Annotated in this window: 71 protein-coding genes (2 of these 71 running past the window's edge); 20 read left to right on the top strand and 51 right to left on the bottom strand. The window is 74.8% G+C overall.

Annotation, left to right across the window (positions count from 1 at the left end):
• The 3 genes from ACFYWG_RS09790 to ACFYWG_RS09780 form a co-directional block, all read right to left on the bottom strand.
• Positions 1–713, bottom strand: partial view of an FAD-dependent monooxygenase gene (locus ACFYWG_RS09790; protein WP_389200401.1) — the 5' portion only. Its footprint begins 724 nt before the window's first position; only the first 713 of its 1,437 coding nucleotides appear in the window; its start codon is at positions 711–713; its stop codon lies off the left edge, out of view.
• 165 nt (positions 714–878) lie between these two features.
• The gene (locus ACFYWG_RS09785) at positions 879–1,448 is read right to left on the bottom strand and encodes a hypothetical protein (RefSeq protein WP_383500720.1); all 570 of its coding nucleotides are present in this window, start codon (positions 1,446–1,448) and stop codon (positions 879–881) included.
• Positions 1,449–1,550: 102 nt separating this feature from the next.
• Complete coding sequence (locus ACFYWG_RS09780; protein WP_383685797.1) at positions 1,551–1,763, bottom strand: hypothetical protein; 213 nt, start codon at positions 1,761–1,763, stop codon at positions 1,551–1,553.
• 79 nt (positions 1,764–1,842) lie between these two features.
• On the opposite strand from ACFYWG_RS09780, the gene ACFYWG_RS09775 reads away from it, so the two are divergent.
• From ACFYWG_RS09775 to ACFYWG_RS09765, 3 genes are read left to right on the top strand one after another with little or no spacing between them, the layout of a single operon-like run.
• Positions 1,843–2,109, top strand: coding sequence for a hypothetical protein (locus tag ACFYWG_RS09775; RefSeq protein WP_376332168.1), 267 nt, complete (start codon positions 1,843–1,845; stop codon positions 2,107–2,109).
• 53 nt (positions 2,110–2,162) lie between these two features.
• Positions 2,163–2,852: a response regulator transcription factor gene (locus ACFYWG_RS09770; RefSeq protein ID WP_376332169.1), complete on the top strand. Its 690-nt coding sequence runs from the start codon at positions 2,163–2,165 to the stop codon at positions 2,850–2,852.
• Entirely contained in the window at positions 2,849–4,177 is a 1,329-nt protein-coding gene (locus ACFYWG_RS09765) for a sensor histidine kinase (RefSeq protein ID WP_389200397.1), read from the top strand. Before ACFYWG_RS09770 ends, ACFYWG_RS09765 begins: the two co-directional genes overlap by 4 nt.
• Before the next feature lie 233 nt (positions 4,178–4,410).
• Here the strand turns inward: ACFYWG_RS09765 and ACFYWG_RS09760 are convergent, their stop codons facing one another.
• From ACFYWG_RS09760 to ACFYWG_RS09700, 13 genes are all read right to left on the bottom strand, one after another.
• Positions 4,411–5,271 carry a CAP domain-containing protein gene (locus tag ACFYWG_RS09760; protein WP_389200395.1) on the bottom strand — a complete coding sequence of 287 codons (861 nt, stop codon included), beginning with the start codon at positions 5,269–5,271 and terminating at the stop codon, positions 4,411–4,413.
• Positions 5,272–5,540: 269 nt separating this feature from the next.
• Complete coding sequence (locus tag ACFYWG_RS09755) at positions 5,541–6,611, bottom strand: alpha-hydroxy acid oxidase (protein ID WP_389200393.1); 1,071 nt, start codon at positions 6,609–6,611, stop codon at positions 5,541–5,543.
• Between the two features lies 1 nt (position 6,612).
• Positions 6,613–7,890 carry an ATP-grasp domain-containing protein gene (locus ACFYWG_RS09750; protein WP_389200391.1) on the bottom strand — a complete coding sequence of 426 codons (1,278 nt, stop codon included), beginning with the start codon at positions 7,888–7,890 and terminating at the stop codon, positions 6,613–6,615.
• Positions 7,887–9,245: an MFS transporter gene (locus tag ACFYWG_RS09745; RefSeq protein WP_389200389.1), complete on the bottom strand. Its 1,359-nt coding sequence runs from the start codon at positions 9,243–9,245 to the stop codon at positions 7,887–7,889. Before ACFYWG_RS09745 ends, ACFYWG_RS09750 begins: the two co-directional genes overlap by 4 nt.
• Positions 9,246–9,261: 16 nt before the next feature.
• Complete coding sequence (locus ACFYWG_RS09740; protein WP_389200388.1) at positions 9,262–10,182, bottom strand: hypothetical protein; 921 nt, start codon at positions 10,180–10,182, stop codon at positions 9,262–9,264.
• Positions 10,179–11,099, bottom strand: a complete 921-nt coding sequence (locus tag ACFYWG_RS09735) for a branched-chain amino acid transaminase (RefSeq protein ID WP_389200386.1) — start codon at positions 11,097–11,099, stop codon at positions 10,179–10,181. Before ACFYWG_RS09735 ends, ACFYWG_RS09740 begins: the two co-directional genes overlap by 4 nt.
• A gap of 4 nt (positions 11,100–11,103) precedes the next feature.
• Entirely contained in the window at positions 11,104–12,315 is a 1,212-nt protein-coding gene (locus ACFYWG_RS09730) for a GNAT family N-acetyltransferase (protein WP_389200384.1), read from the bottom strand.
• Positions 12,312–13,556 (bottom strand): acetyl-CoA carboxylase biotin carboxylase subunit family protein, encoded by a 1,245-nt coding sequence (locus tag ACFYWG_RS09725; RefSeq protein ID WP_389200382.1) that lies wholly within the window; start codon positions 13,554–13,556, stop codon positions 12,312–12,314. The genes ACFYWG_RS09730 and ACFYWG_RS09725 overlap by 4 nt, the downstream gene beginning before the upstream one ends.
• Positions 13,553–14,656 (bottom strand): Ldh family oxidoreductase, encoded by a 1,104-nt coding sequence (locus ACFYWG_RS09720; RefSeq protein ID WP_383500688.1) that lies wholly within the window; start codon positions 14,654–14,656, stop codon positions 13,553–13,555. Before ACFYWG_RS09720 ends, ACFYWG_RS09725 begins: the two co-directional genes overlap by 4 nt.
• Positions 14,653–16,113 (bottom strand): dipeptide epimerase, encoded by a 1,461-nt coding sequence (locus ACFYWG_RS09715; RefSeq protein WP_389200380.1) that lies wholly within the window; start codon positions 16,111–16,113, stop codon positions 14,653–14,655. Before ACFYWG_RS09715 ends, ACFYWG_RS09720 begins: the two co-directional genes overlap by 4 nt.
• Positions 16,110–17,393, bottom strand: a complete 1,284-nt coding sequence (locus ACFYWG_RS09710; protein ID WP_383500682.1) for a KamA family radical SAM protein — start codon at positions 17,391–17,393, stop codon at positions 16,110–16,112. The genes ACFYWG_RS09715 and ACFYWG_RS09710 overlap by 4 nt, the downstream gene beginning before the upstream one ends.
• A gap of 18 nt (positions 17,394–17,411) precedes the next feature.
• Positions 17,412–18,449: a diiron oxygenase gene (locus tag ACFYWG_RS09705; RefSeq protein WP_385421250.1), complete on the bottom strand. Its 1,038-nt coding sequence runs from the start codon at positions 18,447–18,449 to the stop codon at positions 17,412–17,414.
• A gap of 78 nt (positions 18,450–18,527) precedes the next feature.
• Complete coding sequence (locus tag ACFYWG_RS09700; RefSeq protein WP_389200377.1) at positions 18,528–19,256, bottom strand: TauD/TfdA family dioxygenase; 729 nt, start codon at positions 19,254–19,256, stop codon at positions 18,528–18,530.
• An 803-nt stretch (positions 19,257–20,059) separates the two neighbouring features.
• On the opposite strand from ACFYWG_RS09700, the gene ACFYWG_RS09695 reads away from it, so the two are divergent.
• On the top strand, positions 20,060–20,695 hold the full coding sequence (locus tag ACFYWG_RS09695; RefSeq protein ID WP_385421254.1) for a hypothetical protein: 636 nt from the start codon (positions 20,060–20,062) through the stop codon (positions 20,693–20,695).
• Positions 20,696–20,778: 83 nt separating this feature from the next.
• Here the strand turns inward: ACFYWG_RS09695 and ACFYWG_RS09690 are convergent, their stop codons facing one another.
• From ACFYWG_RS09690 to ACFYWG_RS09625, 14 genes are all read right to left on the bottom strand, one after another.
• Positions 20,779–21,291 carry a GNAT family N-acetyltransferase gene (locus ACFYWG_RS09690; RefSeq protein WP_376334969.1) on the bottom strand — a complete coding sequence of 171 codons (513 nt, stop codon included), beginning with the start codon at positions 21,289–21,291 and terminating at the stop codon, positions 20,779–20,781.
• A 100-nt stretch (positions 21,292–21,391) separates the two neighbouring features.
• On the bottom strand, positions 21,392–21,595 hold the full coding sequence (locus ACFYWG_RS09685) for an MbtH family protein (RefSeq protein WP_376334971.1): 204 nt from the start codon (positions 21,593–21,595) through the stop codon (positions 21,392–21,394).
• A gap of 98 nt (positions 21,596–21,693) precedes the next feature.
• Positions 21,694–41,619 carry a non-ribosomal peptide synthase/polyketide synthase gene (locus ACFYWG_RS09680; RefSeq protein ID WP_389200374.1) on the bottom strand — a complete coding sequence of 6,642 codons (19,926 nt, stop codon included), beginning with the start codon at positions 41,617–41,619 and terminating at the stop codon, positions 21,694–21,696.
• A gap of 13 nt (positions 41,620–41,632) precedes the next feature.
• A complete protein-coding gene (locus tag ACFYWG_RS09675) occupies positions 41,633–60,349 on the bottom strand; it encodes a non-ribosomal peptide synthase/polyketide synthase (protein ID WP_389200372.1) in 18,717 nt (6,238 codons plus the stop codon).
• Between the two features lie 251 nt (positions 60,350–60,600).
• Positions 60,601–61,956 (bottom strand): serine hydrolase domain-containing protein, encoded by a 1,356-nt coding sequence (locus ACFYWG_RS09670; RefSeq protein WP_389200370.1) that lies wholly within the window; start codon positions 61,954–61,956, stop codon positions 60,601–60,603.
• A 90-nt stretch (positions 61,957–62,046) separates the two neighbouring features.
• On the bottom strand, positions 62,047–62,658 hold the full coding sequence (locus ACFYWG_RS09665; protein ID WP_389200368.1) for a hypothetical protein: 612 nt from the start codon (positions 62,656–62,658) through the stop codon (positions 62,047–62,049).
• 974 nt (positions 62,659–63,632) lie between these two features.
• The gene (locus ACFYWG_RS09660) at positions 63,633–63,992 is read right to left on the bottom strand and encodes a DUF805 domain-containing protein (RefSeq protein ID WP_383504008.1); all 360 of its coding nucleotides are present in this window, start codon (positions 63,990–63,992) and stop codon (positions 63,633–63,635) included.
• 897 nt (positions 63,993–64,889) lie between these two features.
• Positions 64,890–66,002, bottom strand: a complete 1,113-nt coding sequence (locus ACFYWG_RS09655) for an LLM class flavin-dependent oxidoreductase (RefSeq protein WP_383504009.1) — start codon at positions 66,000–66,002, stop codon at positions 64,890–64,892.
• 79 nt (positions 66,003–66,081) lie between these two features.
• Positions 66,082–67,098: an LLM class F420-dependent oxidoreductase gene (locus tag ACFYWG_RS09650; RefSeq protein ID WP_383504010.1), complete on the bottom strand. Its 1,017-nt coding sequence runs from the start codon at positions 67,096–67,098 to the stop codon at positions 66,082–66,084.
• Positions 67,095–68,768 (bottom strand): ABC transporter substrate-binding protein, encoded by a 1,674-nt coding sequence (locus ACFYWG_RS09645; protein WP_389200365.1) that lies wholly within the window; start codon positions 68,766–68,768, stop codon positions 67,095–67,097. Before ACFYWG_RS09645 ends, ACFYWG_RS09650 begins: the two co-directional genes overlap by 4 nt.
• 17 nt (positions 68,769–68,785) lie before the next feature.
• Positions 68,786–69,604 (bottom strand): ABC transporter ATP-binding protein, encoded by an 819-nt coding sequence (locus tag ACFYWG_RS09640; protein WP_389200363.1) that lies wholly within the window; start codon positions 69,602–69,604, stop codon positions 68,786–68,788.
• The gene (locus ACFYWG_RS09635) at positions 69,601–70,410 is read right to left on the bottom strand and encodes an ABC transporter ATP-binding protein (protein ID WP_389200361.1); all 810 of its coding nucleotides are present in this window, start codon (positions 70,408–70,410) and stop codon (positions 69,601–69,603) included. The genes ACFYWG_RS09640 and ACFYWG_RS09635 overlap by 4 nt, the downstream gene beginning before the upstream one ends.
• Positions 70,407–71,255, bottom strand: a complete 849-nt coding sequence (locus ACFYWG_RS09630; protein ID WP_376333705.1) for an ABC transporter permease — start codon at positions 71,253–71,255, stop codon at positions 70,407–70,409. The genes ACFYWG_RS09635 and ACFYWG_RS09630 overlap by 4 nt, the downstream gene beginning before the upstream one ends.
• Positions 71,252–72,202 (bottom strand): ABC transporter permease, encoded by a 951-nt coding sequence (locus ACFYWG_RS09625; RefSeq protein ID WP_383504015.1) that lies wholly within the window; start codon positions 72,200–72,202, stop codon positions 71,252–71,254. The genes ACFYWG_RS09630 and ACFYWG_RS09625 overlap by 4 nt, the downstream gene beginning before the upstream one ends.
• A 710-nt stretch (positions 72,203–72,912) precedes the next feature.
• Between ACFYWG_RS09625 and ACFYWG_RS09620 the strand changes: the two genes are divergently transcribed.
• The 7 genes from ACFYWG_RS09620 (at position 72,913) to ACFYWG_RS09590 (ending at position 80,778) form a co-directional block, all read left to right on the top strand.
• Positions 72,913–73,779 carry a response regulator transcription factor gene (locus ACFYWG_RS09620; RefSeq protein ID WP_389200358.1) on the top strand — a complete coding sequence of 289 codons (867 nt, stop codon included), beginning with the start codon at positions 72,913–72,915 and terminating at the stop codon, positions 73,777–73,779.
• Positions 73,780–74,161: 382 nt separating this feature from the next.
• Positions 74,162–74,995 carry a hypothetical protein gene (locus ACFYWG_RS09615; RefSeq protein WP_383508800.1) on the top strand — a complete coding sequence of 278 codons (834 nt, stop codon included), beginning with the start codon at positions 74,162–74,164 and terminating at the stop codon, positions 74,993–74,995.
• Positions 74,995–76,821, top strand: coding sequence for an asparagine synthase (glutamine-hydrolyzing) (gene asnB, locus ACFYWG_RS09610; protein WP_383508802.1), 1,827 nt, complete (start codon positions 74,995–74,997; stop codon positions 76,819–76,821). The genes ACFYWG_RS09615 and asnB overlap by 1 nt, the downstream gene beginning before the upstream one ends.
• Entirely contained in the window at positions 76,818–77,423 is a 606-nt protein-coding gene (locus ACFYWG_RS09605) for a flavin reductase family protein (protein ID WP_389200356.1), read from the top strand. Before asnB ends, ACFYWG_RS09605 begins: the two co-directional genes overlap by 4 nt.
• Positions 77,420–78,940, top strand: a complete 1,521-nt coding sequence (locus ACFYWG_RS09600) for a 4-hydroxyphenylacetate 3-hydroxylase family protein (RefSeq protein WP_383508806.1) — start codon at positions 77,420–77,422, stop codon at positions 78,938–78,940. The genes ACFYWG_RS09605 and ACFYWG_RS09600 overlap by 4 nt, the downstream gene beginning before the upstream one ends.
• Positions 78,937–79,794: a class I SAM-dependent methyltransferase gene (locus ACFYWG_RS09595; protein ID WP_389200354.1), complete on the top strand. Its 858-nt coding sequence runs from the start codon at positions 78,937–78,939 to the stop codon at positions 79,792–79,794. The genes ACFYWG_RS09600 and ACFYWG_RS09595 overlap by 4 nt, the downstream gene beginning before the upstream one ends.
• Positions 79,795–79,902: 108 nt before the next feature.
• Positions 79,903–80,778 carry a helix-turn-helix domain-containing protein gene (locus ACFYWG_RS09590; protein ID WP_385420329.1) on the top strand — a complete coding sequence of 292 codons (876 nt, stop codon included), beginning with the start codon at positions 79,903–79,905 and terminating at the stop codon, positions 80,776–80,778.
• A 30-nt stretch (positions 80,779–80,808) separates the two neighbouring features.
• Here the strand turns inward: ACFYWG_RS09590 and ACFYWG_RS09585 are convergent, their stop codons facing one another.
• The 3 genes from ACFYWG_RS09585 to ACFYWG_RS09575 form a co-directional block, all read right to left on the bottom strand.
• Positions 80,809–82,104: an MFS transporter gene (locus tag ACFYWG_RS09585; protein WP_389200352.1), complete on the bottom strand. Its 1,296-nt coding sequence runs from the start codon at positions 82,102–82,104 to the stop codon at positions 80,809–80,811.
• A 172-nt stretch (positions 82,105–82,276) separates the two neighbouring features.
• The gene (locus ACFYWG_RS09580; protein WP_389200350.1) at positions 82,277–83,401 is read right to left on the bottom strand and encodes a DUF6745 domain-containing protein; all 1,125 of its coding nucleotides are present in this window, start codon (positions 83,399–83,401) and stop codon (positions 82,277–82,279) included.
• A 32-nt stretch (positions 83,402–83,433) separates the two neighbouring features.
• The gene (locus ACFYWG_RS09575; protein ID WP_383508816.1) at positions 83,434–83,760 is read right to left on the bottom strand and encodes a hypothetical protein; all 327 of its coding nucleotides are present in this window, start codon (positions 83,758–83,760) and stop codon (positions 83,434–83,436) included.
• 169 nt (positions 83,761–83,929) lie between these two features.
• On the opposite strand from ACFYWG_RS09575, the gene ACFYWG_RS09570 reads away from it, so the two are divergent.
• The 6 genes from ACFYWG_RS09570 to ACFYWG_RS09545 all read left to right on the top strand — a co-directional run bounded on the left by ACFYWG_RS09570 (position 83,930) and on the right by ACFYWG_RS09545 (position 89,586).
• The gene (locus ACFYWG_RS09570) at positions 83,930–84,889 is read left to right on the top strand and encodes an STM4015 family protein (RefSeq protein ID WP_389200347.1); all 960 of its coding nucleotides are present in this window, start codon (positions 83,930–83,932) and stop codon (positions 84,887–84,889) included.
• Between the two features lie 62 nt (positions 84,890–84,951).
• Positions 84,952–86,130, top strand: coding sequence for an STM4014 family protein (locus ACFYWG_RS09565; protein ID WP_389200759.1), 1,179 nt, complete (start codon positions 84,952–84,954; stop codon positions 86,128–86,130).
• A 65-nt stretch (positions 86,131–86,195) separates the two neighbouring features.
• Positions 86,196–87,011: an STM4013/SEN3800 family hydrolase gene (locus ACFYWG_RS09560; RefSeq protein WP_385420356.1), complete on the top strand. Its 816-nt coding sequence runs from the start codon at positions 86,196–86,198 to the stop codon at positions 87,009–87,011.
• Positions 87,008–88,339, top strand: a complete 1,332-nt coding sequence (locus ACFYWG_RS09555; RefSeq protein WP_389200345.1) for an STM4012 family radical SAM protein — start codon at positions 87,008–87,010, stop codon at positions 88,337–88,339. Before ACFYWG_RS09560 ends, ACFYWG_RS09555 begins: the two co-directional genes overlap by 4 nt.
• Before the next feature lie 9 nt (positions 88,340–88,348).
• Entirely contained in the window at positions 88,349–89,209 is an 861-nt protein-coding gene (locus ACFYWG_RS09550) for an STM4011 family radical SAM protein (RefSeq protein ID WP_389200343.1), read from the top strand.
• A gap of 140 nt (positions 89,210–89,349) precedes the next feature.
• Positions 89,350–89,586: a hypothetical protein gene (locus tag ACFYWG_RS09545; RefSeq protein WP_376333573.1), complete on the top strand. Its 237-nt coding sequence runs from the start codon at positions 89,350–89,352 to the stop codon at positions 89,584–89,586.
• Between the two features lie 108 nt (positions 89,587–89,694).
• On the opposite strand, the gene ACFYWG_RS09540 is transcribed toward ACFYWG_RS09545, so the two are convergent.
• The 5 genes from ACFYWG_RS09540 to ACFYWG_RS09520 form a co-directional block, all read right to left on the bottom strand.
• Complete coding sequence (locus tag ACFYWG_RS09540; protein WP_389200756.1) at positions 89,695–90,492, bottom strand: magnesium and cobalt transport protein CorA; 798 nt, start codon at positions 90,490–90,492, stop codon at positions 89,695–89,697.
• Positions 90,493–90,760: 268 nt separating this feature from the next.
• Entirely contained in the window at positions 90,761–91,069 is a 309-nt protein-coding gene (locus ACFYWG_RS09535; protein WP_376333577.1) for a hypothetical protein, read from the bottom strand.
• A 145-nt stretch (positions 91,070–91,214) separates the two neighbouring features.
• The gene (locus tag ACFYWG_RS09530) at positions 91,215–91,664 is read right to left on the bottom strand and encodes an ATP-binding protein (RefSeq protein ID WP_389200340.1); all 450 of its coding nucleotides are present in this window, start codon (positions 91,662–91,664) and stop codon (positions 91,215–91,217) included.
• A gap of 207 nt (positions 91,665–91,871) precedes the next feature.
• A complete protein-coding gene (locus ACFYWG_RS09525) occupies positions 91,872–92,306 on the bottom strand; it encodes a response regulator (protein ID WP_376333581.1) in 435 nt (144 codons plus the stop codon).
• 3 nt (positions 92,307–92,309) lie between these two features.
• Positions 92,310–92,678, bottom strand: coding sequence for a hypothetical protein (locus ACFYWG_RS09520; protein ID WP_383508834.1), 369 nt, complete (start codon positions 92,676–92,678; stop codon positions 92,310–92,312).
• Between the two features lie 119 nt (positions 92,679–92,797).
• Between ACFYWG_RS09520 and ACFYWG_RS09515 the strand changes: the two genes are divergently transcribed.
• Entirely contained in the window at positions 92,798–94,408 is a 1,611-nt protein-coding gene (locus ACFYWG_RS09515; protein ID WP_389200337.1) for an ATP-binding protein, read from the top strand.
• On the top strand, positions 94,405–95,613 hold the full coding sequence (locus ACFYWG_RS09510; RefSeq protein ID WP_376333586.1) for a PP2C family protein-serine/threonine phosphatase: 1,209 nt from the start codon (positions 94,405–94,407) through the stop codon (positions 95,611–95,613). Before ACFYWG_RS09515 ends, ACFYWG_RS09510 begins: the two co-directional genes overlap by 4 nt.
• A 106-nt stretch (positions 95,614–95,719) precedes the next feature.
• Here the strand turns inward: ACFYWG_RS09510 and ACFYWG_RS09505 are convergent, their stop codons facing one another.
• The 7 genes from ACFYWG_RS09505 to ACFYWG_RS09475 form a co-directional block, all read right to left on the bottom strand.
• Complete coding sequence (locus ACFYWG_RS09505; protein ID WP_389200334.1) at positions 95,720–96,667, bottom strand: hypothetical protein; 948 nt, start codon at positions 96,665–96,667, stop codon at positions 95,720–95,722.
• Positions 96,664–97,194: a SigE family RNA polymerase sigma factor gene (locus ACFYWG_RS09500; RefSeq protein ID WP_389200332.1), complete on the bottom strand. Its 531-nt coding sequence runs from the start codon at positions 97,192–97,194 to the stop codon at positions 96,664–96,666. The genes ACFYWG_RS09505 and ACFYWG_RS09500 overlap by 4 nt, the downstream gene beginning before the upstream one ends.
• Before the next feature lie 124 nt (positions 97,195–97,318).
• Positions 97,319–97,777 (bottom strand): SRPBCC family protein, encoded by a 459-nt coding sequence (locus tag ACFYWG_RS09495; protein ID WP_389200330.1) that lies wholly within the window; start codon positions 97,775–97,777, stop codon positions 97,319–97,321.
• A gap of 159 nt (positions 97,778–97,936) precedes the next feature.
• The gene (locus ACFYWG_RS09490; protein ID WP_383508849.1) at positions 97,937–98,350 is read right to left on the bottom strand and encodes an SRPBCC family protein; all 414 of its coding nucleotides are present in this window, start codon (positions 98,348–98,350) and stop codon (positions 97,937–97,939) included.
• A 219-nt stretch (positions 98,351–98,569) separates the two neighbouring features.
• Positions 98,570–99,535, bottom strand: coding sequence for a GNAT family N-acetyltransferase (locus ACFYWG_RS09485; protein ID WP_389200325.1), 966 nt, complete (start codon positions 99,533–99,535; stop codon positions 98,570–98,572).
• A gap of 193 nt (positions 99,536–99,728) precedes the next feature.
• Positions 99,729–100,460: a 4'-phosphopantetheinyl transferase family protein gene (locus tag ACFYWG_RS09480; protein ID WP_383509014.1), complete on the bottom strand. Its 732-nt coding sequence runs from the start codon at positions 100,458–100,460 to the stop codon at positions 99,729–99,731.
• 9 nt (positions 100,461–100,469) lie between these two features.
• Complete coding sequence (locus tag ACFYWG_RS09475; protein ID WP_389200322.1) at positions 100,470–101,723, bottom strand: MFS transporter; 1,254 nt, start codon at positions 101,721–101,723, stop codon at positions 100,470–100,472.
• 97 nt (positions 101,724–101,820) lie between these two features.
• On the opposite strand from ACFYWG_RS09475, the gene ACFYWG_RS09470 reads away from it, so the two are divergent.
• Complete coding sequence (locus ACFYWG_RS09470; RefSeq protein WP_389200320.1) at positions 101,821–102,060, top strand: hypothetical protein; 240 nt, start codon at positions 101,821–101,823, stop codon at positions 102,058–102,060.
• A 164-nt stretch (positions 102,061–102,224) separates the two neighbouring features.
• Here the strand turns inward: ACFYWG_RS09470 and ACFYWG_RS09465 are convergent, their stop codons facing one another.
• The 6 genes from ACFYWG_RS09465 to ACFYWG_RS09440 form a co-directional block, all read right to left on the bottom strand.
• Entirely contained in the window at positions 102,225–103,517 is a 1,293-nt protein-coding gene (locus tag ACFYWG_RS09465) for a glutamate synthase-related protein (protein WP_385420304.1), read from the bottom strand.
• Positions 103,514–105,940, bottom strand: a complete 2,427-nt coding sequence (locus tag ACFYWG_RS09460; protein WP_389200317.1) for an amino acid--tRNA ligase-related protein — start codon at positions 105,938–105,940, stop codon at positions 103,514–103,516. Before ACFYWG_RS09460 ends, ACFYWG_RS09465 begins: the two co-directional genes overlap by 4 nt.
• Complete coding sequence (locus ACFYWG_RS09455; protein WP_389200315.1) at positions 105,937–106,359, bottom strand: cobalamin B12-binding domain-containing protein; 423 nt, start codon at positions 106,357–106,359, stop codon at positions 105,937–105,939. The genes ACFYWG_RS09460 and ACFYWG_RS09455 overlap by 4 nt, the downstream gene beginning before the upstream one ends.
• A gap of 177 nt (positions 106,360–106,536) precedes the next feature.
• Positions 106,537–106,743 (bottom strand): MbtH family protein, encoded by a 207-nt coding sequence (locus ACFYWG_RS09450; RefSeq protein WP_389200313.1) that lies wholly within the window; start codon positions 106,741–106,743, stop codon positions 106,537–106,539.
• Positions 106,740–113,855: an amino acid adenylation domain-containing protein gene (locus tag ACFYWG_RS09445; RefSeq protein ID WP_389200311.1), complete on the bottom strand. Its 7,116-nt coding sequence runs from the start codon at positions 113,853–113,855 to the stop codon at positions 106,740–106,742. Before ACFYWG_RS09445 ends, ACFYWG_RS09450 begins: the two co-directional genes overlap by 4 nt.
• Before the next feature lie 516 nt (positions 113,856–114,371).
• On the bottom strand, positions 114,372–115,343 hold the 3' portion of the coding sequence (locus ACFYWG_RS09440; RefSeq protein ID WP_389200309.1) for a condensation domain-containing protein. The gene runs 4,398 nt beyond the window's last position; the window shows 972 of its 5,370 coding nt (coding positions 4,399–5,370); the start codon falls outside the window, past its right edge — the gene reads right to left on this strand; it ends in the stop codon at positions 114,372–114,374.

Below are 115,343 nucleotides of genomic sequence, written 5' to 3'. Positions count from 1 at the left end.
AGGTCGAGGGGGGCGTCGTCGGGGACCTCGTTGCGGCGGTTCCAGCCCATGACCCGGTACCAGCCGTCGCCGAACGACGCGATCATCGCGAAGCTGTCACCGCGGCCGTTGACCGTGAGCACGCCATCAGGTGCCTGGGCCAACCGGACGTCGGCCAGGATCAGCGACTTGATGACGGAGACACCGGGGAAGTCCAGGCCGATCGCCTCCCGCACGGCGCTGCGGTGTCCGTCGGCGCCGACGACGTAGGCCGCCCGGCGGGTGACGACCGACCCGTCCGCGCCCCGTACGTGGAGGTCGACCCCCTCGTCGTCCTGCCGCAGCCCCACGACCTCGCTCTCGTACGCGAACTGCACGCCGGCTTCCCGGGCCCGTCGCTCCAGGAGCCGCTCGACCTCGTACTGCGGGGTGATGAGCAGGAACGGGAAGCGGGACGGCAGCGTGCTCAGATCGAGGGAGAGGCGCTGGAAGAGCCGCAGGCGGGTGATGGTGTCGCCGGTGCCGATCAGCTCGTCGGCGATGCCGCGGGCGTCGAGCTGTTCCAGGGTGCGGGCGTGCACCCCGAAGGCGCGGGAGAGGTTGCTGAGCGTGCGCGGCCGCTTCTCGACGAGGGTCACGGGGACGCCGGCCGAGGCGAGGTCACCGGCGAGGAGCAGACCGGTGGGGCCGGAGCCGACGACGATCACGGTGCGGTGGGTCTCGGTGCCGTTCATGGTGGCCTCCCTGGTGCAACGCTAGGGGACGTCGCGTCCTCGCCGACGCATATCGGCCGACCCTTGCCGACGGGATGGCGGGCGGGACGGCGGGATGGTAGGCGGGGCTCCCAAAAGGGGTGTGCGAGGCCGCAGTCGAGTCCCGCACACCCGCTCGCGGTGTGCTCAGTGCGCCCGCCCGTCGGTGCCCGGCTCCCCGACCCGCCGGACGAGCAGGTCGAAGGCGAACGCCTCACCACAGGTGAGGGGCACCTGCCGGTCCAGTACGGTCACGGTGACCTCGGCGGCCAGCGGGGTGCGCCAGCCCTTGGTCACGACCTCGCCCCAGGGTTCGGGGTGCACTTCCCGCACGCGCACCCGCGGGCCGGACGCCTCGTACGAGCCGTGCACGCGGGCGACCTGCGGGTCGGCCGTGTCCTCCTCCAGTTGCCGGTAGGGCACTTGGCCGGAAATGACACCGCGGTCGAACAGACCAGGCTCGACGGGTCCTCCTCCCCCGTACTGCGTCCCGTCCGCTTCGACGGAGAGGCTGACGTGCGTGCCGTGGGCGGAGTTCTCGTACAGCTCCAGTGACACCTGCATCCCGTCCCGCTCGGCCCGGCATGCCACGGCGTACCCCTTCTCCCGGGTCACACCGGACGACTCGCCCGGGCCGCCCGCGGCTGCTGCGGGCGCCGCCGTCAGCAACGTCGCAGCGAGCGCACCGGTCACGGCCGCTCGTTTCCCCACCTGCATGCTGCACTCCCAACGTCGTGTGCGGGTGATACGTGCAGTTGGACTCGCGAGGGGCGGATGAGGATGTAGGCGATCACCGAGCACATGGGAGCGAGCCGGGCATCACCAGGACACCTCGCGGACGTTCGCCCCGCTCTGCGGCCGAGTCGTGGCGGTGATCTCCGAGCGGTGGCGGCTCGCCGAGAACGTCACCGTCAGGGTCTGCGCCCCGGTCCGGCTCGTACTGACCGTGAAACCCCGGTTCGGCACCGCCGAGATCAGGCACACCGCGTCGTCGCCGAACCGCACGGTGGCCTTGCCGCCCTCGGACGGCACCGTGTAGACGCCGGCGCCGCCGTCCTCGCACCCCGGCCCGTCCGCCCCGGCCGGCGCTTGCGGGGCCGTGGCGCGGGCGGTGGGTGCCCGCGTGGGCTCGGGCGTCGGGCTGGGCCGGGGCGCCGCCCTGCTGCTCGGGGGCGGGCTGGGCCTGCGGCTGCTCGCGGAGGGGCTCGGGGAGGGCTTCGCGGTGGCCGACGGGGTCGGCCGCGGGGACTCGACCGGCTCACTCGGCGCCGACTGCGCGACCGGCGCGGTGGGCCGGGTCGACCCCACCACGAAATGGATCGTGAGGATGACAGCCGTGACACTGGCTGCCGTGCAGGCCAGCCATATGATCAGGTAGCGCAGGAGGCGGGACACGACACCATAGTGACGGACCGGCTAACGTGCCTGCTCATGGCCTCCGTACTTGTCGTCGAGGACGACCCCGTCATCCGGGCTGCGTTGATCGAGGTCCTGACCGGGCACGGCTATGCGGTCAGGAGCACCCACCAGGGTTTCGAGGCGCTGCGCGAGATCACCCAGAGCGCGCCGGACATCGTGGTGCTGGACCTGGGGCTGCCCGACCTCGACGGCCTCGACGTGCTGCGCATGATCCGGGGCATCTCCCGTGTGCCGGTCCTGGTCGCCACCGCCCGCGACGACGAGGGCGAGATCATCCGGCTGCTCAACGCGGGGGCCGACGACTACCTGGTGAAGCCGTTCTCCGGCGGTCAGCTCGCCGCCCGGCTCGCCGCCGTCCTGCGGCGGTCCGTGCCCGCCGACCTGCAGGCGGCCCGACGGCCCGTCCTGCAGGTGGCGGACCTGCGGATCGACCCGACCGCGCGCACCGCGCACCTCGCCGGACGGGAACTGCCGCTGACACGACGCGAGTTCGACCTCCTCGCCTACCTCGCCGCCCACGCGGACCAGGTCGTCACCCGGCAGCGCATACTCGCCGAGGTGTGGCAGCAGCCGTACGTCGAGGACCAGACGGTCGATGTCCACCTCTCCGCGCTCCGCCGCAAAATGGGGGAGAAGGCTCGAAAGCCCCGCTATCTGCACACCGTTCGCGGTCTGGGCATCAAGCTGGTCAGCACGCCATGAGACGCGCCCTCGCCGGGATCGCCCTGGCCGTCACCTCCATGGTGGCCCTGTCCTTCCTCATCCCCCTCGCCCTCCTGGTGCGCGAACAGGCACGGGACCGGGCCACCACGGCCGCCGAGCAGCGGGCCGCCGCGCTGTCCCCGGTGCTCGCCCTCACCACCCGGCGCGCCGACGTGCAGCAGGCCGTGTCCGAACTCGGCTCCTCCGACCAGCTCGTCGTACGGCTGCCCGACGGCGGCTTCGTGGGCACCCCGCACGCGCCCCGGGCGGCGCTCGACCGGGCCGTGCGGGGGCGCGAGACCCTGGCCGCGGACACGTCCGGCGGCTGGGTCTACCTCCAGCCCGTCGTCCTGCAGGGCGACCGGGTGGCGGTCGTGGAGTCCTTCGTGCCCGCCGCGGACCTCACCCGGGGCGTGGCGGCGTCCTGGGGGGTGATGGCCCTGCTCGCGCTGGGGCTGGTCGGGGGGTCGGTACTCGTCGCGGACCGGCTCGGCGCTCGCGTCGTCCGTTCCTCGCGCAGCCTCAAGCGCGCCTCGCTGGCGCTCGGCTCCGGCGACCTGGACGTGCGTGTGGAGCCGGACGGGCCGCCCGAACTGCAGGAGGCGGGTGCGGCGTTCAACACGATGGCGGACCGGGTCCTCGACCTGCTCGCGGTCGAACGCGAACTGGTCGCCGACCTCTCGCACCGCCTGCGCACCCCGCTGACCGCGCTGTATCTGGAGGCCGACCGGATGGGCTCGACGCCCAGCGCGCGGCGTGTCGCGGAGGCGGCCGGCCAGTTGGAGAGCGAGTTGGACGCGATCATCGCCGCGGCCCGTACTCCGCTGGCGTCGGCCCCGCCGGCGCGTGCGGCGGCCGGCGGGGGGAAGCCGTGCGACGTGGCCGAGGTGGTCGCCATGCGCCTGGAGTTCTGGTCGGTCCTGGCCACCCAGCAGGAGCGGCCCTGCGAGCGTTCCCTCACCCCGCGCCCGGCGCCCGTCGCCTTCCCCGAGGACGACCTCGCGGCCGTCGTCGACGCCCTGATCGGCAACGTCTTCCGGCACACCCCGCAGGGCACCGCCTTCGCCGTGCGCGTGGAGCGGGCGGACCGGCACGTGTACCTGACGGTCGACGACGCGGGGCCGGGGGTGGCGGACCCGGACGCGGCGCTCACGCGCGGGGTGAGTGTCGGCGGCTCCACGGGGCTGGGCCTGGACATCGTGGCCCGGGCGGCGCGCGCGGCGGACGGCGAACTGACGATCACCCGCGCGCCGCTGGGCGGGGCGCGGGTGCGGGTGTCGTTCGTCCTGGCGGACGGGAGGGGTTCCGGGGGCGGCGCACGGTGAGCGGCGCCGGCGGACGGCGCCGAGAATGTGCGCGCTGACCGGCATCGGCCGGAGGCGCCGGGGCCTTTGCGCGATGACAGGTGCCAGCAGGCGCCGCCCGGGCCGGAGCACGATCACAGGCATCTGCGCCCGGGGCCGAGGCCGTTCGGAAGACCTGAGCAGCACGCGACCAGGCCCGGGGCGCCCTCACCGGCATCGGTGGGCGGCGCCCGGGCCGTGCGCGGTGCGCGGTGTCAGCGCGAGGCGCCGAAGTTCTGCGTCCACCAAGGGCCGCCGTCGCCGAAGTGGACGCCGACGCCCAGCTCCTTGAAGGAGCAGTTGAGTATGTTCGCGCGGTGGCCGGGGCTGTTCATCCAGGACTTCATCACGGAGGCGGCGTCCGCCTGGCCCCGGGCTATGTTCTCGCCCAGGGTCGACCACTCGTAGCCTGCGGCCTCGACCCGGGTGGTCATGGTCGACCCGTCGGGGCCGGTGTGGGACATCACGCCGCTGCTCGCCATGACGTCGCTGTAGTCGTCGGCGGCACGAGTGAGCCGGTCGTTCGCCGTGAGGGGCGAGCAACCCGCCGCGCTCCGCTCCTTGTTGACCAGCGCCAGGACCTGGGCCTCGGGCCCGCCGGCCCCGGCACCCGACCCGGCTCCCGTTCCGGAACCCGGCCTGGTGCCCGCCGACCCCGTGCCGCCGGCTCCGTTCGCCGACCCACCGCCGCCGCTCTTCGCCTCCGTCCGGGCGGGTGCCTGCCGCTCGGACTCGGTCGTCCGCCGCGGGCGAGGGGTGGGGCTCGCCGTCCGCTTCTTCTTCTCCTTCGGCTTGGCACGGGGCGAGCTGCTCGCCTTCGCACTCGGGCTCGCCGAGCCGGAGGCGAGGGGCTCGGCGCTGACGGCGGCGTCCTCGGCGCCGGGCACCTTGCCGGCGCTGTTCGCGACCACGCGGTCCGAGGCCCCGCCGTCCTCGCCGCCCACCACCGCCACCGTGATCCCCACGCCCGCGAGCGCGGCGACGGCCCCGATGGCCAGGGCGGGACGGCGTACCTTCCGCCCGTCGCGGGGACGGGCGTGGAAGCGGGACGGGCGGGCGGCTCGACGGGAACCCATGCAGGACACCTCGGTCTGTCGGTCGGCTGACTCGACCCCCATGCCCGGTGGCCGCGAGCGCGGCCACCGGACCTGTGGGGGGTGTTCGAGAGCCTAGGGCCCGTCCGAGTCGGGAACCGCTGTTCGAAGGGCTTCTTCAAGAAGCCTTAAGAGAGGCACAAGAGTCTCCTGAGGAACAGCTCGGCCCTCCCGGAGGGTGCGGGGAGGACCAGGGCCCGCACGATGCCGCGGGACGTACCCGGGGCGGCCTCCCTCGAAGCCCGGGCGCCTCAGGAACCGCCGTGCAGCAGGTCCGCGCCGACGTCCTCCAGGCTCCCGCAGCCCGCCAGGGCCATGGCCGTCGACAACTGCGTACGGTACGAGTCGAGCAGGGCGGTCACCCCCGCCCGACCGCCGAGCGCCAGAGCCCACACCACGGGACGCCCCAGGAGCACCGCGCGGGCGCCCAGGGCCAGAGCCACCAGGACGTCGGTGCCGGTGCGCACACCGCCGTCGACCAGCACCGGGACCTCGGCGCCCACCGCCGCCGCGACCGCGGGCAGAGCGTCGGCGGACGTCACCGCACGGTCCAGCTGGCGCCCCCCGTGGTTGGAGACGATCACCCCGGCAGCTCCGGCGGCCACGCACGCTCGGGCATCGTCGGCCCGCAGCACGCCCTTGACCAGCACCGGCAGACCCGACATCCGGTGCAGCCGTTCGATGGCGTCCAGTCCCAGCGACGGGTCCTGCTCCCAGCCGGGCAGCCGGGTCCCCACCCCCACCGACCGGCACAGCGCGTCGTCCTCGGGAAGCGGCAAGGCGAGCCCCGGCGTCACCCGAGGCGGTACGTACGGCGCGTCCACCGTCAGGACCAGCGCACGGGCGCCGGCCGCGACGGCCCGGTCGACCTGGCTGCGGGTCACCTCCGCGTCCCGCAGCCAGTACACCTGGAACCACCAGGGTCCGGCCGCCGCGGCGACCTCCTCCGGGTGGCGGGTCGCGCGCGAGGAGAGCACGAGCAGCGAACCGGCCGCGGCGACGCCGGCCGCCGTGGCCGTCTCGCCCTCGTCGTGCGCCATGCGGTGGAAGGCCGTGGGGCCCGCGAGCACGGGCGCCGCCAGCCGGGTGCCCAGCAGGTCGACGCTCGTGTCGACGGACGAGACGTCACGCAGGACGCGAGGCAGGAGTCTCCGGCCGCGCCAGGCGGCTTCGGCCTCGCGGGCGCTGATCTCCTCGTCGGATCCGGCGGCGTAGAAGGCGTACGCGGCGGCCGGGAGGACGGCCTTCGCCCGCCCCGCGAGGTCCGTCGCCGCCCGGATCAGGGGCTCCTCGGCAAGGGGCCCCGCATCGGGTTCTGCCATCTCAGACCCAGTCCTGCGTGCCGGGGGCTTGGTCGCCGGCGGAGACCGTGACGGCGAACCGGAGGGCCGCCGCGGCCTGACGGGCCCGGCTCACGGCCTCGTCGGCGTCCGCGCCGCGCGCCCGGACGAAGGCCGCGCGGGACTCGGAACTGTCCAGGTCCCCGAGCGTGTCACCGGCGCCCAGCAGGGCCTCGGCGGCCACCACGCCGGGCCGCGCGGCGACCTCGTCCAGGCCGTCGATGCGGGTGAGCGTGCCGTGTGCCCGCGGCACCGCGAACCAGATCGCCTCCGGACGGCGGTCCACCGACGGGTCCGCCAGGGTCTTCCGGATGTCCGGGAGCACCCGGCGGCCCAGCGTCTGGCGCACCACGCAGTCCACCAGGTCGACACCGGTGACGTCCTGCACCAGATAGGGGATCTCGTCTCCCGCGAGCCGGACATGTGTCTCGATGACGCGCGGCCCGGCCTCCGTCAGCACCACCTCGGTGTGGGTGACGCCGTTCGCGATGTCGAGGGCGTCCAGCAACCGCCGCACGTAGGTGTGCACTGAGTCGGTCTGCTCGGCCGTGAGTCCGGCGGGGACCACGTGGCCGAGTTCCACGAAGCCCACGGGGTCGGAGAACTTCCGCGTCACGGCGAGGATCTCGTGCTCACCGTCCTCGGAGAAGGCCTCCACACTGAACTGAGGCCCCTCGTGGAAGCGCTCCACCAGCACACCCGCGTCCGGGATGAGGTCGAAGTCCCGGGCGGCGCGCGCGAAGGCCTCCTCGGCCTCCTCGGCGGACCGCACGACGGAGACCCCGAAGCTGCCTGCCCCTCGGACGGGCTTGACCACGCACGGGGTGCCGTGCTCGGTCAGGAACGCCCGCAACTCGGCCACGTCGGCGACCCGTCCGCCCGGCGTGTCGTCCACACCCAGCTCGGCGAGCCTGCGCCGCATGGCGTCCTTGTCGTGCACCCAGGCGACGGTCCGCGGGGAGTGGCACGGCAGACCCAGCGCGGCAGCGACCGCCGCGGCCCGGTCCTGGTCCCGCTCACCGAACGTGCCGACGCGGGTGAACGGGTGCCGTGCGTCGACGGCTTGCGCCAGGGCGATCCAGTCCTCGTCGGGGGCGTCGCTGCGCAGCGCCAGGACCCGGTCGTGCTGTCCGGGCTTGCGGATCCTGGGAACGAAATCCATCCTGCACAGGATGGTCGTGGCGGTCCCGGGGCCGCCCACCTCCCGGACGAGGCCGGGGATCTCGCGGCCGCCGCCGACGATGAGAACGTGTTCGGTCATGAGGACACCTCGGTGGGAGAACTGGAAGCGGGGACGGACGCCTCGGCGGACACCGGATCGGCGTGGGCGGCGCGGGGCGCACCGGTGATCCGCAGGACCGCGGCCGCCAGTGCGTAGACGGCGGCGAGCACGGCCCAGCCCGCCGTGCCCAGGGGCAGCAGCACACCGGTCATCAGCGCGGGACCGACGATCTGCTGACCCGTCATGCCGAGGCTGAAGGCTCCCAGGTAGCGGGCGCGGGCCGGGGCCGGTGACATCTCGTAGGACAGGTTCCACACGGCGACGGAGTGGAGGTTCTCGCCCACCGTGAGCAGCACCACGGCGATCACGGCACATGCCGCCGCGAGCCACACCGGCACGTGTTCGGCACCCGCGAAGGCCGCACACGAGACCAGCAGCGGGACCAGGGCCAGCGGAACGAGCCGCAGCGCGCCCGCCGTGGTCTCCGCGAAGCGGGCCACGTACACCTGGAGCAGCACGGTGAGCACCGTGTTGACGGCCAGCAGGACGGAGACCGCCGAGGACGGCGCGGTGGTGGCGGTGGTCAGCCACAGCGGCAGCAGGACGAACAGCACCGAGTCGTGCAGCGACAGCACGCCGTTGGAGACGGTGAAGAGCACGAACCGCAGGTCCTTGAAGGGCGTCCGTACGCTCGCGGGGTCCGGCCGGTCGCTGTCCGGTCCGGGGGACTCGGCCGCCGCGGCGACGGTGCGCGCGACGGGCGCGGGGTCGGGTGTGCGGCGGCGCAACTGCTCCACCACGGCGGCGATCACCCAGAAGGTCAGGGCGTTGCCGAGGAAGAGGGCCACGAAGGCCGCCCGCTCCTCGATCGCGAGGACGGCACCCGCCAGCAGGAAGCCCGCCGTCAGGCCGATGTTGCGCACGGAGCGGATGGACGCCATCGTCCGGGTCTGGTTCTCGCTGCCCTCGATGAGGCCCACGACGACCTGCTGCAACGGTGAGCAGCCCCGGTCCAGCGCGGTGAGCACGCAGGTCAGCACCGCGTACGGCCAGAAGCTCTCCACCAGGGCGAAACCGGCGTATCCGAGTCCGCGCAGGGCCAGCAGCGCCACGTACACCCGCGTCGGCCCGATCCGGTCGGCCAGCCGGCCCAGCGGCATCGGGCTGAGGAGCCCGGCCACGGCGGCCACCGACAGCACCAGGCCGACCCGGGCGGCGGGCAGGCCCACCACCGTGACGAAGTACAGGGTGGACGCGGCCAGGAACATGCCCGAGCCCACCGAGTCGACGGCGGCTCCCGCCGCCAGTCGGCGCCCGGCCGGTGTCCTGGGCAGAATCGACAGCAGCAGGCGGGCGGCTCTTCCGGTCGCGCGCTTGTCAGGGTCCCCGGTCATGGGCACCTCTCCCCCTTCATGTGCCGCTCCGCGTCGCGGTTCCGGCGATCCAGTCCACGAGTTCCGCGGTACGCCGCAGGTGCAGGGCGGTCGCCGCCTCCGGCGGCGGCTGGCGCAGGTGGTTCCACGTGTGCCGGCGCGCTGCGTTCACGCGGAGTTCTGTTTGAGCGGCCGGCAGTTCGCGAGCGGACGACAGCAGGGCGACGGCGAGTGTCAGCCTGCCGATGCGGTCCACCAGGACCCAGCCGCCCGCCGACGAGTGTGCCGGGTCGGCGTCGACCCACTCCCCGCGGGTCGCGTCCAGGCCCGACAGGGCCGTGTCGGCCATGTCCCAGGCGGCTGCCGCCCGGCCGGTCGGGCGGCTGCCCAGTGCCGCACGCAGCCCCGCGCACACCGCGTCGTACAGCGGGCCGGAGGCCAGTGCGGTGACGAGGGCCGCCGCCCGGGTGTGTGCCCTGACGGCGGCGGGCACGGAGCCGCCGGTCACCTGGCCCGCGGTGGTCGCTGCGCCGTCGGCCGCCCCGTCCGTGCCGCTGGCGGGCGGGGCGGTCCCCGTCATGGCCGAGACGCGCAGGGTGTCGGCCTCGACGGCCCACAGCGCGCATCCGCGCAGCACGGCCGCGGCGGCATCGTCGCCCGGTTCTGCGGCGGGAGCAAGGGCCGTCTCCCGTGCGGCCCAGGCCCGGGCCGCCGCCAGGTCGACCAGCCGGTCGCACAGTTCCTCGTCCAGAGCGGCCCGCCCGGCGGGTTCCGACGCACCGGCGGCGCGGGCCGCGGCGTGGGCGGCCGGTGCGACCAGGACTGCGCGCAGCCCGGCCGCGGCGGCCTCCAGACGTGCGACCGCCGCGCGCACCGCGTGCTCCCCCGGGTTCCTGTGCGCCGGTGCGGCGGCGTCGCGGAGGCCCGCCGGACCGATCGCCGGTTCGGTGGGGGTCACACCCGCTCCAGCCAGCGCGCATACGGCTCGTGCCGGCCGGCGACGACGTCCTTGAACAGTTCGCGCAGCTGCTTGGTGACGGGCCCGACGCCCCTGACGCCCATCGGACGCTCGTCGACCGAGGCCACCGGCACGATCTCGGCGGCGGTGCCGGTCAGGAACCCCTCGTCCGCGAGGTAGACCTCACTGCGCGGGATGCTGCGCTCCGTCACGTCGAGTCCCAGGTCGCGCGCCAGGGTGATGACGCTGTCGCGCGTGATGCCGGGCAGGATGCCGTCGCTGACCGGAGGCGTGATCAGGGCGCCGTCGCGCACGAGGAACAGGTTGGCGGCGGAGGCCTCGGCGATGTGCCCGGTCGCCGTCAGCATCAGCGCGTCGTCGTAACCGGCGCGCTTCGCCCCGACCTTGGCGAGTGCGCTGTTGACGTAGGCGCCCGTGGCCTTGGCCAGCGGCGGCACGGTCTGGTGCGAGTTGCGCTGCCAGTTGCTGACGATGAGGCGGCAGCCCTCCGTCTCGGCCTTGTCCCCGAGGTAGGAGCCCCACGGCCACACCGCGATCGACATCCGCACCGCGTCCAGCTGAGGTGCGACGCCCATCTCGCCGTAGCCGAGGTAGGCCAGGGGGCGGATGTAGCAGGAGTCGTGGCCGCTGTTCCTGACGAGATCGAGTACGGCGGTGGCCAACTCCTCGTCGGTCCAGCGCAGTTCCATCATGTAGACGCGGGCCGAGTCGCGCAGCCGGGCCAGGTGCTCACGCAGCCGGAACACGGCCGGGCCGGTGTCGGTGGCGTAGGCGCGGATGCCCTCGTAGACGCCCCATCCGTAGTGCAGGCTCGGCGTCAGCACGTGCACCTTCGCGTCGTCCCAGGGGACCAGCTCGCCATCCATCCAGATGTGCGGGGTCGGGGTCAGTGGCATGTGCTCAGTCTCCTTGTGAGGTCGTGCTGTCGTACCCGAGGCTGCGCAGCCGGTCGGTCTCGCTCGTGCCCTGAAGCCGCAGGACCTCCTCGAGCTCCGGGGCGCCGGCGCCGGTGAAGCGGAACCAGCCGTGACGTGCCTCGAGGTCGCAGCCGCGCACCTTCTTGGCGTGGTAGGCGGCGAGGCCGTACCAGATCTCGCGTACGCCGTGGGCCAGCGCCCAGCGGTAGGTCTCGTGGTAGGTCAGGGCGAAGTAGACGCCCTTGGCGTCCTCGTGGAAGCCGGCTGTCCGGCCGTACAGGGCACGGCCCGCCCGCAGGTAGAGGACGAAGCCGACGGTTTCCCCGTCGCGTTCGGCGCTGATCACCGTGCAGCTGTCACCGACGGTCTCGCGGAGGGCGTCGAAGTCCCGCTGGACGCGGGCACGCCCGCCCGGCAGCCCGTACTTGGCCCGCAGCTTGACCTGCAGGTCCACGATCGGGTCGGACAGCGACCCGGGACCCTCGCGGACGACGGTGGTGAAGCCGGCATCCGTGTACCCGCGCAGTTCGTTCAGGACACGGCTGCGCTTGCGGCTCGTCAGCCCGGCCAGGTACGTCTCCCAGTCCGGCGCGTCGAGCCGCATGACGGACTCCGCGCCCAGGACCGCCGGGATGTGGCCGCGTGCCTCGGCTGCCGGGCCGAGGACGGCGGCCTGCTCGTCGGTGGCGTACAGCAGGGAGCTGCTGCGGCAGCCGAGCTGGTCGGCGGCCTCTTCCAGCAGGCGGGGCACCTCCGTGAGGACCCGTGCCCGTCCGGCCTCGTCACGCCCTGCGGCGTGGACGATGCCGTGGTGCGAGCCGAAGACGGAGAGCGCGACGGACGGGTACTGACCGCGACGTGCGTCGGCCAGCCGTCCGGTCAGGTCGTCCCAGCGCCCGCGTTGCCCGGCGTCCAGCAGCTCCGGGGCGCCGAAGGCACCCGTGTCGCCGGTCATCTTCGGCGTGTCGTAGAAGAGCAGTCCCCCGCCGTCCCGGGTGATGAGCAGGGGTGCGAGGGCGACGAGGTCGCCGTCCTCGCGCACGGCGAGGTAGCGCACCTCGTGCAGGTCGGTGCGCTCGGTGAAGCGCCACCAGCGGTCGTCCTCCCAGATCACCGCCGGCGCGGCCAGGGCCGGGAAGGCGGCGGCCGTCGGGCGGGCCTCGGCGTCGAGGATCTCGGCGGTCAGATCGCTCACCGGGCTGCCTCCTGAGCTCGTGCGGGCCGGCCGGACGGCTCCCAGCCGAAGCCCGCCTCCGTGTGGGCGCTGGTCTTGTCGACCAGCGCCAGCAGTTCGTCGGCGTCGTCCGCCGTCACCAGCCAGGTCGCGATGAAGTCGCCGGACTTGCGGCCCGCGTACCGGGCGCCGCCCCAGTCCTCGCCGAGGTGCGCGAGGACGGAGAAGTCGCGGGCACCGTCGGGTGCTCGGGCGGGCAGCCGGACGATCCGCCCGTCGCGTGGCGGCAGACCGAAGTTGGCCACCAGGGGCGCGGCCGCGGCGTGCGCGCGCACCGCGTCCAGGTCCACGGGGAGCCCGCACTCGATCCTGGCCCACAGGTGCCTGGGGTCCGAGCCGAGCACGGCGTGCAGCATGGCGGGGATGGGTGTGCCGCCCACGCGGCCGGCGATCTCGCACAGGACCGTGTCGCCGGTGTCCGTCACGAAGAACTCGGCGTGCACGAACAGGGCGGGCGCCGCGGGCAGCGCCTCCACCAGCCGCCAGGTCTCCGTCACCAGTCGCTCGTGCAGCGGATCGGAGGCGGGCAGCGTCCAGCTGCCGTTGCCGGAGTCCGTCCAGTGCGACAGGCAGCCGCCATCGGTGTAGACGGACGGTACGCACACCACGGGCTCCCCGTGGACGTGCAGGGCGTCCACATGGCACATGCGGCCGCTGACGTACGCCTCGACCTCGTGGCCGCCGCCGGCCACCCGGTCGGCCACCTGCGTGATCTCCGAGGGGTCGTGCAGTACCGCGACACCGGTCGAACCGGACCCGTCGCGGGGCTTGACCACGACCGGGCCCGGGTGTGCCGCCATGAAGGCCGCCACGTCCGCCGCGGACGCCACCGCCGCGAAGGGCGGCACCGTCACTCCGCCGGCCGCCGCCAGCTCCTTCATCAGCACCTTGTCGCGGTACGCGCGGGCGCTCGCGGGCCGTTGGCCCGGCAGGCCCAGTTCGTCGCGCAGCTGTGCCGCGCGCTCGACGTCGACCTCGGCCAGGGCCAGCACACGGGTCACGGTGTGGCGGCCCGCCAGTCGCCGGGCCGACGCCAGGACCGACGCGTCGTCGGTGTAGTCGCCGACCCGCTCCACGTCGGCGAAGCCGGGCCCGGCCGTCACCTCCCGGGAGGTGACGGCCAGCAGCCGCCCCGCCTCCTCGGGCAGCCACTCGGCGAAGGGCAGGCCCGCGTTGCGGGGGCTGAGCAGGACGAGGATCACGGCGCCACCCCCGGCCGGCCCGTGCCCTGTTCGGCCGCGAGTGCGGCGAAGGCCCGCGCGGTGTGCGGGTCGAGCGGGATGCCCTTCTCGCTGCGTTCGGCGGCGATGCGCCGCTGCGGGTCACCGGGCACCTGCACGGCTTGCGCGGCGTCGGCCCCGGACGGGGCGCCGCGCGTGGTGTCCAGCAGGTTCTTGAGTCCCGAGGCGAACGGTGCGCTGCCGGCGAAGGCCGCCGGGTCCAGGCACACCACGAGGTGTCCGATGCCGCGGCTGCGGCCGGGGGTGGAGGATCCGATGTGCTCCAGTTCCCAGTCGGCCGGGGAGCCGGTCAGCACCGCACCCAGCAGGGTCGCCACCATCGCCAGGCCCTGCCCCTTGTAGCCGCCCAGGGGGGAGAGTGCGTACGCCTGGGCCGGGTCGGTGGCGGGCCTGCCCTCGGTGTCGGTGGCCCAGCCGGCGTCGAGTGGCTCGGCGTGCTTGCGGCGCTCCTTGATCTCGCCGAAGCAGACCTGGCTCGTGGCCATGTCGAGGGCGAACTCGTCGTCCTCGACGGCCGCGGCGAAACTGAGCGGATTGGTGCCGAACAGCGGCTCGGTCCCGGAGAACGGAGCGACCCGGGAGGCCGCGGAGGTGGTGACGATACCGACCAGTCCCGCACGGGCGAGGCGGCGGCTGTAGACGGAGGCCGCTCCGAAGTGGTTGGAGTTGCGGACCCCGACGGCGGCCACACCGTGCGTGCGGGCCCGCTCGGCGGCGATCCGGGCGGCCGCCAGGCCGGCCACCACCCCCAGCGCGCCACCCGCGTCGAGCATGACGGCCGCCCCGGTGTCCCGGACGGTGCGGATGTCCGGGCGGGCGGTCGCGATGCCGGCCGCCAGCTCGTCCAGGTACTGCGGCAGCAGTCGCAGGCCGTGGGTGTCGATGCCGCGCAGCGAGGTGTCGGTGAGGGCCCGCGCCACGTCACGGGCGTCGTCGGGGGTGAGTCCTGCTCGGGTCAGGGCCGTCTCGGCGAGGGCTTCGGCGGTGGCCGCCGGGAGGATCGGAGGGGGTCCGGCGGCGACGGCGCCGCCCGGGACTTCGGTGTCCTGCACTTCGGTCATGCGGATCGGTCCGCCTTCCAGACCAAGAGGGACGAGGGGGTGCCGTCGTCCGCGCGGGTGTCGTCGTCGGGGATGTCGCCGCGAGCGCTCCCGCCGGGGACCTCGTCGAGGAGACGGAAGCCGGCAGCGCGGCAGGCCTGACGGACCCCGGTGTGCCCGGTGCGCAGCCAGACCGTGTCCGCGCCGTCGGCGACCGCGCGCGTGATCGCGCCGCGCATCAGTGCCCTCAGTTCCTCCGGGCCGGCCGCCTCGGCGGCGGGCCCGTCGGGGCCGACGAGCTGCCGGAAGGCGTCCGAGGGCACCCGGCCGGGCAGCGGCCTGCGCCGGATCAGCACCGTGGCGAGCTCGGTGCCGTCGCGGAAGACGGACAGTGCCGTGCCGTACCCGCGGGCTTCATCGGCCGTGGCCGGGCGCACGGTGAACGCGGGTCCCCGGAAGAGGGGCCGGAAGCCCGTACCAGGTGTATCGGGGAGCGTGATGCCGCCCTTGTCGTCGAGGACGACGCCGGCGCCCGTGTCCACGGCGAGGAGCGCGATGCTGTCCGCGTCCAAGTGGTCCACGAAGCAGCCCAGTTGGGCCGTGGCCGATACGCCGGCACTGGACTCGGGCATGCAGCCGAGCATCGTGCCCAGCCCGGCCGCCCGCGCGGCGCGCAGCATGCGCAGGGCGGGCGTGATGCCACCGGCCTTCATGAGTTTGAGGTTGACGCCGTGGAACGCTTCGGCGCAGGCGTCGAGGTCCTGCGGTCCCGTGATGCTCTCGTCCGCGTACACGGGGATCGGCGAGGTGTCCTTGAGTGCTCTGGCCTCCGTCCACATGGCGCGGGGGAAGGGCTGTTCGAGCAACGTCACGCCGAGGTCCGCCATCGCGCCCAGGGCACTGCGCGTCGCGGCGGGTTCCCAGCCGCAGTTGCCGTCGACGAAGAAGGGCGCGTCGGTGTGCTCGCGCAGCGCCTCCAGGATGTGGAGGTCGCCGGGACGGGCCAGCTTGACCTTGTAGACAGGCCAGTCCGGCCGCTCCTTCAGCTTGCGCACCATCACCGCGGGCTCGTCCAGGCCGATGCTGAAACTGGAACGCAGGGCGGCCGGCTCCGCCGCTCCCAGTCTCTGCCACAGCGGCACGGCTGCCAGCCGGGCCGCCAGATCGTGTGCAGCCACGTCCAGCGCGGCCAGCGCGAACGGCGAGCCGGCCAGCACCGGCGCCAGAACCGAGTAGGTGCCCTCCGGGTCGTCGGCCGGCAGTTCCCGCAGCAGGGGCGCGGCACGGCGCAGCGCCGCGTGCAGGGCGTCGAGCGAGGAGTCGTAGCGGTCGGTCATGAAGGCCGAGGCCTCTCCGAATCCGGACCGTCCGCCTGCCGTCAACTCGACGAGCACGCCGGGCTGCACGGGGATCGCCTCGCGGGCGCTGCGCCACACGTCGTGGTCCGTGAGGCGGATGTCGTGCACCTGGAGCCTCATCCCGGCTCACCTTCACAGGCGGGCAGGGTGGTGCCGAAGGACACCGGCTTCAGCTCGTCGTACCACTGCGCGTGCTCGTCGTACGCCGCGAAGAACGGCCGTCCCACCCAGTCGGGACGGCGGGCCTGCAGGAAGCTGAGGACGAACGCCCTCTCCCCGGCCACTTCCGTCGTGCCGTGCAGCATCACCTTGCCCGGCGCGGCGGACATCACGGGTCCCCGCGCGGTCCGCGCCAGCCCGGAGACCCGCTGCACGGCCTCGCGGTAGATGTCGAGGGCACGGGCGAGCGGAATGCCGAAGTAGCTGCTCGCCCCGGTGTCCCGCTCCACGAACATGTAGTAGGGGACGACGCCCAGTTCGACCTGCAGTTGCCACATCCGCGACCAGGCGCCGGGGTCGTCGTTGACGTGGGCGACGAGCGGGGCCTGGGCCCGCACCTCGGCACCGGTGGCGCGAATGCGGGCGATCGCCTCGCGCACCTGGTCCGTCTCCAGCTCCCGCGGGTGGGAGAAGTGCGCCATGACGGCGACGTGCCGGCCGCGCGCCACGCACTCCTCGAACAGCCGCAGCAGGTCGTCGGCGTCCGGGCCCTCGGTGAACCGGGCCGGCCAGTACGACAGGGCTTTGGTGCCGAACCGGAGGGTGCGCACGGTGGGGACGGCCGCCAGCAACGGCTCGACCCAGCGGCGCACCACCGCGGTGCGCATGATCATGGGGTCGCCGCCGGTGAACAGCACGTCGGTGACCTCGGGGTGCCGGGCCAGGTAGCCCGTCAGGTCCGCCGGATCGCGCAGGGCCTGGCGCAGTTCCTCCTGGCTGACGAACTGGGCCCAGCGGAAGCAGTAGCCGCAGTAGGAGTGGCAGGTCTGTCCCTGGGAGGGGAAGACCAGCACGGTCTCGGCGTACTTGTGCTGGAGGCCGTCGAGCCTGCGTCCGTCGAGGGTCGGCACGTTCGATTCGAGCTGGCCGCCCGGGTGGGGATTGAGCTGGAGCTGCGCGGCGGCGGCTGCCGCGCGCAGCTCGGTGCGCGGCGCCCCGGCGTCGGACAGTGCCGCCATCCGGTCGAAGACCTCCGCGGGCAGCATGTCCCGGTGCGGGAAGGTGAGCCGGAAGATCGGATCGTCGGGCGCCGCCGACCAGTCGATCAGCTCGTCGGCCACGTACTCGTTGACCTTGAACGGCAGGACGCTCGAGACCACGCGCAGATCGCGGACGTACTCGTCCGGCATGCCGCGGTCGCGGGCGAGTCGAGCGAGGCGTTCGTTCGCATAGTGCTTCACGGTTCGTCTCGATTCCGCTCAGCGCGCCACGTGGGACTTGGACCAGTCGAACTCGACGAGTTCCTGGACGCCCATCCGCTCGATCAGGGTGTGCAGACCCGTGTAGTCGCGGACCAGCCGGCTGCGGCTCTTCTCGGCCCGGCAGTCGTGCAGCATCTCGTGACCGCCCTCGACTCCGACGAGGTCCATGATGCGGTGCCAGGTGGTGTAGTCGGTGGCCACGAAGGCCTCCAGCCCTTCGAACAGCATGTCGCGGAAGAAGCGCTGCTTCTTCTCGTCGAGCCGGTCGTGGACGACCTCGGCGAGCACGGCGGAGATCGAGGCGTGGCAGTACTCGTCGCGGTTGTGCAGCTTGGCGGTGCTGCTGTTGATCGGCTGGATGTCCGGGTCGTCGGCGAGCAGGTCCAGGTACGCGTTGATGGAGATCTCCGACACCGTCGCGAAGGCGAGGGTCGTCAGCGACTGCTGCCAGCGCTCGTCCGCGCTGTCGCGCAGGCGCTGGTGCTCGCGCGCCGTGTGGGAGATCGGCAGGTCGTGATCGGGCATCGCCCAGCCGCGTTTGCGCCGGGTGACCGCGCTGGCGTTGAGGTGCATCAGCGTGTGGTACTGCTCGTCGACCATCGCCTGAGCCAGCGAGATGTTGAGTGCCTCGTCCTGCAGTTCGGGATACTCGCCTTCCATGACCAGGGCGAAGGCCGGGTTGGCCACCTTCTGCTCGGCCATGATGGTGTGCCGGTTGTAGGCGATCCAGGCCCAGCTGAGCAACTGGGTCCGCTTCTCGGGATCGAGCGCCCGGTAGGTGGGGTGGTCGTGGAACGGGAGGATCCGCTCGGGGTAGTCGGGGCGGTCGAGCTCGAACAGGTCGTCGAGGTTCGGCTCGTCGCGCTTGACGGTGGCGCGCCGGTGCCAGTTGCCGACCAGGCGGCGGATGACGGCGCTCTCGATCTGGTCGTCGGGGTCGTGGCGGGGCACGCCCTCGGGCAGTCCACGGAGTTCTTCCGGCAGCCCGGTGGGGAATTGCTCGTCCTGAACCGGCGCGTTCCGGTCGTCAGTCATGCGGGGGCCTCACGTGATCGGTTTCTGCCACCGGTGCAGGTGCCACCGGTGACGGGTGACTGGTGACGGGCGCGCGTGTCAGCGCCGAGCGGTGATCCAGTAGCGGGTGAGGTGGCGCCGCTTGTCGGTGTAGGCCGAACGGGCGTGCACCATGCGCTGGTTGTCCCACACCAGGACGTGGTCCTCGGGGATGAGCACGGACACCCGGTGCTCCCGGAAGAAGGCCTCGGCCTGCTCCGCGAGGTGGATGCCGAAGCTGCCGAGCGGCAGCTCCTCCGGGTCGACCGACGCGTCGACCGGCGGGTCGTACTGGCCGGTGGTCAGCAGGTTGTAGCTGAAGCGGAGGATCTCCCGGCCGCTGTCGGTGACGTCGACGACGGGGCGGCGGACGCCCTCGGTGCCCACTCCCCCGGTGTTGTGGCCGACCCACTCGACGCTCTGCCCGTAGAGGGCGGCCCGGTCTCGCTCGGGCAGCGACGCCACGAACGCCCGCATGTCGGCGAGTTCGGTGTGACCGCTGCCGCAAGTGGCCTGGACCCGGCAGTGCAGCGCCAGGTAGGTGGGCGGCGGGTTCCAGCCCGGCGCTTCCGTGTGCACCAGGATCGTGTTGACACTCTTCGAGTAGCGGCGCTCCTCGAACCCGGGAGCGGCCTTCACCTGGTAGCGCAGCGAGCCGTCGTACTGCGGAACCAGATCGCCGAAGGTGCCGACGGCAGCGGCGGCCTCCTCGTCCGTACGGATTCCCCCGAGCAGCGTGTAGCCCTGCTCTGCAAGTTCCCGGGTGTGCACATCAAGGGCCATGGACATGTAGGACTCCCCCATCCTTGATCGGAACGGGTCGGCCGGCCGGCCGGCGTGGACCGGTCGGCGGGCCAACCCCGAGTGATCATCCGTGAGCACTCGGTTGAGTCGCAACGGGTCACATTGTGAGATGGATCACGGAACCAAATGCCGTCTACACGCTTCTCGCATATAAGCAATCTCGCAGGTGAATGGGCATCAAACAGTGGCCTTTCGACGCCACTTGGCGTGACCGCGCAGAAAGGAGGGCGGGCGGTGAGCAGGCACCGCATGACGTAAATCGCCCTCCGTCCCCCCTCAGGAGATGACATCCCGGACAGGGTGGCCGCGCCCGTCGACGGCACCCTCGGCCACCGCCGGCGAGACGCTCGACGACCCGGCTCCACCTCGAGCAGCACATGAACTATTGCAAAGGTGTGTGCCCCGGTCGCCGACCGGCGCCGACGCTTCGGCAGTGCCGCAGGCGGACCTCGGCCACCGCGGTGTCCCGACTCCGGGCCGGATTCCCGCCGTCTTCGAGGACGGAGGCGTCTGCGCCGAGGGCCTCGGCTCCGCCGATTCGCGCGCCGCTGCTGAGCTGCACGTGCGACGGCGCCGCGGCCCCGGAGCGCCGCCGGGCCGCGGCGGCGCACCCGCACACGTCTCACGGAGGGCTGATTACCGTCACCGATCGGCAACAGATGACGCCAGAGCCGAAGCAGCCGCACGGGTGGCTGAATATGATCGCCCGACCGAGGCGGACACGCAGGAGTCGCCGCCACGACGACGGGGGACACATCGTGATGATCACACGCCGCTCCAGACCGAGGATGATCCGGACGCTCGCGCTGGCCGCCTGCCTGGCCGGCACCGCGGCGCTCACCGGCTGCTCCCCCGACGCACCCGGCGCGGACGGCAAGGAGGCGTCGTCCACCGTCACCTCCTCGCCGGCGCAGAGCAAGAAGGCCACCGCCGCGGCCTCCTCCCCGCAGGCGCTGCCCGCGGGGAAGGCCTCGCCGTCGGCAGGGGGCAAGGTGTCCCCTCCCCCGGCGGGCACCCCCGCGGCCTCCTCCCCCGGCTCGACGGCCTCCGCGGGCGCCGGGGGTGCGGACGACGGCTGCGACCACAAGATGCCGATCTCGCCGGACGAGATCGCGGTGTACCGCTACACGCCCGAGGGCGGTTCCCTGAGTCTGATCTTCCGCCACGGCAACTGGGGGTGCGGCACCCCCGACTCCGACGGCGCACCCTTCGAGACGGTCGGCAAGGAGACATACCTGCCCCTGAACGACGCCGCGTACGTGACCGTCACCGATCCCATCGTGGCGAGCACCGAGAACCAGCCCATCAGCGTGCAGAAGTTCATCGACTGGCTGGAGGCCCACCCCGACAGCGGTCTCGTCTTCCGCTACCACCTCGGCTCCGACGGAGCCATCGACCGGCTGGAGCAGGTCTTCACGCCCTGAGCCGGGCGGTCCCGCCGCGGACCTCGCGCCGGCGGCCACCCGCTGCCCGCACCGGCCGGTGCCGGCGGCGGGCGGCCGCTCGGTCAGTCCCGTTCCGTCGTGGAGACCACCACCACCTTGGTGACCTTGCCGTCGTCGCCGACCACGTCGCGCACGTGCCGGAAGCCCAGGCGGCGGCACATCTCCAGGCTCGCCGTGTTGTCGGCGCCGACCATGCCCCAGGCCTCCTTCAGGCCGAGGTTGTCCGCAGCGTGGCGCAGCAGGCCGCGGACCACCTCCGTGCCCAGGCCCCGGCCCCAGTACGGCGGGGCCAGCGCGGCGACCAGTTCGTGTCCGTCGACGTTGCCGGTCTTCTTGACCTCCGCGTGCCCGACGAACTGCTGCTCCTGCCAGAGCCCCCACACGTCGAACATCCGCTTCGGATAGACGTCGGTGAGGATCGCCCGGAACAGCGTGCGGATGTCCGCCTCGGGCACGCGGTCCTGGCCCATCCAGCGGCAGACCTCCTCGTCGCGCAGGAGCTCCACGAAGTGGTCCTCGTCCTCGGGTCGGTAGGGGCGGAAGGTGAGTCGTTCGGTGTGCAGGACCGGTGTCATGCGGGCTCCTTCGGGGTGTGCGGGCAGGCGGGCGGGGCCGGGCCGGGGAGCCTCCTGACGAGGCGCCCCGGGCCCGGTCCGGCACGGTTCCGCGGGTGTGTCAGGCTTCGGCGTTCTCCATGCGCTCACGCAGGCTGCGCGGGCGCATGTCGGTCCAGACCTCGTCGACGTAGGCGGTGCACTCGGCCTCGGTGCCCTCCTTGCCGACGGGCTGCCAGCCGGCGGGCACCTCGACGTCGGCGGGCCACAGCGAGTACTGGTCCTCGTCGTTGCGCAGCACCTGGTAGCGGGTGTTCTCGTCCATGTCGGTGGGTCTCGCTCTCTGGTTCGGTGACGGTGGTCGGTTCGGGAGGAGGCGGTCAGGGGGTGCCGGCGGTGGGGCGCGGCCCACGGGGCGGGGCGTCACCGGCGGTCGCGGGCGTGGTGGGCGATGTGCCGCAGCGCCCGGGCGAAGTCCTCGGCGACCCGGCGCACCGTGTCGGTGGCGTGCAGGGCCGGCCGGTGGTGCCAGGTGAAGGACAGCCGGCCGCGCTGCACGGCGCCGACGATCTCCAGCGGGTGGGAGCCGTGGTCGCGCGGGTCGTGGTGGCGGCCGAACGAGCCGTGCTCGGCGCGGACGAGGCCGTCGCCGGGGGTCTCCGGACGGGCGTCCCACTGTCCGAGGTAGTTGAAGACGACCTGTCCGTGGGCGGCGCGGCCGAGGCGTTCACGCACCTCGGGCGGTCCGAAGGTGCGCAGGGCGCCGAAGCCGAGGCCGTTGCCGGGTACGGCACGCAGCTGGCGGCGCACCGACTTCACCAGTGTCCGCCAGTCGCGGCCCGGGTCGAGGTCCGCGGGTTCGCAGACCCGGAGGGCGACGGGGTGGACGGTGGTGAACCAGCCGACCGTGCGCGTCAGGTCGACGCCGTCGAGGACGTCCTCCCGGCCGTGTCCCTCCAGGTCCAGGCGGACCTCCTCGTGGCCGGTCCAGCGGGCCAGGGCGAGGGCGAGGGCGGCCAGCAGCACGTCGTTGACGCGGGTGCGGTAGGCGGTCGGCGCGGCGCGCAGCAGCGCCTCGGTGTCCTCCTCGTCGATGTCGACGGTGAGGGTGTCGACGGGGCCCGTGTCGGGCCCGGCGGGCGTTTCGGCCGGGAGCGGTTCGGCGTTCACCGCCTTCTCCCAGTACGGCAGTTCGTGGTCGAGGGCGCCGGCCGCGACGTGGGCGGCGAGGCCGCGCGCCCAGTCGCGGAAGGACGTGGTGCGTTCCCCGAGGGAGACCGGTTCGCCCTGGGCGGCCTGCCGGTAGGCGGCTTCCAGGTCGTCGCGCAGGATGCGCCAGGATACGGCGTCCACGACCAGGTGGTGGGCGACCAGGAGGAGGAAGTCGGGCCGGTCCGCGGCGCCGGTGAACAGGGCCGCCCGCAGCAGCGGGCCGCGCGCGAGGTCGAAGCCGGTGTGCAGGTGGTCGGCGGTCTTCTCCATCGCCGCGTCGGCGTCGGTGGAGGTCAGGCCGCCGAGGTCGTGGCGGGTCAGGAGCCCCGCGCGGTCGGTGTCGGCCGCCGGCGGGTTGTACTGGCGCCAGCCCTCCTGGCCGGCGGTGAAGCGCATGCGCAGGGCGTCGTGGTGGTCGAGCAGGGCGTCGAGGGCCGCTTCGAGGGCGGTGACGTCCACGCCGGGGGCGAGTTCCACCAGCAGGGACTGGTTGAAGTGGGTGTGGCTGGCGCGCGGGCCGGTCAGGAACCATTCCTGGATCGGGGTGAGCGGCACCTCTCCGCTCACCGCCCGGTCGCCGGTGTGCCGGGGCGCGGCGGTGACCGCACCGGCCAGTTCGGCGAGGGTCTGGTGGGTGAACAGGTCACGGGTCGTCAGGTGCAGCCCGTCGCGCCGCAGCCGTGAGACGACCTGCATGCTGAGGATCGAGTCACCGCCCAGGTGGAAGAAGTTGTCGTGCGCCCCGACCTCGGCCACGCCGAGGACGTCGGCCCAGATGCGGGCGATGCGGCGTTCGGTGTCGGTGCGCGGTGGCGTGTGGGGTCCGGTGGCGGTGTGGGTGGGCCCCGGTTCGGGGAGCGCGCTGCGGTCGGTCTTGCCGTTCGGGGTGAGGGGCAGGTGTGCCAGCGGCACGAACGCCGACGGGATCATGTACGGCGGGAGCGATCCGGCCAGGTGGTCGCGCAGGTGCGCCACCGGCAGTGCCTCGGGGGTGCCGTCGGCGGGGACGACGTGGGCGACCAGCCGTGCGCCGGAGCGGCCGTCGGGGTCGCCGCCGCCGGCGCGCACGGTGACCACCGCGTCGCGCACCAGCGGGCTGCCGCGCAGGGCGCTCTCGATCTCGCCGGGCTCGATGCGGAAGCCGCGCAGCTTGAGCTGGGCGTCGGCGCGTCCCGCGAAGCGCAGTTCGCCGCTCGCGTCCCAGCGGGCCAGGTCGCCGGTGCGGTACATCCGCTCCCCGGGGGCGCCGAAGGGGTCGGCGACGAACCGGGCGGCGGTCAGGCCGGGCCGGCCGAGGTAGCCGCGGGCCAGCCCGGGACCGGATATGTAGAGGTCGCCGGTGACGCCGGGCGGGACGGGGCGCAGGGCGGCGTCGAGGACGCGGACCCGGGTGGCGCCGGCCGGGCGGCCGATGGGCGGGGCGCCCGTGCCCGGGGTGAGCGGGCCGGTCCAGGTGGCGACGACGGTCGCCTCGGTCGGGCCGTAGGAGTTGATCATCCGCCGGCCGGGCGCCCACCGTTCGACGAGGTGGGCCGGGCAGGCCTCGGCGCCGACGATGAGGGTGCGCAGGTGCGGCAGGGCGTCGGACGTCGCGGGGTCGACCGTCGCGAGGGCGGCGGGCGGGATCAGCGTGTGGCTGACCCGCCGCTCGGTGAGCACCTGCGCGAGGCGTTCGCCGACCAGGGGGCCCTCCTCCCCGGTGAGCAGGGTGGCGCCGCTGAGCAGGGACACGCACAGCTCCAGCACCGAGGCGTCGAAGCTGGGTGAGGCGAACTGCAGGACCCGGTCGCCGGGGCCCGCGGCGTAGCGGTCGGCGGCTCCCGCGGCGAAGGCGGCCAGGCCGCGGTGCGTCACCGTCACGCCCTTCGGGGTGCCGGTGGAGCCGGACGTGTAGATCACGTACGCCGGGTGGTCGACGGTCAGCGGGGCCGTGCGGTCGGCGTCCGTGGGCGCGGTGTCCGGGCCGTCCGCGTCCCGTACGCTCGCGAGGTCGTCCAGGACGAGCCAGGCCCCGGAGTCGCGCAGCATGAACTCCCGGCGCTGTCGCGGGTAGTCCGGGTCGACGGGCAGGAAGGCGCCGCCGGCCTTGGTGACCGCGAGCTGCGCCACGACCGTCTCGGCGCCGCGGGGCAGGGCCAGTGCCACGATCCGCTCGGGTCCCACGCCCTGCGCGATGAGCCGGTGCGCCAGCCGGTTGGCGGCGCGTTCGACGTGCGCGTACGTCATCTCCCGGCCGTCGGCGTCGGCCAGGGCCACGGCGTCGGGGGTGTGCGCGGCCTGCCTCTGGAACAGCTCCGGCAGGGTCGCCGCCGGGACCGGCCGGGCGGTGCCGCGGCCCTGCTCGAGCACGGCCTTCAGCGTCTCGTCCGTGGCCAGGGGCAGGGCGCCCAGGGGCCGGTCCGGGTCGTCGGCGACGGCGGTCAGGAGGGTGGCGAGCTGATCGGCCATGCGCGCGGCGGTGGCCGCCTCGAACAGGTCGGTGTTGTAGGTGAGCACTCCGTGCAGTTCGCCGGTGGCGGTCTCGGCGAACTCCAGGGTGAGGTCGAACGCGGCGTGCCGCAGCTCGGTGTCGACGTCGGTGACCTCCAGGCCGGGCAGGTCGAGGGCGGCGGCCGGGGCGTTCTGGAGGACCACCATGACCTGGAACAGCGGGGTGCGGCTGGTGTCGCGGACCGGCTGCACCTCGTCCACGACCTGCTCGAACGGGGCCTCCTGGTGGGCGAAGGCGTCCAGGACGGTCCCGCGGACCTCGTCGAGGAACTCGGGGAACGGGCGGCCGGGTTCGACGCGGGAGCGCAGGACGAGGGTGTTGACGAAGAATCCGACGAGGTGCTGCACCTCGGCGCGGTCGCGGCCGGAGGTGACCGTGCCGACGGTGATGTCCTCGCCGCCGGTCAGGCGGGCCAGGTAGGCCTGGGCGGCGGCGACCAGTGTGGTGAAGAGGGTGGCCTGCCGGTCGCGGCCCACCCGGGCGAGGCGCCGGGTGGTGTCGCGGGGCAGCACGAGCCGTACGGAGGCGCCGTGGTGGGTGCGTACCGGCGGACGGGGCCGGTCGGTGGGCAGGTCCAGCGTCTCCAGCCCGGCCAGGTGCTCCTTCCAGTACGCGAGGTGGTCGCCGGTGCCGCGCCCGCGCTGCCAGTGGGCGTGGTCGGCGTACTGCACCGGCAACGGCGGCAGCTCGCCCGCCGCCGCGCCGAGTGCGGCGCGGTAGAAGTGGGCGAGGTCGCCGGTGAGCACACCGGTGGACCAGCCGTCGGTGACGATGTGGTGCAGGGTGAGGGTCAGGACGTGTTCGTCGTCCGCGATCCTGATCAGCCCTGTGTGCAGCAGCGGGCCGCGCCGCAGGTCGAAGGTGCGGGCGCGCTCGGCGTCCAGCAGGTCCGCCAGCCGGGCGTCGCGTGCGCCGCCCGGCAGGGTGGACACGTCGTGCAGGGTCAGCGGCACGTCCCCGGCCGGGTGGACGATCTGCACGCCGTGGCCGTCGACCGCGTCGAAGGTGGTGCGCAGCGCCTCGTGCCGCTCGACCAGGGCGCGCAGCGCCGCCGTGAGGGCGGGTACGTCGAGCCGGCCGCGCAGCCGCAGGGCCAGCGCGGTGACGTACTCGCCGCTGCCCGGGGCGAACTCCTCAAGGAACCACAGCCGTTGCTGGGCGTACGACATCGGGGCGGGCGTGTCGCGGCTGACGGGCACGATCGCGGCGGGCGCGGGACCGCCGTTGCGTTCCTCGGTGAGCAGGGCGGCGAGGGCCTGCGGGGTCGGGTGGGTGAACACCGCGCGCGGGGACAGGTCGGTGCCGAACGCCTCGGACAGGCGGACTGCCAGCCGGATGCTCAGGATCGAGTCACCGCCCAGCTGGAAGAAGTCGTCCCGCACGCCGGGACGCGGCCCGGCCAGGACGTCGGCGAAGATCTCCACGGTGCGGCGCTCCGCGTCGGTGCGCGGCTCGGCCGGCGCGTCCTGCGACGCTCCGGCGGCGGGCTCGGGCGCCGGGAGCGCCGCCCGGTCGACCTTGCCGTTGCGGCTGAGCGGCAGGGCGGGCAGGACGACGAACGCCGACGGCACGAGGTAGTCCGGCAGGGAGCCTCGGGCGCACTCGCGCAGGGCCTCGACGTCGTCGGTGCCGACCACGTAGGCCACCAGGCGGCGGCTGCCGGGCCGGTCCTCGCGGGCCAGCACCGTCACGTCGGTGACGCCGGGGTGGCCCGCGAGGACCGCCTCGACCTCGCCCGGTTCGACGCGGAAACCGCGGATCTTCACCTGGTCGTCGGCGCGGCCGAGGAATTCCACGGTGCCGTCGGGGCGGCGGCGGGCCAGGTCGCCGGTGCGGTACATGCGGCTGCCGGGCGGGCCCGCCGGGTCGGCCGGGAAGCGCGCCGCGGTGTCGCCGGGACGGCCCAGGTAGCCGCGGGCCACGCCTTCGCCGGCGAGGTACAGCTCGCCCGGGCAGCCCGGCGGCACCGGCCGCATCCGGGCGTCGAGGACGTGGACGCGCATGTCGTCGAGCGGGCGGCCGATGGGCACCGTGTCGGGGACGGCCGCCGCGTCGGTGAGCGCGAACGACGTGGCGAACGTCGTCGTCTCGGTGGGCCCGTAGCCGTCGACGACGGTCAGGCCCGGGCAGGCGGCCAGCACGCGGCGTACGGCCGCGGCGGGCACCACGTCGCCGCCGGTCCACACCTGGCGCAGCCCGGTGAAGCAGTCCGGCGCGTCCTGCGCCAGCAGCCGGAAGAGCCCTGCGGTCAGCCACAGCGTGCTCAGGGCGGTGTCGCGGACCAGGCGCCGCAGCAGCGCGGCGTCCAGCGGCTGCGGGGGTGCCACGACGACGCAGCCGCCGGTGAGCAGCGGTGCCCAGACCTCGAAGGTGGCGGCGTCGAAGGCCACCGGGGAGTGCAGCAGCACCCGTTCGCACACACCGCCGGTGAAGCGGCTGTCGGTGGCGAGGGCGGCCACGTCGCGGTGGCGCACGGCGACCGCCTTCGGTTCGCCGGTCGACCCGGAGGTGAACATCACGTAGGCGAGCCGGTCGGGGTCCGCGGGTGCGGCGGCGGGCGCGTCCGGCACGGGGGTACGGGCGGCGGTGACGTCCGCGGCGGACAACTGGACGGTCGCGCCCGCGCGTGCGATCAGCGTGCGGCGCCGGTCCTCGGGGGCGCGGGCGTCCACGGGCACGTAGGCGCCGCCCGCCTTGAGGACGGCGAGCTGGGCGGCGACGAGTGCGGCGCCGCGGTCCATCAGCAGGGCCACCCGGTCCTCGGCCCGCAGTCCGTCGGCGAGGAGCCGGGAGGCCACGGCGTCGGACCACCGGTCCAGTTGGCGGTACGTCAGCTCGGTGTCGCCGTCGCGCAGCGCGGGTGCCTCGGGGGTACGGCGGGCCTGCGCGGCGAACAGGTCGACGGGACTGCCCGGTTCGGTCCGGCGGGCGGTGGTGCCCCACCGGTCCAGCAGGGCGTGGTCGGCCTCGGTCAGCACCTCCGTGCCGGTGACGTCGGCGCCGGTCTCCAGGGCGTCGGCGAGGGCGCGCAGGACGACCGCGAGGCGGTCCGCGAGGCGTTCGGCGGTGTCCGCGTCGAACAGGCCGTCGTCGTAGGCGAGGTCGAGGCCGAGACGGTCGCCGAGGTGGGCGCGCAGGCACAGCGGGAAGGTGGGCGCGTCCTCGGCGCGCACCTCTTCCACGTGCACGCCCGTGCGGGCCGCGGCGGACTCGTCGACGGGGTAGTTCTCGAACACCACCATGCTGTCGAACAGGGCCTCGCCGGCCGGGGTGTCGCTCAGGGCCTGGATGCGGGGCAGGGCGAGGAAGTCGAAGCGCCGGGTGTCGCTCTGGCGGTCCTGCACCTCGCGCAGCCAGGACGCCGCTCCCCCGCCCGTGACACGGACGCGGGTGGGCACGGTGTTGATGAATATGCCGATCATCGACTCCACGCCGGGCAGTTCGGCGGGGCGCCCGGAGACGGTGGTGCCGAACACGACGTCGTCGCGGCCGCTGTGGCGGGCCAGGAGCAGCGCCCAGGCGCCCTCGATCACGGTGTTCACCGTGAGCCCGGCCCGGGCGGCGCCCTGCCGCAGCCGTGCCGACAGGTCCTCGTCCAGCCGCCGGCCGGTCACGGCGGCGGCGCGGGCGCGGTGCTCCTCGGCCGGCGTGCGGTCGTACGGCAGCGGGGTGCGGTCCGTGAACCCGGCGAGGGTCTCGGCCCAGTGGGCCTCGGCGGCGGTCTCGTCCTGGTCGTGCAGCCAGCGCAGGAAGTCCGCGAACGGGCGCCGGACCGGCGCGGGGGCCGCCCGGCCGCCGGCGAGGGCGGCGTAGCGCTCGCACACCTCGGTGAGCAGCTGTCCGGTGCTCCAGCCGTCCAGGATCAGGTGGTGGGAGGACCACAGCAGCAGGATCTCGTCGCCGGGCAGCGCGGCCAGGGTGATGCGGGTGAGCGGTGCGGTGGTCAGGTCCGTGCCCGCCGCACGGTCGGCGGCCAGGAGCTCCCCGGTGGCCTCCGCGCGCTCCTCGGGGGTGAGGCCGCGCCAGTCCAGGTGGGTGACGGGCAGCTCCACGCGCCGGTGCACGACCTGCACGGGGTGCGGCAGGCCCCGCCAGTGGACGCTGGTGCGCAGGGCCTCGGTGCGGTCGGCGACCTGTTGCCAGGCGGCGGCGAAGCCCCGCGGGTCGCTCACCCCGGACAGGCGCACGGCCACCCGGTCCGCGTAGGCGCCGGCCGTGTCGACCAGGCCGTGGAAGAGCATGCCGGCCTGCAGCGGTGTCAGCGGCAGCACGTCGGCCACGTGCCGGCCGTCGCCCACCAGGCGGTCCAGTTCGCTCTGGCCGAGCCCGGCGAGCGGGAAGTCCGACGGGGTGCGGCCGCCCGCGTCCGGGCGGGCGCAGTGCGCCGCGATCTCGCGCAGCCCGGCGCACATCTCCTCCGCGAGGGCCCGGACGGTGGAGGCGTCGTAGACACCCGGCGGATAGGTCCAGCCGAGTTCGAGCCGGCCGTCCTGGACCACTCCGGTGATGTCCAGCAGGTAGGGCCGGGGGGCGTCGGGGTCGGTGTCGGAGCCTGCCGGGGGCAGGGCTGCGCCGTACAGGCCGCTGCCGCCGCCGTCGGCGTCCCACCGGCCGTGGTAGTTGAAGCCGACCTGGGGCGCCGGGGCGCCGGCCAGCGGGTTGTCGGGCAGCAGGTGGCGCAGCGCGCCGTGGCTCAGGCCGTGCAGGGGCACCGCGCGCAGCTGCTCCTTGACCGAGCGCAGGGTGTCGTGCCAGCCGGCGTCGGGGTCGACGGTCAGCGCGAGGGGGAACTCGGCGGTGAACCAGCCGACCGTGCGGGACAGGTCCAGGTCGTCGAAGAGCTCCTCGCGGCCGTGGCCCTCCACGCCGACCAGGACGCTGTCGCGCTCGCACCAGCGGGCCAGGGTGCGGCCGAGGGCGCTGAGCAGGACGTCGTTCACCTGGGTGCGGTAGACCTCCGGGACGTGCCGCAGCAGCGCCTCGGTGGTCTCCGGTTCCAGTGCCACGGTGATCGTGGCGGCTGAGCGGTGGGTGTTGGGGCCGGGCCGTCCCGCGGGCAGGTCGGCGGGGGCCTCGGTGGTGCGCTGCCAGTGGTCCAGGTCGCCGTCCAGGGCGCCGGAGCGGGTGTGGGCCTCCAGCCGGGCCGCCCAGTGGCCGTACGCGGTGGTGGCCGGGGGCAGCTCGACGGGATGTCCGGCGGCGGCCTGCCGGTATGCGGTCTCCAGGTCGGCCAGCAGGATCCGCCAGGAGACACCGTCGACGGCCAAGTGGTGCACGATGAAGAGCAGTTGGGCGGGCACGTGCGGGCCGCGGTCGAGGACCAGGACGCGCGCCACCCGGCCTTCGGTGGGGTCGAGGCAGGTGCGGGCCTCGTCCGCGAGGCGGGCTGCCTCGGCGTCCAGTGCGGGGCCGTCCAGGCCGGTCACGTCGTGGTGGGCGACGATGCCGTCCTGCGCAGCGGGCAGGACCTCCTGGCGCCAGCCGTCCTCGGTGCGCCGGAAGCGGGTGCGCAGCGCCGGGTGGTGGCGTACGAGGGCGTCGACGGCGGTGGACAGGGCCGGCAGGTCGGTCCCGGGGGCGAGTTCGAGGCGCTGCGACATGGTGAAGCGCAGCGGGTCGCCGGGGCGGCGGCCGTCGAGGTACCAGTGCTGAATGGGGGTGAGCGGCGCCTCGGCGGGGGCCGTGGTGTCGGTGGTGACCGGCGCCGACTCGGTGACGCGCAGGGCGAGTTCGGCGACCGTCTGGTGGCGGAAGACGTCCTTGGTGGTCAGGGCGAGTCCGGCCCGGCGGGCCCGGGAGACGATCTGGATGCTGAGGATCGAGTCGCCGCCGAGCGCGAAGAAGTTGTCGCGCGCGCCCACCCGTTCGACGCGCAGGACGTCCGCCCAGATCCCGGCCAGTGTCTCTTCGGTGCCGGGGCGGGGGGCGACGTACGTGGCGGTGGTGCCGGGCTGCGCGGGCGGGGCGGGCAGGGCGCGCCGGTCGGTCTTGCCGCTGGTGGTGCGGGGGATGCGGGTCAGCGGCACGAACGCCGCCGGCACCATGTGGTCCGGCAGGGTGCGCCGCAGCGCCAGGCGCAGCTCGTCGGCGCTCGGGGCGGTGTCCCCGGTGGGCACCAGGTACGCCACGAGCATCAGCCGACCCGCGTGGTCGCGTGCCGTGACGACGGCGTCGGCGACGTCCGGGTGGGCGAGCAGCGCGGCCTCGACCTCGCCGGGCTCGATGCGGAACCCGCGGATCTTGATCTGTTCGTCGGCGCGGCCGAGGAACTCCAGCACCCCCCGTTCGTCGCGGCGCGCGCGGTCTCCGGTGCGGTACATCCGCTCCCCCGGCGCGCCGAACGGGTTGGCGAGGAACCGCCCGGCGGTCAGGCCGGGGCGGCCCAGGTAGCCGCGGGCGATCTGCGCGCCGGCGAGGTACAGCTCGCCGGGCGTGCCGGGCGGCACCGGGCGCAGGGTCGCGTCGAGGACGTAGGCGCGCAGATTGGCGCCGGGCCGTCCGACGACCGGCCGGCCGGGGTGGTCGGTGACGCGCCCGTAGGTGGCGTCGACGGTGCACTCCGTGGGGCCGTACATGTTGTAGGCGGTGACGCCGAGTGCGGCTGCGGCGCACAGCTCGCGCCAGGTGCCGGGGCCCGTCGCCTCGCCGCCGACGAGCAGGACGCGGGGGTGGTGGCGGCCGGGTGCGAGGAGTCCGGCGGCGAGCAGTTCGCGCAGGAACGACGGGGTGACGTTGACCAGGTCGAGGCGCCGTTCGGTGATCTGCGCGCAGAACGCCTCGGGGTCCAGGCGTACGTCGTCGTCGACGAGGTGGACCTCCTGGCCGAGGGCGAGCAGCAGCGGCCCCTCCCAGGAGGTGTCGAAGGAGAAGGAGGCGCTGAGCGCGGCGCGCAGCCGCTGCCCGTCCGCGGTGTGCGGGGCGACGAGGCCGTCGCGGTGGTCGAGGCAGAGGTTGACCAGGTGGCGGTGTTCCACGACGACGCCCTTGGGGCGGCCCGTGGAGCCCGAGGTGTAGACGATGTAGGCGGCGTGGTCGGGGCGCAGCGGGGCCGGGCGGTCCTGGTCGGTGGGGTCGTGGGCGGGCAGCCGGTCCCAGGGGACGACGGCCAGCGCGTCGGCGGTGAGCACGGTGTGCGGGGCGGCGTCCTCGAGGAGCCCGGCGGCGCGTGCGGCGGGCAGGTCGGGGTCGAGGTACAGCAGGGTGGCGCCGGCCTTGGCGACGGCGAGGACCGCCACCATCAGCTCGCAGGTGCGCGGCAGCCGGACCGCGGCCACCCGCTCGGGGCCGGCGCCCCGGGCCAGCAGGTGGTGGGCGAGCCGGTTGGCGCGCTCGTTCAGGGCGGCGAAGTCGAGGGTGGCGTCCCGGGCCACCAGCGCGGTGGCGCGCGGGGTGCGGGCGGCCTGGGCCTCGAACAGGGCGGGGAAGGTGGTGTCCGGGACGGTGAGGCGCGCTCCCTGCCCGTCGTGCAGGACCTGCCGCCGCTCCTCGGGGGTCATCAGCTCCAGCGCCCGCACGTCGCGGTCGGGGTTCCGCGCCGCCGCTTCCAGCAGCAGGCGGAGACGGGCGGCCAGGCGGCGGACGGTGTGCTCGTCGAACAGGCCGGTGTCGTACTCCAGATGGCCGGTGACGCCGCCGTCGCTCTCGACGAAGTCGAAGGCCAGGTCGAAGGTGGCGTGCCGGACCGGCGGCAGGACCGGTTCGGCCTCCAGGCCCGGCAGCGCGGGGGCTTGGGCGCCCAGGTTGTGCAGGGCGACCATGACCTGGAACAGCGGGGTGCGGCTGGTGTCACGTTCGGGCTGGAGGGCGTCCACCAGCCGTTCGAAGGGCACGTCCTGGTGGGCGAACGCGTCCAGGACGGTGCCGCGCACCTGCTGGAGCAGAGCGCGGAACGACGTGCCGGGGCGGACCTCGTTGCGCAGCACCAGCGTGTTGACGAACATGCCGACGACGTCGTGCAGTTCGGGCCGCTCGCGGCCCGCGGTGACGGTGCCGACGGCGAAGTCGTCCTGGTCGGCCCAGCGGGACAGCAGCACCGTGCACGCGGTGAGCAGGGTCATGTAGAGGGTGGCGTCGGCCTCCCGGCCCTGTGCGCGCAGCCGGTCGGTCAGCTCGGCGGGCAGGGTGAAGGTGACGAGCGCGCCGTCGCGGGTGCGTACGGCGGGGCGCGGCCGGTCGGTGGGCAGCTCCAGCGGCGGGACGCCGGCCAGCTGCTCGCGCCAGTGGGCGAGTTGGCGCTCGACCTGGTCGGTGCGGGCGCGTTGCCAGGCGGCGTGGTCCGCGTACCGGACGGGCAGCTCGGGGAGTTCGGGGCGGCGGCCTTCGCGGGCGGCGGCGTACAGCTCGCCCAGGTCGCGGCCGAGGACGCCGAGCGACCAGCCGTCGGTGACGATGTGGTGGACCGCGAGGGCCAGCACGTGCTCGTCGTCCGCCGTGCGGGCCAGGCGGGCGCGCAGCAGCGGCCCGGCCGCCAGGTCGAAGGGCGTGGCGGCCTCGCGCTCCAGCAGCTCGTCCAGCGCGGCGCGCGGGTCGGGGGCGGCGGTGAGGTCGTCCACGGTGAGGGCGGCCGGGTGCGGTGGGTGCACCGACTGCCGTGGCTGTCCGTCCTGTTCGGCGAAGGTGGTGCGCAGGGCCTCGTGGCGGGCGACGAGGCCGTCCAGCGCGGTGCGCAGGGCCCGCTCGTCGAGCGGGCCGCGCAGGCGCAGCACGGACAGGGTCGTGTACTCGGTGCTGCCGGGCTCGAACCGGTCGAGGAACCACAGGCGTTGCTGGGCGTACGACAGCGGCGCCGGGGTCTGCGGCGCGGTCACCGGGATGGCGTCGGCCGGCGGTGCGCAGGGGTCGCCGCCCGGGTCGCCCAGTTCGGCGGCGAGCGCGGACACCGTGCTGTGGGTGAAGAGCAGCCGCGGGGAGACGTCGGGCCCGAACGCGGTGCGCAGCCGGGCGGTGACGCGGACGGCGAGGATGGAGTCGCCGCCGAGCGCGAAGAAGTCGTCCCCGGCGTGCACCTCCTCGATCCCGAGGACGTCCGACCAGGCGGCGGCGACGGCCCGTTCGGCGGGGGTGCGCGGTGCGGTCCGGTCGGTGTCGGCGGCGTAGCCGTCCGCCGTGGGGGCGGGCAGGGCGCGCCGGTCGAGCTTTCCGTTGACGGTGAGCGGGAGCGCGTCCATCGGGACGTAGGCGGCGGGCACCATGTGGGCGGGCAGCAGCCGCTCCAGGTGGGCGCGCAGCTCGGCCGCCGGGGGTGTGTCGCCGCCGGCGCCGACGACGTGCGCGACCAGCCGGCGGGTGCCGGAGGTGTCCTCGAACACGCCGACGGCGGTGTCGGCGACAGCGGGGTGGGCGTGCAGGGCGGCCTCGATCTCGCCGGGCTCGATGCGGTAGCCGCGGATCTTCACCTGGGCGTCCGCGCGCCCCAGGTACTCCAGGGTGCCGTCGGGCCGCCACTTCGCCCGGTCGCCGGTGCGGTACATGCGGCTGCCGGCCGGGCCGAACGGGTCGGCGAGGAACCGGGTCGCGGTCAGGCCGGGTCGGCCCAGGTAGCCGCGGGCCAGGCCCTCACCCGCCACGTACAGCTCGCCGGTCGCGCCCGGCGGCAGGGGTGCCAGGTCCGCGTCGAGCACGTACACCCGGAGGTCGGGTATGCCGACGCCGATGGGGCCGGCGGGGCCGCGGGCGGCGGTGGCGGGGTCGAGCGGGGCGTGGGTGACGTGCACGGTGGTCTCGGTGATGCCGTACATGTTCACCAGGCGCGGGGTGTCGGCGGGGTGGCGGGCCCACCAGTCGGCCAGCCGGCCGACGTCCAGGGCCTCACCGCCGAAGATCACGGTGCGCAGGGCGAGGCGGGCCCCGGTGCCGGGGTGTTCGGCGTCGGCCCGGACGAGCGGGTAGAACGCCGAGGGCGTCTGGTTGAGGACGGTGACCCCTTCGTCGGCCAGCAGCCGCAGGAAGTCCTCCGGGGAGCGGGCGGTCTCGTCGGGCACGACGACGAGCCGGCCCCCGTGCAGCAGGGGGCCCCACAGCTCCCACACGGAGAAGTCGAACGCGTAGGAGTGGAACAGCGTCCACACGTCGTCCGGGCCGAAGCCGAACCACGGGCGGGTGCGGGTGAACAGCCGCACCACGTTGGCGTGCGGGATCACCACGCCCTTGGGGCGGCCGGTGGAGCCGGAGGTGTAGATGGCGTAGGCGGGGCTCTCCGGGAGGGGGCGGCGGGCCGTTGCGGGTCCCGTGGCCGGGCGGCGGGCGAGGTCGGCCTCCTCGTCCGGGGCGTCGAGCAGGACGACGGGCACACCGGCGCCGTCGACGCGGGCCGCGGTGTCGCGGGTGGTGACCAGGGTGACGGGGGTGGCGTCGGCGAGGAGGTGGGCGATGCGTTCGGCGGGTGAGGCCGGGTCGATCGGCAGGTAGGCCGCGCCGGTCTTCAGCACGGCGAGGACCGCGACGACCTGGTCGGTGGAGCGGGGCAGGGCGAGGGCGACGAACCGCTCGGGTCCGGCGCCGAGTTCGGCGAGCCGGTGGGCGAGGCGGCCGGCGCGGGCGTCGAGGGTCGCGTAGTCCAGGTGCTCGGTGCCGCAGGTGACGGCGGTGGTGGCGGGGGTGCGGGCGGCCTGCGCCTCGAACAGGTCCACCAGGGTCTCGGCAGGACGGCCGGACTCGGTGCCGTTCCAGTCGGTGAGGATGCGGTGCCGTTCCTCGGCCGTCGTCCAGGCCAGGGCGCGCAGCGGCCGGTCGGTGCCGTCGGCCAGTCCGGTGAGGAGCAGGCACAGCCGGCCGGCGAGCGCGCGGACGGTCGCCTCGTCGAAGAGGTCGGGATCGTAGGCGAGGTCGAAGCCGAGGCGTTCGCCGTGGTAGGCGCGCAGGACGAGCGGGTAGTTGGTGGCGTCGCGGGAGGTCACCTCGGCCAGGCGGATCCCGGACCCGGCCGTGCGGGCCTCGTCGAAGGGGTAGTTCTCGAAGGCGACCATGCTGTGGAAGAGCGGGCTGCCGGACGGCACGTCGCTGAGCTGGGTCAGCTCGGCGAGGGAGGCGGCGGCGAACCGTCTCGACTCGGCCTGGGCGTCCTGCAGTTCGCGCAGCCAGGCCCCGGCGGTCCGGGCGGGGTCGACGCGGACCCGGGTGGGCACGGTGTTGATGAACATGCCGACCATCGACTCGACGCCGGGCAGGTCGTCGGGCCGCCCGGAGACGGTGGTGCCGAACACCACGTCGTCCTCGGCGGCGTAGCGGGACAGCAGCAGGGCCCAGGCGCCCTGGACGAGCGTGTTGAGGGTGACTCCGGCCGCGCGGGCGGTGCGCGCGAGGCGGGTCGACGCCTCCGTGTCCAGGCCGGCCGTGAGCACCTCGGCGGAGCGGGCCCGGTGGGCCTCGCGCAGGGGCCGGTCGACGGGCAGGGGGGTGGGTTCGGCGAAGGCGGCGAGGACGCCCTGCCAGTGGGCGCGGGCGGCGTCGGGATCCTGGTCGGCCAGCCAGCGCACGTAGTCGCCGAAGGGGCGCCGCAGCGGCGGGCGGGGCTCGGTGCCGGCGGTGAGCGCCGCGTACTCCTCGCACACCTCGGTCAGCACCTGGGCCAGGCTCCAGCCGTCCAGGATCAGGTGGTGGGACGTCCACAGCAGGTGCAGCCGGGCGCCGGGCAGCCGGACCAGGGTCAGCCGCATCAGGGGCGCGGCGGCCAGGTCGATGCCCCGGGCCAGGTCGTCGGCGCGCAGCCGGGCCAGGCGCTCGGCGCGTTCCGCCTCGTCCAGGTCGCGCCAGTCGAGGTGGGTGACCGGCACCCGTACGTCGCGGCGCACGACCTGGAGCGGCACGGGGACGTCCTCCCAGACCACGCAGGTGCGCAGGGCGGGCGTGCGGTCGGTGACGCGCTGCCAGGCGACGGCGAGGGCGTGCGGGTCCGTCACGCCGTCGAGCAGCAGGCCCGCCTGGTCGACGTAGACGTCGTCGGGGCCGCCGACCAGCCGGTGGAAGAGCATGCCCTCCTGGAGCGGGGTGAGCGGCAGGACGTCCTCCACGCCGCGGCCGTCGCCGACGAGGCGGTCCAGGCGGTCCTGGTCGAGGCGGGCCAGCGGGAAGTCGGACGGGGTGCGGCCGCCCGCGCCGGGGCGGGCGCAGTGCTCGGTGATCGCGGCGAGCGCCTCGGTCATGCCGTCGGCGAGAGCGCGGACGGTGTCCTCGTCGTGCACCCGGTCGCTGTAGTGCCAGGTGAGGTGCAGCTCGCCGTCGGTGACCAGGGCGGAGACGTCCAGCAGGTGGTCCAGGGGCGCGTCGGGAGCGATGTCGCGGCCGGGTGCCTCGCCCGCCGGGGCGAAGTCGCCGCCCTCGGGGGCCTCCCACCGGCCGTGGTAGTTGAAGCTGATCTGCGGCAGCGGCACGTCCCGCAGGGCGCGGGCGGCCGGGTCGGGCGAGCCGAGGCGGGCCAGCGCGTCGTGGCTCAGGCCGTGCCGGGGCACGGACCGCAGCCGCTCCTTCACGGCCTTGAGGGTGGCACCCCAGTCGGGCGCCCCGGCCGGTCCGGCGGGCGTGAGGGTGACGGGGTACTGGGCGGTGAACCAGCCGACCGTGCGGGACAGGTCCAGCGTGTCGTCCTCGCGGCCGTGCCCCTCCAGCAGGACGGTCACCCGCTCGGCGCCCGTCCAGTCGGCGAGGACCCGGCCGAGCGCGCCGAGCAGCACGTCGTTGACCTGGGTGCGGTAGACGGCGGGCACCCGGCGCAGCAGCGCCTCGGTGGTGGCGCGGTCCACGCGGGTGGTGAGGGTGCGGACCGAGCCGGCGAGCGGGGTGCCCGGGCGGTCCACGGGCAGCGGGGTGCGGGGCTCGGCGGCCTCGGCCGTCCAGTGCGGCAGGTCCGCGTCGAGCTCGCCGTCGCGCACCCGGCGCGCGAGGTGCGCGGCCCAGTCGGTGAACGGCGTGGCGACGGGCTCCAGCCGGATGGCCTCTCCCCCGGCGGCCTGCCGGTAGGCCTCGGCCAGGTCGGCGAGCAGGATGCGCCAGGAGACGCTGTCCACGGCCAGGTGGTGGGCAGCCACGAAGAGCCGGGGCCGCTCGCCGCTGCGGGTGAACAGGGCTGCGCGCAGCAGGGCGCCGGTCTGCGGGTCCAGTGCGGCGCGGGCGGCCTCGGCGGCCCGTTCGCGCTCGGCGGCCGGGTCGGCGGCGCCGGAGAGGTCGTGGCGGGTGAGCAGCCCGGTGGCCGGGCCCTCGCCGGGGTGCTGGAGCCAGGTGTCCCCCGAGCGGGCGAAGCGGGTGCGCAGTGCCGGGTGGTGGGCGGCCAGCGCCTCCAGGGCCCGGGCGAGCGCCGGCTCGTCGAGGTCGTGCGGCAGGTCGAGCAGCATCGACATGGTGAAGTGGCGCAGCGGGCCGTGGGTGGCGAGGAACCACTCCTGTACGGGCGTCAGCGGCGCCGGGCCCTGCTCGGCGGGGCGGCGGGGCGCGGGCACCTGCGGGGTGCGCCCGGACGCGGCGGCGGCCAGGTCGGCGACGGTCTGGTGGCGGAAGACGTCCCGCGAGGTCAGGTGCAGCCCGGCCGCGCGGGCGCGGGAGACGGCCTGGATGCTGAGGATGGAGTCGCCGCCCAGCTCGAAGAAGTTGTCCGTCACGCCGACCCGGCGGGCGCCCAGCACCTCGGCCCAGATGCCGGCGAGGATCTCCTCCTCGGGGGTGCGCGGGGCGACGAACTCCCGCTCCTGCTCGGCGCCCTCGAAGTCGGGGGCGGGCAGGGCACGCCGGTCGACCTTGCCGCTGACGGTCATCGGCAGCGCGTCGAGCACCGTGAAGGAGGACGGCACCATGTGGTCGGGCAGCACCCGCCGTACGGCGGACCGTACGTCGCCCGCGACAGGCGGCGCGGCGGGGTCGGCGGGGACGAGGTGGGCGGCGAGCCGGATGTGGCCGTGCGGGTCGGTGACGGCGACGACCGCGGCGGCGGCGACCTCGGGCAGGTCGGTCAGGGCCGCCTCGACCTCGCCGGGCTCGATGCGGTGGCCGCGCACCTTGACCTGGTCGTCGGCGCGCCCCAGGTAGTCCAGGCGCCCGTCGGCGCTCCAGCGGGCCAGGTCGCCGGTGCGGTACATGCGGGTGCCGGGCGGCCCGAACGGGTCGGGCAGGAACCGTGCCGCCGTCAGTCCCGGCCGCCCGCTGTAACCGCGGGCCAGTTGCACACCGGCCAGGTACAGCTCGCCTCCGACGCCGGGCGGCACGGGCCGCAGCCGGTCGTCGAGGACGTAGGCGCGCACGTTGGGCAGCGGCCGGCCCACAGTCGGCCGGCTGTCGCCCTCGATCCGGCAGGCCAGCGCGTCGACGGTGCACTCGGTGGGCCCGTAGAAGTTGTACGCCGCCACGTCCTGCCGCGCCGCCAGCTCCCGCCACAGGGCCGGTCCGACGGCCTCCCCGCCGAGCATGAGGACGCGCGGGCGGTGGCGCGGGTCGGTGAGCAGCCCGGCGGGCAGCAGCTGGCGCAGGTAGGTGGGGGTGAGGTCGAGGAAGTCGATGCGGTGCTCGACGACGTACTCGACCAGCGCGGCGGCGTCCAGCCGGGTCGCCTCGTCGACCAGGTGCAGCGGGTGGCCGTCGGCCATCAGCAGCACGCCCTCCAGGGACGTGTCGAAGGAGAACGACGCCGTGAGGGCCACGTTCAGCGGCCCGCCGCCGGCCTCGGCGACGAACCCTTCGCGGTGACCCGCGAGCAGGTTCGCCAGCGACCGGTGCGCCACCGCGACGCCCTTGGGGCGGCCGGTGGAGCCGGAGGTGTAGATGACGTAGGCGGTGGTGTCGGGGTGCGGGGGCGCCGACGGGCCGCCGGTGATGCCGTCGTGCGAGTCGTCGGCCTCCCGCAGGGCGGCCTCGTCGAGGACGAGCGCGGGCCGCGCGTCGTCCAGCAGGAACCGCACCCGGTCCTCGGGCAGCGCCGGATCCAGGGGCAGGTAGCCGGCGCCGGCCTTCCAGACGGCGAGGATCGCCACGATCATGTCGGCGGTGCGCGGCAGTCGCAGGGCGACCAGGCGTTCGGGGCCGGCTCCCCGCGCCACCAGGTGACGGGCCAGGCGGTCGGCGCGCGCGTCGAGCGTCGCGCGGTCCAGGCGCTCGTCGCCGGCGACGAGGGCGGTGGCGTGCGGGGTGCTCGCCGCCTGCCGGGCGAACAGCTCGGGCAGGGTCTCCTCGGGCACCGGGCGTGCGGTGGCGTTCCAGTCGCACGTCACCTGCCGCTCCTGCTCGGGCGAGAGCAGGGGCAGGGCGCCGAGCGGCCGGTCGGGGTGGGCGGCGGCGCCCTCCAGCGTGCGCAGCAGCTGGTCCGCCATGCGCGCGGCCGTGGCGGCGTCGAAGAGGTCGGTGCGGTACTCCAGCAGGCCGGTCAGCCCGTCCGCGCCGGGCACGAACTCGACGCTCAGGTCGAAGGTGGCGGCCCTCCGGGGCACGGCGACCGGGGAGGCGGTCAGGCCGTGCGGGTCGGGCGCGGTGGGCGGCGCGGGGTGCAGCAGGACCATCACGTCGAACAGGGGGTTGCGGCCCGCCTCGCGGGTCGCGCCGACGGCCTCCACCAGCCGCTCGAACGGCGTGTCGCCGTGTGCGAAGGCGTCGTTGACGGTGTCGGCGGCGGCGGTGAGCAGGTCCCGGAAGGTGCCGCTCGTCTCGACGCGGGTGCGCAGCGCGACCGTGTTCACGAAGAATCCGACGGCCCGCTCCAGGTCGGTGCGACCGCGCCCGGGGGTGAGCGAGCCGACGGTGATGTCGTCCTGCCCGGACCAGCGGGCCAGCAGGGTCTGGCAGGCGGCGACCAGCGCGGTGAACAGGGTGGTGTGCCGGTCGGCCGCGAGCTGCTTCAGGCGGGCGGTGGTGGCGGCGGGGACGGTGAAGGTGTGCACCGCGCCCGCGCCGGACTCCTCACCGGTGCGCGGGCGGTCCAGCGGCAGTTCGGGGGCGACCGCGCCCGACAGCTTCTCCTTCCAGTGCGCCAGGTGGCGTTCCAGCCGGGCACCGGAGAGCTGCTCGCGCTGCCAGACGGCGAAGTCCGGGTACTGCGTGGCCACCGGCGGGAGGTCGGGGCTCGCGCCCCGGGCGAGGGCGTCGTAGGCGGTGCACAGCTCGTCCAGCAGGACGCCCATGGACCAGCCGTCGGTGACGATGTGGTGGGCCGTCAGCAGCAGGACGTGCGTGTCGGGGTCCTCCCGGAGCAGCAGGGCGCGCAGCAGCGGTCCGGCCTCCAGGTCGAAGGGCCGCTCGTACTCGGCGAGCAGGGCCGCCTCCACGGCGGACCCGGCCTCGCCCGTGAGGTCCCGCAGGGGCAGCGGCAGCGGCCCGGCGGGGTGCACGGTCTGCGCGGGGGTGCCGTCGTGCTCCTCGAACGTGGTGCGCAGCGCCTCGTGCCGCGCCACCACGTGCTCCAGGGCGGAGGCCAGTGCGGCGCGGTCGAGGGCGCCGGTCAGGCGCAGCGCCACGGCGCTGTTGTAGCGCGGGTCGCCGGGGCGCAGCCGGTCGAGGAACCACAGGCGCTGCTGCGCGAAGGACAGCGGCAGCGGCCGGGTCCGGTCGGCGCGCGGGACGGCCTGCCGGGCGGTGCCGGCGGCGCCCGCCGCGGCCCGTCCGGCCAGCCGGCGGCGGAGTGCTTCCTGGAGGTCCTGCGGGAGGGCCTCGGCACGGTTTCGCTTCGAAGACGTCATGGTCGTCCGGTCCTCACCGTTCGTCGTGGTCGCTGTCGCCGCGTGCGGCGTCTTCGAGTTCGCTCAGCACCTGTTCCTCCACCAGGTCCGCCAGGGCGGCGACGGTGCGGTTGACCAGGACGTCGCGGGGCGTGAGGGTCACGCCGAAGGTGTCGTTGGCGCGGGAGGCGATGAGCAGGGCGCGCAGGGAGTCGCCGCCCAGGTCGAAGAAGTCGTCCTCGGCGCCCACGGTGGTCTCCAGGGCTTCCTCCCACAGGGCGGCGACGGCTTCCTCGGTGGGTGTGCGGGGCGGCACGTGCCCGGTGTCCGGCGCCCGGGTCTCCGGGCCGGGGGCGGGCAGCGCGGCGAGGTCGGTCTTGCCGTTCTCCGTGAGCGGGAAGCGGTCCATCGCCACGAACGCCGTGGGCACCATCGGGCCGGGCAGGGTGCGGGCGGCGAAGGCCCGCAGGTCCGCGCCGGCCGGCGGTTCGGCGCCGGGGGCGACGAGCACGTGGGCCACCAGCCGCGGCAGCCCCGGTTCGTCCTCCCGCAGGCTCACCACGGCGTCCAGCACCGCCGGGTGGCGCACCAGGGTCGCCTCCACCTCGCCGGCCTCGATGCGGTGGCCGCGCAGTTTGAGCTGGTGGTCGGTGCGGCCGAGGTAGTGCAGTTCGCCGCGGGCGTCGCGGCGGACCAGGTCGCCGGTGCGGTACATGCGGGTGCCGGGCGGGCCGAACGGGTCGGCGGTGAAGCGGGTCGCCGTCAGGCCGGGGCGGTTCAGGTAGCCGCGGGCCAGGGCCGGTCCGGCGAGCCACAGGTCGCCGGGCACGCCGTCGGGGACGGGCCGCAGGCGTGCGTCGAGGACGTAGGCGGCGGTGGCGGGCAGGGGGCGGCCGATGGGCGGTGCCTCGCCGTCCGGTGCCAGGGGGTCGGACCAGGTGGCGACGACGGTGGCCTCGGTGGGCCCGTAGGAGTTGACCATGCGGTGGTGCGGGGCCCAGCGGGCGGCCAGCTCGGCCCGGCAGGCGTCCGCGCCGACGATGAGGGTGTGCAGGTCGGGCAGGGTGCCGGGGGTGTCCGGCGGGAGGGTGGCCAGTGCGGCCGGGGGCAGCAGGGTGTGGGTGATGCGCGCGCTCCGCAGGACGCCCGCCAGGTCGGCGCCGAGCAGCGGGCCGGGCGGCGGGACGACGAGAGCCGCGCCGTGCGGCAGGGACATGCACAGTTCCAGCACCGAGGCGTCGAAGCTGGGGGTGGCGAAGGCCAGCACGCGGTCCCCGGCGCCGACCCGGTAGTGCGCGGCCTCGGCGGCGGCGAACGCGGCCAGTCCCCGGTGGGTGACGGCGACGCCCTTGGGGGTGCCGGTGGAGCCGGAGGTGTAGATGACGTACGCCGGGTCGTCGAGGTGCAGCGGGCGGGTCCGGTCGGTGTCGGCGGGCCGGTGGCCGGGCGTGCCGTCGGGCGGTGCGGCGAGAAGGCCGGCGACGTCCTCGGCGGTCAGGGTGACGGCGGGGTCGGCGTCGCGCAGCATCAGCGCGACGCGCTCGGCCGGGTAGCCGGGGTCCACCGGGAGGAACGCGGCGCCCGCCTTGGCCACGGCGAGCTGGGCGAGGACCATGTCCGCCGAGCGCGGCAGGACCAGCGCGACGAGGTCGCCGGGCCCCGCCCCGCGTGCGATGAGCCGGTGCGCCAGCAGGTTGGCGCGGGCCTCCGCCTCGGCGAAGGTGAGTGCCGACTCCCCCGCCTCCAGCGCGAGGTGCTCGGGCCAGCGGTCGGCGGCGGACTCGATCAGCACGGGCAGCGTGACCGGGGGCGGCGGCGGAAGGTGCGGGCGGGCGGGGCCGTGCAGCAGCCGGTGGCGCTCGGCGGGCGGCAGGACGTCGACCGCGTGCAGGGGGGTGCGGTCCTCCGTGTCCGCGAGCGCGGTCAGGGTGTGTGTCAGCCGGGCGGCCAGGGCTTCGGCCGTCGTCTCGTCGAAGTAGCGCGGGTCGTGACCGAGTTCCACCGTCAGCTCGTCGCCGGGTGAGATGACCACGGTGAGCGGGTAGTTGGTCGCCTCCCGGGCGTCGAGGCCGTGGACGCGCACGCCGTGCGCGCCCGCGGTGGCGTCGCCGACCGGGTAGTTCTCGAACACCAGGAGGCTGTCGAACAGCGGTGTGCCGGGGGGCAGTTCGCTCCACTGGTGGAGGTCCGTCAGCGACACGTGGTCGAAGCGCCGGTCCTCGGCGCGGGCGGCCTGCAACTCCCGCAGCCAGGCGGTGCACGAGGTGGACTCGTCCACGGTGATCCGCGCGGGCAGGGTGGTGATGAACAGGCCGGTGATGGTGTCGGCGCCCGGCAGGTCGACGGGCCGGCCGGAGACGGTGGTGCCGAAGCACACCTCCCGTCCGCGGCCGGAGCGCGCCAGCAGCAGCGCCCAGGCGCCCTGCACCAGGGTGTTGAGGGTGAGCCGGTGCCGGCGGGCGAAGTCGGCGAGCCGGGCGGTGGCGGCCGCGTCGAGCCGCTGCGACAGCCAGGTGCCCGACCGGGCGGCGGCCCCGGGGGCGGGCCTGCGGTCGTACGGCAGCGGGGTCGGGGCCGCGTACCCGGCGAGGGCGGCCTTCCAGTGCTCCTCGGCGGCGGCGGTGTCCCGGCCGGCCAGCCAGGCGGCGTACTCCGCGAAGGGCCGCCGCCGCGGCACCTCCGGCTCGGCCCCGGCGGCGAGTGCGGCGTGCGCCTGAAGGACGTCCGACAGCACGTGGAAGACGCTCCAGCCGTCCAGCAGCACGTGGTGGAAGGTCCACACCACGCGCACCTCGTCCGGGCCGAGCCGGATCAGCGTGACACGCAGCAGGGGCGGGCGGCCGAGGTCGATGCCGCGGGCCCGGTCCTCGTCGAGCAGCCGCCGCAGCGCGGTCTCCCGGCGCTCCGGGTCGAGATCGCTCCAGTCGAGCCGGGTGACGGGCAGCGGGACGCGGCGGTGCACGGTCTGCAGCGGCACCGGGACCCCGGTCAGGGCGACGGCGGTGCGCAGGACGGGCGTGGTGTCCACGACGTGCTGCCAGGCGTCGGCGAGCAGCGCGGGGTCGCGCACGCCGTCGGCGACGAAGGTGATCTGCTCGACGTACAGGCCCTCGCCGGGCTCGTCCATGCCGTGCACGACCATGCCGGTCTGGGTGGGGGTGAGCGGGTAGACGTCCGTCACGTCACGGCCGTCGCCGACGAGGCGGTCGACGGCGGCCTGGTCCAGGGCGGCCAGCGGATAGTCGGACGGGGTGCGCCCTCCCGCGCCGGGCTCGGCGCAGTGCCCAACGATCCGGCGCAGTTCCTCGGCCGTCTCCTCGGCGAGGCGGGCGACCGTCTCCGGCCGGTGGACCGCGCGGGAGTACGACCAGGTGAATTGGAGCCGCTTGTCGGTGACCCGCCCGAGCACGTCGATCAGGTGGGGCCGGTCCGCGGCGCGGTCCATGCCGCCGGTCAGGCCTCCGTGGGGCGCCCGGAGCAGACCGTCACCGGCCGTGCCGAAGTCCTGCTGTCCCAGGTAGTTGAAGCCCACCTGAGGCAGGGCGGGCAGATCGGGTCCCGCGGGGTGCAGGTGCCGCAGCGCGCCGTAGCCCACTCCCCCGTGCGGGACGGCCCGCAGGTTCTCCTTGACGGTCTTCAGCGCGGTGCCGAGGCCGGCGTCGGGGGGCACGTCGAGGCCGACGGGGAACAGGGTGGTGAACCAGCCGACGGTGCGCGAGAGGTCGACGCCGTCGAAGAGGTCCTCGCGGCCGTGGCCCTCCAGGGCGACCACCACCCGGTCCTGTCCCGTCCAGCGGGCGAGGACCCGGCCGACCGCGCACAGCAGGACGTCGTTGACGCGGGTGCGGTAGGCGTCGGGCACCTCCTTCAGCAGGCGCTCGGTCTCCTCGGCGCCCAGGCTCACCGTCACGGTCTCCTCGTCGGCGGCGGTGTTGCCGCCGGGGAGGTCGGCCGGCAGGGCGGTCGGTTGCAGGGTGCTCCAGTGGGCGATCTCGTCGTCGAAGCCGCCGTCGGCGGTGAGCGCGGCCAGCCGGCGGGCCCAGTCGCGGAAGGAGGTCGTCTTCACGCCCAGGTCGGGGGTGCCGCCGGCGCGCAGTGCCCGGTGGGCGGTGTCCAGGTCCTCCAGGACCACCCGCCAGGACACCGCGTCGACGACCAGGTGGTGGGCGGCCAGCAGCAGGACGGGCGGGCGGTCGCCGTCCCGGTGGCACAGGGCGGCCTTCAGCAGCGGCCCGGCCGCCAGGTCGAACCCGGAGCACAGGGCGGCGGCCACGGCGGCCGGCTCGGCCGGTTCGCGGTGCACCTCCAGGTGCGGCTCGGCGCCGGGCGGGGTGCCCACCTGCCGCCACCGGCCCTCGCCCGCGGGCTCGTACCGCATGCGCAGCGCGTCGTGCTGCTCCAGCACCGCCGCGAGGGCGGCGCGCAGCAGTGTCTCGTCGGTGCCGGGCGCCACCTCGAAGGAGACCGCCTGGGTGAAGCGGGCCGGGTCACCGGTGAGGGTGTCGAACAGCCAGTGCTGCACGGGAGTGAGGGGGACGTCGCCGACGACCGGGCCCTGGTCGGCCGCGGCGGTGGCGGGGCCCGCCGGGGACTCGTCGACCGCGGCGGCGAGTTCGGCGACCGTCTGGTACCGGAACAGGTGGCGGGGTGTGAGGGCCAGTCCGGCCCGGCGGGCCGCGGAGACGATCTGGATGCCGAGGATGGAGTCCCCGCCGAGCGCGAAGTAGTTGTCCGTCGCGCCCACGTCGGCCACGCCGAGCACCTGCGCCCAGATCGCGGCGAGCGTCCGCTCGGTGGCGGTGGCGGGCGGCCTGGTGTCCTGCGGGGTGACGGCGGCGGACCACTCCGGCTGCGGCAGGGCCCGCCGGTCCAGCTTGCCGGTGGCGCCCAGCGGCAGCCGCTCCAGCGGCACCACGGCCGCCGGGACCAGGTGGTCGGGCAGGGTGCGGGCGAGGAAGGCCCGCAGTTCCGACGCCGCCGGCAGGCCGTCGGCACGGGGCACGGCGTAGCCGACGAGGCGTTTGTGGCCGTCGTGCTCCACGACGCGGGCGGCGGCCGCGGCGACCTGCGGGTGCCGGGCCAGCGCGGCCTCCAGCTCGCCGAGTTCGATGCGGAAGCCGCGCACCTTCACCTGGTCGTCGGTACGGCCCAGGTACAGCAGGTCGCCGTCGGCGGTCCAGCGGACCAGGTCGCCGGTGCGGTACATGCGGCTGCCGGGCGGGCCGTAGGGATCGGCGAGGAAGCGCCCGGCGGTCAGGCCGGGCCGGTTCAGGTAGCCGCGGGCCACCCCGGTCCCGGCGAGGTACAGCTCACCGGGCGCCCCGACGGGCACGGGCCGCATGCGGGCGTCGAGGACGTAGGCGCGGGCGCCGCCGACGGGCCGGCCGATGGGCGGGACCCGGTCGGGGTCGGCCGGGTCGCAGGTGAAGGCGGTGGCGTAGACGGTGGCCTCGGTGGGGCCGTAGATGTTCATCACCCGGCAGCCGGGGATCGCCGTACGCACCTGCTGGACGGCGCGGGCGGGCAGGGCCTCGCCCGCCAGGACGACGGTGTCGGCGCCGACGTGCACGGTGTCCTCCGCGAGCAGCCGGCCGAGGGCGGAGGGCACGGCGCTGAGCAGCCCCGCCCGCCACGGCTCGGGCCGCTCGGCGAGGGCCAGCAGGTCGCGGACCACCTCCACCCGGCCCCCGGCGAGCAGCGGCGAGAAGATCTCGAACACCGACACGTCGAAGTTGAGCGAGGTGGACGCCACGACGTGGGCCAGTCCGCGGCCGGTGAACTCGGCGGCCGCCCAGTCGGTCAGCGCCACCACCGAGGCGTGCGGGACGACGACGCCCTTGGGCCGGCCGGTGGAGCCGGAGGTGTGGATGACGTAGGCCGGGTGGTCCGGCAGCAGCGCGGCGCGCCGCTCGCCGTCGCCGACGGGTGCGGCGGACGCGGCCGCCAGCCGGCCGGCGCAGGCCGGGTCGTCCAGGGCGATCCGCGTGTACGGGCCGTCCGGCAGCCGCGCGGAGGTCTCCGCACAGGTGATGACGGCGTCGGGGCGTACGTCCTCGAAGAGGAAGGCGATGCGCTCCGCCGGGTAGCCGGGGTCGACCGGCAGGTAGGCGGCGCCGCTCTTGAGGACCGCGAGGAGTGCCACGATCAGGTCGGCAGTGCGGGGCAGGGCCAGGGCCACGAACCGCTCGGGTCCGGCTCCGGCCTCGATCAGCAGGCGGGCGAGCCGGTTGGCGCGCCGGTCGAGCTGCCGGTAGGTGAGGTGGTCGGCGCCGGCGGTGACGGCGGGCGCGTCCGGGGTGCGGGCGGCCCGGTCCGCGAAGACGTCCGGGAGGGTGCGCCGCGGGAGCCGCGCGCCCGGTCCGGCGAGGCGGTCCAGCAGGCGGCGCCCGTCGGCCGGTTCGAGCGGGGTGAGGTCGGCCAGGCCGCGGCCGGCGTCGGCGGCGATCTGCGTCAGGAGCGTGCGCAGGCTCGCGCCGATCCCCTCGACGGTGGCCGCGTCGAAGGAGGCCGGGTCGTAGTCGAGGCTCACGGTGACGTCGTCGCCGGGGGCGACGACCACGCTGAGCGCGTAGCTGGTCGGCTCGACGTCGCGCTCCTGCTCGACGGCGAGTCCGTGCCGGGCGAGGGCGCCCGCGTCGAACGGGTAGTTCTCGAAGACGACGATGCTGTCGAACAGGCCGGTGCCGCCGGGCACCTCGCTCCACGACTGCAGCTGGGCGAGGGACACGAAGTCGTGGCGGCGCGCTTCGGACTGGGCGGCCTGCAGGTCGCGCAGCCACTCCAGCAGGGGGCGCCGCCGGTCGACGCGCAGGCGGGTGGGCAGGGTGTTGATGAACAGGCCCACCATGGAGGTCACGCCCGGCAGTTCGGCCGGGCGGCCGGACACGGTCGTGCCGAAGACGACGTCGTCGCCGCCGCCGTAGTGGTGCAGCAGCAGTCCCCAGGCGCCCTGGAGCACCGTGTTGACGGTCAGTCCGGCCCGCTGGGCGGTGTCCCTCAGCCGTGCCGACACCTCCGTGCCGAGGGTCACCCGCACCGTGCCCGAGGAGGACGCGCGGTGGGCGTCGGCGGGGCGCCGGTCGCGGGGCAGTTCGGTGGGCACGGCGAATCCGGCGAGGGTGTCGCGCCAGTGCCGTTCCGCGCGGGCGGTGTCCTGGCCGCCCAGCCACTCCAGGTAGCGGGCGAAGGGGGCCCGGTCGGGCACCTGCGGGCGGCGGCCGGCGGTCCGGGCCGCGTACCGCTCGCACACCTCGTCGAAGACCTGGGCCGCGCTCCAGCCGTCGAGGAGCACGTGGTGGAACGTCCACACCATGCGCACCCGGTCGGGTGCCAGCCGGATCAGCGCGAGCCGCATCAGCGGGGCCGCGCCGAGGTCGATGCCGGCCTCGCGGTCGGCGTCGAGCAGCGCTTCAGTGTCGTGCGCGCACCGCTCGGGGGTCCGGCCGGTCCAGTCGTGGTGGGTGACCGGCACGGCGGCCCGCCGCTCGGCCACCTGCAGGGGTTCGGCCGTCTCCTGCCACACCAGGCGGGTGCGCAGGATCGCGTTGGCGTCCGCCGTGTCCTGCCATGCGGCGGCGAGGGCCTGCGGGTCGGTGACGCCGTGCAGGACGACCTGCACCTGGTTGACGTAGGTGCGGCCCCGGGGGTCCAGGAGGCTGTGGAACAGCATGCCCGCCTGCATCGGGGTCAGCGGGTACACGTCCTCGACGGTGCGGCCGTCGCCCACGACCCGGTCCACGGCCGCCTGGTCGAGCCGGGCCAGCGGGAAGTCCGAGGGGGTGCGGCCGCCTGCGAGCGGGGCGGCGCAGTGCGCGACGATCTCCTCCAGGGAGCGCAGCATGCCCGTGGCGAGGGCGGCGACGGTCTCCTCGCGGTGGCGGCCGCCGCTGTAGTGCCAGGTGATCTCCAGCTCGTCGTCCTCGACGCGGGCCACCACGTCCAGCAGGTGCGGGCGCGGCGCCCCGGGGTCCTCCGCTCCGTCGAGGCCGCCGGGCACGGCCCGCACGAGCTGGGCGTCGGGGGCGGACCAGTCGAACCGGCCCAGGTAGTTGAAGCTGATGCCGGGCAGCGGCGCGGCGGCGAGCCGCTCGTCTCCCGCGAGGTGGCGCAGTGCGCCGTAGCCGATGCCCCGGTCGGGCACGGCCCGCAGCTGCTCCTTCACGGCCTTCAGCGCGGCGCCCCAGTCTCCCTCGGGCAGGTCGAGGGCGACCGGGTGGAGGCTGGTGAACCAGCCGACCGTGCGGGACAGGTCGACGTCGTCGAAGTGCCGGTCCTCGCGGCCGTGCCCCTCCAGGCCCACGGCGACGGTGCTGCGGCCGGTCCAGCCGGCCAGGACGCGGCCGAGGGCGGTCAGCAGGACGTCGTCGATCCGGGTGCGGTACACGCCGGGCACCTTGCGCAGGAGGTCCTCGGTGCGCCGGCGGTCCAGGCGTACGGTCACCGCGCGCAGGTCGGCGACGGTGTTGCCGCCGTCGAGGTCCGCCGGAAGGGGCTCGGCGCAGTGCCGGGCGACGGCGGCCCAGTGGGCGCGCTGCGGGGCGAGGTCCGCGTCGCCGGTCCGGGCGGTGAGCCGCCGCACCCAAGCGCGTACGGACGTGGTGCGCTGCGGCAGCCGGACCGGCTCGCCGGCCCGGGCCTGCCGGTAGGCCGTCTCCAGGTCCTCCAGCAGGACGCGCCAGGAGACGCCGTCGACGATCAGGTGATGGGCCGTCAGCAGCAGGCGCGGGGGCCGCTCGCCGCCGGTGAGGAGTCGCGCGGCGATCAGCGGTCCGGTGTCCAGCCGGAAGCCCGTGTGCGCCTCGTGGGTGAGGCGGGCCTCGGCCTGTGCGGCGGCGGGGGCGTCCTGGCCGCTCAGGTCGTGCACCCGCAGCAGTTCCGGCGGGTCGGCGTCGGCGGTGGCGTAGTGCTGGCGCCAGGTGCCGTCCGCGTCGCGGGTGAAGCGGGCGCGCAGGGCGTCGTGGTGGGTCCACAGCGCGGCCAGGGCGGCGCGCAGCGCGCCGGGGTCGACGTCCTCGCCCGTCTCGACCACCACCGACTGGTTGAAGTACTCCGGGCGCGGGAGTCCGGCGTCGAGGAACCAGTGCTGGATCGGGGTGAGCGGGACCTCCCCCGACACCGGCCCGGTGTCCGCGACGGTCGGGGCGGCGCCGGTCGAGGCGGCGGCCAGGTCGGCGAGCACCGGGTGGCGGAACAGGTCCCTCGGGGTCAGTGCCAGCCCGGCGGTGCGGGCCCGGGAGACGACCTGGATGCTGACGATCGAGTCGCCGCCCAGCATGAAGAAGTGGTCGTCGAGACCGACGCGTTCGACCCCCAGGAGCTCGGCCCAGATGCCGGCGAGCACCTGTTCGGCCTCGGTGCGCGGCGGGCGGTGGGCGGCGTCGGCCGCGGCCGACCACTCGGGGGCGGGCAGCCGCCGCCGGTCGACCTTGCCGTTCGCGGTCAGGGGCAGCTCGGGCAGGGTGACGAAGGCGGCCGGGACCATGTAGTCGGGCAGTTCGGCGGCGACGTGGTCGCGCAGCACGGCCGCCTGCGGCACGTCCGCGCCGGCGGCCGGGACGAGGTGGGCGACCAGGCGCTTGCGTCCCTCGTGCCGGGACACCGACACCACCGCCTCGGCGACCGCCGGGTGGGCGGTGAGCCGGGCCTCGATCTCGGCGGGCTCGACGCGGAAGCCGCGGATCTTGATCTGGTCGTCGGCGCGTCCCACGAAGTGCAGTTCGCCGTCATCGCTCCAGCGCACAATGTCGCCGGTGCGATACATGCGTCCGCCGGGCGGTCCGTAGGGGTCGGCCAGGTAGCGGGCCGCGGTGGCGCCGGGGCGTCCGGTGTAGCCACGGGCCAGACCGGCACCCGCGAGGTACAACTCGCCAGGTACGCCGGGTGGTTGGGGCTGGAGTGCGCCGTCCAGGACGTAGGCGCGGGTGTCGTCGAGGGGGCGGCCGATGGGGAGTGCCGCGGGCAGGGTGTCACCGGCGTGGAAGGCCCGGCGGGTGGCGAAGGTGGTGGTCTCGGTCGGGCCGTACACGTCGACGACGGTGAGGCCGGGGCAGGCGTCCAGCACGCGCCGGACGGCGGCGCCGGGCACGGCCTCCCCGCCCGTCCACACCTCGCGGGCACCGCGCAGGCAGGCGGGGTCCTCCTGGGCGAACAGCCGGAACAGGCCGATCGTCAGGAAGACGCAGGTCACGCCCTGCTCGGTGATCGCGTGGCGGACGGCGGCGGCGTCGAGGTCACCGGGCGGGGCGAGGACGGCCGTGCCGCCGCGCAGCAGGGGCACCCACAGCTCGTAGGTGGAGGCGTCGAAGGCGTGCGGCGAATGCACCAGGACGAGGTCGTGGCCGGCGAAGGCACGGTCGAGGGCGAGCGCGGCGACGTCCCGCTGCCGTACGGCCACGCCCTTGGGGGCGCCGGTGGAGCCCGAGGTGAACATGAGGTACTGGACGTTGTCCGGGTGGACGCGCGGCACGGCGGCGAGGTCCGCGGTCGGTCCCTCGGTGTCCAGGTCCGGGCGCAGGACGCGCCCTTCGGGGAGGAGGTCCGCGGCGGTCTCCTGCCACGCGGAGTCCGTGAGCAGCAGGCCGGCGCCGGCCTCCGCGAGCATCGTGCGCAGCCGTTCCCGGGGGGCGCGGCCGTCGAGCGGGACGTACACGCCGCCGAGGCGGGCGAGGGCGAGCTGGGCGACCACCAGGGCGGGCGAGCGGTCCATCAGCACGCCGACGGCGGCCTCCGGCCGCACCCCGAACGCGGCCAGCCGGCCGGCCAGGGCCGTCACCCGGGTGTCGAGGTCGCGGTAGGTCAGCCGCTCGGCGCCGGCCAGCAGCGCCACGGCGCCGGGGGTGCGGTCCACCTGCGCGGCGAAAAGGTCCGCGGTGGTCGTCGCGGGGGCGCCGGTGGCCGTGTCGTTCCACGTGCGCAGCACCTGCTCGCGGCGGGCCGGGGTCAGCAGGGACAGGCGGGCCGGGGCGCTGTGCGGGGTGGCGGCGAAGCCGTGCAGCAGGACGGTGAGGTGTTCGGCCATCCGCTCGACGGTGCGGGCGTCGAAGAGGTCCGGGTCGTAGCCGAGGCGCAGGGCGAGTTCCGCGCCGGGGTAGGCGACCAGGCTGAGCGGGTAGTTGGTGGTCTCGATCCCCTCCAGGCCGGTCAGCGTCAGGCCGTGCGCCGCGGCGAGGCCGTCGTCGACCGGGTAGTTCTCGAACACGACGATGCTGTCGAAGAGCGCGGCCCGCTCGGGCAGGTCGGTGTACGCCGTCATCCGGTGCAGCGGGACGTGGTCGTGGCGCCGGTCCTCGCTCTGCTCCTGCTGGAGCCGGGCCAGCCAGGTGAGCAGCGGCTCCTCGCGCGGCACCGCCACACGGGTGGGCAGGGTGGCGATGAACAGGCCGGTGATGGCGTCGGAGCCGGGCAGCTCGGGCGGCCGTCCGGAGACGGTGGTGCCGAAGACCACCTCGTCGCGGCCCGCCTGACGGCTCAGCAGCACGGCCCAGGCGCCCTGGACGAGGGTGTTGATCGTCAGCCCCGCCGTCCTGGCCACGTCCTCCAGCGCCTTGGTGGCCGCCTCGGGCAGAGTGACGCGCACCGCGGCCGTCGATTCCGCGCGGTGGCTCTCGCGGGGCTCGCGGTCGAAGGGCAGCGCGGTGGTCTCGCTCAGGCCGTTCAGGCGTGCGCGCCAGTGCCGTTCGCCCTCGGCGGCGTCGGCGTGCTCGCGCAGCCAGGCGACGTGGTCGCGGAAGGGGCGGCGCTCGGGCAGGCTCACCCGCGTGCCGCCGGACAGTGCCGCGTGGCAGGCGAACACGTCGGAGAGGACCTGGAACAGGCTCCAGCCGTCCAGGATCAGGTGGTCGAAGGACCACACGACGCGCACCGCGCGGTCGGAGACCCGGGCCAGCACCAGGCGCTGGAGCGGGGCGCGGGTCAGGTCGACGCCCCGGGCGCGGTCGCGGTCGAGCAGGTCGCGCAGCCGCTCGTCCCGCTCGGCGGTGGTCAGGCCGCGCCAGTCGGCGTACTCCACCGGCACGGCTGCCCGCCGCTGCACCACCAGCAGCGGCTCGGGCACGTCCTCCCACACCACGCGCGAACGCAGCACGGGGGTGCGGTCGGTGACCTCCTGCCAGGCGTCCGTCAGCACCCGCGGGTCGGGCACGCCGTCCAGGACGAAGGTCAACTGCTGGAAGTACACACCGCGATCGGCCTGGGAGAGCCGGTGGAAGAGCATGCCGGACTGGGTGGGCGTGAGCGGGTGGACGTCCTCCAGACCGGCCGGGTCCTCCCCCGCGATGCGGTCGACCTGGCTCTGGTCGAGCCGGGCGAGCGGGAAGTCCGAGGGGGTGCGGCCGGCGGCTCCGGGGCGGGCCGCGTGCCGGGCGAGGCCGGCCAGCGCGTCGGCGTGGCGCCGCGCGAGGCCGGCGACGGTCTCCGGCCGGTGCAGCCGGTCGGAGTAGAACCAGGTGAACTCCAGGCTGTCGCCGTCCAGGCGGCCCACGACCTCCAGGGGGTGCGGGCGGGTCGACGCGGGGTCGGCGTCCAGCTCCAGCGGGCGGACCAGCCCCCGGAACAGGCCCTCGGAGGTCTCGGACAGGCCGAACCGGCCCAGGTAGTTGAAGCTGACTTGCGCGCTGGTCGCCGGGAGGGGTGCCCCGTCGCGGCCCGGCAGGGTGAGGGCGCCGTGGCCGATGCCGTGCCGGGGCACGGCGCGCAGGTGTTCCTTGACCTGCTTGAGGACGCCGTCCCAGTCCGCCTCGGGCGGGACGGCCAGGGCGACCGGGTGGCGGGTGGTGAACCAGCCGACGGTGCGGCTGGTGTCGACGTCGGGGAAGAGGTCCTCCCGGCCGTGCCCTTCGACGTCGACCAGGACCCGCTCGTGTCCGCTCCAGCCGCACAGCACCCGGCCGAGGGCGGCGAGCAGGACGTCGTTGGCCTGCGTGCGGTACGTCTCGGGCAGGGTCCGCAGCAGCAGGTCGGTGTCCTCGGGGCCGATCCGCACCGTCACCGAGCGCTGGGAGGCGTAGGTGGCGGTGCCCTCCCGGTCGGCGGGCAGGGCCGCTCCGGCGCCTTCGGTCTGCCGGGTCCAGTACGCCTTCTCCGCGTCGAAGCCGCCGGCCGCGGTGTGGCCGGCCAGGCGCTCGGCCCACTGCCGCAGCGGGGAGGACTTGCGGGGCAGCGCGGCCGCGCCGTCCCGGCCCTCGCGGCGGGCTTCGTAGGCGCGTTCGAGGTCGTCGAGGAGCAGGCGCCAGGAGACGCCGTCGACGACGAGGTGGTGGACCGACAGGTGCAGGACGGGCGGCCGTCCCTCGCCCCGGTCGTGCAGGACGGCGCGCAGCAGCGGACCGCGGCTCAGGTCGTAGGGGCCGAGGTGCGGGGTGTCGGTGTCCGGGCCGGTGTGGCGGACGAGGCGGCAGGGCGCGGCCGGGCCGTCGATCAGCCACCGCATGCCCGCCCCGTCGGTGAGGAAGCGGGAGCGCAGCGCGTCGTGGTGGGAGACCACGTCGTCGAGGGCGGCCCGCAGCGCGTTCTCCTCGACGCCGGCGGGCAGTTCCACCGACAGGGTCTGGGCGAAGTGCCCGGCCCGCTCGGCGGCGCTGTCGAAGAGCCAGTGCTGGATGGGTGTCAGCGGTGCGGTGCCGGTGGCCTCGACGGGGGCGGAGGGGGCGGTTCTGCGCCGGCGGCCCGTCTCGTCGGCGCGGCGGGCCAGGGCGGCGAGCGTCTGGTACTGGTAGACGTCCCGCGAGGTGAGGGTCAGGCCCGCCTGCCGGGCCTGCGCCACGACCTGGATGCTGAGGATGGAGTCGCCGCCCAGGGCGAAGAAGTTGTCGTCCGCGCCGACCCGCTCCACGTGCAGGACGCCGGCCCAGATGGCGGCGAGGCTCCGTTCGGTGGGGGTGCGCGGCGCGATGTGGCGGGCCGCGTGTGCGGCCGGGGCCGGGTCGGGGAGCCGGCCCCGGTCCAGTTTGCCGTTGGGGTTGAGGGGCAGGGCGGGCAGCACCACGACGGCCGCGGGGACCATGTAGTCGGGCAGGGTGCGCCCGAGTTCACGGCGCACGGCCTCGGGCTCCACCTCGGCGCCGGGGGCGGGCACCACGTATCCGGCGAGGCGGCGGTGGCCGTCGCCCTCGCGGACCGTGGCGGCGGCCTCGGCGACACCCGCGCACGCGCGCAGGGCCTCCTCGACCTCACCGAGTTCGATGCGGAAGCCGCGCACCTTGACCTGCTCGTCGGCGCGGCCGAGGTACTCCAGCCGCCCGTCCGCGCTCCAGCGGACCAGGTCGCCCGTGCGGTACATGCGGTCCCCGGGCGCGCCGAACGGGTCGGCGACGAAACGCGCGGCGGTCAGGCCGGGGCGGTGCAGGTACCCGCGCGCGAGTCCGCCACCGCCCAGGTACAGCTCGCCGGTGACGCCCGGCGGCTGGGGGCGCAGCAGGCGGTCCAGCACGTAGGCGCGGGTGCGGGCGATGGGACGGCCTATGGGCGGGGCCTGCTCGGGGACGGTGCCGCCGGCGAACCAGGCGGTCGCGTAGACGGTGGCCTCGGTGGGGCCGTAGATGTTCGCCACCTCGGCCGCGGGCATGGCGTCCTTGATGTCCCGTACGGTCCGGGCGGGCAGGGCCTCGCCGGCCAGGACGACGGTGTCGGCCTGGAGGGTTCCGTCACCGCCGAGCACCCGGGACAGCGCGGACGGCACACCGCTGAGCAGTCCGACCCGGCGCGGGAGGGAGCCGTCGGCCGGGGCTGAGCCGTGGGGCGATCCGGAGCCGTCGGCCGGTCCGGAGCCGTCGGCCGGTCCAGAGCAGTCGGCCAGGGCGGGGAGGTCGGCGAGGGCGGTGAGGTCGGCGACCACTTCGACACCGCCCCCGGCCAGCAGGGGGCACAGCAGCTCGAAGACGGACACGTCGAAGTTGAGGGAGGTGGAGGCGACGACGTGGGCGAACCCTTGCGCACCGAACGTCTCCCCGGCCCAGGCGGCCAGTGCGGCCACGCTGCGGTGGGTGACGACCACGCCCTTCGGCCGGCCGGTGGAGCCGGAGGTGTAGATGACGTAGGCGGGGTGGTCCGGGTGGAGCGGCGCCGTACGGTCGGCGTCGGTGAGATCGGCGTCGCCGGTGCCGGCGTCCGTCGGGGCCGGGCCGTCGGTGCGGGCCCGAGCCGGGTCCGCGGCGTCGGCGAGGAAGGGCGCCACGTCCTCCAGCAGCAGCGGCTCGCAGTCCCCGGGGAGCGCGTGCGCCGTGTCCCGGGTGGCGAGGACGAGGGCTGGGGCGGCGTCGGCGAGCATGAAGCGGATGCGCTCGGCCGGGTAGGCGGGGTCGACGGGCAGGTAGCCGGCACCGGACTTCAGGACGGCCCACAGCGCCGGCAGCAGGTCGGCGGTGCGCGGCAGGCACAGCGCGACCAGCGACTCCGGTCCCGCGCCGCGTGCCGCCAGGAGGCGGGCGAGGCGGTTGGCGCGCCGGTTCAGCCCGGTGTAGTCCAGCCGGGTCCCGCCGCAGGTCACCGCCGTCCGGCCGGGCGTCCGGGTCACCTGCTCCTCGAAGAGCGCGGGGAGCGTGGCACCGCCGGCCCGGTCCCGGTCCGGCACGGGCGGGTTCCAGGACTCCAGGAGCACGCGGCGCTCCTCGTCGGACAGCAGCGGGAGGTCGGCCAGCGTCCGCTGCGGCCCGTCCGCCATGCCGTCGAGCAGGTGGTGCAGCTGACGGGCCATCCGGGCGGCGGTCGCCGCCTCGAACAGGTCGGTGTTGTACTCGACCGTCAGCTCGTGCCCGCCGTCCGGGCGCGGCGCGAACTCCAGCACGAGGTCGAAGCGGGCGGCCGGGCGGGGCAGCGGATGGTCCTCGATGCGCAGCCCGGCGGCGGCCGGCGGCCGGGCGGGGGCCGCCTGCTGCACCACCAGCGCCTGCACCAGCGGGGTGCGGCTGGGGTCCCGGGGCGGGGCCAGTTCCTCCACCACCCGGTCGAAGGGCACGCCGTCGTGGGCGAACGCGTCCAGCACGGTCGCGCGCACGGTCTGCACGAAGCGGTCCACCGTGGCGGCGTCGTCGACCTCGCCGCGCAGCACGACGGTGTTGGCGAAGAAGCCCGTCACGTCCTCCAGTTCACGGCGGTCGCGCCCGTTGGTGACGGTGCCGAACGCCACGTCCCGCTGCCCCGAGCAGCGGGCGAACAGCACCGCGGCCGCCGCGGCGAACACCGTGAAGACGGTGGTGTCACGGCCGGCGGCCAACTGCCGCAGCCGCTCCACCAGCGCGCGCGGCAGGTCGTGGCGGTGCGCCGCGCCCGCGCTGGTGCGCACGGCGGGGCGCGGCCGGTCGGTGGGCAGGTCGAGCTGCTGGAGGCCGGCGAGGTGGCGCTTCCAGTAGGCAAGGTCGTCGGCGTGGGCGCCGGCGGTGTGCCGCTCGCGCTCCCACAGTGCGAAGTCGGGGTACTGCACGTCCTGCCGGGGCAGGCCGTCGGGTTCGCCCGTGGCCTCGGCGCGGTAGAGCGCCGCCAGGTCCCGGGTGAGGACGCCGACCGACCAGCCGTCGGTGACGATGTGGTGCTGGGCCAGCAGCAGGACGTGGTCCTCCGGTGCACGGCGGACGAGCAGTGCCCGCGTCAGGGGCCCGGTCGTCAGGTCATGGGGCCGGCGCAGTTCCTCGGTCAGCAGCTCCTCGACGGCCCGGTCCCGCCGGTCGGCGGGCACGTGCCCGACGTCGGCGGTGCTCAGCGGCACATCCGCCTCGGCGGCGACGTGTTGGACCCCCTGTCCGTCGACGGTGGCGAAGGTGGTGCGCAGGGAGTCGTGGCGGGCGGCGAGCCGGTGCAGGGCGCGTCGCAGGGCCGGCGTGTCGAGGGGGCCGCGCAGTCGCAGCGCCACGCCGGTGTTGTACTCGGTGCCGCCGTCGGCGAGGTCGTCGAGGAACCACAGGCGCCGCTGTGCGCCGGAGAGCGGGACGGGCTGCGAACGCGGCGCGGCGGGGATCGGCTCCGGCGGGGCGCCGGCGCACGGCCCGGCCGTCAGGGGGGCGAGCGCGGCGACGGTCCGGGCCGTGAACACGTCGCGCAGGGAGAGCCGGGCGCCGAGCGCGTCCCGGACGCGGGTCAGGGTGCGGGCGGCGAGGATCGAGTCGCCGCCCAGGTCGAAGAAGTCGTCGGTGACGCCGACGGCGTCGACGCCGAGGACGTCGGCCCAGATCGCGGCCAGGACGTGTTCTTCGCGGGTGCGCGGTGCGACGTGCTGCTCGGCGGCCACGCCGCCGGGGGCGGGCAGTGCCCGCAGATCGATCTTGTGCTGCGGGGTGAGCGGCAGCGCGTCGAGCACGACGACGGCCGAGGGCACCATGTGGGCCGGCAGGGCGGCGGTGAGGGCGGCGCGCAGCCGGGCCGGGTCGGGCCCGCGCGCGGGATCGGCGGGGGTGACGTAGCCGATGAGGCGGCCGCGGGCGGGCTCCTCGTCGCGGACCACGACGACGGCCTCGCGGACGAGCGGGTCGCGGAGCAGGGCGGCCTCGATCTCGCCGGGCTCGATGCGGAAGCCGCGCACCTTGACCTGCCGGTCGACCCGGCCGAGGAACTCCAGCTCGCCGTCGGCGCGTCGGCGCACCCGGTCGCCGGTGCGGTAGAGGCGGGCGCCGGGCGGCCCGGAGGGGTGGGCGACGAACCGGGTCGCGGTCAGGCCGGGGCGGCCCAGGTAGCCGCGGGCCAGACCGTCGCCGCCGACGTACAGTTCGCCCTCGCTGCCGGGCGGCACCGGGCGCAGTGCCGCGTCCAGGGCGTGGGCCTCGGTGCCGGGCAGCGGGCCGCCGATGGCGGGTGTCCCGGTGTGGGGGGCCAGCGGCCCGGTCCAGGTGGCGACGATGGTCGCCTCGGTCGGACCGTAGGAGTTGATCATGCGGCGGCCGGGTGCCCACCGGTCGACGAGCGCGGCCGGGCACGCCTCGGCGCCGACGATCAGGGTGCGCAGCGCGGGCAGGCCGCCGATGCCGGCCGGGTCGGGCAGTGTGGCGAGGGCGGCCGGCGGTATGAGGGTGTGGCTGATGCGGTGTTCGTCGAGGACGGCGGCGAGTTCGTCACCCAGCCACGGTCCGTGCGGCGGGATCACCAGCGTGGCGCCGGAGAGCACCGAGATGAACAGTTCGAGCACGGAGGCGTCGAAGCTGGGCGAGGAGAACTGCAGTACGCGGTCGCCGGGGCCGACGGCGTAGTGTTCGGCGGCCGCCGCGGCGAAACCGGCGATGCCGCGGTGGGTGACGGTGACACCCTTGGGGGTGCCGGTGGAGCCCGAGGTGAAGATGACGTACGCCGCGTGGTCGAGGAGCGTCCGGTGGGGGGCGAATGCCTCCTCCCTGTGCCGCCCGTCCGCGTCGTCCAGCAGGGCGCGGACCCGGTCCGGGTCGTCCAGGACGACGGCGGGCGAGGCGTCGGCGAGCATCAGGGCCCGTCGTGGGGCCGGATAGCCGGGGTCGACGGGGAGGAAGGCGGCGCCGGTGAGCGCCACCGCCAGTTCGGCGGCGATCAGCTCCATCGAGCGGGGCAGGACCAGCGCCACCGTCCGCTCCGGCCCGGCGCCGCTCGCTGCCAGGTGGGCGGCGAGCCGGCCGGCCCGCCGGGCCAGCTCGCCGTACGACCAGGTGCGCCGGCCGTCGGTGACCGCCGGGGCGTCCGGATCGGACGTCGCCCGTCCGGCGAACAGCTCACCGAGCGACAGGTGAGGGGGGATGTCATCGGCGGGGGCCGGGGGGGCTACGGAGGCGGGCAGGGCGGGGCGCTGGGCATGCAGATCCGTCATCGGCGTGCAGTCCTTCGGGCGTGGGGGCGGCGCGCGGACACACCCCGCCGCTCTCGGGCGGCCCGTGGGCACACCGGAGCGGAAGCGGGGGTCCTCGCGTACGGAGCTGGTGCGGGGCGCGGTCGGCCTGACCCGTGCCACGCGCGGTCGGGCCGTGCGGTCGCGCGCGGTGGGACGGCGCGGACGGACGCGCGGCCGGACGACGCGTGCGCGGCGTCGCGGGGTCGGTCGATGCCGGCGCGGCGGTGCTGTCAGCCGGTGCCGGTGCGGCGCGCGGTGCGTCCGGAGATCTGCAGGCGGTCGATGATCCCGGTGACGGGGTCCCGGTGGAAGCGGCCGCCCGGCTCGACCCGGTCCGTGGCCGGATCCACCAGGTCGCAGGACAGGTCCGGGTAGCACAGCAGCGGCAGGGGGCGGTCGCCGTCGACGGACAGGGTCGGCTTGCCGTCCCCGTCGAGCTCGACCGTGTACTCGGTGCCCCCGTTGCGGTACGTCCCGGCGCAGTCCGGGAGCGCTGCGGCGGGTCCGCGGTGGGTGCCGGCGGCCGGGGCGGCGGGTACGCGGATGCCGGTGACCCGGGTGAGTTCCGCGGTGATGTCGCGCCACAGGGCGGTGGCGGCGCCGGCGTTGCCGGTGAAGGCGACGACGACCCCGCTGCCGGGGTCCGCGCGCAGGTGGCAGGAGGTGCCCTGGGCGTTGCCGTCATGGCCGCACCACACCCGGCCGTCCTGCTGGAAGAGGGCGAGGCCCAGGCCCCAGGCGTCGGCCAGGGGGCCGGGGTCGGCGGCCGGTTCGGGGCGCCGCATCCGGTCGGCGACGGCGGCCGGCAGCGCGGCGGATCTGCCGATCACGGCCCTGCCCAGGGCGACCAGGTCCTCGGCGCTCGCCAGCAGGGCGCCGGCCGGGGCCTCCACCGGGGCGAGGTTCTGGTGGGCCGGGCGGACCAGGCCGGTGGCCGTGTTGAGGGCGTGGCCGCCGGCGACCGGCCGTGCGGGTGCGGCGTCGCCGAGGAAGGCGGGCACGATGCCCAGGGGCTCCAGGACGAGGGCCGCCACCGCTTCCTGCCAGGTCATGCCTGTCACTTCGGACAGGATGCGGCCGGCGGCGACGTAACCGGCGTTGGAGTACGAGAATCCGGTGCCCGGCGGGAACAGGGCGTATTGGGCGGTGCAGACCGCGGAGAGGTACCGGGGGGCGGTCGTGCCGGCCGCGCTGTCGGAGTCGGGTCCGGTGGGCAGACCGGCGGTGTGGCTCAGCAGGTGACGGACCGTCACACCGGGTATCTCGCCCGCCAGGTCGGGCAGCAGTTCGCCGACGGGTTCGTCCAGGTCCAGGTCTCCGTCGTCGGCGAGGACCAGGACGGCAGCGGCTGTGGCGGTCTTGGTGACGGAACCCAGGGGGACGGCCGTCCCCGCGGTGAACGGGGTGTTCGTCAGGGCGTCGGCCGTGCCGGTCTGCACGCTGAGCAGATGGGTGCCGGTGTGGACGGCCAGCTGGGCGCCGGGCACGCGGTGGACGCGCGCGAGGGATTCGAGGTGGTCGCGTAACTCGTGGTGCGAGGGGGACGACGGCCTGACGGGGGCCGGAGCGGTGGTCGAGTACGGCATGAGGAAGTGACTCCTGATGAGAGCGGGTGCGGGGAGGGAAGCGCGGTCGGCCCGTGGGTGAGCGGTGGGGACCCGCGCGTCGACGTGCTCTTACGGCCTGGTGACGGCGAGGGGCAGCGGGCGCGTGCCGACGGCGACGGCCGGTTTCCGGTGCACGGCGTCGTACGACGGCACCAGGGCGTCGGAAAAACGTTCCCGCGTCGTCGGCGGGGCGACCCGGGCTTCCAGCCGGGCCGGGAGGGCGCCGAGGCCGCAGTGGATGCCGCGCCCGGAGGTGCGACGAGGTTCGGGGCCGCGGGCCGGGTCGGTGACGTCCGGCGAGGTGAAGCGGGAGGGGGCGCGGTCGGCCCGTGCGAGGCCGGACCTGTCGAGGCCGGTGCCCGGCTGCGTGCCGCCGCACAGGGTCGCGGTACAGCGCTGCAGCAGCTTGTGGCCCTCGGCGGGGAGACCGAGGAGTCCGGCGACCACCATGAGCGGCAGTCGGCGGGCGAGAGTGGAGGCCCGGCTCACCAGGGTGCGGGGCCTGCGGTGCTCCGGGGGGTTCTCGGCGAGGAAGCCGCCCTGCGCGAGGGCCGCGGCGTTCTGCCGGGTGGGGGCCGCCGGCGCTTTGCCGGAGGGGTGCGCGGCCGGTTCGGACGGGACCGGCGAGACGCCCCGGTGGTCCGCGACGTGCCAGGGCCGCCGCTCGTTCTCGTGGGTCACGGGGCCGGCGTCGCCTGCGGATCGCCGGCGCTCGGGTAACTTGCCGAGTGGCGATTCGGCACCCGTCAGTTGTGTGCTTGTCACCGTTTCTCCTTGGATGGGAACGCGCGGGCCCGGCGTCGGACCACCGACAGTGCGCCGTGGCCGGCCGCGGGACAGCGGTGGCCGTTCGGCGCGGGCTTCGGTGCGCACCTGTGGGGTGGTCCGCCCGGCGTCAGGTGGCCGACGCGCGGCTCGGCCGCGTCGGCCGGGTCGCCCGGCTGGAGGCGACCACCGGATCCGCCGCCGAGGGCGGAGCCGGCCGGGGCGTCAGTGGGCCCGAGGACACGACAGGGCCGGCGGGGCGGCGGTTCCCAGCGGGCCGGACGCCCGCCGAGCAGCGGACAGGCCCGTACGTGTGCAGCCTGGCAACACGCGCCCACGGCACCTAGCAGACACCACCACGTCCCCCCAGTTGCTTTCGCGCGCAGTGACCCTGCGCAGAACTCCTCTGTCCCTTGCTTCACGTGCCGAGAACGCGCTGCGACACGATCCGTCCGGGCCGAGTGCGCTCACAGTTTTCACGTTGGGTCACCGGATGGCAACCCCCCGAAATCGAAGGGGAGATGGCCGTTCGGCACCCACCAATGAGGGCGTGTATCCCGGGGGTTGACCCTCAAACCGGGGGTGCGCGGAAAAGTTGGGCCGGGTCGGGACGCCCGCGCGCCGCCCCCGCCGACCTGGGTGTTCCGGCCATGCGGCCGCCGGCCCACCCGATCGGCCGAATTCAGAGTTGACGGCGACTCGAACCGTGTGCGGCAGGAGCGGGCCGGAGGGACTGCTTCGGGCCCGGAGCACTCGGCGCCGCGCACACGGCCGTCGTGGCTCGAAATCACTCGTGCCGTTCGCCGGCTGTCCGCTCGCACGGGACGGGGCCGGAGAAACACGCGAGGCCGCCCGGACGACCGGGCGGCCTCGATACGTGCCTGGACGTGTCAGACGGCGGCGTCGGCGAACTTGGGGTTGTGGCCGTACTTGTTGCTGCCGGCCTCGCCCTCGAGGCACAGGAAGACCAGGAGGACGATCCCGCCGACGAGCGGCACGAGGCCGATCAGGATCCACCAGCCGCTGCGGCCGGTGTCGTGCAGGCGGCGGACGGCGACGCCCAGGCTCGGCAGCAGGAGGCCGAGGGCCAGGACGATGCCGAGGATCTGCGATCCGAAGACCACCGCGTCGACGATGCCGGCCACGATGGCGAAGATGACGTAGAAGAGCGTGTACATCCAGTACTCCTTGCGGCGCGCGCGCCCGCTGAATACCGCGTACTTCTTCACGACTTCGATGAACCAGTTCATTGCGTCCCCCCAGGGATCGTTTGCGAAGGCCGGCTCGCACGGATCCGGCCAGACGCAGACCGTACGGAGGTGACGGGGCCCCGTCAAAGGAGTTCCTGTCCGGCGGCGCGGCTGCTCATCACGGGCCCGGAACACCCGTCAGCGGGGCCGAGGCATCGACGTTTCCGGACACATCACATCAAGATCACTGCTGTCGCGGAAGGCAAGTGGGCCCGCACGGGCGCTCAGCCGGCTCCCCGACACCGGACGGCATCCGAAACGTGTGTGATCCGTGTGCGATCCGTTGCCTGCTCTACACACGTTCGAAGCCGAAACGATCTCCGAACGTTGCCCTGCGGGCGTCCGCACCCTCGCTCACACCCGGCCGCCGGTCGCTTCCCTCGTCGGAAATCGGCCGCTCGCCGGCACGGACGTGTCGCACGACAGTGCACGCAGCACACACACGTGCGAGAAACGTGCCGCCGGGTCGGTCACGGCCGATGTCGCGAAAACACGAGCATGTGCCCGTCGATCCGCGGCACCGGACGCCGGCAGGCGCACCCGCGCGCTGGCGTGCGCCGGTGCCGGCGCATGTGCCCGCACTCTCACCGGCCGGCCGTCGGGGAACGGCACGACTCGTCACCATAGGCGCCCGCACGCCCGCGGACGAGGGTGTCCGGGCGGGTTCCCTCGCCACGGCCGCGCAGGTCCTCGCTGCCTTTCGGGCCCGGTTTCTGCGGAACGCGGTCGCGCAGAAGCTCGTACTCATGGTGGAGCCCGTGCCGTTCGGTGGTGGGAGGGCGAGTGATCACGGTGGCTCCGGCGACTACGTCCTCTGGCCCGAACTGCTCGCGGGAACCGGCCTCCTTCGCACCTCGTGAGCCGTGGCGCGGCGGTCGGCCGGTGCGTCCTGCCGCCTCACCATCCTCGCCAGGCGTGCGCCGAGCCGCGCGGCGCAGGGGGGAGGTACGCGGCGCGGAGCCTGGCGACCAGGTCCCTGCGCAGGTGGCGGTCCTGTTCCGTCTCCGTCGGCATGTCGAGCTGGATGACACCGACACCGGCCGCGCGCAGCAGCCCCATGCGGGCGGCGACGGTCGCCGGGGAGCCGACGTAGGCCCCGGCCAAAGACCGGTCGACGTACGCCGAGAGCTGGCGAGCCCCGTCGGCGGCGGTGGCCCGGCCCCGCTCGCGGTCGCGGTCGAGCTGGACCGCGCCGAGCCAGTGCTCCGCCAACGGGCCCGAGGCCAGGCGTACGGCTTCGTGCCGGATGCGGCGGGCTCGTGCCTCGGCTTCCTCGTCGGTGGGTGCGGTGACCACGGTGACGTGGCGCCAGATCCGCAGGCTCCTGCCGTGACGCGCCGCCGCCGCCCGGGCCCGCGCGATGTGGCGGCGGGTGGCGCTGAGCGGCAGCGTGGGGATCGCGTACACCTCCGCGTGGCGTGCCGCGAGGTCGATGCCGGCGGGTGACGAGCCGCCGAAGGACAGCAGTTCGGCGCGCGGCCGGGGACGGAGGCCCGAGCGGGCGCCGCGCAGGGTGTAGAACTCGCCGTCGTGGTCGAAGTCCTGGTGCTCGGTCAGGGACCGGCGGAAGACCTCCAGGTACTCCCCCGCCCGGCGGTAACGGGACTCCTTGTCCAGCAGGTCGCCGTCGCGTGCGACGTCGGCGTCGCTGGAGCCGATGACGATGTGTGCGCCGGCCCGGCCGCCCGACAGCCGGTCCAGGGTGGCCAGTGCACGGGCGGCGACGGTGGGTGAGGTGGTCCCGACCCGGTGGGCCACGGCGACCCGCAGCCGCTGGGTGGCGGCCAGGGCCCAGCCGGCCACGAGCCACGGGTCCGGCCACGAACTCGACTGCACCACCAGGGCGCTGTCCAGCCCGTCCTGTTCGGCCTCGCGGGCCGTGCGCGCGATGTGCTCCGGGTCGGCGTCACGGTCACGGGGGTCGGGTGCGAAGCGGAGAACCTGCCGTTCCTCGGGCGTGGCGCCGGGTACGGGCGCGGCGCGGACACCGCCCCGCAGATCGAGTTCCATCCGGATCCTTCCAGGGGCGGGTGCCGGACCGGGGAGCCACCCCCGCGGGCGGCGGCTCCCCGGACCGGGCGGGCCGGACTCAGGCGGCGGCCGGGCCCAGCCGGGCGAGGGTGTCCAGGACCTTCGCCCGGCTGACGAACGTCTCCGGCGGCAGCGACACGTACAGCTGGATGGTGGTCACTCCCGGGCGGTGGTAGCGCAGGATCTTCTCCCGGCACTCCTCCGGCGATCCGCTGATGAACAGCCGGTCGACGACCTCGTCGGGGAGGGCTTTCCGGGCTCCGTCGGCGTCGCCGTCGGCCCACCGCTCGTGGGACTCGCGCAGCAGCTCACCGTTGCCGAGCCATTCGTGGAACTTGCGGTAGGGCTCGCGGTTGAGGATCCAGGCGAGGAAGGGGCGGGTGGCGCGGTGGGCGTAGTCGGTGTCCTCGGTGGGACAGACGAACACCTTGACCACCAGCTCCTTGCCGGGCGGTTGCGGGCCGACCGCGTCGAGGATCTTCGGCACGTCCTCGGGGAACAGCAGGTTGGTGATGGCTCCGTCGCCCTCGCGGAAGCCCAGCCGCAGCATGCCGGGCCGCAGGGCGCCGAGGATCACCTTGACCGGGTCCTGCGGCGGGTGCGGCAGGCGGTAGCCGGTGATGGAGAACGTGTCGAAGTCGCCGGCGACGTGCTCGCCGCGCAGGGCCCGGGTCACGAATCGCAGGACGTCCCGGGTCCGCTTGTACGGCTCGTCGAACGGGATGCCGTTGATGTCCGTGACATGGGCGGGTACCGAGGCCCCGATGCCCAGCAGGAGCCGTCCGGGCGCCAGTTGGGCGAGGGTCGCGGCGGTCTGGGCGAGGACGGCGGGACCGCGTGTCTGCACCGGGACGATGCCGGTGGCGATGCGCAGGCTCGGGGACCAGGCGGCCACGGTGGCCAGGGGCGTGAAGGCGTCGGTGCCGCCGCCCTCCGCGCTCCACACGTCGGTGTAGCCGAGGTCGGCGAGCCGTTCGACGAGGAAGCGGTGCCGGTCGATGGTCAGGCCCGGCAGCGGCAGGGTGATGCCCCACTTGGGCGGTTGGCCGACTGCGGGAAGGTGGGAGAGGGTCATCGGTCCACCCGTACGGTCGTGAGGTCGATGAACCAGGACTGCGGCTGGACGACGCCGTGCACCTTCGGGGAGACGGCCCTGGGGTTGCGGTCGTTGACGACGAACAGCCAGGGGGCGTCCTCGGTGACCAGCTTCAGCGCCTCGGTGTAGTCGGCTTCGCGTGCGGCGGGGTCGGTGGACGTGCTCGCGGAGGCGAGGAGCTTGTCGACCTTGGGGTTGCTGTAGTGGCCGGTCCAGAAGGGGCTGCCGGTGCCGATGAAGAGCGGCAGCAGCGCCTCGGACTGGAAGAGGGTGGTCGACTGGGCGATGGCCTGCGAGCCGCGGGCCACCTTCCCCTTGGCCTCGGCGGCGATCAGCGTCGACCAGTCGGTGGTGCGGATCTCGGCCTTGATGCCGACGGCGGCGAGGTCGCGCTGGACGGCCTCGGCGATGGGCACGGGCACGAGGTTGCCGGAACCGCCGGTGGGGACGGTGACGGAGGTGGAGAAGCCCTTGGCGTAGCCGGCCTCGGCGAGCAGCCTGCGGGCCTCGGCGGGGTCGTGGCGGTAGGTGTCGTTGGCCGCGTCGTAGGCGAACGTGCCGCTCGGGGCGGCCTGTTCGGCAGGGGCGGCGGTGCCGTGCAGGAGGTCCTCGGCGATGGCCTCGCGATCGACGGCGTAGTTGGCGGCCTTGCGCACCCGGGGGTCCTTCCAGGGCCCTGCGGTGGTGTCGAGGATCCAGTACCAGAGGTGGTCGTAGTGGTTGGTGAGGAGCTGGACGCCGTCGGCCTTCAGGCTCGGGATGTCGTCGGGGTTGGGGTACTCGATCCAGTTGACCGCGCCCGAGCGCAGGGCCGCGGTGCGGGCCGCCGGGTCGGGCAGTGCCTTCACCACGAGTCTGTCGAGCTTGGGCGCGCCGCGCCAGTAGCCGTCGAAGCGGGCCAGTTCGATCTGCTCGCCGGTCTGCTGGCGGACGAAACGGAAGGGACCGGTGCCCACGGGGTTGCCGGAGAACTTCGCGGAGCCGGTCTTCTTCACCGCGGTGGGACTGGCGATGAGGACGTGGGCGAGGTCCTGCGGGAAGTGCCCGTTGGGTTTCCCGGTGACCAGCCGGACGCGGTCGTCGGCGAGTTTGGTGTACTCGGTGATCCCGCCGGCGTACTCCCCGGCCGCCGCGCCGAGGGCGTCGGTGTAGTGGGGGCTCTTCTTGTCCAGGTAGCGGTCGAGGTTGAAGAGGACGGCGTCGGCGTCGAAGGCGGTGCCGTCGTGGAACTTCACGCCCTTGCGCAGGGTGAAGGTCCAGGTCCGTTTGTCGGCCGCGACCTTCCACGACGTGGCCAGCGCTGAGGTGATGGGCGCGGGGCCGTCGGCCTTCGACAGGTCGTAGCGGGTGAGGCCCTCGTACAGCTGGAAGCTGACGAGCCGCTTGCCCTCGAACCCGGCGCCGCCGATGACGGTGTCGGGGTTGGGGAGTTTGCCGGTCGCGCCGATGACGAGGGTGCCGCCGGACTTCGCGCCGCCGGCGGTGTCGTCGGCGGCGGAGCCGGTGCCGCACCCCGTGGCGGCGAACGGCAGCAGCAGCGCGGCGGCGAGGCCGAGGACGCCGAGCGGAGCGCGTCGGCGGCGGATGCGGGGTGTGCGTGGTCGGCGGGTCGACGGGTGGGCGCAGGGGTCGGGGCGGTGGTGCGTCATGGGTTCCTCGTCGTCACTCAAGGGGCGGGCTCACCGACGGGTGCCGGTCGGTCGGCGGGTGCCGGTGCAGGGGGGTGTTCGGGGCTGCCGCCGTCTGCGGCGAGCAGGGCGCGGGTGTAGGGGTGGCGGGGCGCGTTCCACAGGCCGGCCGGGGTGTTCTCCTCGACGACGCGGCCGTGGCGCAGGACCACGACCCGGTGGGCGAGGTGCCGTACGACGGCCAGGTCGTGGGAGATGAACAGGCAGGCCAGGCCGAGTCGTTCCTGCAGTTCGCCGAGCAGGTCCAGGACCTGGGCCTGGACGGTGGTGTCCAGGGCGGAGGTCGGTTCGTCGCACACGATCAGGTCGGGCCGGGTGGCCAGGGCGCGGGCGATGGCCACCCGCTGGACCTGTCCGCCGGACAGCTGCCGCGGGTGGCGGCGGGCCAGAGCCGGGTCGAGACCGACGCTGCGGAAGAGTTCGGCCACGCGGTCGGGGCGCTCGGCGCGCGGTGTGCCGTGCACACGCAGGGCGAAGGCGACCGCTTCACCGGCCTTCAGGGCGGGGTTGAGGGAGCCGCGCGGCTGCTGCGGCACGAACTGCAGACGGGCGCGGATCCGCCGCCCGGTCCGCCCGCGCAGCCGGTGCGTGTCGTGGCCGTCGAAGCGGACGGTGCCCGTGTCCGGGGCGATCAGCCCGAGGCAGAGCCGGGCCAGGGTGGACTTCCCGGACCCCGATTCGCCGACCAGGCCGACCGTCCTCCCGGCCGGTACCCGCAGGGAGACGCCGTCGAGGGCGAGGGGGCCGTGGCGATAGCGCTTGGACGCCTGGTCCACGACGAGCAGGTCGCCGGTCATGCGGCACCTCCTGTGCCCGGCTGCGCGGCCACCAGCCGGGCGGCGTAGGGGTGTTGCGGCTCGGCCAGCAGCCGCTCGACGGGACCGGTCTCGATGATCCGGCCGGTGTGCATCACCGCCACGCGGTGCCCGATCCGCCGGGCGACGGCGATGTCGTGCGTGACCATGAGCAGGGCGATCCCCCGTTCCGTGAGCAGGCCGGCGAACAGGTCGAGGACCCGGGCGCGGACCAGGGCGTCCAGCGCGGTGGTGGGTTCGTCCGCGATCAGCAGGCCGGGTGCGCAGGCGAGCGCGAGAGCGATGACGGCGCGCTGGCGCTGCCCGCCGGACAACTGGTGGGGGTGGCTGCGGGCGACGCGGGCGGGGTCGGTGAGGCCGGCCTCCTCCAGGAGCGCGGGCACGACGCGCCGGGCGGCGCGACGGGTGTCGGCGATGCCGTGGCGCAGGACCACCTCGGCGAGCTGGGCCCCCACCCTCCGCAGGGGGTCGAGCCCGGCGTCGGGGTCCTGCGGGACGTAGCCGATGCGCCGGCCGCGTACGTCGGACAGGGCCCGCTCGCCCAGGGTGAGCAGTTCGGTGCCGGACAGGCGGACGCTGCCCCGCACCCGGGCGCCGCGACCGGGCAGTCCGAGAACGGTGCGGGCCACGGTGGACTTGCCGCTGCCCGACTCTCCCAGCAGCACCAGCGCCTCGCCCGGCGCCACGGTCAGCGACACGCCGTCCACGGCCCGCACGTCGCCGCCCCGGGTGGTGTGGGTGACCGCCAGGTCCTGCACCTCCAGGCGTTCCGCGGCGCGGGCGGTCATCGTCCGGCTCCGGTGGACAGGGCGGCTCCGGCGCCGGTGCCGCGGCGCAGCGCCTCGCCCAGGACGTTGAAGACGACGGAGACGGCCAGGACGGTGAGCGCGGGCAGGACCGCGACCGCGGGGTGGGTCAGCAGGGCGGGGCGCAGTTCGTCCAGCATGGCGCCCCATTCGGCGGCGGGCGGGGGCACGCCCAGCCCCAGGAAGGACAGTCCGGCCGCGTACACGATGGCGAGCCCGACCAGGGACGAGGAGTAGACCAGCAGGACGGGTGCGAGGACCGGGGCGACCTGCCGCAGGGCGACCGTCGCCGCTCCGGCTCCGCAGACGCGGGCGGCCTCCAGGTACTCGGCGGTGCGGATGCGGCGCACCTCCGTGAAGGCGACACGGGTGACCGCAGGGGTCAGGACGACCGACAGCGAGACGACGGTGGCGTTCAGGCCGGGCTCCATCACGGTCGCGACGGTGATGGCCAGGAGCACGCCCGGGAAGGCGTAGAGGACGTCGAGGGTCCGCAGCAGGGCGTGTTCGGTGCGGCGGCCGCCGAGCCCGGCGGCGGTGCCGAGCAGCGCTCCGGCCACGGTGGCGACGGCGACGGGCAGGAGACCGCCGAGCAGGGAGGGGCCGGCAGCGACGAGCAGCCGGCTGAGCACGTCCCGCCCTTGCGAGTCGGTGCCCAGCAGGTGGCCGGGGCTGCCGGGGGGCAGCAGCCGCTCGCGCAGGCTTCCGGCGTCGGGGTCCTGCGGCGCGAGCAGGGGGCCGGCGACCGCCAGGGCCAGCAGGACGGCGGCGAGGAACGCCGGTACGAGCAGTCCGGGGCGGCGCCAGGGCTCGGGCAGGCGGCTCACAGCGCACCTCGCAGCCGGGGGTCGACGAGGGCGTGGGCGGAGTCGACGAGGATGTTGACGCCGACGAAGGCGACGGCGACGAGGAGCACCCCCGCCTGGATCAGCGGCAGGTCACGGGCGCTGAGGGCGTCGTACAGCAGGCGGCCGACGCCGGGCCAGGCGAACAGGGTCTCGACGAAGATCACCCCTTCCAGCAGGTAGGCCAGCTGGAGTCCGCCGATGGTGAGCAGGGCGGGCGAGGCGTTGTGGGCGCAGTGCCGCAGGACGGCCGCGCGGCGCAGGCCCCGGGCGCGCAGTCCGTCGGCGAGGTCGGAGTGCAGGACGTCCTCCAGGGCGGTGCCGAAGACACGGGCGGTGAGGCCGAGGGGGACCACCGCGGCCGCGACCGCGGGCAGGACGAGGTGCTGCAGCCGGTCGGCGGTGCCGCCGCCGGTGAACAGGTCCTGGGTGCCGCCGGCGGGGAACCAGCCCAGGGTGACGGCGAAGACGGCGATGAGCAGCAGGGCCACCGAGTACTGCGGGGCGGAGACGGCCAGGGTGCTCACGGCGCGGGACAGGCGGCCCGCGAGGCTCTCGGGGCGCAGGGCGCTCAGCGCTCCGAGGAGGGTGCCGCCCGTGAGGACGAGGAGGAACGCGGCGCCGGTGAGGACGAGTGTCTGCCCGAGGGCGGGCAGCAGCAGGTCCCCGACCGGGCGCTGGGCGGAGATGGAGACGCCGAGGTCGCCCCGGAGGGCGTGGCCGAGCCAGTGCGCGTACCGCTCGGGCAGTGGCCGGCCCAGTCCGAGGCGTTCGGTGAGCTGCTGGCGGGCCTCGGCGGGCGCGCCGGGGCCGAGCAGCGCGGTCACGGGGTCGCCCGGGACGAGGGCGACGGCGGTGAAGACGACGACGGTGACGCCCAGGAGCGTGGGGACGACGAGCAGCAGCCGTCGCAGCAGGTACCGCCTCATCCGTCGTGCTCCCGGTGCGCGGCGCCGGAGGAACCGGCGGGCGGGCGTGGGTGGGCGGTCATGCGGGCTTCCTTCCTGGGATCGTGCAACGGGGAGGGCCGCGCGGCGGTGGACCGGGCGGCGGCGAACCGGGCGGCGGCGGGGGAACGGGCCCGGGGGGATGCGGCACGTCACCGGGCCGTGGGGCTGCCCGCCGGGACGCGCCTCGGTGGTCCGGGTCGCCGTGACGGAAGCGTGCGGGACCACGACGGGCCCCAGCCAGCCAGGTGTTGATGCTGATACCCGTGGTCATAGGATCCGCAGTACGGAATACACGGTTCCCTCATATGCGCGTGATCCGGCCCTTGTTGACCCCCGCTGACTGGCCGAATTACGCTGACTGCATGGTCAAACGGCGAACCGACTTCACCCTGGTCGGTATCGGCGGCTCGTGGCACCGCAGGTGTTTCGACGAGTCCTGTCGCCCGTGTGCCGGGCGCTGAGGCGGACGGATCGTCCGTCCCCGGCGCCTCCCTCCGTTCCGGCCCGGTGCTCGCCGTTCGCCTGATCCGTCCCTGCGGCCCTCGTGCCGCGTGCGGGGCGGTCGGCTCAAGGCCCCGGGCAACGCGCTCGCCGCCGGGTACGGCCCGGCCCCGCCACCGCCGAGGGGACCACACGTGAGAACCGACCGCCGCACCCGGAACAAACCCCGTGTCCTGCACGGGAGTCCGGTGACGACCCTGACCACCGCGACCGATGCCGGTGATCCGCGTGCCCTGCACGCGGAGATCGACAATCCGCTCGACCTGATCGCCGGGCACCAGTTGCTGAGCGAGCCGGAGGACCGGCCGCCGGGGCAGTCGCCGTCCCGGCGCCCCTGGGCGCCGGCCGGCTGCGGCTGCGGTCAGCCCGCCTGCGCCGGACCGGCCGCCCACCGGCCCGCGCCCGTCACCCGTGTGTTCCTCGCCGAACGCCACCCGGTGGCGAGCGCGGGACTGCGCAGCGTGCTGAACGCGGACCCGGACACCGTGGTCGTCGGCAGCTCCGGGGACGTGCTGCGGCTCGCGGACACCCTGCGCCGGGTGCGGCCGGACGTGGTCCTGCTGGGGCGTGGCGGCACGCTGGCCGAGGACCTGGCGCTCGTGGCCCGGCTGCGTGCGCCCGACGTGGTGCCCGAGGCCCGTTTCCTGCTGCTGCGCAGGGCCGAGAGCACGGCGGAGGCGAGCCGCATCGTGCTCGCGGGCGCGAGCGGGTGCTTCCCGCTGGACCTGCCCGAGGACCGCATCATCAAAGCGGTCGGCATCGCGGGCGCCGGGGGCACGGTGTTCCTTCCGGCGCCGCCGCCGGCCCGGGTCGTGGCGGCGAACCTGGCCGTGGACACCGCCGAACCCCTGCCGCAGCACTGCGGCCTGACCCACCGGGAGCGCGAGGTCCTCGCGCAGCTGGCCGCCGGGCTCAGCAACGCCGAGATAGGCCGCGAACTCGCCCTTGCCGAGGCCACGGTGAAGAAGCATCTGACCAGCGCGATGCGCAAGATAGGGCAGTCGGACCGGCTGCGGGCGGCCCTGTACGCGCACCGCCACGGACTGGCCGGCTGACGCCGACGGCACATCTGCGCGCCGGTGGGCGGGCAGCCCCGGGTGACCACCGGCACCCGCGGCTGCCCGCCCACCGCCGTGTCCCCGAGGTGCTCGCCGGGCCGCCTCACCGGCCGGGCCGCGGCCTGCCCGCCGGCGCGCTCGGCCGGCGGGTCTCCACGTGCTCACCGGCATGTCCCCCAGCCGTCCGCGGCCTGCTCACCGGCACGCCCACCGTCCGGTCCGCGGCCTGCCCGCCGGGGCGACCTTCGGAGCAGATCGCCTGCCCCGAAGGTCGCCGCCGGTGCCTCCGTTCGGGGCTACTGACGTGGTCAGCGGCTTCATAGCGTTGCCGGACGACAGGTCACGACCGATCCGCTCCCCAGCATGAAGGAGATCCGAGATGAGCGATGCGCCCGCAGGAGGCATCGCGCGCGGCGGCTCCGAGAGGGGCCCGGCGTCGCGCACCGATGCCGCCGGCGCCCCGGAGACCGGACGCCCCGTCACCGCCGTACTGGGAGCCCCCCACACCGCCGGTTCCCTCCCCGAGACGGCCGAGCGCCTGCGCAACACCTACCGGACCATGCCGGAGGCCGAACGGTCGGCCTTGTGGCGCCAGCGCCTCCACGAGGCCGAGTCGGGCCTGACCCGGCTGCTGGCCGGCCGGCACAACCCCACCCACCTGGCGGACTGGTTCGCCCTCCAGTCGCAGATCTTCGCCGACCTGCCGGACCCCGCCGGCGGCGGCGCACGGGACTGGCAGCGCGTCTTCTTCCGCGGCCAGGCCCTGATGGAACGATTCCTCGTCGCACGCTACGGAGAACACGCCCTCACCGCCTGGGCGCGCGCCATCGCCGAAGTGCACCGGGACGTCGAACCCGACCACGGCAGGGGCGCCGCCGACCCCGTCCACCGCATCGCCCGCCAGGCCGAACTGTACGGATCGGACTACGAGTTCGACGACAGCCCCGACGCCGATGACAACAGCCGGGCGGCCCTCACCATCACCCACTGCGCGATCTGGGACTACCGCGAACAGGCCCGCCGCTCCGGGGTCCGCCTGACCCTCGCCTCCCCGTGCACCTACTGCACCAAGGCCCTCTCGGAGAACATCCGCGCGAAGGGCTTCGAGCCGTCGCACACCCTGCGCACCGGGCCCACCGGCCACGGCTGCCGCTGGGAAGCCACCGCCCCCGCGTCCCCGGACGCCCCGAACACCCCCGCCCAGGAGCAGTGATGTGCGGCGTCACCGGATGGATCGACTGGGAGACCGACCTGCGCACGCGCGGCGCCACCGTCGCGGCCATGGCGCAGACCCTGGCCTGCCGCGGCCCGGACGCGTCCGGCGTCTGGCTCTCCCGCCACGCCGCGCTCGGCCACCGCCGGCTGTCCGTCATCGACCTGGAGGGCGGCACCCAGCCGCTGGGCGCCGGGCAGCCCGAGACCGTGCTCAGCTACAACGGCGAGCTCTACAACCACCGGGAGCTGCGCCGCGAACTGCAAGCGCTCGGCCACACCTTCCGTACCCGCTCCGACACCGAGGTGGTGCTGCGCGCACACATCCAGTGGGGCACGGACGCCCCCCGCCGCTTCAACGGCATCTTCGCCTACGCCCTGTGGGACGAACGCGCCGGAGAACTGCTGCTGGTCCGCGACCACTTGGGTGTCAAGCCTTTGTACTGGCACGCCCACGCCACCGGCGTCCTGTTCGGCTCCGAACCCAAGGCCGTACTGGCGAACCCGCTGTTCCGGGCCGAACTCGACGCCGAGGGCATCGCCGAACTGTTCGCGCTGCCCGCCGCGCCCACCGCCGGCCACGGCCTCTTCCGCGGCCTGCGCGAGGTGCGCCCCGGCCACCTCGTCTCCGTGCGGCGCTCCACCGTCCGCGAGACGCCGTTCTGGGAGCTGGTGTCCCGGGCGCACACCGACGACGACGCCACGACGCGGCACACCGTCCGCGAACTCCTCGCCGACGCCGTGGAACGCCAGCTCATGAGCGACGTCCCGCTGTGCACCCTGCTGTCCGGGGGCGTCGACTCCAGCGCCATCACCGCGCTCGCCGCACTGGCCCGTGAACGGTCCGGACAGGGCAAGGTCAGCAGCTTCTCCGTCGACTTCCCCGGCAGCGCCGGCCGGGCACCCGACGCCTGGCGCACCGGCGCCGACGCCCCCTTCGTCCGGGCCGCGGCCGAGCACATCGGCACCCTGCACACCTCCGTCGTCATCCCCGACGACGACCTCCTCGACGCCCGGCAGGCCGTGCTGCGCGCCCGGGACCGGCCCGGCTGGGGCGAGATGGACGCCTCCTTGCACCTGCTCTTCCGCGAGGTGCGGCGGCGCTCCACCGTCGCCCTGTCCGGCGAGGCGGCCGACGAGGTCTTCGGCGGCTACCCCTACTTCCACTCCCCCGACGCCCTGTCCGCCCCGACCTTCCCCTGGCTGCACCACCGCCCCACCCCGGCCGTCCTGCTGCGCCCGGAGGTGCGGGCCGAGGTCCGCCCGGAGGAGTACACCGCCGAGCAGTACCGCGCCTCCCTCGCCGGAACACCGCTCCTGTCCGGGGAGACGGCCGCGCAGCGCCGGGTCCGCGAGGTGTTCCACCTGGCGCTGACCCGCTGGCTCCCGCCGCTGCTGGAGCGCGTCGACCGCGTCAGCATGTCCGTCGGGCTGGAGGTGCGCGTGCCGTTCTGCGACCACCGGCTGGTGGAGTACGCCTGGAACGTGCCCTGGTCGCTCAAGGCGCCCGGCGGCCGCCCCAAGGGACTGCTGCGCGACGCCGTGCGCGACCTGCTGCCGCCCGAGGTCGCCGACCGGCCCAAGAGCGGCTATCCGTCGACCCCCGCCGTCCGCTACACCCAGGTGCTCACCGACCGCGCCCGCGAACTGCTCGCGGACCCCGCGGCCCCGGTGTTCGACCTGGTCGACCGGGAGACGGTGCGCAGGGCCCTCGCCGAGGGACGGACCCTGCCCAGTCCGCGCACCGCGCCCAACCCGGTGGGCGGACTCGACCACCTGGTCCAGGTGGACGAGTGGCTGCGCGCCTACCGCGTGGGGCTGCGATGAGCACCGGCCCGGGCGTGGAAGGCGCGCCCGCCGCGACCGGGAGCACCGGGTTCCCGGTGGGCGGGCCGGGCGACGCACGCGGCGGTGAGGCCGCGTCCGCCGACGCCTTCCGCAACGCCTCCCGCCGCTGGACCACGGGCGTGGCCGTACTGACCGCGCGGCACGGCGAAGAGGTCTTCGCCAAGACCGTCTCCTCACTGTGCACGCTCTCCCTCGACCCGCTGCTGATCAGCGTCGCCGTGACCACGCGCAGCCCGCTGGCGGCGGCCGTGCGCACCAGCCGCCGCTACGCGGTGTCGGTCCTCGCCGGCCACCAGGAGCCACTGGCCCGCCACTTCGCCACGCCCGGCGCCGGCCACGCCCTGAGCCTGTTCACGGTCGCCCCCATGCGTGAGCGGGCCACCGGAGCACCCGTGCTGGAGAACTGCCTGGCCTGGTTCGACTGCCGGCTGCACGCGGTGCTGCCCGGCGGCGACCACGCCGTCCTGGTCGGCCGGGTCGTCGCGGCCGACGCGGGCCCCGGCGAGCCGCTCATCTACCACCACGGCGAGTACCGCGCGCTCGCCCGCCCCCACCTACCCTCCACGGGAGCCCGTACATGACCCTCCTGGACACCTCCGCCCGCACCGGCCGGGGGCTGCTGACCGGCGACCGGTACCGCGAGGAACTGGCCGACGGCCGCGAGCTGTACCTCGACGGCCGGCGGATCACCGATCCCGCCGCGCATCCCGCCTTCCGCCCCGCCGTCGACACCCTCGCCGGGCTGCTCGACCTGCAGCACGACCCCGAGCACCGGGACCTGCTCACCTACAAGGACCCGGACACCGGGCTGCGGCTGGCCCGTGCCTACCAGCCGCCCCGCACCCTGGAGGAGCTGAGGCTCCAGCGCCGCAGCGCGGAGTTCTGGCACGCCGCCGCCTTCGGGCAGCACGGACGCTCCCCCGCCTTCATGGCGTCGATCGCCGTGGGCGTCCACGACTTCCGCAACCGGCTCGACCAGGCCCGTCCCGGCTTCGGCGGCCACGCCGACGCCTGGTACCGGCACTGCGCCACCAACGACCTCGTCCTCTCCCACGCGCTCGGCGATCCGCAGATCGACCGCTCCGCCGACCCGCTGGACGACCCCGACCTGGCGCTGCGCGTGCTGGAGGAGAACGACGAGGGCATCGTCGTACGCGGTGCCAAACAGCTGACCACGCTGGCACCCCTGGCCCACGAGGTGCTCGTCTACCTGTCGGCGTCCTTCACCCAGCGGCGCGGCGAGCAGTTCGTCGTCTGGTTCGCGCTGCCGCTCAACGCTCCCGGTCTGGTCACCCTGTGCCGGGAGCCCCTGGGCGCCGAGCCGTTCGGTCACGCCCACCCGCTGGGGGCGCGCTACGACGAGCAGGACGCCATGCTCTTCTTCGACGACGTCCTCGTCCCGTGGAACCGCGTCTTCCTGCTGCGCGACGGCGCCCTGGCCCGCACGGGGCTCGCCCGCATCAACGCCTGGTCCGCCTACATCGGCCACGTGCGCTACCGGGAGAGGCTGCGCACCCTGCTGGCCACCGCGACCCTGGTCGCCGAGAGCATCGGCGTGGACGGCTTCCGCAACGTCCAGGAGGACCTCGGCCGGCTGGCGTCCTACGCCGAGCTCACGGAGATCCTCCTCGACGCCGCCGAGGCCCGCGCGACCGTCACCGACGGCGGACTGCTCGCCCCGGGCGACACCGCCGCCGGCCGCGTCTGGTCCGCCGAGGTGGCCGACGGCGCGGTCGACGTCCTGCGCCGCATCGGCGCCTCGGGACTGCTCATGCAGCCCACCGCCAACGACCTCGCCCACCCCCGGCTGCGCCCCCTCCTCGACCGCTACATGCGCGGCAAGGACATCGACGCCGAACGCAAGTCCCGGCTGCTGCGCCTGGCCTGGGAACTGACCGGCGACGGCTTCGGGCAACGCCAGCACCTGTACGAGCTCGTCCACCGCGGCGACCTCGCCCGCAACCGGATCAACCTGTTCAAGCGCTACGACCAGAGCGAGGTGCGCGGGCGCCTGGAAGCCCTCGTCTCCGGCCCCGCCGATGCTCCGGCCGCCGCCCCCGCCACCCCGTCCCCCGCATCGACCGAGGAGCGTCCATGACCCTGTCCGACACCGAGGCCCAGGCCCGCACCCTCGGCGGCTACGACGACGCGAGCAGGCTGCGCCAGGTCCACGACCGCGACTGGGTCCTCGACCGGGTCGCCGGGGAACCCGGCGTGCTCGTCGATCTCGGCAGCGGCATAGGCCAGTTGCTGGAAGCGGCCCTGCTCCGCCACCCCTCGCTGCGGCTGGCCGTGGGGCTGGAGCGCTCGCAGCACCGCCTCGACGAGGCCGGCGAACGGCTGCGGCCCTTCGGCGGGCGGGTGGTGCTGCACCGGGCGGACCTGACGGCGCCCGCCCCGCTGCCGTACCGCGCGGACGTGGTGACCATGACCTCCGTGCTGCACTGGCTGTACCCGGTGGAGCACCGGGTCCTCGGCTGGGTGCGCGACCACCTCGCGCCCGGCGGGCACTTCCTGCTGACGACCTATCACCCGCAGCGCGATGCCGACGGATTGGGCGGCGAGGACGACATCGTGCGCGACGCGCTCGGCGCGCTCGGCATCCCGGCCGGGAGCGTGCCGGGGCTCCTGGACGACCGCGAGGTGCTGCCCATCGCCACCCGCACCCGGCCGGCGGACGTACTCGCAGCGCTGCTGGGTGAGTTCTTCACCCTCGAGGAGACCTGGGAGCGCGAGGCCGTGGTCACCGTCCGGGACGCCGCTCAGTACGAGCACTTCCACGCGGCGACGTTCGGCGACTACTACGCCTCGGTGCTGGAGCCCGGCCTGCGGTCCGAGTTCTTCCGCGCGGTGGGCCGTGCGGCCTTCGCGCGCCAGAAGCGGCGCGGCCGGGTCAGCGCGATGCCGGTGCGCCTGTGGAAGCTGACCGCGCGTACCGGGACCACCGCCTAGGGTGAGAGACCGGTGGGTCCGCGCGGCTGCCCGTGCGGACCCACCGGGCCCGCCCCGGGCCCTCGGCACGTCCCCCGACCACCGACAGCAGGCAGAGGAGCCGTCCCCATGTCCACGCCCGCCCCGGGCCCCAGTCAGGAACTGGGCGCCTTTCTGCGAGCCCACCGCGAACTGCTCAAGCCGGCCGACGTGGGCCTGACGGCCACGGTCCGGCGGCGCACGCCCGGTCTGCGCCGCGAGGAGGTCGCCTCGCTGTCGGGTGTGGGACTGGCCTGGTACACGTGGCTGGAGCAGGGGCGGGTCACCGCCTCCCGGCAGGTGCTGTCGTCCGTCGCCCGGGCGCTGCGGCTCGACGCGGCGGGGCTGCGGCACGCGATGCGCCTGGCCGGCTACCACGAGCCCGCCGCCGAGGGCCCCGAACCGGGCGGGCTGGCCGCCACCGTCCGCCCGGTCCTGGACTCCTGGCCGACGAGCCCCGCGGTCCTGCTGGACCGTCACTTCGACCTGCTGGCCTGGAACGCGGCGTGGAGCGCCCTGTGGGGCACCCCGGAGTCCGTGCCCGCAGACCGGCGCAACCTGATGTGGCTCATGGTGGCCGACCCCCGGCTGCGGACGGTCCTGCACGACTGGGAGCCCCTGGCCATGAACATCTTCCAGCACTTCCGCGCCCAGGCCGGCCCCGCGCTCGCCGACCCGCGCACGGGCGAGCTGTACGACCGGCTGGAGGAGGACGCGCCGGAACTGCGCCACTGGTGGAGCTGCCACTCCGTGGCCGAGCTGACGGCGCGGTCGGTCACCGTGCGGCCGACCGGGTCCGCGCCGCTGTCCCTGTCGCTGTCGTCGTTCCATCCGGTGGACGACCCGTCGGCTCTGGTCCTGCTGTTCACCCCGCGGACGGAGCAGGACCGGACGCACCTGGCGGCGCTCTGCGACCGGCCGCTGCGGGCGGTCGACCCGGACACGGCGGAGCGGCAGGCGGGCTGATCCCGTCTGCCGTTCCTCGAAGCACCTGGCTCAGGACCGGATCGGTTCCCCCTCGGCCGGTCCCTCGACCGGCGTCCCGTCCGCCGGCGCGGTCCCGGAGGAACGGAGCCCGGCGTTGACGGCGAAGGCCGCCAGTGCGGAGGCCGCGGCCAGGCCCACGCCGACGGCGAGGAGTCCCGTCCCGGCGTCGTCGAAGGCGCCGACCGCCCAGGCGCCCACCCCCGTGCCCGCGTACATGGTCGAGGTCAGCCAGGCACTGGAGGTGGCCCGCAGGTCGGGCGCGGCCGTGGCGGCCAGTGTCTGCTGGTCGATGACGAAGCCCCCGCTCGCGACGAACCACACGGCCACTCCCAGGAGCGCGAGCACGATGCCGGGCCCCTTCGCCGTGAGCGCGACACCGACCGCCAGCAGGGCGCCCCAGACCGGCAGGAGCGGGAAGTGGTGGTGTCCCGCCGCCCTGGCCCGGTCACCGAGCTTCCCGCCGAGCAGCGATCCGACCACGCCGCCGGCCCCGACGAGGACGCCGACCAGCCCCAGGGCGGACACCGACAGGTCGAACCGGTCGACCAGGACGACACCGAGGAACGTGTACGCGCCCAGGTTGGCGGCGTGGAACGCAGTGTTGACGGCGAGGGACCTGCGCAGCGCCGGGTGCGCCCAGGCGGCGAACACCGAGCGGAACGCCCCGCCTCCCGCGCTCGCCGTGCCGGGCGCGGCTCCCGGGGCCACCTGACGCAGCAGCAGGGGGACGGCCAGCGCGGTACCGACCGCGAGGGCGAGGAACGCCGCACGCCAGCCCGCGGCACCGGCCAGCAGCCCGCCCAGGGGGACACCGACGACCTGCCCGCAGGAGAACAGCGCCATGCCGAGCCCGAGGGCGCGCCCACGCACCCGGTCGGAGGCGGTCTCGGCGATGTGCGCCCAGATCGCGGGCCCCGCGGCGGCCGCGGCGAGCCCGGCCAGGGCCCGGGAGGCGATGAGCAGCGCCAGTCCCGTGGACAGCGCGGCGGCGGCGTTGGACAGCAGGAACAGCGCGGCACCCGCGAGGAGGGTGCGTCTGCGCCCGAAACGGTCGCTGAGCAGCCCGAGGAAGGGTGCGGTGACCGCGTACACCAGGACGTACGCGGTCACGCTCTGCGCGGCCGCGGTCTCCGAGACGTGGATGTCGTCCGCGATGGTCGGCAGCAGCGGGGAGACGATGAAGGTCTCCGTCCCGAACAGGAACAGCAGCAGGAACACTCCCGTGTACCGCCACCGGTTGAACACGTCCTGCCCGGGCTCGGCCGCGGCATCGGCGGAGGCGTCGGGACGTCCGCTCGAACTCACAGGGGATCACTGCCTTTCGGAGAAGCGCCGGAAGCGCGGGGCCACCGGGCGGCCCCGCCCGGCCATGCTTTCCGCCAACGCCCGGGGCAACCAGACAGGCGTTGCTCCTGATACCGCCACTCACAGGCTGGGCCCGCGACTCACCGGCCGATCGGCGCTCCTGTCCCCTTCCTCAGGTCTCCCGCACGGGCGCGTAGACCTGCTCCCCCAGGCCGAACGTCCAGGCCACCCCCGCCCTCGCGGTTCCTGTCGACGGGGGGACGCGCAGCCAGTAGGTGCGCCGGGTGCCGTCCGGTTCGGGGGTCGAGTTGAGCACCTCCACCATCACCACCGGCTCGTCGCCGATCAGGTCGATCCGCCACAGGGTGCCCGTCTCGTCGCGGTGCACGGGACGGGCACCGGAGTCGGCGAGGTAGCGGTCGTAGCCGTAGTACTCCAGCATCACGCGCCGCAACTCGGCGTTCTCCTCGTCGCGGATGCGGTCCGGGGTCAGGGAGGGCAGCTCGGCGAGGAAGGAGGCGGGCACCGGCATGCCCCGCCACGCGTGCAGGGCGAATCCGTCCGGGTAGGCGAGCGCGGGGCCGTCGCCGCGGTCGAGCCGGCCGGCCTCGTCCCGGTGCAGCGCCACAGGGCGTTCCGACAGCACGACGACCCGGGTGAACGGCCACCACCAGCCCGCGCTGCGGCACACCTCGGCCAGCGCCCCGAGCGGGCCCTCGTCGGAGGGGAAGGCGGCCAGCCACGGGGCGTCGTGCTGCCCCAGGACCGCGTCCACGAGCAGCAGCCGTACCGCGGCGGCCTCCGCGCCCGTGGCCCGGCCGACCAGGTCCTCCAGCACACCGGCCCGGATCCGGTCCACCAGGGCCTGGGTGGACTCCCACAGCCGGCCGCCGGTCGACGCCCAGTGGGCGGACCAGCCCGGGGCCCCCAACTCGGTCCGCAGGCGCAGCCGTTCTCGCGCCCACGGCGCGCTGCGGACCGCTTCGCGCACACCCGGGCCGCGGTCGGTGAGCTGCCGGATCAGGGTCACGGCCGCGCGCGGTGAGTCCACCCACACGACCTTCTCCGGTTCGGCCAGGCCCGCCAGGCGGTAGGCGCGCCGGACACCCTCCTCAGCGGCGGGGCGGTCGGCGGGGGCGGTCGCCATGGCCCGGGCGCGCCACCGGCGCAGGCCGTCGGCCTCCCTCTCCGGTCCCCCCACCTCGTCACCGGCGCGGGTGCCGGGCCCCGTCCGCCCGGTCGGCCCACTCAGCCCGTCGACGCCCGTCATCCGGTCGTCCGTCTCCGTCGTCGCCATGTCTTCTCTCCCCGATTCCGTTCGCCGCGCGGTCAGTCGGCGACGATCCGCACGGATCCCGGCACGTACTCCCGTTGCCTGATCACCCGGTACCAGCCCGAGGGCAGCGCGATCGCCGCGTGCTCCTCGTGGACGACCCGGCCGCCCTGCGGCAGGTGCAGCAGCAGCGGGCCGTACGTCCCGGGCTCGCGCACCAACTCCCCCGGGCCCACCACCGCGTGGGCGTGCCCGGTCACCTCGCCCAGCGCCAGCACCAGGCGGCCACGCCCGTCCCGCCGCTCCCTGGGCGCGTGCGCCACGTGCTCCGGTACCGCCTCCTGCGCCACAGGCACGATCAGCACGTCTCCCTGCCGGTACACAGCCGTCCCCCTCACCGCCGGGTGCACCGCGCACCGGGCTCATGACCACGACCGTAGGGGCGCCCACTGACAACGCCCCGAAAGCCGCCCCACCGTCCTGTGCTGTCGGTGGCGGTTGGTAGAACTGCGGCATCACGGATCGCACACCCTTCCCTCCAGGAGCAGCCGCATGACCATCAGTGACCACCTGCACGAGCTGTACCGGCTGCCCGCTCACGCCTTCCCCGGCCCCGGCACCCCGGCCGGCGGCCTGCCCGAGCCGGACTCCGTCGCCTGGCGGATCTCCGCGGACGTGTACGACTCCGACGAGAGCTGGACCGCGGCGTTCACCCGCTTCTGCGAGACCGTCGACACCACCCGGGTGCGCGCCCTGATCGTCGGTGCCTGGGAGGAGGCCTACGACTCGGACCCCTCCGACGTCGTCGAGGCCCTGCTGGCCACCCGCGACCGGCTGCCCGCGCTGCGCGCGCTCTTCCTGGGCGACATGGTGATGGAGGAGTGCGAGATCTCCTGGATCAACCAGACCGATGTCGCACCGCTGCTGGCCGGATTCCCCGCCCTGGAGGAGTTCGGCGTGCGCGGCGGGTCGGGCCTCGGCTTCACCGCCGTGCGGCACTCCGCGCTGCGCCGTCTCGTCGTGGAGACCGGCGGCCTGCCCGCGTCGGTGGTGCGGGGCGTCGGCGCCAGCGACCTGCCCGCGCTGGAGCACCTCGACCTGTGGCTGGGCACGCCCGACTACGGCGGCGACAGCGAAGCCGCCGACCTGGAGCCGATCCTGTCCGGCGCCCGGCTGCCGCGCCTGCGCCATCTGGCCCTGCGCAACAGCGAGATGCAGGACGCGGTGGCCGCGGCCGTCGCCGCCGCCCCCGTCGTGGCCCGCCTGGAGGTCCTGGACCTGTCCATGGGCGTGCTGACCGACGAGGGCGCGGGGGCGCTGCTGAGCGGTCAGCCGCTGACCCATCTGAAGAGGCTCGACCTGCACCACCACTACCTGAGCAAGGCCTTCGAGGAGCGGGTGCGGCAGGTGCTGGAGCCGGCCGGTGTGGAGGTCGACCTCGACCGCGACGACGCGGAGGAGGAGACCGAGGAGGACGGCACGGTCTGGCGCTACGTCTCCGTCGGCGAGTGAGCACGGACAACCCGGTCCCGGGGCGTCGCGGGACGGCCGGCAGCACGGGGACGGCGGGCGGTGTGCGCTTCGCGGTGGTCGGCAATCCGGCCAACCGCCGCGTGACGCTGTTCGCCGACGCGGTGCGCGCGGCGGGCCTGCCCGGACCGCGCGTGGTGCCGTGGACGGACGTCCTGCGCCGGGGAGGCGCCCGCTTCGCCCCCGGCGAGATCGTCCGCGTCGACTCGCCCGGCGAGGATCCCGAGGTGGACCGCATGCTGCGGGGCGCTGGGGAACCCACCCGGGTGGAGGGATCGGCGCGCTGGTACGCCGGGTTCACGGCCGCGCTGCGCGGTCTGCGCGGCGGCGTCCGGCTGGACGACCCGGACGAGGTGTCCGTGCTGTTCGACAAGCGCCGCTGCCACGCCGTTCTGGACGCGGCGGGTGTGCCGGTGCCCTTCTCCCCCACCTCCGGGCCGGACGGTGCCCCGGTGCGCGGCTGGGACGACGTGCGGACGCTGATGAGCACCCACCGGATGGCGCGGCTGTTCGTCAAACCGGCCCACGGGTCGTCGGCGTCCGGAGTCCTCGCCGTGGAGGCGGGCCGCGGCCGGATCAGGGCGACCACGTCCGTCGAGGTGACCGGGGACGGCCGGCTGCACAACTCCCTCAAGCTGCGCCGCTACGAGGACGAGCGGGACGTCGCCGCCGTCGTCGACGCGCTCGCCCCGGACGGCCTGCACCTGGAGCGCTGGGTGCCCAAGGCGTCCCAGCAGGGCCGCGCGACCGACTTCCGGGTGGTCGTGGTGGCCGGCCGGGCCACGCACGCCGTGGTGCGCACCAGCCGTTCGCCCCTGACCAACCTCCATCTGGGCGGACGCCGCGGCGACCTCGACGCCGCCCGTGCGGCCGTCGTGGCGGCGGGCGGCCGCTGGAGCGACGTGCTGGAGGTGTGCGAGCGGGCGGCCGCGTGTTTTCCGCGCACCCTGTGTGTCGGCGTCGACCTGCTGCCGGCCGTCGGCTGGCGCCGGACGGTCGTCGGCGAGGTCAATGCCTTCGGCGATCTGCTGCCCGGTCTCACCGGCCTGCCCGGCAGCGGCGCGGAGGGCCTGGACACCTACGGCGCGCAGGTCGCGGCGGTGCTGCGCGGACCCGCCCGCCCCGACGCCCCGTGGTCGACGGCGCAGGCGCTCTCCCGCCCGCCCGGTCACCCGGCCGGCACGCAGCCGGGTGCCCCGCGCGCGCCCGCCCGGCCGGTGTGACACCGCCCGGCCCCGCCGGCCGCCGCACCCGTACAGAACAGGAACACCGCATGACCCAGCCCGACATGAACGACATCGTCGGCGAGCACGACCTCCTCCTCGTCACCCTCGACACCCTGCGCCACGACGTGGCCGAGGAACTGGCGGCAGCGGGCCGCATCCCCCACCTCGCGCGTCATCTGCCGGGTGGCCGCTGGGAGAAGCGGCACGCGCCGGGCAGCTTCACCTACGCCTCGCACCAGGCGATCTTCGCCGGCTTCCTGCCGACCCCGGCCGCGCCCGGGCCGCATCCACGGCTCTTCGCGGCGAGCTTCGCCGGCAGCGAGACCACCGCCGAAGGCACCTTCGTCTATGACACCCCCGACCTCGTCGGCGGGCTGGCGAAGGCCGGCTACCACACGGTGTGCATCGGAGGGGTGGGCTTCTTCAACAAGCAGGGCCCGCTCGGCTCGGTGCTGCCGGGCCTGTTCCAGGAGTCCCACTGGGAGCCGGGGTTCGGCGTCACCTCACCCCGCTCCTTCGAGAACCAGGTCGAGCGGGCCGAGCAGGTCGTCGCCCGGCTCCCCGCGGACCGGCGCCTGTTCCTCTTCGTCAACGTCTCGGCGCTGCACCAGCCGAACTGGTTCCACCTGCCCGGCGCCACCCGGGAGGCCGGTGACACGCGTGCCACCCACGCCGCCGCCCTGGAGTACGTCGACCGGCACATAGGACGGCTGTTCGCGGCCGCGAGCTCGCGGCGCCGCTGTTTCGCGATCGTCTGCTCCGACCACGGCACCGCCTACGGCGACGACGGCTACACCGGGCACCGCCTCGGCCACGAGTGCGTATGGACCGTGCCGTACGCCCACTTCTTCCTCGACCCCGCCGAGGCCGCCCGATGACCACCGCCCCGCCGACCGGCCCCTACCAGCACTACGTCTACGCCTATCCCCACAAGACCGCCTACCGGCCCCTGCCCGACCGGCCGTCGCTGACGTCCCTGTGGGCGAGGGAGGACAAGAGCGCCCTCTCGCTCTACCTGCACATCCCGTTCTGCGAGGTGCGCTGCGGGTTCTGCAACCTCTTCACCCGCATCGGCGCCCCCGGCGGTCTGACCGGCGCCTACCTGGACGCCCTGGAGCGGCAGGCGACGGCCGTGCGCGACGCGCTGGGCGACGGCACCCGTTTCGCCACCGCCGCCTTCGGAGGCGGCACCCCCACGTTCCTCACCGCCCGGGAACTGGACCGGCTCTGCGACATCGCCGAGCAGCGCATGGGCGCCGACCTGCGCGCGGTCCCGCTGTCGGTGGAGGCCTCGCCCGCCACGGCCACCGCCGACCGCCTGGCCGTGCTGGCCGAACGCGGCACCACCCGGCTGAGCCTCGGCGTGCAGAGCTTCGTCGACTCCGAGGCCCGGGCCGCCGTCCGTCCGCAGCGCCGCGCCGACGTGGAGGCGGCCCTGGGCCGCATCCGCGACGCCGCCGTACCGGTGCTGAACATCGACCTCATCTACGGCATCGACGGCCAGACCGAGCAGACCTGGCTGCGTTCGCTGGACGCGGCGCTCGCCTGGCGGCCCGAGGAGCTCTACCTGTACCCGCTCTACGTCCGTCCCCTGACCGGCCTGGACCGCCACCGCCCGGACTCCGGCCGCGACCCGGCGTGGGACGAGCAGCGGCTGCGGCTGTACCGCTCGGGCCGCGACCACCTGCTGGCCCGGGGATACGTCCAGCAGTCGATGCGGATGTTCCGCCGGGCCGACGCCCCGCCGCAGGGAGCCGACGACTACGCATGCCAGACCGACGGCATGATCGGCCTCGGCTGCGGAGCCCGCTCCTACACCTCCGCGCTGCACTACTCGTTCGACTACGCCGTCGCCATGCACGAGATCCGCGGGATCATCGACGACTACGTCGCCACCACCGACTTCTCGCGCGCGGCGGTCGGCTACCGCATCGACCCCCGCGAGGCACGCCGCCGCCACCTGCTGCAGTCGCTCCTGCGGGCCGACGGCCTGGACACCGCCGACTACCGCGCCCGCTTCGGCTCCCTGCCCGCCGACGACTTCGCCGCCGAACTCGACGCCCTCGCGCACCAGGGCTGGCTGGCCGGCCCCACCGGCGCCCGCCTGCGGCTGACAGCCGAGGGCCTCGCACACTCCGACGCCATCGGTCCGCGTCTGTTCTCCCCCGCCGTGCGCGCCGCCATGGCCGCCTACGAAAGGAAGTGACGTCCGGCCATGGATCTCACCGTCCTCTACCGCGGCCCCCTCGCCTCCTGCGACTACGACTGTCCCTACTGCCCGTTCGCGAAGCGGCGCGACTCCCCGGACCGGCTCCGCGCCGACCGGGCCGCCCTGGACCGCTTCGCCGCCTGGGCCGCCGCGCAGACCGGCGACCGGCTCTCCCTGCTGTTCACCCCGTGGGGCGAGGGACTCGTGCGCTCCTGGTACCGGCGCACCCTCGCGGAGCTGTCGCACCTGCCGCACATCCGCCGCGTCGCCATCCAGACCAACCTCAGCTGCCGCACCGACTGGCTGGACGCCGCCGACCGCGACACCCTCGCCCTGTGGTGCACCTACCACCCGGGCCAGACGCCCTACGACCGCTTCCTCACCAAGTGCCACGACCTCGCCCGGCGCGGTGTGCGCCACAGCGTCGGCGTGGTCGGCCTGCCCGAACACCTGCCGGCCGCCCGCCGGTTGCGCGCCGACCTGCCGGACCACGTGTACCTGTGGGTCAACGCGGCCGAGGGACACACCTACGACGACGCGGAGGCCGAGGACTGGACGGCGCTGGACCCGCTGTTCCCCTACAGCCGCACCCCGCACGCCAGCGCCGGACTGCCCTGCCGCACCGGCGAGTCCGTGATCTCGGTCGACGGGGAGGGCACCGTGCGCCGCTGCCACTTCGTCCGCGCCGAGCTCGGCAACCTGTACGACGGCAGCTACCGGGCCGCCCTGCGCCCGCGGCCCTGCCCGCTGGCGGTCTGCGACTGCCACATCGGCTACGTGCACCTGGAGACCCTGCCCTTGTACGACGTCTTCGCCGGCGGCGTCCTGGAACGCATCCCGGCCGCCGTCCGGCCCGGCCCGACGTAGTCACCGGCCGCAGCGGACGTCACCGGTTCGCCTCACGGAGAAGCGGCCGAGCCGCGCGGGCGGGACACTGCAAGGGACACACGCCCCGGTCGGGTGAGCGCAGCCGGCCAGGTCGGCCACCGCTCGGAAAGGAGCACGACATGGCGGTGTGCGAGGTATGCGGGAACGACTACGCCCTGTCCTTCGAGGTGCACACGGCCGGTGACGCGGTGCACACCTTCGACAGCATCGAATGCGCCGCCCACCGGCTGGCCCCGATCTGCGACAACTGCCAGTGCAAGGTCCTCGGGCACGGGCACCAGGTCGACGGTCACTTCTTCTGCTGCGCCCACTGCGCCCGGGCACGCGGGTACGAGGCCCTCACGGACAGCGCCTAGAGAAGGAGAGTGCCCCGGCCGTGTGCCGACCGGGGCAGAACCCGCGTGGGGCATGATCGTGAAGGGCGGTCGCCTGCGCGGCGAGTGGTTCTCGGCGTGGCTCGTCGCTCACAGCCAGCCGTTGCGGCGGAAGGCCCGGTACAGCAGTCCCGCGCCCAGGGCCATGACGGCGAGGGCGCACGGGTAGCCGTAGCGCCAGTCCAGTTCGGGCATGTGGGCGAAGTTCATGCCGTAGAGCCCGGCGATCATGGTGGGGATGGCGAGGATGGCCGCCCAGGCGCTGATGCGGCGCATGTCGTCGTTCTGCCAGGTGCCCACTTTGGCGAGATGGGCGTCCAGGACGGAGGCGAGCAGGTCGTCCAGCGCGCGGACCTCCGTGTCGGTGCGGGTGAGGTGGTCGGTGACGTCGCGGAAGTACGGCAGCACCTGCCGCGGCCAGTCCTCCCGCGCGGTGGTCAAGGGCTGCAGGACGGGGACGAGGGGCTGGACCGCGTCGCGGAACTCCACCACCTCCCGCTTCAGGGAGTAGATCCGCTCGGTCAGGTCGTCCCGCGCGGGCGAGAAGACGCACCGCTCCAGCTCGGTCAGGTCCCTCCGGACCTGGGCGGCGGCCTCCGCGTAGGCGTCGACGACGACATCGGCCACCGTGTGCAGCACGGCGACCGGCCCGAGCCGTGCCATCTCCGGCTGCTCGCGCAGGCGCCGCGCGACCTCCCGTGCGGGATCGTTCGCGCCGTGCCGGACGGTCAGCGCGAACGACGGACCGAGGAAGATCATCACTTCCCCGGTCTCCACGTCCGCGGTCTCCTCGACGAACCACAGCGTCTTCATCGCGACGGCCAGTACGTCGCCGTAGCGTTCCTGCTTGGGCCGCTGATGCGCCTGGACGGCGTCCTCGACGGCCAGGGGATGCAGGTCCAGGTACTTGCCGAGCCGCTCCAGCTCTCCTGGCCGGGCTCGTCCAGACGGATCCAGGCGAACTCGTCCGGCTTCAAGCCGGCCAGTCGCTCAAGAGCCGCATCGCACGCGCCCGCCTCCCCGCCGCCGATCTGCTCGCACTGACCGGTTCGCTCCTGATAGATCACGCAGTCCATGTGCCTACGGGTGCTTCCGCCGCCGGATTCCATGCCTGGCAGTGCGAGGACGCCCCGTCGCCGCGGCGCCGGCCGGCCCACTACTCCACGCTGCGGGACAGCAACGAGTGGGGTGCGGTGGGTGCGGGGGCGGGGGACTCCGCGAACTCCAGGGGGTGCAGGTGGTTCCAGTACCGGTGCAGCGTCTGTGCCGGGGAGTCGGCAGGGTCGGGGGGCACGGTGGGGTCGCGGAAGGCCTCGTGCAGTTCCTCGACGCGGTCTGCGGCGGGCACGTCCGGGACGGTGTGCGGCCGGCGTGCGCGGGCGCTCCACCAGCGTGCGCCGAGTGCGGCTCCGACGGCCGCCGCAGCGGTGACGATCAACACCTCGCGATTCGGTACGACCTGCACGACACTCCCCCACTTCCCCGGGCCGGGCACAGCACTTGCCTATGGGGTGTCCCGCGCGGGGCGGTTCATTCCCACGGGCACGTCCCGGGGTGGCGGTACGGTCGCGGGTGGGGACGAAAGGGGCAGGCGGGCGGGGCGGGAGCCGTCAGCGCCCGCCCGCGTCGTCGGTGAGGGCGATGCGGGCGGTGATGCGTTTGCCCGCCTGGACCCGTTCCGCTTCGAAGCTGTGCGCGACCGCCATGACGATCTCCAAGCCGTGCTGGCCGACGCGCCCGGCGTCCGCGGCCCGCGCCACCGGCAGCACCGGGTCGGAGTCCCACACCGACACCACGATCATGTCGCCGTCGATCCGCAGCTCCAGCCGCGCCGGGCCGGGCGCGTACTTCCCGGCGTTGGTGACCAGTTCGCTGACCACCAGTTGCGTGATGTCCGTCGCACGCTGTGAGACGGGCAGGCCGTGGGCGGTCCTGACCTGCTCGAGGAAGTCGACGGAGCGGTGGCGTGCGTGTGCGATGCGCAGGCCGTCACCGTCGAGATCGACCGAGATCCGAGGGGGCTGCTCGCCGACGCGCGCAGCTATGCCGTCACCCAACATCTGGACCCATCACGTTGCCTCTTGCTCCCCCTCGCGCCCCCGCGCCTGATCCCGGACCGTCCGGTCCTCCCGCGCCTTCCGGCGGCTTCGCCGCCCCGGACGCCCCGCGGGTCGCCGCTGTGGACGCCGTCACCTGCTGCCGTCCTTTTCTGCCCTCGGCCGTGCCGGGAACCGGCGGGACGGCAGTGCCCGCCACCCCCGGGAGCCTCACTGCTTCGGCGGCTTCACGGCGATGTCGAGGTAGAAGGCGTCGATGCTGCGGACCGCCGCCTCGAACTCCTCGAGGTTCACCGGCTTGGTGACGTAGGCGTTGGCGTGCTGATGGTACGCGCCGGTGACGTCGTCCGGCGCCGCCGAGGTGGTGAGCACGACCACCGGGATCGTGCGCAGCTCGGCGTCCTCCTTGACCACGGCGAGGAACTCGCGGCCGTTCATGCGCGGCATGTTGAGGTCGAGCACGATGAGGTCGGGGCGCTCGTTGGCGGGGTCGCGCAGGTAGTCCAGGGCCGCGATGCCGTCGGAGACCTGGGTGATGTTGCGGGTGCCGCGCTCGGAGAGTGCGTCCTGGATGAGCATCGCGTCGGCGACGTCGTCCTCGACCAGCAGCACGTCGTAGGGGCGGGTTGCGGCGGCAGCGGCCATGGGTCACAGGCTCCGTGGAGTGGGAGGGGCGGTGGAAAGGGAGGTGTTGCCGGTGATGAGGCCGGGCCAGCGGCGCCGGGCCCCCTGACGACTCATGCTCACGGCCTGGCCGATCTCCGGGTATCCGGCTCCGCTCGCGGCGGCGGCGTGGGCCGCTTCGTCCTCGAGCAGCCGCACGGCCTCCTTGACGCCGTTGATCACCCGGAGACGGGCGAGCGCGCGTCGGCGGGCGTCGTCGCTCACGTCACCGGGGTCCGCCGGCGGGTGGAGGCCGTACTGGGCGAGGCGCCGGGTGATGTCCTCCACCACCGCGCCCACCAGCGCAGCCGTCTCTCCGCCGGGCGGCACGGGCGGGGGAGGCGGAGCAGGCATGGAGTCACCTTACGGCGTTGATCTCGCCCGAGACAACGTGTGTTGTCACGGCCGGTACAGTGGGCGTGCCGTGTCCCAGGCCGCGATCCCGGCCCGCCGAGGGGGAGCAACAAACCGCCATGAACAGCGAACAGTCCGTGTCCGAAGGAGCGATTTCGGGCTGGACCACTCGGCGATGGCTGCGCGCGGGGGTGGCCTCGACGCTGGCCGTCCTCGCCGTGCTCGGATCGCTCGGCGGGTGGGCCATGTGGCGCACTTCACAGCTCACCGACGAACTCGTCGACCGCCGCTCCCCCGCGCTCATCGAGTCGATGCGGCTGGAGGCGGCCCTGGTCAACCAGGAGACCGGGGTCCGGGGGTACGGCTTGTCGGGCCGCTCGGACTTCCTGGCGCCGTACCGGCAGGGCGTGACCGACGAGGCGGCCTCCCTGCGCCAGCTGCGGCCCCTGGTGAAGGACGACGCACCGGCACGGGCGGACCTGACCGAGGTCGAGAAGCTGGCCCGCCGTTGGCAGGAGCGCATGGCCGGCCCGGTCTCGTCGGCGTCCCCCGACTCCGCTGTGCGGCTGGCCACCTCACGGGCCGAGGAGGGCAAGACCACGTTCGACTCGCTGCGGCGGACCCTGAACGCCCAGCAGGCCCGTCTGCAGGCCGAGAGGACGGCGACCAACCGTCAGCTGCGGCAGGCCGAGACCCTGCGGAACTGGATGTTCGCCGTCATCGCCCTGGTGATCCTGCTGGTGGCGGCGCTCATCTTCGAGGGGCTGCGCCGCGGCGTCACCAGCCCCCTGGCCCGGCTCAGCGCCTCGGCCCGCGACGTGGCACGGGGCCGCTTCGACCGCACCCTGAGTGTCACCGGCCCCTCGGACCTGCGTCAGCTGGCCGCCGACATGGAGTCGATGCGCCGGCGCCTGGTGGAGGAGCTGCAGTTCAGCGAGGACTCCCGCCGCCTGCTCGACGAACAGGCGGAGGACCTGAAGCGGTCCAACACCGAACTGGAGCAGTTCGCCTACGTCGCCTCCCACGACCTGCAGGAGCCTCTGCGCAAGGTGTCCAGCTTCACCCAACTGCTCCAGCGGCGCTACGGGGGCCAGCTGGACGCGAAGGCCGATCAGTACATCGCCTTCGCGGTCGACGGCGCCAACCGGATGCAGAGCCTCATCAATGACCTCCTGGCCTTCTCCCGGGTGGGCCGGGTGCTGAACGACCACCAGAGGGTCGACCTGGAGGCGGTGATGGACGGCGTGGTGAACGACCTCGGCGTCGCCATCGAGGAGACCGGCGCCGAGATCACCCACGACCCCCTGCCCACCGTCGTCGGTGACGCCAGCCAGATGGGCATGCTCTGGCAGAACCTGCTCTCGAACGCGATCAAGTTCCGCAGCCCCGGACAGCCGCCGCGGATCCACGTCAGCGCCACGAACGCCGGTGAGCAGTGGGAGTTCGCGGTCAGCGACAACGGCATCGGCATAGCGCCGGAGTACCGCGAGAAGGTCTTCGTGCTGTTCCAGCGGCTGCACACCAAGGACGCCTACCCGGGCACCGGCATCGGTCTCGCCATGTGCAAGAAGGTGGTGGAGTTCCACGGCGGCGGCATCACGATCGACCCGGAGTACACCACGGGCACCCGGGTCGTCTTCACCCTCCCCGTGACCCCGGCCGACACCGACCCCGGCACGGACAGCGGCACCGACACCGACACCGACGCGGAGAGAAGGGCGCAGCCGTGAGCACCCCCTCCGCCCGGCAGGCCGAACGGTTCCGCATCCTCCTGGTGGAGGACGACGACGGCGACGCCCTGCTCGTGGAGGAACTCCTCCACGACACCGACCTGCCGCACACGCTCGCGCGCTGCCGGACCGCCGCCGAGGCGCGGGCGGCACTCGCCGCCCGTCCGGTGGACTGCGTGCTGCTCGATCTCCACCTCCCGGACGCCTCCGGGGTGCAGACGGTCCAGGCGATCCAGGCGGAGGCCGAGGCCGCGATCATCGTGCTGACCGGCCTGGACGAACCCCGGGCCGGGGTCGACGCCCTCGCGGCAGGCGCGCAGGACTACCTCGTCAAGGGCAAGGTCGAGCCCGACCTGATGCAGCGTGCCGTCCGCTACGCCGTCCAGCGGAAGCAGGCCGAGCGCGCCAACGCGGCCCTCCAGATCGGCCGCCTGCGCGCCGAGGAGAACGCCCGGCTGGAGCGCGGCCTGCTGCCCGAGCCCCTCCTGACGTCGACCGCCGTCACCGCCGCGAGCCGCTACTACCCCGGGCGGGCCCAGGCGCTGCTGGGCGGCGACTTCCTCGACGTCGTCCAGACCGACGACGGGCAGGTGCACGCCGTCATCGGGGACGTCAGCGGCCACGGCCCCGACGCGGCCGCCCTCGGCGTCTGCCTGCGCATCGCCTGGCGCTCGCTGACCCTCGGCGGACACCGGGACCAGGGTCTGCTCCACCTGCTGGAACAGATACACATCGCGGAGCGGGCCAACAGCAACCTGTTCACCACGTGCACCCTGATCACCCTCGACGCCGGCGCCTCGCGGCTCACCCTGCACCTGGCCGGCCACCACGCACCCCTGCTGATCACCCCCGACGGCACCACGGAGATCGAGGCCGCCCACGGGATGGCCCTCGGCATCGCCCCCGGTCTCGGCAAGTGGCCCGCCACCACCCTGACCCTGCCGGCGCGCGGGGCGCTGATCGCCTACACCGACGGCCTCATCGAGGGCTTCACCGACACCGCGGGCCGCCTCGGCGTCGAGGGTCTGCTGCGCATCATGGACGAGCTGCGGACCATCGACCCGGGAGCCCACCTCGACCGGCTCATCGCCCGGACCCGCACGCTCAACGCCGACCGGCACACCGACGACCTGGCCGTCCTGCGACTGGACTGGAACGCAGGCAGCGACGGGCACACGGCCGACGGGTGGCGCACGGCTCCCTAGCCCCGCCCGCCGCTGCGGGAGCGCGGGCCGCTGACCGTGTCCGCCGCCGGGGGCGGTGCCGCGCCGGCCGAGGCGCCGACCCCTGTACGGCGCCTCGGCCGGCTCCTCACGACAGGGTCCGGTCCCAGTGCTCGTCCTGGTCCGAGTCGTACAGGAGCTTGCCGCCGCTGTCGTACCCCTTGATGTGCGGAGCGTCCGTGACCTGCCGGCCCAGCAGGCCGGAGGCGACGAACCAGCCGTGGTCGAGGACGGCCCGCCGGGTGACGCCGCCGTAGGAGACGGTCACCTCCGCCACCGCCGGCTCGACCGTGCCGACGACCCCCCACCGGAAGGGGAGTTTCCAGCCGCCCTTGTCCGCGTTCGGCGGCTGGTGGAGACGGCCGGCGTTGGCCTCGGGCACGACCGGGCCCGCGTCGGGCGGATCACTGTCGGCGGTGCCGGTGCTGATGCCGGAGGCCTCGCCGTCCTCGATGTCGCAGACCACCCTCGTCCCGGCCGGACGGTCTTTGACGCCGACGACGTGGAAGGTGCCGGTGGCCGCCCCGGTCGTGCTCCTCGCCGCCCAGATGATCCGGTAGTCCTCCGCCTCGCCCAGCATCTCGCGGTGCGCCGGCGGTCCCCCGCGCTCGGAGGCGAGGCATTTCGCGAGACCGTCCGACGCCTGGGCGAACGTGATCCCGTCGAGCAGCTGCCCGTCGGTGGCGGGCCGAGCGGGCCCGGGCCCCGCCGTCGACGGGGGCGGCGTCCGCGCGGTGCCGTCGCGCGGCCCCCCGGCCGCCGTCCGCCCCGCCCGCTCGGGGCCGCCCGAGGCCACGGCGTACGCCCCGGCCGGCACGGCGACCAGCGAGACCAGCACGGCACCCGTCACCGCGCGCCGCCGCCGCTCGGCCACGCCGCGCCGCCGGATCGCCGTCCACGGCGCCGCCGAGGGCTCGACGGCGGACGCGTCCTCGGCGAGCAGCGCGCGCACGCGCTCCTCGAAGGCGGTCTCGCCGCCGCGCGTCGCCGGGCTCGTGCCGAGGGCCTCTTCCTTCTTGTCCCGGGCTCCGTTCACCTGCTGCCTCCCCGCCCGCCGGACACCGTGCGACCGATGTACAGCCCTGGATACGCCCGCAACTTGGCCAGGCCCTTGGACGCCTGGCTCTTGACCGTGCCGGTCGAGCAGCCGAGCACCTCGGCCACCTCCGCCTCCGACAGGTCCTCCCAGTACCGCAGCACCACCACGGCCCGCTGCCGGGCGGGCAGTCGGGCCAGTCCGGCGAGGAGGGAGCCGCGTTCCTCCACGCGGCCCGCGCTCTCGTCCCGCCCCGCGGTCTCCGGCGGGGCGGCGGTCAGGGACTCGGTCACGCGCCGCTTGCGGAACCGGTCGCTGTTGCAGCTGACCAGCATCCGGCGGACGTACGCCTCCGGGTTGTCGGCCCGCGAGATCCGCCGCCACGACCGGTACGCCTTGGCCAGTGCGGTCTGTGTGAGGTCCTCCGCATGGTGGACGTCACCCGTCAGCAGATACGCGGTGCGCACCAGGTGCGACCACCGCGCTCTGACGAACTCCTGGAACCGATCCTCTTGTTCGGCCTGCATCAAGCACCCTCCCTCGCCCCCCAGACCACCGTTGCGGCGGATTCGGTTGCCCGGCCGCCCGGAAGAGGGCGAGGGGCTCTTCACCGGCGCCGGGGTGCGGGAAGGGAGGGGGCCGGGACGGAACTCAGCGCGCCGGGATGGCCGCCTCGGCCGCCGCCTTGATGCGGGCGCCGAACGCGGGGGCGTCCTTGCGGGCGGCCTTGAGGGCCACGCCGACGAGGAGCTTGCCGAACCCGTGGCCCTCCAGGGCGTTGTGGAGACGGACCCGCGTCCTGCCGCCGGGCAGCGGCTCCAGGTCGTAGCCGCCCTCGGTGACCGACACGCTGTTCTCGGACACCTCGGTCCACCGCAGACGCACCGGGGCCTCGAACTCGGTGATGCGGAACTCGCGGGCCGTCTTCACGCCGGCGTCCTTGACCGTGCTGCGGAACACCGTCCCCACGGCCGTCGGTGTCTCGGGAACGCGCTCGATCCGGAGCACGCGGGGGCTGAACTGGGGGTCGTTGCGCCCGTCCGCGAGGTAGCCGAACACCTCCTCGATCGGCCGGTCGATCTCCACGGTGGCTTCGAACTGTCCTGACACGAGCGCTCCTCGATCACTTGGTCCGCACGCAAGCGAAGGGTCGTCGGTGATTTCCTCCATGGCGATCGGTTGCCACGGCGGCATCGAGACCCTATGGCAGGGCGGGCCGTCCCGCGAGGCGGCGAGCGGCGCCGGGGTGTGCTCGCCGGGGGCGCGGGGTCAGCGATCGGCGGCCTCGGCGGCGCTCTTGATGCCCCGCAGAGCCTCTTCCAGGCCGTGATCCACCTGGGCGCCCTCGGTGCTGTCCGTGTGCAGCCGGACGGTGAGGCGGGACGTGGCGGCGTCGTCACCCGGGTCGATCTGCAGCCGGCCGTGGTAGTCGTGCGCGCCGGGGGCGCCCCACTCGAGCGTCCTGCCGTCCTCGATGACGTGGATCCACGCCTCGCTGGTGACGTCCTGCTCGGGGGCGTCGGGCGGGTCGATGTGAGCCGTCACGGTGACCTGGTCACCGCCGTGGGGCCGTGCCGAGGTCAGGCGCGGCAGGTAGGCGGGCAGGTTCTGCACGTCGGCCAGGTAGGCGAAGAGCCGGTCCGGTGCGACCGTGACCGTGATCGTGTCGTTGTAGTCACCCATGCCTGCGAAGGTTCCTCGGCACCCGCGGTGCGAAACGGAGGCGGGTTCCGGTCCCCCGCCGGAGGCGGCAGAAGGAGCATTCCGCTTCTCGGAGGAGGCCAGGACACAGGTGTCGGCGGCCCGGACGGACAGGGCGCGCTTCATCGCCGGCTCCTGGACTGGGCAGCCGTGAGCGGCCCCTTCGCCCGCTGAGGAGCCACGACGTCCTCGGCCTCCCGCTCACAGCGCGGTGCCCGTGCGCAACTGCCAGGTGACGACGGCCTGATGGGGCGTCATGCCCGCCTTCTCGTACAGGGCGAGTGCCCCGGTCGTGTTCTCGGTGTCCACGCCCAGTCCCACGGTATCCCGGCCGCGCTGGGCGAACGCGGCGAACGCGGTGCGCAGCAGGTACGCGCCGACCCCGCGGCCGCGCGCGCCCCCGGTCACGCCGAGTTGCCGGACCCAGCCCATCGCCTTGCGGTTGTCGTGAGCGGCCAGCGCGCCCACGGGACCGGTCCCGTCCACGTGTGCCAGCCACACCAGGGACGGATCGACGTCGCCGGTGGGGGTGGCCAGTCCCTCGCACCACTGCTCGAAGGTGACCGGGTGGTGAGCGAAGTGGTGGGTGAAGGCCTGCTCGATGAGGTCGTGGGCGAGCCGCAGGTCCTCCTCCGATGCGCAGGGGCGTACCGACAGACCCGGCTCGGCGGGCGGCGGGGACGTGGTGCCAGCCGCGACGGCTCTGCTGAGCAGGCTGTAACGGCGTACGGGGCGCCAGTTCCTCTCCCGCAGCAGGGCGGGGTCGAGGGTGGGCCGCTCCCGCAGGTACAGGTGGCAGACCGCTTCGTCCTGGCCGTTGGTGCGCGCGATGGCCACGGCACGCGACGCCATCAGGTCGAGCAGGGCCGCTCCCGCGTCCTGGTGTTCCGGGAGGGAGTAGTGGTCGGCGTCGATGTGCCCGGTGCCGTGGCTGTCGCAGACCAGCGCGTAGCCGACCAGTGTCCCGTCCGTGTCGTAGGACAGCCAGGTGTCGGTCTCGGGCCGGGTGCCCGACAGCGTCATGTCGCGGACGACCTCGGCCGGCTGGGTGTCCGGTGCGCCGGTCTCGATCACGTCGATCTTGTTGATCAGGTCGCAGATCTCGGCGGCGTCCTCCAAGGTGGCCGGCCGAAGGGTGAGGCGGGACCGTGCGGGGCGCTGTCGCATGCCCGTCAGTGTGTGCGGGGGTGGGAGGGGGTGCAACGGCTTTTCGACGGGCGGGCGGTGGGGTGGCAGGGCGTCAGCGGGTCGTCGTCACGGTTTCCCTCCCGGGGGCCGGCTCGGATCCCGCCGGTATGCGCGCGCACCGGGGCCGGGCTGCCAGGGGCGCCCGGCCCCGGTGCGCGGTGGCCTGCCGCGGTCAGGGGGTGCGCAGGGCCACCGCCGCGCAGTGGCCCTCCGGGACCGTGACGTCCGCCAGGGACCAGCCGGGCACGGCGGCCGGTTCGGGACCCGAGCCGACGTAGTCGGCCGAGGGGTCGGCGGACAGGCCCACACCCAGACCCTTCAGATAGGCCTCCTTGCGGGTCCAGACCCGGGTGAAGGCCGTCGGCCGCTCCGCCGCGGGCAGCCGGGACAGCTCCGCCGCCTCCCGCGGATGCAGGACGTCGGCGGTCTCCAGGATGGTCGCCGGTGCCACCAGTTCCTCCACGTCCACCCCGACGGGAGCCGTCGCGAACGCCAGGAGGCTCAGGCCGGTGCAGTGCGAGAGGGAGAAGTGCAGGGTGCCGCCGGGAAGGACGGGTCTGCCGTGGGGTTCGTCGCAGTGCAGGCACGGCGCCCGCTCGATGACGACCTCCCCCGGCGCGACGTCGAGGTAGAGGCCGAGGAGGCGCCGGAGCGCCACGTGCGCGCAGACGTAGGAGTCCCGGTCGGCGCTCTGCACGAACTCGGCCGCACGCGCCAGTTCCTGGCGGTCCAGGGTCGCCGGTGCCCGGCGCTCGGCGTGCGTGCGGTACTCGCTGGTGTCCACGAGCCACACCTCGGGGCCCGGGGACGGGCGGGGCGTGCCGCCCGGTCCGCCACCGGGGTCGGGGGCGGAGCCGGTCAGCCGCCGGGGCAGCAGCAGGCGGGGGACGGTCAGGACGGTCATGGCCCTCCTTCAGACGGCGGCCGGCACGGGCGCTTCGGCGGCCTGCTGCCCGGGCTCCCGGACGCGGGCCGGGTGGCGCAGGGCGAGGACGGCGGCCAGCGGGGAGACGAAGGCGATCGTGCCGCACAGCAGCCAGGTGGTCTGCACGCCCAGCACGAGCGAGAGGCTGCTGAAGACGGCGATGGAGATCGGGGCGGTGCCGATGCCGGCGAGCGCGAGCGTGGACATCGCGGCGCCCATCCGCTCCTCGGGCGCCGCCTCCTGGTAGAGGGTCACGATGGCCGGGCCGTTGAGGCCGGACAGCAGTCCGACGGCGGCCGCGACCGCGGTGAGTGACATCACCGACGGCATGAGTGCCATGACCAGGATGCCCGCGGCCAGTCCGGCGCCGGTGACGACCAGGCGGACGTACATCGGGATGCGGTGTGCCAGCACGGCGCCGAGCGCGCTGGACCCCAGGGCGCCGACGCTGAACGCGGCCAGGACCACACCGACGGCACCGACGCCCCAGCCCCGCTCGGACACCAGCAGCGGCAGGGCGACCTCGGCGGGCCAGCTGAAGGCCATGTCCAGGGAGAGGGAGGCGAGGAACATCCAGCGCAGCCGGGGGTGTCCCGCCAGCAGCCGGAAGCCGTCACCGGAGCGCTTCATCAGGGAGGCGCCGGGTTCCGGCTCGGGCCGGCGGAAGCCGTGGGTGACGTGCAGCAGGCAGCCGAGCCAGATCACGCCCGTCACCGCGCCGGCGGCCAGCGCCAGCCACAGCTCTCCCACGGAGATGAGGAACGCGCCGGCGGGGGCACCGAGGATGGGCGCCACCCGCAGCACCATGGCGTACAGGGAGTTGGCGCGGGCCAGCTGGTCGCCGCGGGCCAGCATCGGCAGCAGGACGCCGGAGGCGGGCCCGGCCAGGCCCAGCAGGACGCCTTCGATCAGGGCGATCACCACGAGCGGCCAGAGGGACTCGGTCGTCGCCGTGATCACGGCGCCCGCCGCCAGGAGCGCCACGCGGGCCGTGGTGGTGCGCAGGAGCACGAAGCGCGGGCCGAGGGTGTCGGCGACGGCCCCGCCGAAGATGAGCATGAGGGCGCGCGGCACGGTCGCGGCGAGCATCAGCAGGGTGACGGCACCGGTGCCTCCGAGCTGGACGGCCGTCCAGTTCATGGCGATGAGCAGCGCGAAACTGCCGAGCTGGACGGCGGCCTGACCGCCGACGAGGGAGCCGACCCGGCCCCAGGGGACCGGGTGCTGTGCGGTGGTGTCCATGGAGGTACCTGTTCTGTGCGAGGAAGGAGAGGGTGGGGCCGGCGCCCGGACGGGGACCGGGTCAGGTGCGGCGGGTGGCCAGGGCGCGGTGCACGGCTTGACGGACGGCACGGGCGGTCTCGGCCTGGCGGGGTGCGCGGCCGTACGTGCGCAGGTCCAGGTGTCCGCCCAGGTGGGCGAGTCCGGCTTCCCGCAGGGCACGGGTGGCGGCCGCCCCGGCGGTCCCGGCGCCGGGACCGGGCCGGACGGTGACGCCGGGCGGCGCATCAGGATCGGTGAGCCGGAACCTGGCGCGGACCAGCGCGCGAACGGGGCCGCGACGGGCGGAGTCGGGTGACCCGGTGCGGCCGCCGGCCGTTCGGCCTCGGGTTCGGGCCGGACCTGGCGTGCGTCGCGCGGGATCCAGGGGATGGCCCGGCTGTGGCCTCCGGGCCGGTCCCGCAGGACCGGCTGCCCGCATGCCCCGTGACGGTCCGGGTGTCCCGCCGTGCGTCGCCCGGCTCACGGCAGGTCCCCGGCCGTCACGGCGGGCGCCCGGCCGGGCTCCGGGACCGGCTGCGCGGTGGGGTCCCAGAGGTCCTCGGAGGCCAGATCGGCGATCCGGTACTTGCCCAACGCGCTGACGAGCAGCCGCAGTTCGAGGGCGAGCGCGTCGGCGAGACGGATCAGGCCCTCCTCGGGGTCCTCGTCCACCGCGAGCAGCGCAGCCCGGCCCAGGCCGACGGCGCGGGCGCCCAGGGCGAGGGCCCGCACGGCCCGGCCGCCCTCCCAGATCCTGCCCGTGGCCAGCAGGTCCCCGGCGGGCGGTCCGACGCGCCGCAGGCATTCGGCGAGCGGCAGCCCGACCTGGTCGAGGAAGACCCGCGGGGCCCAGCCGGTGCCGCCCTCCGCGCCGTCCACCGTGACGGCGTCGGCGCCGGCCGCCCAGGCGGTGGCGGCGGCCCGCGCGATGTCGCGGCCGGGGTGGAACTTCACCCAGGTGCGGGCGAGGGGGAAGTTGTTCCGCATGAACCGCAGTTGCTGGCGGACGATCTCCTCGGTGAAGGTGCCCGGGGTGGCGCAGCGCAGCCGCCGGCCGGGGTCGCCCAGGACGTCCTGCACCGTGAACTGCCCCGCCAGGCGCTCCCCTTCGGCGGTATCGACGACGGTCATGCCGCCCAGGCCGGGTTTGGCGCCCTGCCCCGCCTTCAGCTCGAAGCCGAGGCGGCCGGAGTCGCGCAGGGCGCGGGTGCCGGGGTCGCTGTAGAGCAGGTTCCACACCTCGGAGTCGGCGTCCTCGGTGGACTGCTGCACCACCACTGCGCCGACGCCGTCGGGGACGGTCTCCGCGTAGGCGGCGATGCGCTCCAGCAGTGCCGAGCGCACCCGGCCGGCGTCCCCGCCGCGCCGGTAGCCGTGCACCGGCACCATGTTCTCGCCGATCACCATGGGGATGCCCAGGCGTGCCGCCTGCCGGGTGGCCGCCAGGGCGAGGTCGCCGCTGCCGGCCCGGGTCGAGCCGAACGCCGAGAGGTACAACGGCAGCGGGGTGGCGAACCCGCCGGTGCTGCCGGTCAGGTCGACGTCCTCGTGGGAGGGTTCCCGGCCGAGGTCGATCAGCTTCTCCAGGCGGCGGGGCATGAAGACCGGCGGTGCGATGCGGAGCCGGTCCAGGGCGTCGGAGGGCTCGGGGGCGGCGGCCCCGAGAAGGGCGCCGCCGTACTCGCCGGCCGCCGGGAAGACGTCGGCGGTGCCGGTCCGGGCCCGTGCCCGTATCCGGCGCTCGGGGAATCCCGGCGCGTGCAGGGCGCTCACGGCGCGATCACCCCCGGCAGCTTCGGGTAGGCGCTGACCTGCCACAGGGAGTCGAGGCCGGTCAGGAAGCGGACCAGGCGCTGCAGTCCCATGCCGAAGCCGGCGCTGGGGCGGATGCCCTCGCGGGCCAGCTGGAGGTACCAGGCGTACTTGGCGGGGTTCTCCCCGCTCTCCCGCATCCGCGTCACGATCGTCGCGTAGTCGGACTCGCGCTCGCTGCCGCTGGCCAGTTCGCCGTAGCCGCCGTGGGCGAGCAGGTCGAAGTTGCGGAGCACGCCGGGGCGTTCGGGGTCCTCGCGGTCGTAGAAGCCGCGTGAGCCCTTGGGGTAGTCGTCGACGAAGAACGGGCGGTCGGCCTCGAGGGACAGCAGGCGTTCACCGGTCCAGTCGATCTCCGCGTCGGGGCTCTGCGGATGGCCGGCGGCGACGAGCCGGGCGACGGCCTCGTCGTGGGTGCGGGTGTCGAACTTGCCCGATCTCAGCTCCGCGAAGTCCAGTTCGTCGCGGCCCAGTTCGCGCAGCACGTCGGGGACGGCCGTCCACACGTGCTCGACGACGTGGGTGAGCAGCCCGGCGGCGACGTCCTGGGCGTCCTTGCGGGTTCCGTCGGCCAGTTCCACGTCGATCTGGTGGAACTCCACCAGGTGGCGGCCGGTGCCGGCGGTCTCCGGCGGTTCCACCCGCACGTTGGGGGCGACGTAGAACAGGCGCGGGAAGCCCGCGAGGGAGGCCTGCTTGTACAGGATGGCGCTGGTCATCAGCTTGTAGGGCTGTCCGTAGTAGTCGACGTCGAGTGCCTTGGCGCCCCGGCCGCCGGGGTCGGTGACCGGTCCGACCAGGGGCGGCAGCAGTTCGACGAAGCCCTCGCCGCGCAGGAACTCGCGTGCGGCGTGCAGGGCTTCCTGCTGGACCAGCATCGCCGAGCGCAGGCGCGGTGAGGCCAGGTGCTCGCCCAGCGCGGGCGGGGTGGTGGCGTCCATGTCGTCTCCTGGTCGTGAGGGGGGCCGGGTGGCGGGGGTGCGGGTGGCGAGGCGGGCGGGCGGGGTGGGGGGCGCGGGTGCCGTGCGCGCCGGTGGTGGTTCGGGGCGGTCGTAGCGGTCGGCCAGCGTGTTGAGGGCCCGCAGCAGGCCGGTGGAGGTCATGCCGCCGGGGGCGCCCGCCGCGGCGTACGGCACGGCGGGCATCCGTCCGACGGTGGACCAGCGCAGCGTGCCGTCGGGGGCGAGGAAGCTGCGGCTGCGGCCGGCGTTGTCCGGGTGCAGGCAGTAGGGGACGTCGAGCACACCGCGGGCGAACGCGGTGCGCAGCGCACGCCCCGGGTCGTCGGACAGCTCCAGGACGGCCTCCACGAAGGTGCGCGCCTCCCGGTAGATCTCGCTGTCCGTGGCGCCGGTGTCGTCCCGTTCGGCCAGGGCTGCCGCGGCGGCCGCGGTCTCCAGGGCCCGCACGTTCTCCCCCACCGTCGGGATGCGGTGCGCCTCGGCGGCCGTCTTGACGATCAGGCGTGCGGCACCGGACCGGACGGCGAGGTGGGCGGCGTCCTCCAGGAGCCGGGTGGCGCCGCGCTCGGTGCGGGGGAAGACGCCCATGTAGGCGTAGAGGACGACGTGCCGGTCCACGTCGGCGGGCAGGAACTCCCCGGCCAGCCGGCGCAGCGCGCGGACCGCGTCCTCGTCCTGTGCCCGGTCGGTCTGCTGGGCGTAGCTGAGGGAGATGCTGCGGATGCCGTGGCGGACGAAGAACAGTCCTTCCAGGAGGCTGAGCGCGACCAGCAGACCGGGCGGGCAGAGCTGCCCGAGCATGCAGCCGCCGAAGCTCTCCAGGTGCGGGGTGCGGTGGGCGGGGACCAGGGTGGCCAGCAGCTCGCAGGAGCGGGCCCAGTTGTCCACGGACTCGGCGAGCGGGGTGCGGCCGTAGGGCAGGCAGTACGACACGGGGCCGCCCTCGGTGGCGTCCAGTCCGGCCGCGGTGAGAGCCCGGACGATGGGCTCGGGCCGGGAGGAGCCGTGCCGGACCTGGACGGGGAAGCCGGGCGCGCGCAGGGAGTCCAGCAGGTCGCGGGTGACGTCCGGGGGATGGGTGGCGATGGGGTAGCCGTTGAGCGGGGTGCCCTCGGCGAGCGCGGCCCGGGCCGCGGCGAGATCGCCGGTGCGGGTGTAGCTGTCGATGGTGAGGGTGCCGACGGTGGTGGCGACCGCGGAGCGGGTGCGCCGCAGACCCTCGCGCATCCGCCGCGGGTCGCCGAAGCCCATGCGGGGCTGGACGACGAGACGGCCTGCGGCGGCCGCGGCGGCCACGAACTCCCCGAAGGAGGCGGTGGGTTGGGCACGTGAGCCGTGCACCCCGCCGGTGTCGGGGCCGGTGTGCTCCTCGCGCACGGCACCGGTCCGGTGCGGGGCGGGAAGCGTCGCGGTGGTGTTCACGCGGCGGCCCGCCCGGTGAAGGTCGCGTCCAGCCAGGCCCGCAGGGCGGTGGTGTCGCCGTCGTCGAAGACGGCCGCGCAGCCGGCCCGCAGCAGCCTGCCGCGCTGCTCGGGGTCGACCCGGCCGGCGACGCCCAGCTTGCCGCCGATGACGACGGGCGGGTGCGGGCCGGCGGCGCGCAGGGCCCGCACGGCGCTCAGCCCGTCGCGGTACCCGTGTCCGTTCACGCTGCTGATGACCACCAGGTCGGGCCGCTCGGCCGCGCACGCCCCGGCCAGCAGCCCGTCGGTGACGCACGGCCCGAGGTTGCGCACCCGGTGCCCGCACTCCTCCAGCAGCAGCTGGAGACAGACGAGGTTCCAGGTGTGGGAATCCGAGGCCGTGCCGGTCAGCAGGGTGTTCACATTCCGTCGTCGCATGCTCAGAAATATAGGGCTGCGGAGGATTCCGGAGAGGCAGTTGCGGCGGCAGGATGCCGGAAAGGAAAAGCCGCCTCCGCGAGGGCCGGAAAACGGCCGGAGGAACCCGGCACAAAAGGCCGCGCCCCGTCGGTGGACGGGGCGCGGAAGAATTCTGCGGATGTTGTGCGGCGGGGGTCAGGAATACTGTGCGACCAGGCTGAGCGGGCGGATGTCGGTCCAGTTGGTCTCCACGTACTCGAGGGCGGCGGCCCTCGGGCCGGGTCCCCACACCGCGTCCCAGCCTGCGGGGATGTCCGCGAAGACGGGCCACAGGGCGTGCTGCCCCTCGGTGTTGACCACCACGTGGAAGGTGCCCTCGGTGTCGTCGAAGGGGTTGGTCATGACAGGCTCCTCAAGGTGTCGGAAAGAATGCGGCCGATCAGGGCGAGCGGTTCGGGTTCGCCCATTCTGGTGTGGGGAACCCCGATCAGATGGTTTTCGACGCTGCCGTCGATGTAGGGGATCCAGTTCTGCGCGAGGGTGTTCTGCGTTTCTCCTTCTTCGAGTGCGCCGAAGAAAAGCAGGTCGGTTTTCACCGGGCGCGGGGCATAGAGGTTCATGATTTCGGCGTGGTTGATGGAGGCGCCGATGACCGAGCGGATCTCGTCGTCGGAGAAGGCGCCGAGCACCGGGTCCTTCAGCCGGACCAGGTCGATGAGCGCCTCGACGTCGAAGGGGGCGTCCTCGGGCTCGTCCGAGGCGTCGCCGACGAGCATGTCCCGCTTCTGCGCCGGCGTCATGCGGCGGCGCTCCGGCTCGGTGGGCAGCAGGTGCACGTCCATCATCGCCAGCAGGTCGCACCGCTCCCCCAGGTCGGCGAGCCGCACGGCCAGGGCGTGGGCGACGGTGCCGCCGAAGGACCAGCCGAGGAAGCGGTAGGGTCCGTGCGGCTGGACCTCGCGGATCAGCGGCAGGTAGTCGTCGACCATCTCCTCCACCGACCGGGGCGAGTGGCCCAGCTCCGCCAGGGCACGCGCCTGCACGGCGTACAGGGGCTGGTCGGGGCCCAGGTGGCGGGTGAGGCCGGCGTAGGTCCAGCCGACGCCGGTGCCCGGGTGGAGGCAGAACAGCGGGGGCCTGCTTCCCTTGGTCTGCAGGGGCAGCAGGACGCCCATCGGGTCGAAGCCGGTCGGTTCGTCGGCCAGCAGCCCCGCCACGGTCGGGGTGCGGAACAGGTCCCGCACGCCCAGGTCGAGGCCGAGGACCGCCCGCATCCGGCTGATCAGGCGCACACCGAGCAGGGAATGGCCGCCGAGGGTGAAGAAGTTGTCGTCGATGCCGACGCCCTGGACGCCGAGCACCTCGGCGAACAGGCCGCACAGCAGTTCCTCGCGCGGGGTGCGCGGGGCCCGGCCGGCGGTGCGGACGGCCGGTGCGGGGGCGGGCAGCGCCTTGCGGTCGGGTTTGCCGTTGACCGTCAGCGGGATCGCGTCGAGCAGCACCGCCGCCGAGGGCACCATGTGCTCGGGCAGTTCGTCCGCCGCCCAGCGCAGCAGGTCCGGGCCGGTCAACTCGTGGCCGGTGCGCGGCACGGCGTAGGCGACCAGGCGCTTGCCGCCGGGGCCGTCGTCGAGGACGACCACCGCGGCCTGCCCGACGCCGGGATGGCGGGCCAGGGTGGCCTCGATCTCTCCGGGTTCGATGCGGAAGCCGCGCAGCTTGACCTGGCCGTCGGCCCGGCCGAGGAAGCGCAGTTCGCCCTCGGCGGTCCAGCACACCAGGTCTCCGGTGCGGTACATGCGCCCGCCGTCGGCGCCGAAGGGGTCGGCGACGAAGCGCTCCGCGGTCAGGGCCGGGCGGCCCACGTAGCCGCGCGCCACCTGGGTGCCGGCGATGTACATCTCCCCCGCCACGCCGGTCGGCACCGGGCGCAGCCGTTCGTCCAGGACGTAGACGCGGGTGTTGTCGAGTGCCGCCCCCAGGTACACGCCCCGCAGGGTGCGCTCGGTGACGGGGAAGTGCTGGTGGTGGGAGGCGAAGGTGGTCTCGGTCGGGCCGTAGCTGTGCACCAGGACGGTGTCCGGGCAGTGCGCCAGGACCCGCTGGAGCGCCTGCGGGGAGGCCACGTCGCCGCCGGTCCACACCTCGTCGAGCAGCTTGAGGGTGTCCAGGCCCTCGTCGGCCATGACGTGGAACAGGCCCATGGTGAAGTAGGCGGCGGTGACGCGGTGGGTGCGCACGGTGTGGTCGATCTCGGCGAGGTCCGTGCCGTCGCCGGGGCAGAACACCAGCTGCCCGCCGCTCAGCAGCGGTACCCACAGCTCGTAGGTGGAGGCGTCGAAACCGATGGCCGAGTGCACCAGCATGCGCCGGTGGTGGTCGCGGTTCCAGCACCGGTCGGTCGCCAGCTCCACCACGTTGCGGTGGGTCACGCCGACGCCCTTGGGCCGGCCCGTGGAGCCGGAGGTGAACATCACGTAGGTGAGCGCGTCCTCGCCGACCGGCACACCGGGGTCCCCGGTACGGGCCGGGTCGGACGCGCCGGGCGCGTCCACCGCCAGCACGCGCAGCCCGGCCGCCGCCTCGGCGGTCACGGACGGCGAGTCCAGATGCGCCCGCTGGGTCAGGAGCACCGCGGCGCCGGTGTCCTCGGTCATGGTGCGCACCCGCGCCTCGGGCAGCCGGGGATCCATCGGCACGTAGGCGGCCCCGCACTTGAGGACCGCCAGCATCGCCACCGGCAGCAGGGGGGTGCGGTCCATCAGCACGGCGACGGCCGCGTCGGGCCGCACCCCGGCGTCGAGCAGGGTGTGGGCGAGTGCGTTGGCGCGGGCGTCCAGCTGGGCGTACGTGAGCTGTTCGTCGCCGTAGGACAGGGCGATGCGGTCGGGGGTCCGCCGGGCCCGGGCGGCGAAGCGCTCGTGCACCAGGCCGCATGCGGCCGACGGGGCGGCCGTGTCGTTGTACGCGGTCAGCAGCCGGAACTCCTCCTCGGCCGACAGCAGGACGAGGTCGGTGACGCGTTGCGCCGGGTCGTGCGCCACCGCCCGCAGGATGCGCTCCAGGTGGGTGGCGAGCACGGCGGCCGTCGCCGCGTCGTACAGGTCCGTGGCGTACTCCAGGACGCCGCCCAGTCCGGCGGCGCTGCCGTCGGCGGTGCGGGTCTCGCGCAGGGAGAGCGTCAGGTCGAACTTGGTGAAGCCCGATGCGGTCGGCAGCGGGGTGCCGGCCAGGGCACTGCCCTCCCCCGTGCCCGCCTCGGCGGGCTCCACCTGCACGATCGTCTGCACCAGCGGGTGCCGGCCGGTGGACCGGGGCGGGTTGAGCCGCTCCACCACCAGGTCGAAGGGCAGCTCCTGGTGGGCGAAGGCCGCCAGGTCGGTGGCGCGCACCCGGTCCAGCAGCTCCCCGAACGCCGGGTCGCCGGAGGTGTCGCAGCGCAGCACCAGGGTGTTGACGAAGAAGCCGACCATGTCGTCGAGGACCTCGTCGTCGCGGCCGGCGACCACGGTGCCCAGGGGCAGGTCGGTGCCGGCGCCGTGCCGGGTGAGCAGCGCGGCCAGCGCCGCCTGCACGACCATGAGCAGGGTGGCCCCGTGGTCCAGGGCGAGCCGCTCCAGGCGCGCGTGCACCTCCGCGTCCAGGACGACCGGGACCGCGGCGCCCCGTTTCGACGCCTCGGCCGGGCGGGTCCGGGCCGGGGTGGGTTCGAGCACCTCGGGGGCGCCCGCCAGGGTCTCGCGCCAGAAGGCGACGTGTTCCTCGGCGGCCGCGTCCTGGAGGGCGCCGCGCTCCCACAGGGTGTAGTCCGTGTACTGCACCGGCAGCGGCTCCCAGTCGGGAGCGGCCCCCGAGCGCCGGGCGGCGTAGGCGGTGGCCAGGTCGGTCAGCAGCGGACCCGTCGACCAGCCGTCGGCGGCGATGTGGTGCACGAGCAGCACCAGGATCTGCCCGGCGCCCTCCTCGGTGACGAGGGTGGCGCGCAGCGGCGGGTCGGCCGCCAGGTCGAAGACGTGGCCGGCCGCCGTGTCGACGGCCGCGGCCCACTCGCCGGCGGGGCAGTCGACCACGTCGAGCGCCGGGCGGGCCGCGGCGCCGGTCAGGACCCGCTGACAGGGCTCGCCGTCCACCGCGGGGTACACCGTCCGCAGCACCTCGTGCCGCCCGGCCACGTCGGCCAGCGCGTCGGCGAGGACGTGCGGGTCGAGCGGCCGGTCCAGCCGCAGCGCGAAGGGGATGGTGTACGAGCGGCTCGGGCCCTCCAGCTGGTCGACGAACCACAGCCGCCGCTGCGCGTACGACAGGGGCACCCGCTCGGGCCTGAGGCGGTCGGGGACGGGCGCCGGGCCGGGCCGGCCGGCGGACCCGGCCTGCCCGGCGAGGCGGGCGGCCAGTTCGCGCGGGGTCGGGGCGAGGAACAGGTCCCGGATGCGGGCCTCCAGACCCAGGGTGGCGCGGATGCGGTTGACCAGGCGCACCCCGAACATCGAATGCCCGCCCACCGAGAAGAAGTTGTCGTCCGGGCCGACCTCCTCGCGGCCGATGACCTCGGCGAAGAGGGTGCGCAGCACCTTCTCGACCTGCGGCTGCCCGGTGGCGGTGCCGGCCCGTGCGGCCGCCTCCTGCTCCCGTGTGGCGTGCCGGAGCCGGTCCCTGAGCGCGGTGAGGCGGCCCTTCTCCTCCTCGGTGAGCAACTCCTCCGCGTCGAACGGCAGATGAGGGTCTGCGGCGGCCCGCTCCAGGGCGCGCACGAAGAGGTCGAGCAGCAGGCTGGCGGTGCCCGGTTCGTACAGGTCGGCCGCGTACTGCCACCACACGGTCAGGCCGCCGTCACCGGGCAGGGCGACGCAGGAGGCGCTGAGGTCGAACTTGGCCGCCTCCAGACCCGGTTCGGCGAAGCGTCCGGCGAGCGGGCCGGTCGTGGCGGCGCCGGAGCCGTCCTCGGTCTCGGCGGTGAGCATCACCTGGAAGAACGGGTTCACCGCGAGGGACCGCTCCGGAGCCAGGTGCTCCACCAGCAGGTCGAAGGGAAGGTCCTGGTGGGCGTAGGCGGCGAGGTCCGCGTCCCTGGCCCGCTCCACCAGTTCCGCGTACGAGGCACGGCCGGACACGTCGGTGCGCAGCACCAGGGTGTTGACGAAGAAGCCCACCAGGTCGTCCAGGGCCTCGTCACCGCGGCCGGCGACCGGGGTGCCGACGGGGATGTCCTCCCCCGCGCCCGCGGCCGCCAGGGCGAGGGCGAGCGCGGGCTGCACCACCATGAGCAGGCTGGCCCCGCGGGCGTCGCCGAGCGCGGTGAGACGGCGCAGCGCGTCCGCGCCCAGCCGGGCGGTGAGGGTGGCTCCGGCGCCGGTGGGCTCGGCGGGGCGGGGGCGGTCCGCGGGCAGGTCGAGCACGGTCGGCATGCCGTCCAGTGCCGCCCGCCAGTGCGCCAGCAGGGGTGCCGGGTCCGCGAGCAGGTCCCGCTGCCACAGGGTGTAGTCGGCGTACTGCACCGGCAGCGGCTCCCAGGCGGGGGCGGCTCCGGCGCGGCGGGCCGCGTAGGCGGTGGCGAGGTCGCGCAGCAGGGGGCCGACGGACCAGCCGTCGGTGGCGATGTGGTGGGTGAGCAGGACGAGTGTCGCCTGCGCACGGCCGTCCCCGGCCACGGGGTCCTCGGTACGGAACAGCGCTGCACGCAGGGGGAGTTGGGTGGCCAGGTCGAAGGTGCCGGACGTGAAGCGGGTCACCTCGGCGCCGAGGTCGCCGGCGGCGCAGGTGCGCACGTGGAGCGGGACCGGCGGCTCGTCGAGGACGTGCTGGTAGGGCTCGCCGTCGACGGCCGGGTACACCGTCCGCAGCACCTCGTGGCGTTCCACCAGGTCACCGAGGGCGGCGGTCAGGGCCGCGGGGTCGGGCTCCTCGTCGAGCCGCAGCACGACCGGCAGGTGGTAGGTGGTGGACGGGCCCTCCAGCCCGGCGAGGAACCACAGCCGGCGCTGGGCGTAGGACAGCGGCACGCGGTCCTCGGCCGGCAGCGGTTCCCCGGCGAACACGTCGAACGCCGGGTCCGGTGCCGTGACCGCGGAGGGGGCCGGGGCGGCCGTGCGGGCGGCGCGTGCGCGCAGTTCCTTGCGGTCGATCTTGCCGGAGGAGGTGCGGGGCAGGGACGGGACCGGGGTGAACGCCGTGGGCACGGCGGCCGGGGGCAGCGCCTGCCGGGTGTGCTCGCGCAGCGCGGCCGGGTCCTCCGTGACCACGAAGGCGGTCAGGCGCTTGCCGCCGCCCGGGGCGTCGGTGGCGACCACGGCGGCTTCGCGCACCCCCGGGTGACCGGACAGCACGGACTCCACGGAGGCGGGGTCCACCCGGTGGCCGTTGATCTTCACCTCGTCGTCGGCCCGTCCGTCGAAGCCGAGCTGCCCGTCGTCCCGGACGCGCACCAGGTCACCGGTGCGGTAGGCGCGTTCGGCACCGAGGCGGACGAAGCGGCGTTCGGTCAGTTCGGTCCGGCCCAGGTAGCCGAGCGCCAGCTGCCCACCCAGCAGCCACAGCTCGCCGTCGACCACCGCGGCCCGCATCCCGGGCAGCGGCGTGCCGATCGGCACCGGCCCGCCGGTGTGGCGGGACAGGTCGGCGACGGTGGCGACGACGGTCGTCTCGGTGGGTCCGTAGGTGTTCAGCAGCCGCACCCGCTCGGGGTCCACGGCCGCGCACCACCGGGCCACCCGCTCCGGCAGCGCCGCCTCGCCCCCGATGACGACCGTGCGCAGGGTGGGGGGCAGTTCGGCGAGCCCGGCGGCCACCGCGTGCGCCAGCTCGTGCCAGTAGGCGGTGGGCAGGTCCAGCACGGTGACGCCGTGCGCGGCGCAGCCGGCCAGCAGCCCGGGGACGTCGAGCATGTCCTCCTCGCGCAGGACGAGGGTGGCGCCCGCGCCCAGGGTGAGGAAGATCTCCTCGACGCTGGCGTCGAAGTGCAGCGGGGCGAACTGCAGGACCACGTCGTCGGCGGTGATGCCGTAGACGTCGGTGGCCGCGGCCGTGAAGGCGGCGAGCGCGTCCTGGCCGACGACCACGCCGTTCGGGGTGCCGGTGGAGCCGGAGGTGTAGATGACGTACGCGGCGTCCGGGTCCACGCCGGGTCCCGGCAGGACGTGTTCGCCGTCGACGGTGGTCAGGCCGGTGCCCGTGCAGTCCGCGAGGACGGCCGCGGTGCGGGCGGCCGGGGCCCCGGGGTCCAGCGGCAGGTAGGCCGCGCCGGTGCGCAGGGCGGCGAGGAGGCCCACGACGGCGTCGATGCCGCGCGGCCGGTGCACGGCGACCAGCCGGCCCGGCCCCGCCCCCCGGGCGGCCAGCTCGTCGGCGCGGAACGCCACGGCGAGGGCCAACTGCCCGTAGGTCATCCGGCGTTCGCCGTGCACGAGGGCGGTCCGCTCGGCGTCCTGACCGGCGATCCGGTCCAGGACGCGGGACGCCGTGCGGGGCGCCGGGCCGCCGTCCAGGACGGCGGAGGCGGTGGGGACGGTCGAGGGCATCGCGGGGCCTCCAGGCGAGGGATCGGGGTGTGCCGCCGGCTGACGTGCTCTCACGCTAGGCAGCGCGCGTGCCCCCGGCGGGCAGTCGGCGGGGCAGCTGCCCGGCGGCTCGGCACCCGCTTCCTGCCGCTGCCACCGCGAAACTGCCGCCGCGGCTGCCGCCGCCCGTCCCGGCCGTGCCCGGCGCCGCCCGCCTCAGCGGTGGACGGCGGTCTCGTCTCCGCGGTGCCTCCCGACGACCCTCTCCGCGGTGCCTCCCGACGACCCTCTCCGCGGTGCCTCCCGACGACCCTCTCCGCGGTGCTGTCCGCCGCCCCTCTCCGCGGTGCCTTCCGCCGCCCCCTCTCCACGGTGCCTGCCGCCGCCCGCCTCCGCCGTGGCCGGGCACGACGAAGCCCGGAGCGGCCGAGGATGCCTTCGGTCGCTCCGGGCGGTGGGTCGGTCGCGGCGCGGGCCGCTCCCTCGCCGACGCCGTGCGAGGCGCGGGTGTTCTCCGGGCGTGGGGCCGCCCGTCCCTTACGGCTGACGGACCCGGCTGCCGCCGCGTGTGCGGCGGCGCAGCGGCGGTGCCGGTGCGGGACCGGCGGTGGCCGCGGCCGCCGCCAAATAGGCGGCCAGTTTGGCCGGGGTGGGGTGGCGGAACACCTCGCGCAGGGTGAGCTCGCGGCCCAGTTCGGTGCGGACCCGGTTGACCAGCCGGACCGCGAGCAGCGAGTGGCCGCCCGCCTTGAAGAAGTTGTCGCCCGGGCCGACTTCCCGCCCGTCGAGCACCTCCCCGAACAGCCGCAGCACCCCGGTCAGCAGGGTGTCCCCCGGCCCGCTCACGTCGTCGCGGGCGTCCCGAACGGCCTCCCGCGGGCGGGCGGTGTCGTCGGGCGCGACGGTGATCACGGCCGGCACGCTGTACTCCGGCAGTCGCTCCGCCGCCCAGGCCTGCACGTCCTCCTCGACGAGCCCCCGGCCGGTCACCCGGGCCGTGATGCGGTCCTCGGCGACCCGGACCCGGGCGTCGTCCACCGCCGGGTGCGCGGACAGGACGGCCGCCACGTGCCGCACGTCGATCCGGTAGCCGCTCACCGAAGGCCGCTCGCCGCGCCGGTCGGCCGGAGCCGGGAGGTCTCCGACGCGTGCGTCCGGGTCGGACGCGTACAGCTCCAGTGCCCGCGTCAGCAGATCGGTGAGCCGGGCGGCCCCGGCCGGCGTGAACAGGTCCGTGGCGTACTCCAGTACGCCCGCAAGGGAGCCGTCCGGCTGTTCCGTCAGCGCGAAGGTGAGGTCCGACTTCGCGGTCGTCGAGGTGTGCGGCAGCTCGGTGCCGGCCAGCGGGCCGGCCGACGTGTCCTCCCGTCCCGGACGGGAGTCGACCTGGAGCATCACCTGCACCAGGGGGTGGTGGGCGGTGGAGCGGTGCGGGTTGAGGTGCTCCACCAGCCGGTCGAAGGGCAGGTCCTGGTGGTCGTAGGCGGCCAGATCCGCGTCGCGCACCCG

Origin of the sequence: Streptomyces sp. NPDC003456 (genome assembly GCF_042878735.1) — a bacterium.
Taxonomy (GTDB): domain Bacteria; phylum Actinomycetota; class Actinomycetes; order Streptomycetales; family Streptomycetaceae; genus Streptomyces.
This window is presented reverse-complemented; position numbering and strand designations above follow the sequence as displayed.

Bases quoted from the DNA above. Each gene is read 5' to 3' on its own strand.
- ACFYWG_RS09555 (WP_389200345.1), top strand. From the start codon at position 87,008: ATGACCACCGCCCCGCCGACCGGCCCCTACCAGCACTACGTCTACGCC.
- ACFYWG_RS09750 (WP_389200391.1), bottom strand. From the start codon at position 7,890: ATGACCGAACACGTTCTCATCGTCGGCGGCGGCCGCGAGATCCCCGGC.
- ACFYWG_RS09485 (WP_389200325.1), bottom strand. From the start codon at position 99,535: ATGCGACAGCGCCCCGCACGGTCCCGCCTCACCCTTCGGCCGGCCACC.
- ACFYWG_RS09570 (WP_389200347.1), top strand. From the start codon at position 83,930: ATGACCATCAGTGACCACCTGCACGAGCTGTACCGGCTGCCCGCTCAC.
- ACFYWG_RS09480 (WP_383509014.1), bottom strand. From the start codon at position 100,460: ATGACCGTCCTGACCGTCCCCCGCCTGCTGCTGCCCCGGCGGCTGACC.
- ACFYWG_RS09445 (WP_389200311.1), bottom strand. From the start codon at position 113,855: ATGCCCTCGACCGTCCCCACCGCCTCCGCCGTCCTGGACGGCGGCCCG.
- ACFYWG_RS09660 (WP_383504008.1), bottom strand. From the start codon at position 63,992: ATGAACTGGTTCATCGAAGTCGTGAAGAAGTACGCGGTATTCAGCGGG.
- ACFYWG_RS09455 (WP_389200315.1), bottom strand. From the start codon at position 106,359: ATGCGACGACGGAATGTGAACACCCTGCTGACCGGCACGGCCTCGGAT.
- ACFYWG_RS09640 (WP_389200363.1), bottom strand. From the start codon at position 69,604: ATGACCGGCGACCTGCTCGTCGTGGACCAGGCGTCCAAGCGCTATCGC.
- ACFYWG_RS09655 (WP_383504009.1), bottom strand. From the start codon at position 66,002: ATGGAACTCGATCTGCGGGGCGGTGTCCGCGCCGCGCCCGTACCCGGC.
- ACFYWG_RS09520 (WP_383508834.1), bottom strand. From the start codon at position 92,678: ATGCCTGCTCCGCCTCCCCCGCCCGTGCCGCCCGGCGGAGAGACGGCT.
- ACFYWG_RS09690 (WP_376334969.1), bottom strand. From the start codon at position 21,291: ATGACACCGGTCCTGCACACCGAACGACTCACCTTCCGCCCCTACCGA.
- ACFYWG_RS09720 (WP_383500688.1), bottom strand. From the start codon at position 14,656: ATGACCGAAGTGCAGGACACCGAAGTCCCGGGCGGCGCCGTCGCCGCC.
- ACFYWG_RS09560 (WP_385420356.1), top strand. From the start codon at position 86,196: ATGAACGACATCGTCGGCGAGCACGACCTCCTCCTCGTCACCCTCGAC.
- ACFYWG_RS09605 (WP_389200356.1), top strand. From the start codon at position 76,818: ATGAGCACCGGCCCGGGCGTGGAAGGCGCGCCCGCCGCGACCGGGAGC.
- ACFYWG_RS09760 (WP_389200395.1), bottom strand. From the start codon at position 5,271: ATGGGTTCCCGTCGAGCCGCCCGCCCGTCCCGCTTCCACGCCCGTCCC.
- ACFYWG_RS09645 (WP_389200365.1), bottom strand. From the start codon at position 68,768: ATGACGCACCACCGCCCCGACCCCTGCGCCCACCCGTCGACCCGCCGA.
- ACFYWG_RS09550 (WP_389200343.1), top strand. From the start codon at position 88,349: ATGGATCTCACCGTCCTCTACCGCGGCCCCCTCGCCTCCTGCGACTAC.
- ACFYWG_RS09705 (WP_385421250.1), bottom strand. From the start codon at position 18,449: ATGACTGACGACCGGAACGCGCCGGTTCAGGACGAGCAATTCCCCACC.
- asnB (WP_383508802.1), top strand. From the start codon at position 74,995: ATGTGCGGCGTCACCGGATGGATCGACTGGGAGACCGACCTGCGCACG.
- ACFYWG_RS09755 (WP_389200393.1), bottom strand. From the start codon at position 6,611: ATGGCAGAACCCGATGCGGGGCCCCTTGCCGAGGAGCCCCTGATCCGG.
- ACFYWG_RS09785 (WP_383500720.1), bottom strand. From the start codon at position 1,448: ATGCAGGTGGGGAAACGAGCGGCCGTGACCGGTGCGCTCGCTGCGACG.
- ACFYWG_RS09745 (WP_389200389.1), bottom strand. From the start codon at position 9,245: ATGACCGGGGACCCTGACAAGCGCGCGACCGGAAGAGCCGCCCGCCTG.
- ACFYWG_RS09675 (WP_389200372.1), bottom strand. From the start codon at position 60,349: ATGACGGATCTGCATGCCCAGCGCCCCGCCCTGCCCGCCTCCGTAGCC.
- ACFYWG_RS09670 (WP_389200370.1), bottom strand. From the start codon at position 61,956: ATGCCGTACTCGACCACCGCTCCGGCCCCCGTCAGGCCGTCGTCCCCC.
- ACFYWG_RS09680 (WP_389200374.1), bottom strand. From the start codon at position 41,619: ATGACGTCTTCGAAGCGAAACCGTGCCGAGGCCCTCCCGCAGGACCTC.
- ACFYWG_RS09500 (WP_389200332.1), bottom strand. From the start codon at position 97,194: ATGCAGGCCGAACAAGAGGATCGGTTCCAGGAGTTCGTCAGAGCGCGG.
- ACFYWG_RS09490 (WP_383508849.1), bottom strand. From the start codon at position 98,350: ATGGGTGACTACAACGACACGATCACGGTCACGGTCGCACCGGACCGG.
- ACFYWG_RS09715 (WP_389200380.1), bottom strand. From the start codon at position 16,113: ATGAGGCTCCAGGTGCACGACATCCGCCTCACGGACCACGACGTGTGG.
- ACFYWG_RS09650 (WP_383504010.1), bottom strand. From the start codon at position 67,098: ATGACCCTCTCCCACCTTCCCGCAGTCGGCCAACCGCCCAAGTGGGGC.
- ACFYWG_RS09685 (WP_376334971.1), bottom strand. From the start codon at position 21,595: ATGGACGAGAACACCCGCTACCAGGTGCTGCGCAACGACGAGGACCAG.
- ACFYWG_RS09450 (WP_389200313.1), bottom strand. From the start codon at position 106,743: ATGACCAACCCCTTCGACGACACCGAGGGCACCTTCCACGTGGTGGTC.
- ACFYWG_RS09625 (WP_383504015.1), bottom strand. From the start codon at position 72,202: ATGAGGCGGTACCTGCTGCGACGGCTGCTGCTCGTCGTCCCCACGCTC.
- ACFYWG_RS09765 (WP_389200397.1), top strand. From the start codon at position 2,849: ATGAGACGCGCCCTCGCCGGGATCGCCCTGGCCGTCACCTCCATGGTG.
- ACFYWG_RS09580 (WP_389200350.1), bottom strand. From the start codon at position 83,401: ATGGCGACGACGGAGACGGACGACCGGATGACGGGCGTCGACGGGCTG.
- ACFYWG_RS09700 (WP_389200377.1), bottom strand. From the start codon at position 19,256: ATGTCCATGGCCCTTGATGTGCACACCCGGGAACTTGCAGAGCAGGGC.
- ACFYWG_RS09770 (WP_376332169.1), top strand. From the start codon at position 2,163: ATGGCCTCCGTACTTGTCGTCGAGGACGACCCCGTCATCCGGGCTGCG.
- ACFYWG_RS09475 (WP_389200322.1), bottom strand. From the start codon at position 101,723: ATGGACACCACCGCACAGCACCCGGTCCCCTGGGGCCGGGTCGGCTCC.
- ACFYWG_RS09515 (WP_389200337.1), top strand. From the start codon at position 92,798: ATGAACAGCGAACAGTCCGTGTCCGAAGGAGCGATTTCGGGCTGGACC.
- ACFYWG_RS09600 (WP_383508806.1), top strand. From the start codon at position 77,420: ATGACCCTCCTGGACACCTCCGCCCGCACCGGCCGGGGGCTGCTGACC.
- ACFYWG_RS09525 (WP_376333581.1), bottom strand. From the start codon at position 92,306: ATGGCCGCTGCCGCCGCAACCCGCCCCTACGACGTGCTGCTGGTCGAG.
- ACFYWG_RS09635 (WP_389200361.1), bottom strand. From the start codon at position 70,410: ATGACCGCCCGCGCCGCGGAACGCCTGGAGGTGCAGGACCTGGCGGTC.
- ACFYWG_RS09545 (WP_376333573.1), top strand. From the start codon at position 89,350: ATGGCGGTGTGCGAGGTATGCGGGAACGACTACGCCCTGTCCTTCGAG.
- ACFYWG_RS09615 (WP_383508800.1), top strand. From the start codon at position 74,162: ATGAGCGATGCGCCCGCAGGAGGCATCGCGCGCGGCGGCTCCGAGAGG.
- ACFYWG_RS09595 (WP_389200354.1), top strand. From the start codon at position 78,937: ATGACCCTGTCCGACACCGAGGCCCAGGCCCGCACCCTCGGCGGCTAC.
- ACFYWG_RS09735 (WP_389200386.1), bottom strand. From the start codon at position 11,099: ATGCCACTGACCCCGACCCCGCACATCTGGATGGATGGCGAGCTGGTC.
- ACFYWG_RS09530 (WP_389200340.1), bottom strand. From the start codon at position 91,664: ATGTTGGGTGACGGCATAGCTGCGCGCGTCGGCGAGCAGCCCCCTCGG.
- ACFYWG_RS09695 (WP_385421254.1), top strand. From the start codon at position 20,060: ATGATCCGGACGCTCGCGCTGGCCGCCTGCCTGGCCGGCACCGCGGCG.
- ACFYWG_RS09590 (WP_385420329.1), top strand. From the start codon at position 79,903: ATGTCCACGCCCGCCCCGGGCCCCAGTCAGGAACTGGGCGCCTTTCTG.